The sequence below is a fragment of the Salinisphaera aquimarina genome (assembly GCF_042643355.1).
Classification (GTDB): Bacteria; Pseudomonadota; Gammaproteobacteria; order Nevskiales; family Salinisphaeraceae; genus Salinisphaera; species Salinisphaera aquimarina.
On record NZ_JBHRSS010000001.1, the window covers coordinates 56,749 to 169,544 of the forward strand.

General features: G+C 63.9%; 106 protein-coding genes, 1 other RNA gene and 1 pseudogene (2 of these 108 only partly in view). 63 read left to right on the plus strand and 45 right to left on the minus strand.

The window, feature by feature from the left end:
* A protein-coding gene (locus ACFOSU_RS00260; RefSeq protein WP_380685251.1) for a Zn-dependent hydrolase crosses the window boundary here: on the minus strand, positions 1-137 show its 5' end (the start). The gene continues 1,084 nt to the left of window position 1, outside the view; only the first 137 of its 1,221 coding nucleotides appear in the window; the start codon lies at positions 135-137; its stop codon lies beyond the left edge, outside the window.
* 316 nt (positions 138-453) lie between these two features.
* Here ACFOSU_RS00260 and ACFOSU_RS00265 point away from each other — a divergent pair, with 316 nt between their 5' ends.
* Positions 454-1,419: a LysR family transcriptional regulator gene (locus tag ACFOSU_RS00265; protein ID WP_380685253.1), complete on the plus strand. Its 966-nt coding sequence runs from the start codon at positions 454-456 to the stop codon at positions 1,417-1,419.
* Positions 1,420-1,463: 44 nt separating this feature from the next.
* Here the strand turns inward: ACFOSU_RS00265 and ACFOSU_RS00270 are convergent, their stop codons facing one another.
* The 4 genes from ACFOSU_RS00270 to ACFOSU_RS00285 form a co-directional block, all read right to left on the minus strand.
* Positions 1,464-2,066, minus strand: coding sequence for a pseudouridine synthase (locus ACFOSU_RS00270; protein WP_380685255.1), 603 nt, complete (start codon positions 2,064-2,066; stop codon positions 1,464-1,466).
* 86 nt (positions 2,067-2,152) lie between these two features.
* On the minus strand, positions 2,153-4,153 hold the full coding sequence (locus ACFOSU_RS00275; protein WP_380685257.1) for a hypothetical protein: 2,001 nt from the start codon (positions 4,151-4,153) through the stop codon (positions 2,153-2,155).
* A gap of 376 nt (positions 4,154-4,529) precedes the next feature.
* Entirely contained in the window at positions 4,530-5,192 is a 663-nt protein-coding gene (locus ACFOSU_RS00280; RefSeq protein ID WP_380685259.1) for a YceH family protein, read from the minus strand.
* A 102-nt stretch (positions 5,193-5,294) separates the two neighbouring features.
* Entirely contained in the window at positions 5,295-5,651 is a 357-nt protein-coding gene (locus ACFOSU_RS00285; RefSeq protein ID WP_380685261.1) for a TraR/DksA family transcriptional regulator, read from the minus strand.
* 143 nt (positions 5,652-5,794) lie between these two features.
* Between ACFOSU_RS00285 and ACFOSU_RS00290 the strand changes: the two genes are divergently transcribed.
* The 3 genes from ACFOSU_RS00290 (at position 5,795) to ACFOSU_RS00300 (ending at position 8,340) form a co-directional block, all read left to right on the plus strand.
* The gene (locus ACFOSU_RS00290) at positions 5,795-6,643 is read left to right on the plus strand and encodes an ABC transporter substrate-binding protein (protein ID WP_380685263.1); all 849 of its coding nucleotides are present in this window, start codon (positions 5,795-5,797) and stop codon (positions 6,641-6,643) included.
* A gap of 97 nt (positions 6,644-6,740) precedes the next feature.
* On the plus strand, positions 6,741-7,568 hold the full coding sequence (locus ACFOSU_RS00295; RefSeq protein ID WP_380685265.1) for an amino acid ABC transporter permease: 828 nt from the start codon (positions 6,741-6,743) through the stop codon (positions 7,566-7,568).
* A gap of 10 nt (positions 7,569-7,578) precedes the next feature.
* Positions 7,579-8,340 (plus strand): amino acid ABC transporter ATP-binding protein, encoded by a 762-nt coding sequence (locus tag ACFOSU_RS00300; RefSeq protein ID WP_380685267.1) that lies wholly within the window; start codon positions 7,579-7,581, stop codon positions 8,338-8,340.
* Between the two features lie 48 nt (positions 8,341-8,388).
* Here ACFOSU_RS00300 and ACFOSU_RS00305 read toward each other — a convergent pair whose 3' ends face one another.
* Genes ACFOSU_RS00305 through ACFOSU_RS00315 form a run of 3 tightly spaced genes read right to left on the minus strand, consistent with a single transcriptional unit; the run spans position 8,389 to position 11,238 of the window.
* Positions 8,389-9,672 carry a TRAP transporter large permease gene (locus tag ACFOSU_RS00305; protein ID WP_380685269.1) on the minus strand — a complete coding sequence of 428 codons (1,284 nt, stop codon included), beginning with the start codon at positions 9,670-9,672 and terminating at the stop codon, positions 8,389-8,391.
* Positions 9,673-9,685: 13 nt separating this feature from the next.
* Positions 9,686-10,156: a TRAP transporter small permease gene (locus ACFOSU_RS00310; RefSeq protein ID WP_380685271.1), complete on the minus strand. Its 471-nt coding sequence runs from the start codon at positions 10,154-10,156 to the stop codon at positions 9,686-9,688.
* A 14-nt stretch (positions 10,157-10,170) separates the two neighbouring features.
* A complete protein-coding gene (locus tag ACFOSU_RS00315; protein ID WP_380685273.1) occupies positions 10,171-11,238 on the minus strand; it encodes a DctP family TRAP transporter solute-binding subunit in 1,068 nt (355 codons plus the stop codon).
* A 302-nt stretch (positions 11,239-11,540) separates the two neighbouring features.
* Between ACFOSU_RS00315 and ACFOSU_RS00320 the strand changes: the two genes are divergently transcribed.
* From ACFOSU_RS00320 to ACFOSU_RS00330, 3 genes are all read left to right on the plus strand, one after another.
* Positions 11,541-12,272: an SDR family NAD(P)-dependent oxidoreductase gene (locus tag ACFOSU_RS00320; RefSeq protein WP_380685275.1), complete on the plus strand. Its 732-nt coding sequence runs from the start codon at positions 11,541-11,543 to the stop codon at positions 12,270-12,272.
* A 197-nt stretch (positions 12,273-12,469) separates the two neighbouring features.
* Complete coding sequence (locus ACFOSU_RS00325) at positions 12,470-13,570, plus strand: DUF1615 domain-containing protein (RefSeq protein WP_380685277.1); 1,101 nt, start codon at positions 12,470-12,472, stop codon at positions 13,568-13,570.
* Positions 13,571-13,602: 32 nt separating this feature from the next.
* Positions 13,603-14,124, plus strand: coding sequence for a hypothetical protein (locus ACFOSU_RS00330; RefSeq protein WP_380685279.1), 522 nt, complete (start codon positions 13,603-13,605; stop codon positions 14,122-14,124).
* A gap of 121 nt (positions 14,125-14,245) precedes the next feature.
* Here the strand turns inward: ACFOSU_RS00330 and ACFOSU_RS00335 are convergent, their stop codons facing one another.
* Positions 14,246-16,240 carry an alkyl/aryl-sulfatase gene (locus ACFOSU_RS00335; RefSeq protein ID WP_380685281.1) on the minus strand — a complete coding sequence of 665 codons (1,995 nt, stop codon included), beginning with the start codon at positions 16,238-16,240 and terminating at the stop codon, positions 14,246-14,248.
* A gap of 181 nt (positions 16,241-16,421) precedes the next feature.
* Here ACFOSU_RS00335 and ACFOSU_RS00340 point away from each other — a divergent pair.
* The 4 genes and pseudogenes from ACFOSU_RS00340 to ACFOSU_RS00355 form a co-directional block, all read left to right on the plus strand.
* Positions 16,422-17,015 (plus strand): annotated as a pseudogene (locus ACFOSU_RS00340) (AraC family transcriptional regulator ligand-binding domain-containing protein); the annotation flags it as partial.
* A 286-nt stretch (positions 17,016-17,301) separates the two neighbouring features.
* Positions 17,302-17,430 carry a helix-turn-helix domain-containing protein gene (locus ACFOSU_RS00345; RefSeq protein WP_380685283.1) on the plus strand — a complete coding sequence of 43 codons (129 nt, stop codon included), beginning with the start codon at positions 17,302-17,304 and terminating at the stop codon, positions 17,428-17,430.
* Positions 17,431-17,892: 462 nt separating this feature from the next.
* Positions 17,893-18,102, plus strand: a complete 210-nt coding sequence (locus ACFOSU_RS00350; protein ID WP_380685287.1) for an AbrB/MazE/SpoVT family DNA-binding domain-containing protein — start codon at positions 17,893-17,895, stop codon at positions 18,100-18,102.
* Complete coding sequence (locus ACFOSU_RS00355) at positions 18,099-18,470, plus strand: type II toxin-antitoxin system VapC family toxin (protein WP_380685289.1); 372 nt, start codon at positions 18,099-18,101, stop codon at positions 18,468-18,470. The genes ACFOSU_RS00350 and ACFOSU_RS00355 overlap by 4 nt, the downstream gene beginning before the upstream one ends.
* A gap of 165 nt (positions 18,471-18,635) precedes the next feature.
* On the opposite strand, the gene ACFOSU_RS00360 is transcribed toward ACFOSU_RS00355, so the two are convergent.
* The 5 genes from ACFOSU_RS00360 to ACFOSU_RS00380 all read right to left on the minus strand — a co-directional run bounded on the left by ACFOSU_RS00360 (position 18,636) and on the right by ACFOSU_RS00380 (position 24,456).
* Entirely contained in the window at positions 18,636-19,898 is a 1,263-nt protein-coding gene (locus tag ACFOSU_RS00360; protein WP_380685291.1) for a PQQ-dependent sugar dehydrogenase, read from the minus strand.
* Positions 19,899-20,903: 1,005 nt separating this feature from the next.
* Positions 20,904-21,527 (minus strand): mobilome CxxCx(11)CxxC protein, encoded by a 624-nt coding sequence (locus ACFOSU_RS00365; protein ID WP_380685293.1) that lies wholly within the window; start codon positions 21,525-21,527, stop codon positions 20,904-20,906.
* Between the two features lie 178 nt (positions 21,528-21,705).
* A complete protein-coding gene (locus tag ACFOSU_RS00370; RefSeq protein WP_380685295.1) occupies positions 21,706-22,107 on the minus strand; it encodes a hypothetical protein in 402 nt (133 codons plus the stop codon).
* A 569-nt stretch (positions 22,108-22,676) separates the two neighbouring features.
* Positions 22,677-23,921 (minus strand): hypothetical protein, encoded by a 1,245-nt coding sequence (locus ACFOSU_RS00375; RefSeq protein WP_380685297.1) that lies wholly within the window; start codon positions 23,919-23,921, stop codon positions 22,677-22,679.
* A gap of 88 nt (positions 23,922-24,009) precedes the next feature.
* Positions 24,010-24,456, minus strand: coding sequence for a hypothetical protein (locus tag ACFOSU_RS00380; protein WP_380685299.1), 447 nt, complete (start codon positions 24,454-24,456; stop codon positions 24,010-24,012).
* A 3,147-nt stretch (positions 24,457-27,603) separates the two neighbouring features.
* Between ACFOSU_RS00380 and dsbG the strand changes: the two genes are divergently transcribed.
* Positions 27,604-28,416 carry a thiol:disulfide interchange protein DsbG gene (dsbG, locus tag ACFOSU_RS00385; protein WP_380685301.1) on the plus strand — a complete coding sequence of 271 codons (813 nt, stop codon included), beginning with the start codon at positions 27,604-27,606 and terminating at the stop codon, positions 28,414-28,416.
* Between the two features lie 167 nt (positions 28,417-28,583).
* On the opposite strand, the gene ACFOSU_RS00390 is transcribed toward dsbG, so the two are convergent.
* On the minus strand, positions 28,584-28,982 hold the full coding sequence (locus ACFOSU_RS00390) for a RidA family protein (protein ID WP_380685303.1): 399 nt from the start codon (positions 28,980-28,982) through the stop codon (positions 28,584-28,586).
* A gap of 243 nt (positions 28,983-29,225) precedes the next feature.
* On the opposite strand from ACFOSU_RS00390, the gene ACFOSU_RS00395 reads away from it, so the two are divergent.
* Positions 29,226-29,819, plus strand: coding sequence for a TetR/AcrR family transcriptional regulator (locus ACFOSU_RS00395; RefSeq protein WP_380685306.1), 594 nt, complete (start codon positions 29,226-29,228; stop codon positions 29,817-29,819).
* A gap of 172 nt (positions 29,820-29,991) precedes the next feature.
* Here ACFOSU_RS00395 and sbcB read toward each other — a convergent pair whose 3' ends face one another.
* The 3 genes from sbcB to ACFOSU_RS00410 all read right to left on the minus strand — a co-directional run bounded on the left by sbcB (position 29,992) and on the right by ACFOSU_RS00410 (position 34,781).
* On the minus strand, positions 29,992-31,431 hold the full coding sequence (gene sbcB / locus ACFOSU_RS00400; RefSeq protein ID WP_380685308.1) for an exodeoxyribonuclease I: 1,440 nt from the start codon (positions 31,429-31,431) through the stop codon (positions 29,992-29,994).
* 32 nt (positions 31,432-31,463) lie between these two features.
* Complete coding sequence (locus ACFOSU_RS00405; RefSeq protein ID WP_380685311.1) at positions 31,464-33,371, minus strand: ABC-F family ATP-binding cassette domain-containing protein; 1,908 nt, start codon at positions 33,369-33,371, stop codon at positions 31,464-31,466.
* A gap of 84 nt (positions 33,372-33,455) precedes the next feature.
* A complete protein-coding gene (locus tag ACFOSU_RS00410) occupies positions 33,456-34,781 on the minus strand; it encodes a DEAD/DEAH box helicase (protein WP_380685313.1) in 1,326 nt (441 codons plus the stop codon).
* A gap of 280 nt (positions 34,782-35,061) precedes the next feature.
* Between ACFOSU_RS00410 and ACFOSU_RS00415 the strand changes: the two genes are divergently transcribed.
* Positions 35,062-36,150 carry a CNNM domain-containing protein gene (locus tag ACFOSU_RS00415; protein WP_380685315.1) on the plus strand — a complete coding sequence of 363 codons (1,089 nt, stop codon included), beginning with the start codon at positions 35,062-35,064 and terminating at the stop codon, positions 36,148-36,150.
* A gap of 24 nt (positions 36,151-36,174) precedes the next feature.
* On the opposite strand, the gene ACFOSU_RS00420 is transcribed toward ACFOSU_RS00415, so the two are convergent.
* On the minus strand, positions 36,175-37,110 hold the full coding sequence (locus ACFOSU_RS00420) for a LysR family transcriptional regulator (protein ID WP_380685317.1): 936 nt from the start codon (positions 37,108-37,110) through the stop codon (positions 36,175-36,177).
* A gap of 200 nt (positions 37,111-37,310) precedes the next feature.
* On the opposite strand from ACFOSU_RS00420, the gene ACFOSU_RS00425 reads away from it, so the two are divergent.
* The 8 genes from ACFOSU_RS00425 (at position 37,311) to moaB (ending at position 47,188) form a co-directional block, all read left to right on the plus strand.
* Positions 37,311-38,231: a hypothetical protein gene (locus ACFOSU_RS00425; protein ID WP_380685319.1), complete on the plus strand. Its 921-nt coding sequence runs from the start codon at positions 37,311-37,313 to the stop codon at positions 38,229-38,231.
* An 88-nt stretch (positions 38,232-38,319) separates the two neighbouring features.
* Complete coding sequence (locus ACFOSU_RS00430) at positions 38,320-39,873, plus strand: OprO/OprP family phosphate-selective porin (protein ID WP_380685321.1); 1,554 nt, start codon at positions 38,320-38,322, stop codon at positions 39,871-39,873.
* Positions 39,873-41,492, plus strand: a complete 1,620-nt coding sequence (locus ACFOSU_RS00435) for an ABC transporter substrate-binding protein (RefSeq protein ID WP_380685323.1) — start codon at positions 39,873-39,875, stop codon at positions 41,490-41,492. The genes ACFOSU_RS00430 and ACFOSU_RS00435 overlap by 1 nt, the downstream gene beginning before the upstream one ends.
* 3 nt (positions 41,493-41,495) lie before the next feature.
* A complete protein-coding gene (locus ACFOSU_RS00440) occupies positions 41,496-42,413 on the plus strand; it encodes an ABC transporter permease (protein ID WP_380685325.1) in 918 nt (305 codons plus the stop codon).
* A gap of 3 nt (positions 42,414-42,416) precedes the next feature.
* Positions 42,417-43,346: an ABC transporter permease gene (locus ACFOSU_RS00445; RefSeq protein WP_380685327.1), complete on the plus strand. Its 930-nt coding sequence runs from the start codon at positions 42,417-42,419 to the stop codon at positions 43,344-43,346.
* Positions 43,347-45,218: an ABC transporter ATP-binding protein gene (locus ACFOSU_RS00450; RefSeq protein ID WP_380685329.1), complete on the plus strand. Its 1,872-nt coding sequence runs from the start codon at positions 43,347-43,349 to the stop codon at positions 45,216-45,218.
* 28 nt (positions 45,219-45,246) lie between these two features.
* On the plus strand, positions 45,247-46,581 hold the full coding sequence (locus tag ACFOSU_RS00455) for a lyase family protein (protein WP_380685330.1): 1,335 nt from the start codon (positions 45,247-45,249) through the stop codon (positions 46,579-46,581).
* 79 nt (positions 46,582-46,660) lie between these two features.
* Positions 46,661-47,188, plus strand: a complete 528-nt coding sequence (gene moaB / locus ACFOSU_RS00460; protein WP_380685332.1) for a molybdenum cofactor biosynthesis protein B — start codon at positions 46,661-46,663, stop codon at positions 47,186-47,188.
* A 30-nt stretch (positions 47,189-47,218) separates the two neighbouring features.
* Here the strand turns inward: moaB and ACFOSU_RS00465 are convergent, their stop codons facing one another.
* On the minus strand, positions 47,219-47,824 hold the full coding sequence (locus ACFOSU_RS00465; RefSeq protein ID WP_380685334.1) for a PEP-CTERM sorting domain-containing protein: 606 nt from the start codon (positions 47,822-47,824) through the stop codon (positions 47,219-47,221).
* Positions 47,825-48,155: 331 nt separating this feature from the next.
* Positions 48,156-49,121 (minus strand): LysR substrate-binding domain-containing protein, encoded by a 966-nt coding sequence (locus tag ACFOSU_RS00470; RefSeq protein ID WP_380685337.1) that lies wholly within the window; start codon positions 49,119-49,121, stop codon positions 48,156-48,158.
* Between the two features lie 170 nt (positions 49,122-49,291).
* On the opposite strand from ACFOSU_RS00470, the gene ACFOSU_RS00475 reads away from it, so the two are divergent.
* The 18 genes from ACFOSU_RS00475 to ACFOSU_RS00560 all read left to right on the plus strand — a co-directional run bounded on the left by ACFOSU_RS00475 (position 49,292) and on the right by ACFOSU_RS00560 (position 69,012).
* Positions 49,292-50,443: an acyl-CoA dehydrogenase family protein gene (locus tag ACFOSU_RS00475; RefSeq protein ID WP_380685340.1), complete on the plus strand. Its 1,152-nt coding sequence runs from the start codon at positions 49,292-49,294 to the stop codon at positions 50,441-50,443.
* Positions 50,440-51,501, plus strand: coding sequence for an acyl-CoA dehydrogenase family protein (locus ACFOSU_RS00480; protein ID WP_380685342.1), 1,062 nt, complete (start codon positions 50,440-50,442; stop codon positions 51,499-51,501). The genes ACFOSU_RS00475 and ACFOSU_RS00480 overlap by 4 nt, the downstream gene beginning before the upstream one ends.
* Before the next feature lie 78 nt (positions 51,502-51,579).
* The gene (locus tag ACFOSU_RS00485; protein ID WP_380685345.1) at positions 51,580-52,374 is read left to right on the plus strand and encodes an SDR family oxidoreductase; all 795 of its coding nucleotides are present in this window, start codon (positions 51,580-51,582) and stop codon (positions 52,372-52,374) included.
* Positions 52,375-52,531: 157 nt separating this feature from the next.
* Positions 52,532-54,652, plus strand: coding sequence for an acetate--CoA ligase family protein (locus tag ACFOSU_RS00490; protein WP_380685347.1), 2,121 nt, complete (start codon positions 52,532-52,534; stop codon positions 54,650-54,652).
* A 77-nt stretch (positions 54,653-54,729) separates the two neighbouring features.
* Entirely contained in the window at positions 54,730-55,467 is a 738-nt protein-coding gene (locus ACFOSU_RS00495; protein ID WP_380685349.1) for an enoyl-CoA hydratase/isomerase family protein, read from the plus strand.
* A 58-nt stretch (positions 55,468-55,525) separates the two neighbouring features.
* Positions 55,526-57,178: an ABC transporter substrate-binding protein gene (locus ACFOSU_RS00500; RefSeq protein WP_380685351.1), complete on the plus strand. Its 1,653-nt coding sequence runs from the start codon at positions 55,526-55,528 to the stop codon at positions 57,176-57,178.
* A 78-nt stretch (positions 57,179-57,256) separates the two neighbouring features.
* Complete coding sequence (locus ACFOSU_RS00505) at positions 57,257-58,195, plus strand: ABC transporter permease (RefSeq protein WP_380685353.1); 939 nt, start codon at positions 57,257-57,259, stop codon at positions 58,193-58,195.
* A 2-nt stretch (positions 58,196-58,197) separates the two neighbouring features.
* A complete protein-coding gene (locus ACFOSU_RS00510) occupies positions 58,198-59,130 on the plus strand; it encodes an ABC transporter permease (RefSeq protein WP_380685355.1) in 933 nt (310 codons plus the stop codon).
* Between the two features lie 3 nt (positions 59,131-59,133).
* Positions 59,134-60,183 (plus strand): ABC transporter ATP-binding protein, encoded by a 1,050-nt coding sequence (locus ACFOSU_RS00515; protein WP_380685357.1) that lies wholly within the window; start codon positions 59,134-59,136, stop codon positions 60,181-60,183.
* A gap of 38 nt (positions 60,184-60,221) precedes the next feature.
* Positions 60,222-61,310: an ABC transporter ATP-binding protein gene (locus tag ACFOSU_RS00520; RefSeq protein WP_380686424.1), complete on the plus strand. Its 1,089-nt coding sequence runs from the start codon at positions 60,222-60,224 to the stop codon at positions 61,308-61,310.
* 15 nt (positions 61,311-61,325) lie between these two features.
* A complete protein-coding gene (locus ACFOSU_RS00525; RefSeq protein ID WP_380685359.1) occupies positions 61,326-62,594 on the plus strand; it encodes a CaiB/BaiF CoA transferase family protein in 1,269 nt (422 codons plus the stop codon).
* 127 nt (positions 62,595-62,721) lie between these two features.
* Positions 62,722-63,510 carry an enoyl-CoA hydratase/isomerase family protein gene (locus ACFOSU_RS00530; protein WP_380685361.1) on the plus strand — a complete coding sequence of 263 codons (789 nt, stop codon included), beginning with the start codon at positions 62,722-62,724 and terminating at the stop codon, positions 63,508-63,510.
* 8 nt (positions 63,511-63,518) lie between these two features.
* Positions 63,519-64,706, plus strand: coding sequence for an MFS transporter (locus tag ACFOSU_RS00535; protein ID WP_380685363.1), 1,188 nt, complete (start codon positions 63,519-63,521; stop codon positions 64,704-64,706).
* A gap of 10 nt (positions 64,707-64,716) precedes the next feature.
* Positions 64,717-65,133, plus strand: coding sequence for a nuclear transport factor 2 family protein (locus ACFOSU_RS00540; protein ID WP_380685365.1), 417 nt, complete (start codon positions 64,717-64,719; stop codon positions 65,131-65,133).
* A gap of 50 nt (positions 65,134-65,183) precedes the next feature.
* Positions 65,184-66,176: a TRAP transporter substrate-binding protein DctP gene (gene dctP, locus ACFOSU_RS00545; RefSeq protein WP_380685367.1), complete on the plus strand. Its 993-nt coding sequence runs from the start codon at positions 65,184-65,186 to the stop codon at positions 66,174-66,176.
* A gap of 12 nt (positions 66,177-66,188) precedes the next feature.
* Positions 66,189-66,743 carry a TRAP transporter small permease gene (locus tag ACFOSU_RS00550; protein WP_380685369.1) on the plus strand — a complete coding sequence of 185 codons (555 nt, stop codon included), beginning with the start codon at positions 66,189-66,191 and terminating at the stop codon, positions 66,741-66,743.
* On the plus strand, positions 66,740-68,056 hold the full coding sequence (locus ACFOSU_RS00555; RefSeq protein WP_380685371.1) for a TRAP transporter large permease: 1,317 nt from the start codon (positions 66,740-66,742) through the stop codon (positions 68,054-68,056). The genes ACFOSU_RS00550 and ACFOSU_RS00555 overlap by 4 nt, the downstream gene beginning before the upstream one ends.
* Before the next feature lie 23 nt (positions 68,057-68,079).
* The gene (locus tag ACFOSU_RS00560; protein WP_380685373.1) at positions 68,080-69,012 is read left to right on the plus strand and encodes an SMP-30/gluconolactonase/LRE family protein; all 933 of its coding nucleotides are present in this window, start codon (positions 68,080-68,082) and stop codon (positions 69,010-69,012) included.
* Positions 69,013-69,154: 142 nt separating this feature from the next.
* Here ACFOSU_RS00560 and ppa read toward each other — a convergent pair whose 3' ends face one another.
* Positions 69,155-69,688 (minus strand): inorganic diphosphatase, encoded by a 534-nt coding sequence (gene ppa / locus ACFOSU_RS00565; protein ID WP_380685375.1) that lies wholly within the window; start codon positions 69,686-69,688, stop codon positions 69,155-69,157.
* Between the two features lie 76 nt (positions 69,689-69,764).
* Positions 69,765-71,027, minus strand: coding sequence for a 6-phosphofructokinase (locus tag ACFOSU_RS00570; RefSeq protein WP_380685377.1), 1,263 nt, complete (start codon positions 71,025-71,027; stop codon positions 69,765-69,767).
* 331 nt (positions 71,028-71,358) lie between these two features.
* Here ACFOSU_RS00570 and ACFOSU_RS00575 point away from each other — a divergent pair, with 331 nt between their 5' ends.
* Entirely contained in the window at positions 71,359-71,913 is a 555-nt protein-coding gene (locus tag ACFOSU_RS00575) for an adenylate kinase (protein ID WP_380685380.1), read from the plus strand.
* 46 nt (positions 71,914-71,959) lie between these two features.
* Here ACFOSU_RS00575 and rnd read toward each other — a convergent pair whose 3' ends face one another.
* Entirely contained in the window at positions 71,960-73,102 is a 1,143-nt protein-coding gene (gene rnd, locus ACFOSU_RS00580; protein WP_380685382.1) for a ribonuclease D, read from the minus strand.
* A gap of 98 nt (positions 73,103-73,200) precedes the next feature.
* Between rnd and ACFOSU_RS00585 the strand changes: the two genes are divergently transcribed.
* Together ACFOSU_RS00585 and mpl are read left to right on the plus strand one after the other, a co-directional pair.
* The gene (locus ACFOSU_RS00585; protein WP_380685384.1) at positions 73,201-73,674 is read left to right on the plus strand and encodes a hypothetical protein; all 474 of its coding nucleotides are present in this window, start codon (positions 73,201-73,203) and stop codon (positions 73,672-73,674) included.
* A 19-nt stretch (positions 73,675-73,693) separates the two neighbouring features.
* Complete coding sequence (gene mpl, locus ACFOSU_RS00590; RefSeq protein ID WP_380685386.1) at positions 73,694-75,067, plus strand: UDP-N-acetylmuramate:L-alanyl-gamma-D-glutamyl-meso-diaminopimelate ligase; 1,374 nt, start codon at positions 73,694-73,696, stop codon at positions 75,065-75,067.
* Positions 75,068-75,588: 521 nt separating this feature from the next.
* Here the strand turns inward: mpl and ACFOSU_RS00595 are convergent.
* The 4 genes from ACFOSU_RS00595 to ACFOSU_RS00610 all read right to left on the minus strand — a co-directional run bounded on the left by ACFOSU_RS00595 (position 75,589) and on the right by ACFOSU_RS00610 (position 79,670).
* A complete protein-coding gene (locus ACFOSU_RS00595) occupies positions 75,589-75,885 on the minus strand; it encodes a hypothetical protein (RefSeq protein WP_380685388.1) in 297 nt (98 codons plus the stop codon).
* Between the two features lie 287 nt (positions 75,886-76,172).
* Positions 76,173-77,534 (minus strand): sigma 54-interacting transcriptional regulator, encoded by a 1,362-nt coding sequence (locus tag ACFOSU_RS00600; protein WP_380685390.1) that lies wholly within the window; start codon positions 77,532-77,534, stop codon positions 76,173-76,175.
* Entirely contained in the window at positions 77,531-78,187 is a 657-nt protein-coding gene (locus ACFOSU_RS00605) for a hypothetical protein (RefSeq protein ID WP_380685392.1), read from the minus strand. Before ACFOSU_RS00605 ends, ACFOSU_RS00600 begins: the two co-directional genes overlap by 4 nt.
* On the minus strand, positions 78,177-79,670 hold the full coding sequence (locus ACFOSU_RS00610) for a sensor histidine kinase (protein WP_380685395.1): 1,494 nt from the start codon (positions 79,668-79,670) through the stop codon (positions 78,177-78,179). Before ACFOSU_RS00610 ends, ACFOSU_RS00605 begins: the two co-directional genes overlap by 11 nt.
* A 160-nt stretch (positions 79,671-79,830) precedes the next feature.
* On the opposite strand from ACFOSU_RS00610, the gene pmbA reads away from it, so the two are divergent.
* The gene (gene pmbA, locus ACFOSU_RS00615; protein ID WP_380685397.1) at positions 79,831-81,213 is read left to right on the plus strand and encodes a metalloprotease PmbA; all 1,383 of its coding nucleotides are present in this window, start codon (positions 79,831-79,833) and stop codon (positions 81,211-81,213) included.
* Between the two features lie 254 nt (positions 81,214-81,467).
* On the opposite strand, the gene mgtE is transcribed toward pmbA, so the two are convergent.
* The 14 genes from mgtE to ACFOSU_RS00685 form a co-directional block, all read right to left on the minus strand.
* Positions 81,468-82,832 carry a magnesium transporter gene (gene mgtE / locus ACFOSU_RS00620; protein ID WP_380685399.1) on the minus strand — a complete coding sequence of 455 codons (1,365 nt, stop codon included), beginning with the start codon at positions 82,830-82,832 and terminating at the stop codon, positions 81,468-81,470.
* Positions 82,833-82,972: 140 nt separating this feature from the next.
* A complete protein-coding gene (ptsP, locus tag ACFOSU_RS00625) occupies positions 82,973-84,712 on the minus strand; it encodes a phosphoenolpyruvate--protein phosphotransferase (protein ID WP_380685402.1) in 1,740 nt (579 codons plus the stop codon).
* Between the two features lie 43 nt (positions 84,713-84,755).
* Entirely contained in the window at positions 84,756-85,025 is a 270-nt protein-coding gene (locus ACFOSU_RS00630; protein WP_380685404.1) for an HPr family phosphocarrier protein, read from the minus strand.
* Between the two features lie 47 nt (positions 85,026-85,072).
* Positions 85,073-85,465 carry a PTS sugar transporter subunit IIA gene (locus ACFOSU_RS00635; protein WP_380685406.1) on the minus strand — a complete coding sequence of 131 codons (393 nt, stop codon included), beginning with the start codon at positions 85,463-85,465 and terminating at the stop codon, positions 85,073-85,075.
* A 33-nt stretch (positions 85,466-85,498) separates the two neighbouring features.
* Entirely contained in the window at positions 85,499-86,356 is an 858-nt protein-coding gene (rapZ, locus tag ACFOSU_RS00640; protein WP_380685408.1) for an RNase adapter RapZ, read from the minus strand.
* On the minus strand, positions 86,347-87,336 hold the full coding sequence (gene hprK, locus ACFOSU_RS00645) for an HPr(Ser) kinase/phosphatase (protein WP_380685410.1): 990 nt from the start codon (positions 87,334-87,336) through the stop codon (positions 86,347-86,349). Before hprK ends, rapZ begins: the two co-directional genes overlap by 10 nt.
* Before the next feature lie 5 nt (positions 87,337-87,341).
* Positions 87,342-87,803 (minus strand): PTS IIA-like nitrogen regulatory protein PtsN, encoded by a 462-nt coding sequence (gene ptsN / locus ACFOSU_RS00650; protein WP_380685412.1) that lies wholly within the window; start codon positions 87,801-87,803, stop codon positions 87,342-87,344.
* 33 nt (positions 87,804-87,836) lie between these two features.
* The gene (gene hpf, locus ACFOSU_RS00655; RefSeq protein ID WP_380685414.1) at positions 87,837-88,163 is read right to left on the minus strand and encodes a ribosome hibernation-promoting factor, HPF/YfiA family; all 327 of its coding nucleotides are present in this window, start codon (positions 88,161-88,163) and stop codon (positions 87,837-87,839) included.
* 77 nt (positions 88,164-88,240) lie between these two features.
* Positions 88,241-89,689, minus strand: coding sequence for an RNA polymerase factor sigma-54 (locus ACFOSU_RS00660; protein WP_380685416.1), 1,449 nt, complete (start codon positions 89,687-89,689; stop codon positions 88,241-88,243).
* Complete coding sequence (gene lptB / locus ACFOSU_RS00665; RefSeq protein WP_380685418.1) at positions 89,686-90,453, minus strand: LPS export ABC transporter ATP-binding protein; 768 nt, start codon at positions 90,451-90,453, stop codon at positions 89,686-89,688. The genes ACFOSU_RS00660 and lptB overlap by 4 nt, the downstream gene beginning before the upstream one ends.
* Positions 90,450-91,004, minus strand: a complete 555-nt coding sequence (gene lptA, locus ACFOSU_RS00670) for a lipopolysaccharide transport periplasmic protein LptA (RefSeq protein ID WP_380685420.1) — start codon at positions 91,002-91,004, stop codon at positions 90,450-90,452. The genes lptB and lptA overlap by 4 nt, the downstream gene beginning before the upstream one ends.
* Entirely contained in the window at positions 90,979-91,530 is a 552-nt protein-coding gene (lptC, locus tag ACFOSU_RS00675) for an LPS export ABC transporter periplasmic protein LptC (RefSeq protein WP_380685423.1), read from the minus strand. The genes lptA and lptC overlap by 26 nt, the downstream gene beginning before the upstream one ends.
* 13 nt (positions 91,531-91,543) lie before the next feature.
* Positions 91,544-92,053 (minus strand): KdsC family phosphatase, encoded by a 510-nt coding sequence (locus tag ACFOSU_RS00680; protein WP_380685425.1) that lies wholly within the window; start codon positions 92,051-92,053, stop codon positions 91,544-91,546.
* Positions 92,050-93,027: a KpsF/GutQ family sugar-phosphate isomerase gene (locus tag ACFOSU_RS00685; RefSeq protein ID WP_380685427.1), complete on the minus strand. Its 978-nt coding sequence runs from the start codon at positions 93,025-93,027 to the stop codon at positions 92,050-92,052. Before ACFOSU_RS00685 ends, ACFOSU_RS00680 begins: the two co-directional genes overlap by 4 nt.
* A 198-nt stretch (positions 93,028-93,225) precedes the next feature.
* Here ACFOSU_RS00685 and ACFOSU_RS00690 point away from each other — a divergent pair, with 198 nt between their 5' ends.
* The 11 genes from ACFOSU_RS00690 to ACFOSU_RS00740 all read left to right on the plus strand — a co-directional run bounded on the left by ACFOSU_RS00690 (position 93,226) and on the right by ACFOSU_RS00740 (position 102,335).
* Positions 93,226-94,170, plus strand: a complete 945-nt coding sequence (locus tag ACFOSU_RS00690; RefSeq protein WP_380685429.1) for an ABC transporter ATP-binding protein — start codon at positions 93,226-93,228, stop codon at positions 94,168-94,170.
* Positions 94,167-94,922, plus strand: coding sequence for an ABC transporter permease (locus ACFOSU_RS00695; protein WP_380685431.1), 756 nt, complete (start codon positions 94,167-94,169; stop codon positions 94,920-94,922). Before ACFOSU_RS00690 ends, ACFOSU_RS00695 begins: the two co-directional genes overlap by 4 nt.
* Positions 94,923-94,991: 69 nt before the next feature.
* Positions 94,992-95,231: a BolA family protein gene (locus tag ACFOSU_RS00700; protein ID WP_380685433.1), complete on the plus strand. Its 240-nt coding sequence runs from the start codon at positions 94,992-94,994 to the stop codon at positions 95,229-95,231.
* A 50-nt stretch (positions 95,232-95,281) separates the two neighbouring features.
* Complete coding sequence (murA, locus tag ACFOSU_RS00705; RefSeq protein WP_380685435.1) at positions 95,282-96,574, plus strand: UDP-N-acetylglucosamine 1-carboxyvinyltransferase; 1,293 nt, start codon at positions 95,282-95,284, stop codon at positions 96,572-96,574.
* On the plus strand, positions 96,571-97,212 hold the full coding sequence (gene hisG / locus ACFOSU_RS00710; RefSeq protein ID WP_380685437.1) for an ATP phosphoribosyltransferase: 642 nt from the start codon (positions 96,571-96,573) through the stop codon (positions 97,210-97,212). The genes murA and hisG overlap by 4 nt, the downstream gene beginning before the upstream one ends.
* Positions 97,212-98,510 (plus strand): histidinol dehydrogenase, encoded by a 1,299-nt coding sequence (hisD, locus tag ACFOSU_RS00715; protein ID WP_380685439.1) that lies wholly within the window; start codon positions 97,212-97,214, stop codon positions 98,508-98,510. The genes hisG and hisD overlap by 1 nt, the downstream gene beginning before the upstream one ends.
* A 137-nt stretch (positions 98,511-98,647) precedes the next feature.
* On the plus strand, positions 98,648-99,247 hold the full coding sequence (gene petA / locus ACFOSU_RS00720; protein ID WP_380685441.1) for a ubiquinol-cytochrome c reductase iron-sulfur subunit: 600 nt from the start codon (positions 98,648-98,650) through the stop codon (positions 99,245-99,247).
* Complete coding sequence (locus ACFOSU_RS00725; protein ID WP_380685443.1) at positions 99,248-100,462, plus strand: cytochrome b; 1,215 nt, start codon at positions 99,248-99,250, stop codon at positions 100,460-100,462.
* Entirely contained in the window at positions 100,459-101,202 is a 744-nt protein-coding gene (locus ACFOSU_RS00730) for a cytochrome c1 (protein WP_380685445.1), read from the plus strand. The genes ACFOSU_RS00725 and ACFOSU_RS00730 overlap by 4 nt, the downstream gene beginning before the upstream one ends.
* A gap of 22 nt (positions 101,203-101,224) precedes the next feature.
* Complete coding sequence (locus ACFOSU_RS00735; RefSeq protein ID WP_380685447.1) at positions 101,225-101,854, plus strand: glutathione S-transferase N-terminal domain-containing protein; 630 nt, start codon at positions 101,225-101,227, stop codon at positions 101,852-101,854.
* A 58-nt stretch (positions 101,855-101,912) separates the two neighbouring features.
* On the plus strand, positions 101,913-102,335 hold the full coding sequence (locus ACFOSU_RS00740; protein WP_380686426.1) for a ClpXP protease specificity-enhancing factor: 423 nt from the start codon (positions 101,913-101,915) through the stop codon (positions 102,333-102,335).
* Positions 102,336-102,374: 39 nt separating this feature from the next.
* Here the strand turns inward: ACFOSU_RS00740 and ACFOSU_RS00745 are convergent, their stop codons facing one another.
* The 3 genes from ACFOSU_RS00745 to ACFOSU_RS00755 are packed head-to-tail and all read right to left on the minus strand — an operon-like array spanning position 102,375 to position 105,227.
* Positions 102,375-102,986, minus strand: coding sequence for a phosphoheptose isomerase (locus tag ACFOSU_RS00745; RefSeq protein ID WP_380685449.1), 612 nt, complete (start codon positions 102,984-102,986; stop codon positions 102,375-102,377).
* Positions 102,976-103,332: a YraN family protein gene (locus ACFOSU_RS00750; protein WP_380685451.1), complete on the minus strand. Its 357-nt coding sequence runs from the start codon at positions 103,330-103,332 to the stop codon at positions 102,976-102,978. The genes ACFOSU_RS00745 and ACFOSU_RS00750 overlap by 11 nt, the downstream gene beginning before the upstream one ends.
* Positions 103,317-105,227 carry a penicillin-binding protein activator gene (locus ACFOSU_RS00755; protein ID WP_380685453.1) on the minus strand — a complete coding sequence of 637 codons (1,911 nt, stop codon included), beginning with the start codon at positions 105,225-105,227 and terminating at the stop codon, positions 103,317-103,319. Before ACFOSU_RS00755 ends, ACFOSU_RS00750 begins: the two co-directional genes overlap by 16 nt.
* 557 nt (positions 105,228-105,784) lie before the next feature.
* Between ACFOSU_RS00755 and rsmI the strand changes: the two genes are divergently transcribed.
* The 8 genes from rsmI to ACFOSU_RS00795 form a co-directional block, all read left to right on the plus strand.
* On the plus strand, positions 105,785-106,642 hold the full coding sequence (gene rsmI / locus ACFOSU_RS00760; protein WP_380685456.1) for a 16S rRNA (cytidine(1402)-2'-O)-methyltransferase: 858 nt from the start codon (positions 105,785-105,787) through the stop codon (positions 106,640-106,642).
* 25 nt (positions 106,643-106,667) lie between these two features.
* Positions 106,668-107,021: RNase P RNA component class A (gene rnpB, locus ACFOSU_RS00765), an RNA gene on the plus strand.
* A 371-nt stretch (positions 107,022-107,392) separates the two neighbouring features.
* A complete protein-coding gene (gene mraZ / locus ACFOSU_RS00770; protein WP_380685458.1) occupies positions 107,393-107,854 on the plus strand; it encodes a division/cell wall cluster transcriptional repressor MraZ in 462 nt (153 codons plus the stop codon).
* Positions 107,855-107,905: 51 nt separating this feature from the next.
* The gene (rsmH, locus tag ACFOSU_RS00775) at positions 107,906-108,856 is read left to right on the plus strand and encodes a 16S rRNA (cytosine(1402)-N(4))-methyltransferase RsmH (protein ID WP_380685460.1); all 951 of its coding nucleotides are present in this window, start codon (positions 107,906-107,908) and stop codon (positions 108,854-108,856) included.
* Positions 108,853-109,137, plus strand: coding sequence for a cell division protein FtsL (ftsL, locus tag ACFOSU_RS00780; protein WP_380685462.1), 285 nt, complete (start codon positions 108,853-108,855; stop codon positions 109,135-109,137). The genes rsmH and ftsL overlap by 4 nt, the downstream gene beginning before the upstream one ends.
* A complete protein-coding gene (locus ACFOSU_RS00785) occupies positions 109,134-110,864 on the plus strand; it encodes a peptidoglycan D,D-transpeptidase FtsI family protein (protein WP_380685464.1) in 1,731 nt (576 codons plus the stop codon). The genes ftsL and ACFOSU_RS00785 overlap by 4 nt, the downstream gene beginning before the upstream one ends.
* Positions 110,864-112,357 carry a UDP-N-acetylmuramoyl-L-alanyl-D-glutamate--2,6-diaminopimelate ligase gene (locus tag ACFOSU_RS00790; protein ID WP_380685466.1) on the plus strand — a complete coding sequence of 498 codons (1,494 nt, stop codon included), beginning with the start codon at positions 110,864-110,866 and terminating at the stop codon, positions 112,355-112,357. The genes ACFOSU_RS00785 and ACFOSU_RS00790 overlap by 1 nt, the downstream gene beginning before the upstream one ends.
* Positions 112,354-112,796: the start of a UDP-N-acetylmuramoyl-tripeptide--D-alanyl-D-alanine ligase gene (locus ACFOSU_RS00795; protein ID WP_380685468.1), read on the plus strand. The gene runs 940 nt beyond the window's last position; the window shows 443 of its 1,383 coding nt (coding positions 1-443); it begins with the start codon at positions 112,354-112,356; the stop codon falls past the right edge of the window. Before ACFOSU_RS00790 ends, ACFOSU_RS00795 begins: the two co-directional genes overlap by 4 nt.

Sequence of the window (112,796 nt, forward strand, 5' to 3'; positions counted from 1 at the left end):
CAGTCCACGAACCGCGCGCGCCCGGCGGCGTCCTCGGCGCTCACGGCCAGCCGGCTGCTGCCGCCGTTGGCGGTCGCGCCGATTTCGGCCATGGCCATGAGGCTGTTCCAGAGTCGTTCGCCGTTGGTCTTGAGCATGCGATTTCCTCTCCTGGTTGACGACGGCGTGGCGCAGGTACACAAGACGGCGGCCTGACGGTTCGGGGCCCGGTGATGCACGCGCGTTCAGTCGTAAAGTACTTGTTGCGTCGCGCCTGGGCAGACCTGCGCGTTTACGCGACCGCGGTACCGTGTCGTGGTATCCGTTGTTGTCCCGGCGTGCACAACTCGCGGTGCGGTATCTGGTCTTTGTTCTTCAATCTAGCGCCATGCGCGCATGATTAGTCAAAGCATGTATCATTATTTTAATTATTATTTTGAATAATAATATCTATTCTCAGGCGGATGCGAGGGTATGAACAGGGCTTCGGATACGCCGACGGCAACGCCGGGTGAGCACGGACAGAGGGCCCTGGCCGCGCGCCTGGACTGGAATCTGATCCGCACCTATCTGGTGGTGGCCGAGGAACTCAGCTTCAGTCGTGCCGCCGCACGGCTGTTCGTCACCCAGCCGGCGGTCAGCCAGGCGATCAAGCGTCTGCAGGCGCAGCTGGGCTATACGCTGATCCGCCGTCGCGGCCCGCGCATTTCGCTCACCACGGCCGGCGAAGAGGTCTATCGCATCGCCGGCGGCGTCTTCGCCGAGGTCTCCAGCCTGGAGATGCCGGCCAGCCGGGTGGCCGATCAGATCGTGGGCCGGGTGAAGCTGCTCACCGTGAGCCGCGTGCATTCGGCGCGCTACAACGCGTTTCTCGTCGATTTCCACCGCCGCCATCCGCGCGTGGAACTCGAGGTCGAGGTGATGCGCGGCCACGATCTGCTGCTGGCGCTGCGCCAGAACACCGCCTCGCTCGGCCTCGGCCTGTGCCGGGTCGAGACGAAGACGATCGAGCGGCGGCTGATCATTCCCCAGCGCTATGCCCTGTTCTGCGGCCGGCCGCATCGGCTCTACGCGCACGATGACGTCGATATCCAGACCTTGCTACACGAGGATCTGGTCACCTTTACCGGCGACCAGCTCGGCGATACGCTCTCGCCGCTGACCCTGTTTCGCGAAAACCACGAATTCCAGGGCCGGTTGGCGGCATCGTCGTCCAATCTGGAAGAAGTCTGTCGGCTGATCATCTGCGGCTACGGCATCGGCTTCCTGCCCGAAGGCGCGTTCCGGAAGGAAATCGAGAACGGCATGCTCCGCAAGTTGCCGCCGCCCGATGGCCTGGCCGACGTGGATATTCACCTGCTCTGGAACAGCGATCGGCCCATGCGTGCCGCCGAGGCCGTGTTCCGGGATGAACTGCTGGCCGCATTCGAGGGCGATTGATGGCCGTGGCCGTCACCTATCCGACGTGGGCGCGGGTGCTCGGGTCAGAGCTCGCGCCACTCGCCGGGCTGCAGCGCGCCAAGTTCCCAGTCGCCGATTGCGACCCGGACCAGCCGCAGCGTCGGTAGGCCGACCGCAGCGGTCATCCGCCGCACCTGCCGGTTACGGCCCTCGCGGATGGTAATCGCCAGCCAGGTGGTAGGCACGCTCTTGCGATAGCGCACCGGCGGGTTACGCAACCATAGGGCGGGTTCCGCGATCACTTCGATATCGGCAGGGCGGGTCGGGCCGTCCTTGAGTGTGGGTCCGGCGCGCAGCTGTTCGAGCTGTCGTTCGCCCGGTTCGCCATCCACCTGCACCCAGTAGGTCTTGGCCAGCTTGTGCTTCGGGTCGGTGATGCGTGCCTGCAGGCCACCGTCGTTGGTGAGCAGCAGCAGGCCCTCGCTGTCGCGATCCAGCCGGCCGGCGGGGTAGACGCCGGGGACGTCGATGAAATCCTTGAGCGTGGCGCGGTTGTCGGCGTCGGTGAACTGGGTCAGCACCTTGAACGGCTTGTTGAACGCGATCAGGCGCGGCACCGCCGGGGGCGAGGCCGGCTTGCGGCCGGGCGTTTTCCCCGGCCTGTTGGTTGCTGTATTTCTAGCCATGCCGCGAGATGTTCGAAATGATTGTTCAAGCCGGCGATGTCGCTTGTTCGATCGCCAGGGATCGACTCGCCGCTGCCCGGAGTGACCTACATATTCCTGGCCCAGCTGGCGCGCGCCAGTTCGATAGCGCGGGCGACTTCCTCTGCAGGCACCGCGTCCGGTTCGCCCGGTTCCAGCGGGTCGTAGTGGAAGACATACAGGCGCGCGGCGAACTGGTGGATCGGCAGGGACGCCTCGCCGTAGAACTCGCCGTGGCCTTCGGTGGCGGTGACGATGCCCTGTCCCCAGTCCTGGCCACTGTCGCTGTTGGGGTTGAAGAAATACACGCGCATCTCGTTGTCCGGATCCAGGGCAACACGTCGAATGCTGATGGCGTGGCGGCCGACATAACGCGCCGCGCTGTCGGTCGCGGCAATGCCCGCAGGCTGGGGATGAATACGCGGAATATTGCCGTTGTAGTAGGGGTGATAACCCGCATAGAAACGGCGGATGAAGCGCTCGTGATCGTCGATCCGGCCGGTCTGTGCGTTGGCCACGGCACAAAAGCCGATGCCGACCCACCAGCCATAGAAGCCCGGGTTGATCCAGCGGTGCAGATCTTCGTCGCGTTCGCCGCACAGGCGGCCCATTTCGATATAGATACGGTCCAGATGTGGCACGAGTACCAGCGACACGGCATCGACATCCAGCGGCGCCTGTTTCGCCAGGCCCGCCGCGAGCCCGGCCGAGGAGACACGCTCGCCTTCGAAGCGGGCCAGCACTTCGTTGTCACGCGCGGCCCAGGCAATGAGCTGCAGCAGATATGTGGGGTCGTTAGCGGCCCACATGGACAGACCGATCACGGACTGACAGGTCGGGTTGTTGCCCTGGCCGATCCCGAGCGGCTGTCCGAGCAGGCCGATGACGCCGGCCAGCAGGAACACGCGCGGCGGCTGGTCGGTGCCTAGCGCCGTACTCAGCACTTCGGCGGTCTCGGGTGACAGTTCCAGCCGGATCTGCCGCCAGATGGCCGCGGCGACCGGCGGCGAAAACAGCACCCCGCGTTCGAGCAGCCGCGCGAGACCGTACAGCGCCTGGCTGGTCTCGGCGAACACGGCCTCGTCGATGAGCGCATGCACGAGTTGCTGATAGCACATCAGGGTTTCGTGGCCGGTACTGCTCAGGCCCAGGGCGGTCGGAATCAGCTTGTTGCCGAAGTCGCCGCCCAGATCGTCCTTGAGACCACGAAGATGACGCACGAATACCGCGTGGTAGACCGACACCAGCCCCGTGTTGTGCATGGCCTGCGCGAAGGCGATCGCCTCGGTGGTGAGGGCTTCGCCGTTCATGGCGGCCAGCCGCTGGCCATAGACTTCAAGCCCCGGGTCGTCGCCGCAGCCGGGCGCCGGCCCGAACAGCGACGCGACCAGATCCGCGGCTCTTTCATTGTGTATGTCGGGATTCGTGGTGATCGCGGGTTCGTAGAGACAGGTGGCGATCTGAATCACCATCTGGCGGGCGCTGTCGACCTGGATCGGCCGCTGCGCGAGGATGCGCCAGACCTCGTCGACGAGGCTGTCGAGAATGCTCTCGTAGCCCATGTGCTCGAGCTGAAATCGATACAGCCGCTGTACCGCGAGCCCCATCTGACGCGGGCGTTCGCGGTCGGCTTCGTTGAGCGTGTCGGACAGCAGATCCAGATTCAGTGCCATCACCTGGGTGATGAAACGACGCGCACGCTCGGCGGAAATGCCCGGATGCACATAGTCACCCTTGGCAACGGCCAACAGACGCAGTTCGCTGAGCGCCTCGATTGCCGTCATCTCTGGCGCCCCCGCGCGCAGCGAATACTTCGCCAGCCGCGCCTGCAGGATATTGGGTCTGGCCCAGTCGGTGCCGACATAGACGCCGGCGGCTTCGATCGCGATCGAGCGCCAGTACAGGGCGTTCGGCCCACCTTCCGCAGCCAGCACCGCGCCCGCGGCCTCCAGAACTTCGGTCTTGGGTGCGTAGGCGTCGAGCACGCGCGCTTCATGCAGGCGCGCCAGCGCGTCATCGAAATACGCGATGCGCTGGTCGAGTGTCGCGGTGCTGTCTAGTAAATCCATTCGGTCTGGTGAGCTCGGTTGCGATAGAGAATGCAGATGCGAGCATGGTACGCCGCTGGTGCGGCGCGCCCCATCGGCCAGCGGCCGCGATGCCGGGCAATCGATGATGCCACCAGTGTATTTGTATGCGCCGATCATTGCATGGGCGGCGCATCGCTGGCGTATTCCGCTATTTCGCGACGTATTACAACGCCTGCGCACGGTTGAACGGATCTGCCGATCGATCACCTCGCGGCGGGGAAATGGCGCGGGCGGCAGTAACAGGACGGCGGTTGGGGCCGGGCGTCTGCCGCGACGCTCAATTAACGAGAGCTCGCGCGTCGCTGCCGTGCGATTCGGTCTTGTCGTCGACTGAGCCCGGTGGCGATGGCCTGAATCAGCTCGAAGCACCGAGTTGCGCGCGCAGTGTCCTGTTTTCTGCTTCCAGTTCGGCCACCCGGGCTTCGAGTTCCGCAATCCGCGCTTTCGACGAGTTCGTCGAGCCGCCGCCGGCACCGGCTGCCTCGGCATATGCCGCCCGATCGATCGGGCCGCTCAACTGATGCATGAACTCGGCGTCCTTGCGGCCGTGCGTTCTGGGCAGCTCGACGATGAGCGAATCCTCGCTGTCCTCGTCGATCAGGCCGGCGGCCGCCGCTACCACTGCCCCATTGTCGGCGAAACCATGTAGCCGGCCGCTGCGAGCGCGCAGTTCACCCGGCGTCTGCGGGCCGCGCAGCAGCAGCAGGCAGACGATCGCGAAGCCGGCGCTGTCGAGTTGCAGGTCGTTATAGGCGGTATTGCATAGCCGCTGTTTGTACTTCTCCGCGCCCGTCCTGAAATTCTCTTCTATATGCAAGAGTGATTTCGTCTTGAGTTCGCGGGCGGCGCGCTGCACCTCGGCGGGCTTGAGCGCCATCACCGGTTCGCGCGCGGATTTCTGGTTGCAGGCGTTGGTCAGCGCGTTGAGCGTGAGCGGATACTGGTCGGGCGTGGTGACGGATTTCTCCATCAGGCAGCCAATGATGCGGGCTTCGGTGGCGGTCAGTTGCGGGAGCATGCAGGCCTCGTAACAGATGGGCTCGGTGGAGCCCGGGAATGGGACGCAGCATAGCGGGTTGATGGCGTCGACCGCGATGCGGTGAAGGCCTCGCCCGCGGCGTCAGCCCTGCTCACGGGCAGCGGCGCAGTCGAGACAACGCAGGATGGTCGGGTCGTGCAGCAAGCGGGCTTGCGCGATCGTCTCGTCGCAATCCATGCAGACGCCGAATTCGGCGCTGCCCAGGCGTTTGCGGGTGCTGCCGATGCGCTGCAACTGCTGGTTGGCGCGATCGCGCGCCGCGCGACTCATGGCCTGGGCCTGCATGGCATCCATGCGCGACAGCCGGCCTTGGCGGGTCTGATCGAGTTCCACCGACTGCTCGGCGCTGGCGCTGTCGGCCAGATAACGCCGGGTTTGTGCTTCGAGTTCATCGAGGCGTGCTCGCAGGCGTTTCTGGTATGGATTGTCAGCGGACATGGTTCTGACAGCGTGCCGTATTCGGCACGCCGCTCATAGCCCCATTATCCGGATTGCGGCCACGCCACGCGTGCGGTGCTGCGTTGCACGCTGTGGCAAACTGAACGCTGGGAGTCGCCACACAGTCATCGGGGAATTGCATCGTGAAATCCTTTATCGCGCGTTCGAACCGCATCGCGGCCCGCGCCTTGCCGGGCGTCGTACTGGGCGTGCTGGCGCTCACCCTGTCGGCCTGCAGTCAGGACCAGGGCGGCAGCGTCGACGGCATTAACCTGGTCGACAAGAATGCGCTCACGGTGTGCACGCATCTGCCGTACAAGCCGTTCCAGTTCACCAACGACGACGGCGATGTGGTCGGTTTCGACGTGGATATCCTCAAGCTGCTGGCCGACGATCTGGGCGTCAAGGAAAACGTGGTCAGCATGGACTGGAACCAGATCACGTCCGCGGCGGTGTTTGCGGCCAACAAGTGCGACGTGGCCATGGGCGGCGCGACGATTACGCCGGAGCGCGCCGAGGCGGTGCTGTTCTCGGCGCCGTACTTCAATTCCACGCAGGCGCTGCTGGTCAAGAAAGACAGCGGTATCAAGGGTCTGGATGATCTGAAGGGCAAGCGTCTGGGGATTCAGGCCGATACCACGGGCGCGATCTACGCAGAAAAACACGCCGACGAGTACGGTTACACGACCGTCGTGTTCGACGATCTGGCACTGGAGACGACCGCCGTCTCGGCTGGCAAGGTCGTCGCCTCGATCGGCGACAATGGCCCGCTCTATCAATACGCCGAGGACAACCCGGGGATGGCGATTGCCGCCGAGTTCGATACCGGCGAGCACTACGGTTTTCTGGCCAAGAAAGACGACGATAACGCCAAGAAGCTCGTAGACCGTCTGAACACGCTGATTGCCAAGGCGAAGGAAGACGGCGAGTACGACCGCATCTTCAAGAAGTGGTTTGGCCACCTGCCGGCCGAAGTGAACAAGGGCGAGTAGGCCTTGCGATGCGCATTACGCTGTTTCTCCCGAGGTCGGAAGACCACGGCAGGGCGTGGCCTTTTGATGGGTCGCCCGTGAACGTCATGAGCGCCACTTGAGCGGCGACTCCGATCGAGCGCGCACGCCACGCAAGCGCCTGAGCCCGCGTCGCCGCGCGCGGCGTATACGAATCGCGCAATACGTCGTGCTTGGGCTGCTGGTCGTGGCCGCGGGCTGGGGCGCGGACTGGTCGACGATCGGTCATACCTTCTTCGACCCGGGCCTGATCGGCGGCACCATCGCCCACGGGCTCTGGCGGGCGCTGTGGAACACGATCGCCTATTCCGCCGGCGGCTTCCTGATCGGTCTGGTGGCGGGCACGCTGCTGGCATTGATGCGGTTGTCCGACGTGGCGCCGTACCGCTGGCTGGCCACGATCTATATCGAGTTCTTTCGCGGGCTGCCGGCGCTGGTGGTGTTCATGGCGTTCTCGCTGCTGCCACTGGCGTTTCCGGGGCTGGCCATGCCGTGGCCGCCCTATGGCACGGTATGGGCAGCGCTGGGCATCGTCGGCAGCGCCTATATGGCAGAGACCATTCGCGCCGGCATTCTGGCGGTGCCGACAGGCCAGATCGAGGCCGCGCGTTCGCTGGGCATGAGCGCCGGCCAGGCCCTGCGCAAGGTGACCCTGCCGCAGGCGTTTCGCATCATGATCCCGCCGCTGACCAACGAACTGATCATGCTGATCAAGGATTCGTCGCTGGTGTTCATCGTCGGCCTGTCGGCGGCCAACTTCGACCTGACCAAGTTCGGGCGGGCCGCGGCGAACACTCATGTCAACATCACGCCGCTGGTGGTGGCGGGGCTGGGTTATCTGTTGATCACGCTGCCGCTGTCCATTCTCGTGCGGCGCATGGAAGCCGCGGCGGCGCGGGGACGATGAGGGTGGGACAGTGAGCGTGTCGTCCTCCGCGCTGGTCGAAATCAGCAAGCTGAACAAATACTTCGGCGACAATCACGTGCTGCGCGATATCGACTTCAGCGTCGCGTCCGGCGAGGTCGTGTGCGTGATCGGGCCGTCCGGCTCGGGCAAGTCCACGCTGCTGCGCTGCGTGAATCTGCTGGAGCGGCCGCAGTCCGGTCACGTCCGGGTGGCGGGTGAGGATCTCACCGATCTCGATTGTGATATCGATGCCGCCCGTCGCCAGATCGGCATGGTCTTTCAGCAGTTCAATCTGTTTCCGCATCACAGCGCCCTCGACAACTGCGCGCTGGCGCTGACCACGGTGCTCAAACACAAGCGCGCCGAGGCCGAGGCCATCGCCCGCGCCAACCTCGAACGGGTCGGGCTTGCCGACAAGCTGGACGCCTATCCGGCCCGGCTGTCGGGCGGTCAGCAGCAGCGCGTGGCGATCGCCCGCGCGCTGTCGATGGACCCGCAGCTGATGCTGTTCGACGAACCGACCTCGGCCCTGGACCCGGAACTGGTCGGCGAGGTGCTGAGCGTCATGCGACGTCTGGCCGACGAGGGCATGACCATGATTGTCGTGACCCACGAAATCGCCTTCGCGCGCGAGGTGGCCGACCGCGTGGTGTTCATGGACGCCGGCGCCATTGTCGAGCAGGGCCGCCCCGATCAGCTGCTGGAAGCGCCGCGCGAACAGCGCACGCGCGATTTTCTCGAACGCGTGCTCACGCCGACCGGCGACGCCTGAGGCTTTCCGGGGCTGCGCCCTCGCAGCAGCCAACTGCGCGACGCGGATCTAGTGATAGAACAGGGCGGGCAGCACCTGGCTGATCCACGGCACGTAGGTGATCAGCCCCAGCACCAGAATGGATGCGATCAGAAACGGCACGATGGCGACCCAGATCTTCTCGATTGGCTCGCCGCTCACGCGTGCGCTCACGAACAGATTGACCGCCACCGGCGGGGTGATCTGACCGATCGCCAGATTCAGCGTCATCATCACCCCGAACCAGACCGGGTCCCAGCCCAGATGCTGCATCACCGGGATGAGCACCGGCAGGGTCAGATAATAGATGCTGATCGCATCCATCATCATCCCCAGCACCAGCCACATCAGGTTGAGTAGCAGCAGGAACCAGCCGCCGTTGTCGGCGAGCGTGAGCAGGGCGTTGCTGAGGGTATCGACAAGACCGATGGTGTTCGCTGCCCAGGCGAACAGCCCGGCCCAGGCGACGATGAGCAGAATCACGCCGCTGGAAACCGCGGAGGTCACCAGCACGGCGTGGATATCGCGCCAGCCCAACGTGCGGTAGATCGCAACGCCCACGAACAGCGCCCAGAACACACCCACGGCGGCGGCTTCGGTGGGCGTGAACAACCCGCCGTAGATACCACCGAGGATGATGACCGGGGTCATCAGGCCCCAGAATGCGTCGCGCGCCAGTTGCCAGGTGCTTTGCCGCTCGTCGCCGGTGTCCTCCGGCGCGCCCCAGCCGCGCAGGTGCACGACCAGCACCGCCGCGGCACCGAGGAACAACCCGGTGAGCATGCCGGGCAGGATGCCGGCGACGAACTGCTCGGCCACCGAGCCGCTGATGATGGTGGCGTAGATGATGAACGCGATCGACGGCGGGATGATGATCGACACTTCCGATGCCGCGGCCACCAGCGCGCCCCCGAACGGCCGGCCGTAGCCCTGACGCGTCATCATTGGAATCAGGATCGGCCCGAGCGCGGCCACTGTCGCCGGCCCCGAGCCGGACACCGCGCCCCAGAACATGGCCACCACAATAGTCGTGACCGCCGCGCCGCTGCGTCGCCGCCGGAACATCGTCATCGCCAGCCGCACGATCCGACGGGCGATGCCGGCACGATCCATGATCGCTCCGGCGAGGATGAAGAACGGAATCGCCAGCAGCGGGAAATTGCTGATGCCGGCCTGGAAATTGAACGACACGATGCCCACGCCCAGATCGCCCTGCCAGATCAGGAACACGGCCGCTGCACCCAGCGCCACGCCCACGGGCACGCGCAGGAACAACAGCACGACGAAAACGGCGATCAGCGCCCAGCCCGGCATCGCCTATCCGCCCTCAGCGCTTGCGCAGGGCGGCGAACGCGCCGGCCAGCGCGCGCACCGAAACCCAGGCCGACAGCGCCGGCGTCGGGCCGGTATAGACCCAGTTCGGCCAGCCCAGCGCGGGTGAGGTCATGCCCAGCAGCAGATCGTCCTGGACCTGCAGGAAACTAAGCCAGGCCAGTACCCCGAACAGTGCCGCCGTGACCAGGAAGCCGAGCGCGATCGCACCGCGGCGCAGCGCCGGCGGCAGGAACTCCGTGGCTGCCACGAAGCGGATATGCGCGCCTTCCTCGCCTTCACGCAGGCCGATGGCGATGCCGATGAGCGTGAGCCACACGAAAGCATTGACGATCAGCTCGTGCGAGGCGGCCAGCGGATAATGCAGCAGATAGCGCGTGAGTACGTTCGCGAAGGCGAGCGTGACCATCGCCGCCAATACCAGGGCGGCGAGGCTTTCCTCGATCCGGTTCAACCATCGCGGCACGAGCGTCTACGCGGCTACTGCGCCTGTTTCTGATCGGTGCGCGCGGTGTCGACCAGATCGGCGCCGATGGTGTCGGTCCACTTGTCGACGACCGGCGCCACCTTCTTCTTGAAGGCGGCCAGCTGATCGGCGTCCAGCCGGGTGACGGTCACGCCGTTCTTCTCGAGCACGCCGTAGGGATCGGTCACGTCTGGGGCTTCGTGCTGCTCCTTCAGATAAGCCAGAGCCGCGCCGTCGTCCAGGCCCACGCGCGCGAGTGCTTTCTGGTAGCGCGCGGCGTCTTGCGCGGACTGCAGCAGCACTTTCTTGATCTCGGGCGAAAACGCCTTCCACTCGCGGCCGTTGACCGCGTAGATCAGCGGGTCGACGACATAGTTCCAGACCGTCAGGTATTTCTGGCTGTACTGCCATAGCTTGTAGGGCACGATCACGCCGCCGACCGGGTTCTCCTGCCCGTCGACCACCCCCTGTTGCAGCGCCGTGAGCGCTTCCGAATACGGCATGGCGGTCGGGTTGGCGCCCAACGCCTGAAAGGTGTCTATGAACAGCTTGGAGCCGACCACACGGATCTTCAGGTCGGCTAGGTCGGCGGGTGCGGCGATCTCGTGACGGCTGTTGGTCAGCTGCCGGAAACCGTTCTCGCCCCAGGCCAGCGGTTTGACGCCCAGGCGGTCGAGACGCGCGAAGATCTGATCGCCGGCCTTGCCCTGAACCACCGCGTCCAGCGAGGCGTGGTCCGGAAAGAAGAACGGCAGCGAGAACAGGTTCAGTTCCTTGACCTGCGGCGACCAGTTGATCGTCGAGGCCAGCGAGAAGTCGGCGACGCCCTGGCGCAGCAGGGTGAACTCGTTGGTCTGCTTGCCCGCAAACAGGGCGCCCGAATAATAGACCTTGATATTGATCTTGCCGTCGGTGCGCTCCTTGACCAGATCGGCAAAGCGCTGTGCGCCCATGCCCCAGGCGGTGTTCGGCCCGACCACCATCGACATCTTGTACTGCGACTTGAACGCCAGCGCCGGTGCGCTGACCAGCGTGAGTGCGAGCGATGCCGCGATCAGGACCGTTGTCCATTGTTTGGACATGATTTCTCCCCTCCAGCGTCGGGCAGCCAACGGCTGTCCGGTGAGGCCCCGCACGGGGCCGGATGACCCGTCCTGCCCTTGGGCCGTCGGGTCGCTTCTTGTTTTGCAAACGATAGCGATGCGTCGGCCATGCCGCGTTGATGGCCGGCCGGTCGAATCGTTTCCTTGCGCCAGGGAAGTTTAGGCGCCGCCACTGCGCGCTGGCAACCGTATACGGGGAGTCTCGCAGGGGCGAACCACGATTGACCCCGGGCGCCGGCGCGCGCAGCGTCTACGGCATCGCTTCAAAACCGGACGTGAAAATGGACGATATTCATAATCGCGTGGCGCTGGTCACCGGCGCATCGCGTGGCATCGGCCGTGGCGCCGCGCTGGCATTGGCCGGTGCCGGCTGCAAGGTCGCACTCGGCTACAAGCAATCGCGCGATGCCGCCGACGCGGCCGTCGCCGAGATCGAGCAGGGCGGCGGCGAGGCCATCGCCGTGCAGGCCGACATGGCCGATCCCGGCGCGATCGAGGCGATGGTCGCCACGGTCGAGGCCGAACTCGGCGCGGTCGAGATTCTGGTCAACAATGCCGGCATCAATCCCATCTATCCGCTGGCCGAGATCGACGCCGAGCGGTGGAACGAAACGCTGCAGGTCAACCTGACCTCCTGTTTCATCCTGGCCCAGCGGGTCGTGCCCGGCATGCGTGAACGCGGCTGGGGCCGGCTGATCATGATGTCCTCGGTGGCCGCTCATATCGGCGGCGTCATCGGCCCGCATTATGCCGCCAGCAAGGCCGGCCAGCTCGGCCTGATGCGCAGCTATTCCCGTATGCTGGCCACCGACGGCATCACCTCCAACGCCATCGCCCCGGCGCTCATAGAAACCGACATGATCGCCGGCAACGACAACATCACACCGGACCTGATTCCGGTGAAACGCTTCGGCCGCGTCGACGAAATCGCGGACATGGTCATCCATCTTGCGCGCAACGCCTACATGACCGGACAGACGGTGAATATCGATGGCGGGTTGTACATGAGTTGACGAGCGAGGAGCGAGCGTCTTGTTAGCGGGCCAGGTCGCCATTGCGAAGGCACCGTCCGCGGTACAGGTTCGCCATGCTCGGCTCAAGCGTGAGCCGGTGACCGAAGACCTGAGAACGCGACCCCGAAACCGCGAAAGACGGTGGAAGCATCATTGACCGGTCGCATCCGCCACGCGGCTCGGGCACAGTCTCGGTCATGCAAAGCTATCTCCGCGCCGGCCGGGCGCTCGTCTTCGTCACGATCCTGGGGCTCAGCGGCTGTGCGTCGTGGCGTCCGCCCGAGGTGCCGGCACGTCCGGCGTCGGCTGTACGTGCCGATATCATCAACCTGATGCCCACCAGCGTCAGCGACCGGTCCGGCTGGGCGCGGGATATCCAGACCGCCTTCGCCACGCAGAATATCGAGGCGTCGACGAGCAATCTGTGCGCAACGCTGGCGGTGGTGGCGCAGGAATCCTCCTATCAGGCCGATCCCGTGGTGGCTGGATTGCCCCGTATCGCCCGTGCCGAGATCGAGCGCCGTGCCAACGCCGCCCATGTGCCGGCCTTCATCCTTAACGGCGCGCTCGGGCTGAAGTCGTCCAACGGCCAGACTTACAACGAACGCCTCGATAACGTACGCACCGAAAAACAGCTCAGTGATCTGTTCGAGGACTTCGCCGGCAAGGTGCCGCTCGGCCGATCGCTGTTCGGCGGCTTCAACCCCGTGCATACCGGCGGGCCGATGCAGGTCGCCGTCGACTTCGCCGAGGCCCACAGCGACGATTATCCCTATGCCGACGCCACTTCGGCCCGCGCGGAAGTATTCAGCCGCCGCGGCGGTCTGTATTTCGGCATCCTGCATCTGCTCGGCTACGCGGCCGATTATCCGAGTCCGCTGTATCGCTTCGCCGACTACAACGCCGGCTGGTACGCCAGCCGCAACGCCGCCTTCCAGCGCGCGGTCAGCCAGCTCACCGGCATAGATCTGGCGCTGGACGGCGATCTCGTCAGCTACGGCATCACGCCCAGCCATACCGAGCGTGCTACGAAGACGCTGAGCGCGCGCATCGATCTCGAAGAAGGGCTGATCCGGCGCGACCTGACAGAAGGCGACACCGCCGACTTCAACGACACCACGCTCTATCAGCGTGTTTACGCGCTGGCCGACTCGGTCGCGGGCCGGCCCGTGCCCAGAGTGATTCTCCCAGGCATCACCCTGGAAAGCCCCAAGATCACCCGCAATCTCACCACCGCCTGGTTCGCCCAGCGTGTTGAATCCCGTTGGCAATCCTGTATGAACCGGGCCGGCAGCTGATGCACTTACCGCACCGTCAATGGAGATCGCCCATGCTTCGCAACGTTGTCATGCTGATGAGTCTTTTACTATTGGCCGCCTGCAACACTGGTGATCTGGAGCCGGCTGCCGATACGAATCCGCCGACCGCCGCCGGCACGACACAAGCCACGCAGGCCACCGACAGCGCATCGCAGGCGAACAATAATGACGATGACGGCGATGCGTCATCGGCACCGATCAACCAGACCGTCGAGCAGGCGATCCCGACGCCGGTCCAGGGCCGCTGGGGCCTGACGCCCGCGGACTGCGAACCCGGCCGCGCCGATGCCAAGGGGCTGCTGGTGATCGACGCCACCACGCTCGAGTTCTACGAATCCCGCGGCACGCTCGCCGCGGTGGCCGAACGCGACGCCAGTCGTATCCGTGCCACCTTCGAATTCTCGGGCGAGGGCATGACGTGGACGCGCGACGAGACTCTGGACGCGCAGGACCGCGGCAAGACGCTCATACGCCGTGAATATGGTGACGATGCGGCGCCGGGGCCGTTCAAGTATCGCCGTTGCCCCGACTGATGCGGGCAGATCAATCGTAGACCGGAATATAGCCTCGCCGGGCCTGGCCCGTATCGCTCGACGAAAAACACCGCCGCGCCCGCCAGCAAGGCGGTCGCGGCGGTGAATGAGCAGCGTTGTTTTATGGCGTTACGATGGCGAAGCCGCGATCCGGCGCTTCCAGCAGCGAGAAGAATCGGCCCAGGCTGGCCCGGTCGCCGTCGACCTTGAGCTGCTTGGGCGACATCTGGCCACCGATAAGCGCCAGCAGCGCCGGGTGGGTGAGATGCACGGTGGCGTCGGCATCGTCGGCCACCGGCCGCTGCCAGTGGTGGAGTACGCCGTTCTCGATGCGCAGTACGTGGTTCTCGCCGAGATCCTTGAAGTCGAAGTTGATCGTGAGATCGCTCTTGGCGGCCTCCGGGCCGTTCAGGCGCGCAGCCATGGCATCGAAGAAGCGATCGACCGGTACCTGACGCAGCAGGCCGATGCCCTTGCGCAGATCCAGCGACGTGCCCTGGGCGCCGTGGCGCAGTTCGAGCGCGCCGGTCAGGTAGAAGTCACGCCAGGGACCGGATTCCGCGCGGTAGCCGAGCTGGTCGTAGGTCTTGGCGAGCAGTTTCTTGGCGGCCGTATTATCCGGCTGGGCGAAGACCACGTGGTTGAGCACCTCGGCGGTCCAGCGATATTCGCCGGCGTCGTATGATTGCTGGGCCTTGTCGACGACCGCGTCCGCGCCGCCCATGAATTCGACGTACTTCTTCGCCGATTCGGTCGGCGGCAACGGGTTGAGGTGGGCCGGGTTGCCGTCGAACCAGCCGAAGTACCACTGGTACACCGCCTTGGAATCGTGGCTGACCGTGCCGTAGTAGCCGCGGTTGTGAAAGGATTTCGTCAGCGAATCGGGCAGGGTGAGTTGTTCGGCGATCTCGCGCGGCGTGTAGCCGGCGTTGGCCATACGCAGCGTCTGGTCGTGGATGTACTTGTAGGTGTCGCGCTGGACCTTGAGATAGTCGACGATCTGGTCGTGGCCCCACACCGGCCAGTGATGGCTGTTGAAGACCACGTCGGCCTGGTTGCCGAACAGCTGCAACGCTTCGTCGATGTAGTCGCTCCACTTGAGCGCGTCGCGCACTTTGGCGCCGCGCAGGGTGTAGATGTTGTGCAGGTTGTGGCTGACGATTTCCGCGCCGCAGAAGGCCTTCAGCTGGGGCAGATAGAAGGTCAGCTCGGCGGGGGCCTCGGATTCGGGGGCGTACTGGAACTCGAATTCGAGCCCGTCGACGGTGAGTTTCTGGCCGGTGTGATCGATCACGTCGGTGGGCGCGAGGATGCTGAAGTGACCCTGGGCCGGGGCCTTGCCCAGGCCGGAATCGACATGGCCGCGCGGGCTGCGTTCCAGCGCGCCGCCGAACATGTAGGTGGCGCGTCGGCCCATGGCCGGCCCGGCCAGCAGATTCTCGCTGGTCGACTCTTCCATGAAGCCTTTCGGCGCGATGATGCGTACGCCGTTCTTCTTCGCCTGCTCGGCGCTGATCACGCCTTCGATACCGCCGAAATGATCGACATGGCTGTGGGTGAAGATGACGGCGACGATCGGCTTGTCGCCGATGATGTGCTCTTTGGCCATCTGCCAGGCCGCGCCGGCGGTCTCGGGGGTGATCAGCGGGTCGACCACGATCCAGCCGCTGTCGCCCTCGATCAGCGACATGTTCGACAGGTCGTAGCCGCGCAACTGATAGATACGGTCGGTGACCTTGTACAGGCCGTGCAGATCGTTGAGCTTGGCCTGGCGCCAGAGACTCGGATTGACGCTGGCGGGTGCCTCGCCCTTGATGAAGTCGTATGCGGTCATATCCCATACCGGGCCACCGTCGGCGTCGGTGATCACGAGCTTGGGATCGCGCGCGATCAAGCCGCGTTTGGCCGCCTCGAAGTCGGCCTGGTCATCCAGGGGCAGCTGTTTCGCGACCGCGGCGTTGGCCTGTTCGGTGGTTGCCGTGGCCGCAACGTTTCCCTCGGCGTCGGCCGCGTCGGCCTGGGTCGTGGCCTGGGCGAAAGCCAGCGGCATTCCGGCGCTCAGTCCCATTCCCAGCACCAGTGCCGTGACTCGAGTGATGGTCAATCTGTTCTTCATGGCGTTCTCCTCTCGTGGGCGCTTCGATCACCGATCTTTTGTCGGCTCGGGCGGTGCACGTGTTGTTCGGTACTCGCGAACAGGTATCGTCGCCCGTGTCGAACCCGCGCGTATTGACAGCGCACGTCAAATTCTTAACTTTTGGTGACAGCGTCGCTCAGGCGCGCCGCAGGAGCATTTGATGACGAGCCTGGTTCGCAACAGCGCACTGGATGGTTTCGGCGCATTCGTGCGCGAGCTTGGCGGCGAGCCCGAGACGCTGCTTGCCCGATGCAATATCCCGACCGATATCGAGTCTCGCGAGGATGCGTTCCTGCCGTATCGCGCGCTGATCCAGCTCCTGGAAGACTGCGCCGAACATCTGGCCTGTCCGGATTTCGGCATGCGGCTCGCCGGCGCGCAGGGCATCGGTATCCTCGGCCCGCTTGCGGTGGTGATCCGTCATTCCAGTACGGTCGCCGAAGCCATCGATCAGGGGGCGAAATACCTGCACGTCTTCAATCCGGGCCAGCGAGTGACGGCGCGTCGCGTCGGCAGCACGCTATGTCTGCGCTTCGAGATCCTGCTCGAGAATCTGGCCTGTCCGCGCCAGGCCAACGAGCGCGCGCTGGTCTTCCTGAAACGGCTCACGGAACTGGGTGGCAACGCGCCGACGCCCACTCGAATGCTCTTCGCGCAGAGCCGGCTCGCACCGGTCGCCGTCTACAAGCGGTTCTTCGGCGATACGGCGCTATGCTTCGATCAGCCCGTGTGCGGTCTCGATATCGACGCCCAGGCGATGCAGGAATCGCTACGCCGTTCGGACCGGCACATCCGCTCCATGGCCATCGCGTTTCTGGAACAGAACCGCGCCGCGCGCGACCCGCCGGTAGCCGCTCGTGTACGCGAGATCGTGCGGCGGCTGCTGCCGACAGGGCAGGTCGGGATCGATCTGGTTGCTGAATCTCTCAACCTGCACCGGCGTACGCTGCAGCGTCGATTGGACGCGGAGGACGCGACGTTCTCGGTCCTGCTGGACAGCGCGCAGGGAACTGGCCATGCGTTATCTGGCCGAGGACGACATGCCTTTCAACCAGGTAGCGGCGCTGCTCGGCTATACAGAGCAGAGCGCATTCAACCGCGCCTGCAAGCGCTGGTTCGCAACTACGCCGCGGCAGTATCGACAGTGTGAGGCCGTGGCGGACAGTTGACACACGAATGTGTTGACTGCCTGGAGCGCGAGCAGGTCAGTCCCACCTACCGCGGCTCAGCCGGCATCGAACCATGCAGTGGTGGATGCTCGCCACCTGTACTGATGGCCGAGCCGCTCAAACGGAATACAGGTCTGCGCCGCCGGGCTAAACGGGGCGGGCAACGCGTGCCGAAATCTATGCCGTCGCCGCGTAACGGGATTCGTGACGTACAAGACGACGGCCGGACGTAGATTCTGGCCACGCGGTGTTGGGATCATTCGAGTGCAGCCGTTGTTCGAGCGGGACTCTGCCTCCCCCTCACCCTATCTCTCTTATGGATGAGGAGTGGCCAGAATGGCGTGCGGTAAGACGCGACTCCGTGCCATTGCTGAGCAAAGCTAATTCCGTTTGCTATTGACCGTTGCTAGCAGACAAGTTGATCGATAGGATAGTAGTAAAACTAAAGCTTAATCGATAACCATGACAGACCTGATCACGCTCTCGCCGAAGTTCCAGGTGGCTATTCCGAAGGCGGTCCGTGAGCGCCTGCATCTGCATGCCGGCCAGAAGTTGCAGATCGTCACCTATGGTGACCGGATTGAGCTTGTGCCGCAGCGGAGCATCAAAAGCATGCGTGGCTTTCTGTCCGGTATCTCGACGAATGTACCTCGCGACGAAGATCGCTTATGAACGTCGTCGACTCATCCGGGTGGCTGGCGTATTTCGCCGACGACGCACACGCGGATTACTTCGCCGAGCCGATTGAAGACATCGACACCTTGATCGTGCCGACCTTGAGTCTCTACGAAGTGTTCAAGCGCGTGTTGCAACAACGCGGTGAGGGTGACGCGCTGCAAGCCATCGCGCTCATGCAGCAGGGGCAGGTCGTGGAGCTCGATTCGTCCATCGCCCTTGTCGCCGCTCGTATCAGCCACGAACAGAAGCTCGCCATGGCTGACAGTGTGATGCTGACGAGCGCAAGGATGCATGACGCTGTCTTCTGGACGCAGGACGCCGATTTTGAAGGGATGAGCGGTGTGCGCTTCCGGCGAAAATAGAAAGTGAGAGTTGCCTGCGTTTCCGCCACGCAAGGCCGCTAGTGCCTCAAGCTGATGCCATCGAAACCCGTGGGCTGTCCCGGTTATTCCCGCATGCTCCCCGCGGCATATGGCGACGGACGGCTCGCAACCGCCCGACGCCGATGTCTAGTTTTGGTCCGGACGCTATTCGCCGGTATAGGAAATACGGTAGATGGCGCCAGTCGTGTCATCCGACACCAGTAACGAACCGTCCAGATACTGTTTCACATCGACCGGCCGCCCGAGATACTCGCCGGTGTCCTCGGTCAGCCAGCCCGAGGCAAAGCTGCGCATCTCGCCAGCGGTGCCATCGTCCTTGATCGGCGTGAACATGATGCGGGCACCGACCGGCGTTGTTCGGTTCCAGGAGCCGTGCTGGGCACTGAAGATGCCGCCCCGGTACTGCTCGGGGAACATCTTGCCGTCGTAGAACGTCATGCCCAGATCTGCCGCATGGGCGATCGTTTCCACCTGCGGGAACACGACATCGGCCGGCGGCTCCTCGTCCTTGTATTGCTCGGTGCGCACGTGTCCGCCACCGAAATACGGAAAGCCGAAATTCTGGCCCTTCTCGGTGGCGTGATTGACTTCGCCCGGCGGGATATCGTCCCCCATGCCATCCACCTGGTTATCAGTGAACCAGAGCTCATCCGTTTTCGGGTCCCAGGCCTGGCCCACGGAATTGCGGACGCCGCGGGCATAGACCTCGCGTTCGGTGCCGTCCTGGTTCATGCGGATAATTCCGGCCAGGCCGACCTTGTTATACAGCGCCATCTTGTCTTTCGGCGGCACGTTGTACGGCTGGCCGATGGTGATGTAGAGCTTGTCGTCGGGACCGATGGTGCAGGTCCGCGCACCATGATTGAACGATTCCTCACTCTCCGGCACCAATTGCTCGGTGACCACGCCGATGGCGACGTCCGGGCTTTCATAAAAGAACTCGGCGGCCGGAAATACCAGCACGCGGTTATGTTCGATGAGATAGAGCATCCCGTCCCTGGAAAAGCACATGCCGTTTGGAACTTTCAGGTCGACCGACGGCGCGAAACGTTTGACTTCGTCGGCCACCCGGTCCTTGTCGCGATCGGTCACCGCCCAGGCCTTGGTCTTGCGCGTACCCGCGAAGACCACGCCAGCATTACGGCCGATCGCCATATGGCGGGCATCCGGCACGATCGCATACAGATCGATACTGAAGCCCGACGGCAGCTTCACTTTCTGCAATGTTTTGCGGATCGCGGCCGCTCGGTCGGGGTCCTGGGGCACGGTTTCGATATCGAGCGAAGCGCCCGTCGAGCCCATATGTTCCAGTGTCTTGATATTGTCGGACAACGCGAACGCACTCTGTGCGACCATCATGCCGAACAGGCCTGTGGCGGCCGCAGCGATTAGCTTTCTGTTGATCATCGCTCTCTCCCTTGGGTTGTAATTTTATTATTCTGGGATTCCGTTATAACGCGGTCGTTATTCGTTGCGCAATATCGCAAATTCGCCCTATGCGCACGGGTATGAACTGCAGCTGCGGTAAGTTTTGATGCCCGGCTATACCGGGCGAGGAGCTCGGTCCAGTGAGCCGACACAACGACGTTTCTAGAAAGCGGTCGGGGTGTTTGATGAGGCCTAGGGGATCGACGCTAGCGGTATTCGTGGCTGGTTCGGATTCTCGGACGGGGGATGACCTGGAGCCGCGACGGGATACTCGCGTACATCGGCTATGCCCAGACGCTACTTTGGCGTGAGCAAAGCGACGACGCGGTGTCGGGGTCGTTCAGGTACGGTCGTTGTTGGAGCCAATCGTTATGGCTTAGATGTGACCAGAATGTGGCAGTGCGAGACGTGACCCCAAATCCCACTGGTTCGCGACGACGCCGCGGCAATATCGACAGGGCGCGGGCGTGACCGGCCGTTGAAGTACGGCCGTTGTTTGAGTTCGTGGTCAGGGTGGTGAATGATCTAAATGTGGCAATGCAAGACCTGACCCCAAATCCGCACAAATCCGCATGGCAATGCAAGACCTGACCCCAAATCCGCAGTTATCGCCGGAGCGCGCAGCACGTAGGGAACCCAAATCGCGCCAGCGATTTGGGCGGTCAACTGCAGCGATTTGTTCGACTGCAGCGGACTAGACCGACGAGATTTGGAGGCTGCACCCACATGCTGGGCAACTAGTAGTTACAGGCGAACTGGGTGTGACCGACCCCGTTCCGACACTAGGCGGCGACGTTGGCGTGACTCCTGGCTGCTCTGGGGATGGTCCAACGTGGAGGCCGACAAAGCCGAGTACTGATGGGTCGGGCCCATAGTACGTCCCGAGTTGAACCACTCGGTTTCCATAGATAGCGTCGACGACCTCTATTTTGCGCTCTTCCGACAGCTCTTCGAACCAGCTATTCAATTGGCTTAAAACATCGCTCATCTTAAAGCCCCTATAGGCGTGAATAAAGGCAAGAGTCTATAACATCCACATGTCTTGCAATCTGAAGGTTTTTCGATGCTGGAAGGCGTTTTGTCACAACACTTGCAAACGAGATCTTTCTCGAATAATGCGGCTCGGTATCCGTAACGCTTCTCGCCGTCCGATACGGACTTTAGTCTGTCGCGTGCTTCAAGGGATTCCAGATCTCTATTTGCATTGCCGACCAGTACAGTTGCCTCAGCTCCGCTGACTTCGGGCATTCTGGCGTGCGTATCAAAAATCAAAGAAAGTCGTCTATTCTCTAAGGACGACTCCTCACTGTATTCAAGCTCTTCGTCCCACCTAGCCACTACAGCCCACAACGAAACGATAAGCTGAATCGTGCCTAAAATACCGGCTAAGGCTACAAAACAAAGTGTCAAGGTCGACTCATCGCCGTACGTGACATAAGTAATTCCGACTACAGCAGGAGTAACAATACCTAAATATGTCAGAACGCGGAGGCGGAGTTGATACACCGCAAACCTTCGCTCGAAGATTATAGCCGTGGCAAAACATTGGAAGCTTTTGTCGAGTGATTGTTTACGGATCGGATCGGCTTCAATCGCATGGATTTGCATTACAGCCCTACCTCATCTGCAGTAGTTCGATCTTAGTTAGTGAAGTTCTGTCAATCGACATTAACCTCCGTGTACCGTCGAACGTCTAAGCTCAGTTGCCGTCGGAGCGCGAAGCCCGGAGGGAACCCAAAACGCGGCAGCGTTTTGGGCGGTCAACTGCAGCGATTTGTTGAGGAATTTAAACTCCGCCTCTGGCAAGAGGAACATATATTTCCCCTTTTCGAATAAGGTGCGGCGAAAATGGCAAGATTCCGGGAATATAAGGCTCGCTATCGATGCCGGTAATTTGATGAATTACTGACCAGTTGGCATTGATTTTATCAATTATAAGACCGATATCGTCTAACGACTTCACTTCGTTCCAATAGCTATACCTATTAGCACCTTTGGCATTAACTAACTCCAAAATATCGTTTGCGGATTTGCCATTTAGCCGACTGGAATGTGCCACTAGGGCGTCGCTAGCGACGATCTGTACTCGAAACTCAGATCTAACCTTATCTCGTTCGGCTTGTAATTCTGGTGAATGCCGGTTGTTTTGGCCATGGTAAGAAAGCGATGTTGCCGGCTTGTCACTCACGAAAACGCAATCGTTTGCCCCAAGTTGAAAACGACAGTCGACGGCCCAGCCGGATGAGCTTAGGAATCTACCAAGCGCCTCGTCTCCAGCCTTAACGTATTTCGCCCCTATAGCGCGGAGCGCAAATCGAAACTCTTCGTCACTTATCGCTACTTTCACCTAATATCCCCAACGCCTAAGCTCAGTTGTGGCGGCGCAGCCGACATCAACTGCAGCGATTCGTTATACGTGAACTGCGTCGGTCGACGCTCACTGAGCTAACCAGCGGACCGCAGAGCCCGACACACCATTAGAAAGAATTTCTAAATCTGAACTTACCGGTAATCGTCGCTGACGGGAAGACGCCGGAATAGGTCAAAGGTCGCGGATTCGGAAATGGCTGAGAGCTAGAAAGACGGGCGAAGGCTCAGCTACCGGCTGCAATTCGTTAGCAGACTATTTAGCTTGACCGAAATAAGAACTAACCGCCGTATAACGCCTAAGCTCAATTGCCGCCGGAGCGCGAAGCGCGGAGGGAACCCAAAGCGCGCCAGCGCTTTGGGCGGTCAACTGCAGCGATTTGTTAGCTTTTATTTCAACCGTGAGTAGAACTCATGCAATCCGAAACCCGCTCCTCTGCGCATCTCGGACTCCCGAGCCTTGAGATCCATAAGCTGTGGACCATAGCTTTTTGCTCTATCGAAAGCCCACATGCCTCCGGCCGCCAGAGTCAATCCGATGCTCGCAGTCGGAGAACCGATTTGTGCTAGCAGTCCGCTTAGTGTGATGCCGCTACCAAGAAAACCCTTGCCAAAATCGCATTTTATTTCGAAGCCTAATTTCCTTCTTTCTTTTACTAAATCCTCGGACTGCACCCTATACTGGACAATTCTCTCCATTACCTGATTTTCAAAGTTAGAAGCGTTATCAACTTCGGTGGCAATATTGAATACCGACTCAAACAGCCCTTCACGTGCCGACGCCTGTCGCCCCCAGGCTCGTGTCCGTAATTTCAGAACATCCCTAAATGAAAGGCTATCGAGCTGATTTTCAACCATGAATTCTTCGTGACAGAGTTGCAAAGCACGATTTCTCTTCACCCAAAATAGATCGTTATCACCTTCCAAAAACACGGAATGAGCATTGTTCAAAAGTCGCTCAATTACAGCAGCGTAGGTTTTAGACGGAAATAAAGGAACCATATCCTTTGCTTCACAGTATCCCGCGTATTTTACGACTGCTGCTAGCCTTCCTCGAGCGATCTCTGTTAGCGAATGTTGTACATCTGAGTCTCCGTAAGCACGCTCGAGCTCAGGTAGCGCCTGTGAGTCGTTAATGCCACCGTCGCCTCTGCCGTCCAGCGCTAATGTGTCAGATTCTGGGATGAATCCAATTAAGTCAGAGTGGTCTGCTTGTATCGCATCATTTAAAAAATCTTGGTCGTTTGCCATCGACCGATAAAGCCAGAATACGAATGGTATATTTAACGGGTACCCACCGGTTGGAATGGCTCCTATAGTGAGTTGCTCTTTTGCTTCTTGCTGAAACGTTGATCGCACTTCCAGTAGACCAGCTTTTACAGCGTCCTTGGCACCTTCCAATACCTGAGAAAAATCGTCAGCGTAGTCCGGAACGTGGCCTTGGGGCCTCACGGGGCCCATGTCTATACCCATGATCGGTGGCATGCCCATTGCCAGCATAAAAGCATTTCGCGGAATCAGCTCTCGGTCGCTGGGATCAATAAGCACCACTTTGTCGTAGGTGAGAAGCGCACGTTTTATATCCCGGGCGTGGGGAGAGAATTCGTTGGGGACAAGTAATGCTTCGTAAATCATTTGACTACTGTTAGCTAACGCCGAAGCTCAGTTGCCGACCGAAGCGCGGCAGCGATTTGGGCGGTCAACTGCAGCGCTTTGTTAGCGGTCACGTTGGGTTCACCATACGCTGACGCCCCTGCGCTTGGACTACTATTGATTGGTGCTTTTCAGAGAGCGGTACAACGACTATTTCGACGCCAAACACTCTTGTAGCTTCGGCCGCCCAAGACTTTCCCGTTACATATTTTGCCGCCTCTTTTGAGGCGAAACACAATATCTTTTGCCACTCAGGCCCTATATTTTCGCCAATTAACGCGAGCTTCAGAATATCGCCTTTGACCTTATGTAGTTGCGCCCCTTTTAATGGACCCAGCCGCGCATAAACTTCGACCACTACACGGTTCTCTGGATCTATAGCGTCGGGTTGAACGCCAACAGAAATAGGAAGCTTTGCGTTTGGATCGAATTGGAGTCCGCGTTGACTCTCCAAAGTCGCCAGCATTACGGATTCTGCAGCTTTTTGCTCTGATGAGTCGGATTGATGCTTTGACATTCGATGTGACCGCTAACGCCAAGTATACGGCTGAAAGTAGGTATAGCACTGCACCTCTTTTTCGCATATCAAACCGCGCCCCCCTTACAGTCAGTCAGTTACACGATTTCCCGGCTGCTATACCGCTATTTGATATTTGCAACTACGAAAACACCGAAAAGCGTTGTTCGGAATGCTATGGAAGCAGTACGAGGCCTCTGGCCTTCTTGGAGGCCGTGCCCGCCTATGGCTGTGTCGTGAACATCCCACAAATACCGCCTACAGAAAAGGCCCGCGGAGGAAATAAGACCGTTCACTTGCGCGGTGCCGCCCGCCGACTGACAGAGTAACGCGCCGGTCGTCTCTCAAACTCGGTAAACTCGGGTAGTGGCTGACTAACGGCAAACCGATTGCTGCGTGGTCGATATCCCTTTCTAGTCGCAGCGACTTGGGTTTCGCGCTGCTGCGCGAGACACTTAATATTTGCTTGCCCACATGCGTGCCTTGTTATTGAAGGGTACCCTGTCTTGCGCCGATGCTTCGCATCGGTGCCTGCGCGGCTCCAGCCGCCTGGTAAATTCCACTGGGAGCCAGTCGGAAACTTGCTTTGCTCAAACATCCGGTTGTCTTTATCCGCTCTCGGCCTCCACTGCTCGGCGCTACGCCCAAGGGGGCGAATACAGACGCCGTAGAGACAGCGCTGGTGAGTTGCTGCTTGGTTGCCTGTATTCGGGCCCCGTCTGGAGCGACGAGAAGCGCAGCACCGAAGGGCCGCTTCATGCGGCAGCATGTCTGAGGGCTGCGTAGCGGCCCGAGTTCTGCCGCATCCCTTCGGTGCGAGCATCGCAGTGGACCGGCGTGAGCCGGCGCGTAATTCGGGTGTCTTTTGCTTTGCTTCCTTTCATTTGGACAAGCAAACGAAAGGGAGTCGCGCTGCAGCGCGAAACCAAAGTTTGGTCAAACTCGTGAGTGCCAAAAGACTCGTGGCGCCGAGCCAACGACTGTTGGATCAACGATTTGGGAGCATTGCGACTTGGGGTTTCGCACTGATGTGCGAGCGACTTGTATTTGCTTGCCCAAATAAAAGTAGCCAAAACAAAAGGCACCCTGTCTTGCGCCGATGCTGCGCATCGGTCCCCTGCGCGGCTCCGGCCGAAAGCGGGCCAGCCGGAAACTCGCTTCGCTCAAACATCCAGCTGTCTCTATCCGCTTTCGGCCTCCACTGCTCGGCGCTGCGCCCAAGGGGACCCGATACATACAAGCTCGCTGGCGCTCGCCTCAAGCCGCGTCGGGATCTTAAGGTCGCATTAGCCGAAGGCGTAATCCGACAGGAACATGGGCGCACGATCCTATTTCGACTCCGTGGCGGTTAACGCTCGATTCCGAGCCGTGCTGCCTGTATTCGGGCCCCGTTGCACGGCGACGGAGACGCGCAGCGGCGAAGGGTGTCCGGCGCACTGCGCCGGTGCGGCCAGCCTGTTTGAGGACCGCCAAAGCGGGCCGAGTTCTGGCCGCATCCCTTCGCCGCGAGCATCGGAGTGCACTGGCGCAGCCGGCGCCGTGCCGGGTGTCTTTTCCTTTGCTTCCTTTTGTTTGGACAAGCAAACGAAAGGGAGTCGCGCTGCAGCGCGAAACCAAAGTTTGGTCAAACTCGTGAGTGCCAAAAGACTCGTGGCGCCGAACCGACGAGTCTTGAATCAACGACCGGGGCTTTATCGACTTGGTGTTTCGCCCTGATGTGCGAGCGACTTATATTTGCTTGCCCAAATATAAGTAGCCAACACAAAGGGCACCCTGTCTTGCGCCGATGCTTCGCATCGGTTCCCTGCGCGGCTCCGGCCGAAAGCGGGCCAGCCGGAAACTCGCTTCGCTCAAACATCCGACTGTCTATTTCTCTTTCGGCCTCCACTGCTCGGCGCTGCGCCCAAGGGGACCCAATACAACCAAGCTCGCTGGCGCTCGCTCAAGGTCGTGTTCTTTTATGTCGGATTAGGCATTTGCCTAATCCGACAAGAACGGAGTCGCGCGCTGCATTTCGGCTCGGTAGGCGAGTGGGCTCCAGTTGTTGGCTGAGCGTCTGTATTCGGACCCGTTGCACGGCGACGGAGACGCGCAGCGGCGAAGGGTGTCCGGCGCACTGCGCCGGTGCGGCCAGCCTGTTTGAGGATCGCCAAAGCGATCCGAGTTCTGGCCGCATCCCTTCGTCGCGAGCATCGGAGTGCATCGGCGGAGCCGGCGCCGTGCCGGGTGTCTTTTCCTTTGCTTCCTTTTGTTTGGACAAGCAAACGAAAGGGAGTCGCGCTGCGGCGCGAAACCAAAGTTTGGTCAAACTCGTGAGTGCCAAAAGACTCGTGGCGCCGAACCAACGAGTCTTGAATCAAAGATTTGGGAGCATTGCGGCTTGGGGTTTCGCACTGATGCGCGAGCCACTTTTCGTTGCTTGCCCAACGAAAAGTAGCCAAAAGGAAGGGCACCCTGTCTGGCGCCGATGCTTCGCATCGGTGCCCTGCGCGGCTCCGGCCGCAAGCGGGCCAGCCGGAAACTCGCTGCGCTCAAACATCCGACTGTCTATTTCTCTTTCGGCCTCCACTGCTCGGCGCTGCGCCCAAGGGGACCCAATACAACCAAGCTCGCTGGCGCTCGCTCAAGGTCGTGTTCTTTTATGTCGGATTAGGCATTTGCCTAATCCGACAAGAACGGAGTCGCGCGCTGAATTTCGGCTCGGTAGGCGAGTGGGCTCCAGTTGTTGGCTGAGCGTCTATATTCGGACCCGTTGCACGGCGACGGAGACGCGCAGCGGCTAAGGGTGTCCGGCGCACTGCGCCGGTGCGGCCAGCCTGTTTGAGGACCGCCAAAGCGGGCCGACCTAGTCAGATTCTCAAGGGGCCGCATCCCTTCGTCGCGAGCATCGGAGTGCCCCGGCGTAGCCGGCGCTGTGCCGGGTGTCGTTTCCTTTGCTGCCTTTCGTTTGGACAAGCAAACGAAAGACAGTCGCACAGCAGTGCGAAACAAAAGGTTATTCAAGCTCGTGGGTGCCGAAAGACTCGCGGCCCAAAAGGGCCGAGCCCCGATGGCCGTGTCGAGCCCACCGCCATTCGGCCTGCTACAGTCTTCGCTCTTTGTAACCGGACGCCATGTTCGACGCCGGGCTGTATTGGAGTTCTCGAAATGCCGAAGAACATACTAGCGAGCTGCTGGGCCACTATTGCCGGCGCAGGCCTGCTCGCCGCCACGATTGCCGTCCACGCAGCACCGACCGACAAGCCGGGCAATGCTGAGTTGCCACCGGTGTTGCAGCAGGCGATCGACGGCGGCACGCTGACGGTGAACAAGCAGTTCGAGACGGACGTGCCGGGCGTGACGGGCTACGTGATCGAGCGTGGCGGGCGGCATCAGATCGTCTACGGCGAGGCGGGCTATCTGTTCATGGGTCAGCTGGTGTCGCCGGACGGCAAGAACCTGTCGGCGGACTATGCGGACAAATACATGCCCAAGCCGGATCTCGCCAAGGTGGTCGAACAGCTGAAGGATACTGGCCAGCTGATCCAGCAGGGACCGGACGATGCACCGCTGATGTATGTGTTCGCGGATCCGAACTGTACTTATTGTCATCGGTTCTATGAGCAGGCCGATGCGCTGGTAAAGGCCGGCAAGTTGCAACTGCAGTGGGCAATGGTCGGCTTCGTGAAAGCGTCCAGCACCGGCCGGGCGGCGGCGATCCTGTCGGCGGACGATCCGCTGGCCGCGCTGATCGAGAACGAGGCCGGTTTCGATGAGGAAACCGAGAACGGCGGTATCGCCCCGGTGGAGTCGCCCGCCGGCGAGATCAAGACCGTGCTCGATAGCCACGCCAAGCAGATGGCTGCCGCCGGCGGTACGGGCACACCGATGCTGCTCTATCAGCAGGACGGCAAGTGGGTGTCCAGGACGGGTGCGCCGGGTACGCCCTGGCTGCAGACCTATGTCGAGAGCCAAGAGTAGCGGCTTTGCAACGCGCCATCGTTCGATCGTGAAGATCGGTTGGCGCCCCTGTTTGCGCTCAATGGTAAGGGGCAAAACGCCACGCGATTTGCCTGGGTCCGGTGATCGGGGCGGGCTTCCGGATTGCGATAAAGCAATACCAGAGCCCGCCCCGTCCGCTGTATTGATCAGTTCGTCTCCGGTATGCGCGCGATGACCTTGATCTCGAAATCGAAACCGGCCAGCCAGTTCACGCCGACCGCGGTCCAGTTCGGGTAGGGCGGATCGCCGATCACTTTCATTCGCGCTGCCATCACGGCTTCGAACTGCGGCTCGGGGTCGGTATGGAAGGTCGTGACGTCCACGACATCGTCGAAGGTGCAGTCGGCCGCATCCAGCACGGCAGACAGATTCTCGAAAGCCAGCCGAACCTGATTTTCAAATACGGGCTCGGGTGAGCCGTCCTCACGGCTGCCCACCTGGCCTGAGACGAACAATAGATCGCCCGACCGGATTGCGGCGGAATATCGGTTGATCTCGTATAGCGCCTGTCGGCCGGCAGGAAAGATGGCATTACGTGTAGGCATGGTATTGCTCCGGGTAAATATCTTGTTGATTCGAAAAACGAGGCTAGGTGTCCGAGGTGCGGTTATCGAATTGCGGTTGCAGCACCGCGAAATGACACGAGCGTCGCCAGACTTTTGGGCTTGTCGTATCCGTGTCGCCTCAGCGCTGGCTAATTGACATACGCCGTGTATGTTAATAATCCAAGCATACGCGCCGTATGTCAAATAAAATACGATGCGTATGTCAATTACGAGGTGGCGGCAATGGCCAGGCGGCGCACGCAGATGGTGGAAGAGACCCGGGTCAAGCTCATTCGTGCCGCGCGGAGCGCGTTTGCGGCTAAGGGGTATGCCGCGTCATCGATGGACGATCTGACCGCCGATGCGGGTCTGACGCGAGGCGCGCTTTATCACAACTTTGGCGACAAGAAGGGCCTGCTGCAGGCGGTGATCGACCAGATCGATGCGGAAATGCTGGCTCGCATGCGCGTAGAGCGAGGCCGGGCACAAACCCCGTGGCTGGCGTTCCTCGCCGAAGGCATCAGCTATATCGAGATGGCACTGGAGCCGGAGATTCAGCGGATCATGCTGCTGGACGGCCCGGCTGTACTCGGCGATCCTTCACAGTGGCCCAGCCAGAACACCTGTCTTCAGACGACGACCCACACGATCCAGGCGCTCATTGACGACGGTACGGTCCGCCCGATGGACGCCGAAGCCGCCGCTCGTCTCGTCAACGGGGCTGCACTCAACGCCGCGCTCTGGATTGCTGCAGCCGACGATCCGCACGCTGTCTTGCAGAAGGCGGTCGAGGCGTTCCGACATCTCGCCGAGGGGTTGCTGCAGCGCCAGCGATAGCCGTAGAGATAAGTCGGAGCTTCGCTGTGGCGGTGCGTTTCAGCGTCGGCTTATGACGACCGTCTTCGCCCTTGGCGCCGTCAAGCAAGCGCGTTTCTGACTATCCACAAAACGCAGCCGCAGAGTCGCCCACCGATATGGCCCGACTGAGTGTCGTCCCTTGTATGGGTGTTTAAACCAGCGACCGCAGCTTCCCACTCCAGGCTTTCAGATCCAGCAGCAGCTGCAGCTTGGCCGGTTCGCCCTGGACGCGTTCCATGAGCTGGGCGATGACGTCGTCGTAATCGTCCAGTGATAACCCGCCGTCGGGGGCGTATTCGAGGCGCTTGGCGACCCAGCTGTTCCAGTCGTCGCGCTCGGCGTCGACCAGCGTGTCCGGGAAATGCCGGGCGCGGTAGCGCAGCAGCAGTTCGTTGAGGCGGTTGTCGCTGAACACGAGATCGCCGGCGGCGAGTTCTTCGCCGCTCGCGCGCCGTACACGTTCGGCGATCTTGCGGTCGGCGTCGCCGACGAAGCCGGCGTAGAGCGCGGTTTCGGCATCGCCGGAGGGGTCGAAGGCGTGGGCATCGAACACGGCGACGGCCTTGGCGGCGACGGTGTCGATATCGTGATTGATCGCTTTCCAGTGCCGCCGGCAGGCGGGCACGTCCAGGCTCAGGCGTTCGGCTTCGCCGTCGCGCAGCATCTCGAACGGGGCGAGTACCGGGCATTTGTTGATATGCACACCCTTGAGGGCGACGCGCGGCGCATCCTCGGGCAGGTCTTCGCTGGGCGTGAAGATGCGCTCGTGGATTTCTTCGGGCGAGAGTTCCAGCAGCGGCGCGGGGTCGACGCGCAGGTCGTAGACGATGACCGCGTTCTTGTTGCTCGGATGCGGCGCGATCGGCATGACCGGCGACAGACAGCCCAGCTTTGCCGGGAATTTCTGCGATACATGCAGGGCCGGTTTGCGGGTCTTGAGATCGAGCAGGGCGGCGGCGGAGCGCTTGTCGCGGTTGTTGACGACATAGTCGTACAGGCGCGGCTGCTTTTCGCGGATCAGCCGGGCCAGGGCGATGGTGGCGTGCACGTCCGAGAGGGCGTCGTGGGCGCGTTCCTGGGCGAGGTTGTTGGCTTTGGCCAGATCCTCGAGCCGGAAACTCGGTGCGCCGTCTTCGCGCAGCGGCCATTCGATACCGTCGGGGCGCAGCGCGTAGGCCAGGCGCACCATGTCGATGATGTCCCAGCGCGAGCAGCCGTTCTGCCATTCGCGGGCATAGGGATCGAAGAAGTTGCGCCACAGCGTGTGGCGGGTGACTTCGTCATCGAAGCGCAGGCTGTTGTAGCCGACGTTGCAGGTGCCGGGGACGGCCATTTCGGAGACGATACGCTCGATGAACTCGGGCTCGGGCACGCCGCGCTCGAGCGCCATCTGCGGCGTGATGCCGGTGATGAGCGTGGCTTCGGGGTGGCCGAGCGTATCCATGTCCGGCTGGCAGAAAATCTCGACCGGTTCGCCGACGACGTTGAAGTCTGCGTCGGTACGGATGCCGGCAAACTGGGCCGGGCGGTCGCGTCTGGGGTTGGCGCCGAAGGTTTCGTAGTCGTGCCAGAAGAAGGTGAAATCGGGCATTCAGAGGCTCATTCAGTGTCGCGTGACGAAACTCATGACGCGGCGGCCTGTGCCTCCAGCGCCTCGGCGTTTTCCATCCAGCGGGCTTCGGCGGCGTCCAGCTGCTTGCGCAGTTTGCCCTGCTCCTGCGACAGGCGCGCGACCTCGGTGCGATTGCCGTAGACGCTGGGCTTGGCCATTTCCTTTTCCATCGCCGCGATCTTTTCTTCGAGCGTACCCATTTCCCGCTCGGCCTGCTTGATCGCCTGGCGCAGCGGCTTTTCTCGGGCGCGCTGGTCGGCGGCGGCACGGCGCGCGTCGCCGCCGCTGTTCTTGTCACTCTTGGCGGTTTTTCTGGTGGTGGCCGCGGGCGCGTCGCCTTCGGTGTTGGCGCGTTGCTGGGTCAACCAGCGCGAGTAGTCGTCCAGATCGCCGTCGAAGGGCGCGAGATGGCCGTCGTCCACGCGCCAGAGCTGTTCGCAGGTGGCGTCGATGAGATGCCGGTCATGGGCGATGAGCACCACCGCGCCGTCGAAGCCCTGTAGCGCCAGCTCTAGGGCGTGGCGCATATCCAGATCGAGATGGTTGGTCGGTTCGTCGAGCAGCAGCAGGTTGGGGCGGTCGAAGACCACCAGGGCCAACGCCAGACGTGCTTTTTCGCCGCCGGAGAACGGCCCGATCGCTTCCAGCGCCTTGTCGCCGTGGAAATCGAAGCCGCCGAGAAAATCACGGATATGCTGTTCGCTGGCCTTGGGCGCGGCGCGTTGCAGATGCGCATAGGGGCTGGCGGTGTCGTCCAGTTGCTCGAGTTGATGCTGGGCGAAATAGCCGATGTTGAGATAACGATCCGGCTGCGACTCGCCGTGCATGGGTGCCAGTTCGCCGGCGAGCAGCTTCATCACCGTCGACTTGCCGGCGCCGTTGCGCCCGAGAATGGCGATACGGTCGCCCGGCACCAGCCGCAGCTTGATGCCGGCAACCAGCGGCGTGTCGCCGTAGCCGATGGCGGCGTTATCGATACGCAGCAGGGTTTCCGGGCTGCGCTTGGGGGCGAGGAACTGGAACGAGAACGGCGTATCCCAATGCGCCGCCTCGACCGTTTCCATGCGCTCGATCTGCTTGAGCTTGCTCTGCGCCTGGCTGGCCTTGCTGGCCTTGGCACGAAAACGGTCGACGAAGTGCTGCAGCTGGGCGACCCGTTTCTGCTGCGCCTCGAACTGGGCCTGCTGTTGCAGCATGGCTTCGGCGCGCATCTTCTCGAACACCGAGTAGTTGCCGGTATACAGCGTCGCGCTGCCGCTCGCCAGATGCAGCGTATGGGTGGTGATGGCGTCGAGAAAATCGCGATCGTGAGAAATGATCAGCAGGGTGGCGGGATGCCGGCCCAGATATTCCTGCAGCCAGAACACCGCGTCCATGTCGAGATGGTTGGTCGGTTCGTCGAGCAGGAGCAGGTCGCAGCGGCGCATGAGCGCAGCCGCGAGATTGAGGCGCATGCGCCAGCCACCGGAGAAATCGTCGATCGGCGCGTAATGGGTCGCCGAAGCAAAGCCCAGCCCGTGGAGCAGCCGGGCCGCGCGCGACGTGGCGGCATAGCCGTCCATCTCGCCGAGCCGGCCATGCAGTTCCGCCATGGCGCTGCCGTCGCCTTCGATCTCGGCTTTTTCCAGCCGGGCCTGGACGTCGCGCAGTTCGGTGTCGCCGTCGAGTACGAAATCGATCGCGAGCTGTGAGCCGGCCGGCGTGTGCTGGCGCACGGTGGCGATATCCAGCGTTCTGGGGACGTCGATCTCGCCCGAGTCGGCGCCGAGTTCGCCGAGCAGCATGGAGAACAGGCTCGACTTGCCGGTGCCGTTGCGGCCGACGATGCCGACCCGCTGCCCGGCGTGCAGCCGCAGATTGACGTCTTCCAGGAGTTTGCGCGGGCCACGGCGTAGCGTGACGTTGTTCAGACCGATCATGGCGTTAATTATAAAGCAGGAAATGAAAACGCCGGGTCGGCATTGCTGCCGCCCGGCGTCTTGCGAGCCGTCTTTCCGACTGCTCTAGGAGGAGGCGCCGCCACCGCCCGAGCGATTGCCGCCCCGGTTGCCACCACGACTGCGGCGACGCTGGCCGCCCCGATTGCCGGGTGCATTGTTGTTGGCGTTGTTGCCGCCACCGCCACGCTTGGGCGCACGATTGCCGCCGTTGTTGTTGCCTTGGCGGCGCGGCGGACGGTCGTCCTCGGCCTCGTCGCTTTCATTGGAGCGCAGATCCACGCCCTCGACGGTCATGCGTTCGATCTGCTGGCCGATAAGCTTTTCGATATCCTTCAGGAACTTGCGTTCGTCCGGGCCGACCAGCGAAATCGCCTCGCCCGAGCCGCCGGCGCGGCCGGTACGGCCGATGCGGTGGACATAATCCTCGGAGATATTGGGCAGCTCGAAGTTGACTACATGCGGCAGCGAGTCGATATCGATACCGCGGGCGGCGATATCGGTGGCGACCAGCACCTGGATCTTGCCGTTCTTGAAGCCTTCGAGCGCCTTGGTGCGGGCGTTCTGGCTCTTGTTGCCGTGCAGCGCCGCCGACGGCAGGCCGTCGCTTTCGAGCTGCTTGCACAGGCGGTTGGAGCCGTGCTTTGTGCGCGCGAACACCAGCACCTGATGCCAGTTGTTTTCCTTGATCAGGTGGCTGAGCACCGCGCGCTTGCGCGATTTCTCCACCATCACGACCTTCTGCTCGATGCGATCGGCGGTGGCGTTGCGCGGCGCGACGTCGATCTCGATCGGATTGTGCAGCAGGCCCGAGGCCAGCTTGCGGATATCGTTGGAGAACGTGGCCGAGAACAACAGCGTCTGACGCTTGTTCGGCACGTACTTGAGCACGCGCTTGATGTCGTGGATGAAGCCCATGTCGAGCATGCGATCGGCTTCGTCGAGCACCAGCGTTTCGATATTCGACAGATCGACGTGGCCCTGCTGGAGCAGGTCGAGCAGACGGCCCGGGGTGGCGACGACGATATCCACGCCTTTCTTGAACATGGAGATCTGCGGCTGGTAACCCACGCCCCCAAAGATCACGGCGCTGCGCAGCAGGCCGGACTTGCCGTAGGTCTTGACCGATTCGTTGACCTGGGCGGCCAGCTCACGGGTCGGCGTGAGCACGAGTACGCGCGGCTTCTTCTGCTGGGTCTCGCCCAGGCGATGCAGCAACGGCAGAGTGAAAGCGGCGGTCTTGCCGGTGCCCGTCTGGGCGGCGGCGAGGACATCCTTGCCTTCGAGAACGGCGGGGATGGATTTGGCCTGGATCGGCGTGGGCGTGTCATAGCCCGCGGCGGCGACGGCGTCGAGAAGCGACGGCGCCAGGCCGAGTTGATCAAACGACATAGAAATTCCTGGATAGTGACTGCGGCGATTCGTGAATCACGACACCGGCTGCCGCATGGCATGATGGCGTGGCAGACGCAGTCGGTTCCGGAACGAGTGCCGGTTACTGCGACGGGTGCGGTCGTGGTCGGGGAATGCGTGGCGGATATCGCACACAGCAATGACCAAGCCGCCGAGTATACGCCCCGAGCCGGTGCTTTGACAGCGCGGCTCGAACCTTCGCTCCTCCGGTCTGTCCGATTGTGTTCGCCTGTTCACGCGCTGGAATCTCGAATCTCTTATGGCTCTACTGCTGTTCTACCTGTTTCTGGCGCTGGGCGTGTCGTTTCTGTGCTCGATACTGGAAGCGGTGCTGCTGTCGATCTCGCCGTCCTATATCACCTTGATGCAGGAGCAGGGCGGCATAGCCGGCAGGCGCCTCAAGGCGCTCAAGGAGGATGTCGATCGGCCGCTGGCCGCATTGCTCAGTCTCAACACGATCGCGCATACGGTCGGCGCGGCGGGGGTGGGCGCGCAGTCGCAGACGCTGTTCGGCAACGGCTATCTGGCAATCACCTCGGCGCTGGTCACCCTCGGTATTCTGGTGATCTCGGAGATCATCCCGAAGACGCTGGGCGCGACCTACTGGCGCGGGCTGGCGCCGTTCTCGGCGGCCGTGCTGCGGGTGCTCGTTATTCTGCTCTATCCGCTGGTGTTGCTGTCCATGGGCATCACTCGCCTGCTCACGCCCAACGAGCCGGAGCCGGCAGTGTCGCGCGCCGAGTTCCGGGCGATGGCCGATCAGGGCGAAGCCGACGGCGTGTTCGCCCTCGAGGAATCCCAGATCCTGCGCAACCTGCTGCATTTCGAATCGCTGCGGGTCAAGGACGTGCTCACGCCGCGCGTGGTGATGGTCGCTTTCGCCGAATCGGCCACCGCCACCGAAGTCTTCGAGCAACTCGGCGAACGCCGCATCTCGCGCCTGCCGGTGTTTTCGGACGACCACGAGGACATCACCGGCTTCGTGCTGCTCTCCGACGTACTCATCGAGATCGCGCGCGATCGTCACCACACGCTGTTGTCGCAGCTCAAGCGCGACGTACTGGTCGTACCGGAGACGCTGTCGCTGTACGGGCTGTTCCGCAAGCTGCTCGAACGCCAGGAACAGCTGTCGGTGGTGGTCGATGAATACGGCGGCATCGTCGGCGTGGCGACCATGGAAGACATCGTCGAAACCATGCTCGGCATGGAGATCATGGACGAGGGCGATCACGTCGAGGACATGCGCGTGATGGCCCGCCAGCGTTGGCTCAAGCGCGCCCGCAAGCTGGGCCTGGTGACCGAGGACGACGAGCGTATCGAAGCGGCAGCGACGCGGCCGCCGGCCTGATTCGGGCCTGTTCGGGGCCCGGGTTCATTCCACCGGCAGGATCGACTCGCGATCGGCGGGGCTGTGCTCGCGAATGGCGGCCACGGCCTCGCGCATGCAGTCCACGAAGATCCGGGCCGTGGGCGAGAGACCGTCGCGCTCGGTATGGACATAGCCGAACGACACCCAGCGCTCGGGCGTGAGCGGACGCATGACCGCGCCGGTCATGTCGATCGAGGGTGCGCACAGGCGGTCGAGCACGGCGACGCCGGCGCCGTCGCGGGCCATCTGGCAGGCCAGCAGCGATGAGCTGCTCTGTACGATATGGCGTGCTTCCACGCCGCCGGCCTGCAGAAAATTATCGATATGATCGCGCCAGACCTGGCCCGGGCCGAGTCCGAGCATCGGCTGGCTGGCCAGATCGTCGGCACTGATGCTGGCCTGCGCGGCGAGCGGATGATCGGCCGCCATCAAGGCTTCGGCGCGCACCTTGACCAGCGGCGTGGCCACGATTTCCAGCAGCGAATGCGCCACCGGCAGCGAGATCACGCCCAGATCGTAGACGCCGATGCCGAGCTGTTTTTCCAGCTGCATGCGCGAATACACGTCGACCTGTATCTCCATGTCCGGATGGCTGCGGCGCATGCGCACCAGCGCCGGCGCGACCAGTCCCTGGCCGATGCGCGCGGCCGTGAGCACCCGGAACCGCTGGGCACGGCGGGTACGGATGTCGTGGGCGATACGCGGAATCTCGTCCAGCCCGGAGACGATATGTTCGGCTTCGCGGAAGAACTGCTCGCCTTCCTCGGTCAACAGCAGGCGCCGGCGCGAGCGATGAAACAGCGGGATACGCACCTCTGCCTCCAGCTGTGATATCAGCCGGCTCGCGGCAGGCTGGCTGATATGCAGCGATTGCGCCGCCGCGGACAGCGATCCCTGAATAACGATCTGGCGAAACAGGCGCAGCGCCTTGATATTCATAAGCCCATGTTCCGGTAACCCGCGCAACGCAGTCGATAAAAAACCGACTCATCCGATATGTGGATCATTAAATAGATTATTTCTATTTTTGCAATACAAATCGCTTTGCTAGCGTTCCTTGCATCGCGATCGAACGGTTGGTCGACGACCCATAAAACTGTCGGTCAGGCAGTAGAACGAACAACACGGGGAGAGAACACATGCGACGTCTATTGTTTCTTGTGCTGCTGCTGATACAGGCGCCCTGGGCGCTGGCGGCGACAACGGGCGGGCTGGAGAGCGGCGCCGGCCAATACCAGTACCAGGATCCGGCGACCGGCCACGCGGTCACGGTCTACTACTACAAGCCCAACGCCTACAGCGCGCAAACGCCGATCGTGTTCGTGCTCCACGGTCTGCGTCGCAACGCCGCCGAGTACCGCGATAGCTGGGCCGATTACGCCGAGCAGAACAATCTGATGGTGCTCGCGCCGTTGTTCGAGCGCGACCCCTACCGCGGCGCGGCCGGCTACAACCTCGGCAATGTCTTTCATCCCACCACGAGTCTGGAAGCCCGCGGGCGTGCCAAACCCGAGCGACTCAACGCGCGTCCGCAGTGGGCATTCACGCTGGTCGAGCGGCTGTTCTCCGACTTCGAGGCCAACCGCGAAGCCAATAACAACCCGCGCTACTACCTCTACGGTCACGGCGCCGGTGCTCAGTTCGCGCACCGCTTCGCGCTGTTCATGCCCGAGGCCCGCGTCGAGCAGATCATCGTCGCCAATTCGGGTTGGTACACCATGCCCGACGCCAGCATCGAATGGCCCTACGGCACCGGCGGCGTGTCGATCGTGGACGACGCGTTGCTGAAGTCGTTCTATGCCCAGCACATGCTGCTGCTCTCCGGCGGCGCGGATACCGCGACCACGAACACGGTGATGCGTCAGAACCGCTACACCAATGCCCAGGGCAAGAACCGGCTGGTGCGTGCCCAGAACTACTACGCCGTGGGTCAGGCCAATGCGGCCGCGATGAACACGCCGTTTCACTGGCAGAAATGGACGGTGCCGGGCGTTGGCCACAGCGACGACCAGATGGCGCCGTTCGCGGCCCGCTATATCGCCACCATGGCCGCCAACTAGCGTCTGCGTCGCTGCCGGGCGCATCCGACGCTACCCGATCCGTTGCTGAACCAATAAACAGCCCATAGAGGCGAAGGGGAGAGAGATCATGTCCCAATCGAAACAGAACCCGACACGGCGCGCCTGGCCACTGGCCGCCGCGACCCTGCTCACGATGGCGCCCGCGCTGGCGGTGACCGCGCAGGCCGCGACCAGCGACGAGCTGGCCGAACTGGTACGCCAGCAATCGGCGATGCTCAAGCAGCAGGCGGCCCAGATAGAGAAACTGCAGGAGCGCCTCGACGACGTCGAGCAGTCGCAGGGCGTGGCGGCCACGACCGCGCCGGCACCAGCCAGGACTCAGCCGCGTGTCGCGACCAGTGTGCCCACGGCCGAGGTCAAGACCGCGCCCGACGACGGCAAGACCGAATCCCTGCGTGATCTGCGTAGCCGGGTGGCGCTGCTCGAGGCCGGCAACGCCAGCCAGTCCGGCATCGACTGGAGCGACGGCGCGCCCGAATTCATCAGCCCCGACGGCGAGCGCAGTTTCAAGATCGGCGGGCGGCTGCAGTTCGATGCCTCGACCACCCACGGTTCGCGTTTCGACGATACCGGCGCCGATCGCAACGTCAGCGGCACGGAAGCCCGTCGGCTGCGCCTGGATGCCTCCGGCCAGCTGGCCCGCTGGCTCGGCTACAAGCTCGAGTACGATCTGGCCAACAACGGCGCCAGCGTACGCGACGCGTTTCTCAAGACCGGTTTCGGCCTGGGCAGCAACGACGTGGCCCTGTATCTGGGTAACAAGTACGACGACCGCACCCTCGACGGTGCCACGTCGTCGAACAAGACCTGGTTCATGGAACGCAGCCTGGTAAACGAAGCCATCGCCCCGGATCGCGGCAGCTACGGTCTCGGCATCAAGGGCAAGATCTACGATGGTGGGCGCAACTGGCACGGCTCGTTTGCGATCACCAGCGGCGAGGTCGGCCGCGACAACGATACGTCCGACAACGTGACCTACATGTCGCGCGTGCACTGGAACCCCTGGCGCTCCGGCGAGAACATGGTGCATCTGGGCACCTGGGGCTTCTATGAGGACTTCGATCAAACCGACAGCACGGTGTTCAAGAACACCCGTATCGCCGATCACTTCAACGAGAATGCCACCATACGCAGCCGCGGCATCAGCGATCCCGACAACAGCACCGCCTACGGCTTCGAACTGGCCACCTCGCTGGGTTCGTTCGCCGCAGCGGCCGAATACGGTGAGCGCGCGGTCGATCAGCGCGAGGAGAGCGGCGACGAAACCATGCGCTACGACGCCTACAGCGTTCAGGCCGGCTACTTCCTCACCGGCGAGCACCACGGCTACTCGCACAAGAGCGGTGTCTGGAAGTTTCCCGAGGTCAAACATCCGCTCTCGGCCGGTGGCATCGGTGCCTTCGAGATCGCGGCGCGCTACCAGGGCCTGGATTATTTCGATGCACCGGATTATCCCGGTGGCAACGGCCGCTCGCGGACCTTCGGGCTCAACTGGTATCCCAATGACTGGTCGCGTCTGATGGTCAACTACATCCTCTGGGATACCAACAACCGCAGCGGTGATTTCCAGGGGGCGGACGACGGCAACACGCTGTCGGCACGGGTCCAGGTCGTATTCTGATGAATGCGCGGCGCAACAACCGCCGCCGTGGCTGGATCCCGGCATCGGCCGGGATCCTTGCTGCCACGCTGGTGTCGCTGATCGCACTGGGCGGCTGTACCGAGCCGAACGCCCAGGACGATGTCCTCGATGTGGCCTTCCAGGAACAGATCAGCAATCTGGACCGGACCTTCACGACCAAGCGCGAGTACATCATCCTCTCGCAGCTGATCGACGATTTCCTGTTCGCGGTCAATCCGGACACGCTCGACTACGAGCCGCTGCTGGCCAAGTCCTACGAGTTCGTCGACAAGACCACGCTGGACGTGACCCTGCGCAAGGGCGTGACCTTCCACGACGGCTCGCCGCTGAGCGCGGACGACGTCGTCTATACCTATCGTTTCGTCATCGACCCGGCAAACGGCGCGCGCGCTCAGCAGCATGTCTCCAAATGGCTGGATTCGGTCGAGAAGACCGGCCCGCGCTCGGTGCGGTTTCATCTGAGCTATGCCTATCCGCTGGCGCTGCGCGACATGGCCGTGACCGTGCCGATCCGCAAGGCCGGCAGCTACACCCGCGATGGCGAACTGGACAAGGGCGCGCTGGTGACCCGCGAGAACGGGCTGGGCCCATACAAGGTGGTCAAGTTCGACCCCGGCCGCGAAGTGCTGCTCAAGCGCTATGACGGCTACTACGACGGATCGCCCAAGGGTCAGCCGGCGATCGACACCATTCGTATTCATACGATCTCGGACTGGGGTTCGCAGCAGGCAGGACTGCTCAGCGGCGAGCTAGACTGGCTCTATAACGTACCGGGTGATATCGCCGAGAATCTGGCCGCCTCCGGCTACGCCAAGCGCGAGGTCGGCAGTTCCATGCGCATCGGGTTTCTGGTGCTCGACGCCAAGGGCATCACCGGCGCGGACAATCCGCTGACCAAGCTCAAGGTGCGGCGCGGCATCAACCACGCGATCAACCGGCAGTCGATCGTCGACAACATCGTGCGCGGCGGGGCCAAGGTCATCGATTCGTCCTGTCATCCGGTGCAGTTCGGCTGCGAACAAGACGTGCGTCACTACGATTTCGACCCGGACAAGGCGCGCCAGCTGTTTGCCGACGCGGGTTATCCGAACGGCTTTCCCATGACCGTATGGGCCTATCGCAACCCGTACGTGGCCGAGGCCATGGCCCAGGATCTGCGCAATGTCGGCATCAACGTAGACCTGCGCTACGTCAAGCTGCCGGTGCTCAACAAGGCGCGCTCGGGCGGCCAGATCCAGTCTTATTTCGGCACCTGGGGCGCGGGCGGTACACCGGACGCCGATGCCACCCTGAGCGTGCTCTGGAACGCCGATACCGATCGCAACTTCAGCGGCGATGCGATGGTGTCGCGCAAGGTCGCAGAGGCGTCACAGACACGAGACAAGGCCGTGCGAAGGAAACTTTACAGCCAGGTGCTCAAGCGCATCGCCGACCAGGCCTACTACGTGCCGCTGTATGCGTTCCCTCAGAACTACGTCCTCTCCAATCGCCTCGACTTTCCGGCGCCCAAGGACGGCATGCCGCGGCTGTATCGCGCGCGTTGGAGCCCGCCAGAACCAGACGAAGCCAGCGGTTCGGCCGCCGGTGCACAGGAGTAGGCCATGCTGCGTTATGCGATGAAGCGTTTTGTGCTGGCCATCGCCGTGGCGTTCACGGTGTCCATCGGCGCGTTTCTGGCCCTGCATCTGGCCACCGATCCGGCCCGCGCGATCGCGGGTGAGGACGCCGAGGCCCAGGTGGTTCAGCAGATTCGGGTCGAATACGGCCTCGACCGGCCGCTGCCGGCGCAATACGGCGAATGGCTGACCGATCTGGCCCAGGGCGATTTCGGCGACAGCTATTACTGGCACCAGTCGGTCGCGCATCTGATCATCGAAGCCGCGCCCACCACGCTGCGCCTGGCCGGTTTCGCCTTGCTGATCACCATTCTGGTATCGATTCCGCTGGGGGCGCTGGCGGCAATCAACGCCAATACCTGGATCGATCGCGCGGCGCTGTCGGTGGCGGTCTCGGCCCAGGCGATTCCCAGTTTCTGGCTGGGGCTGGTGATGATCGTGGTGTTTGCCGTCGAGCTGCACTGGTTTCCGGTGTCGGGCGGCGGCAGCTGGGCGCATTTCGTGCTGCCGGCCTTCGTGCTCGGCATGCGCTCGGTGCCGGCGGTGATGCGTCTGACCCGCGCCGGGCTGATCGAGGTGTACGAGTCCGACTACATCCGCACGGCGCGCGCCAAGGGTTTTCGCGGTCGAAAGCTGCTCACCGGTCAGGCCCTGCGCAACGCGCTGCTGCCGGTGGTGAGCGTGCTCGCGGTACAGCTGGGTCACAAGCTGGGCGGCTCGATCATCATCGAATCGGTGTTCTCCATGCGCGGGCTCGGGCGCCTGGCGCTGGACTCCATTCTGGGCGGCGATATTCCCACCGTGCAGATGCTGGTGTTCCTGTTCGCGCTGACCTTCGTGTTTCTGACGTTTCTGTCGGATCTGATCAACGCGTGGATAGATCCACGCCTGCGCTTGAGGTAGGCCATGAGTACCACCCCCGACAGCCTGCCCGAACGCCAGTCCACGCGCGACGCCGGTCTAGACGAGGCACTGGCGCCGATGACGCCGCGCCAGCTGCTGCGCCGGCGTGCGTTTTCGCACCTGGGCCTGCTTATCGGTGCGGGCCTGATTCTCACGCTGGTGCTGGCGGCCATCTTCGGCCCGATGCTCGTGCCCCACGATGCCTATGCCCAGGATCTGGCCGGCCGTCTCGCGCCGCCGGTGTGGTCGGGCGGCAGCTGGGATCATCCCTTCGGCACCGACCACGTCGGTCGCGATTATCTGGCCCGGCTGCTGGTCGGTGCGCGTATCTCGCTCACCGTCGGCTTCTTCGCCGCGATCGTCGGCAGCATTATCGGCGTGGGCCTGGGCATCTGCGGCGGCTATTTCGGCGGCCGTGTCGATCAGGTCGTGTCCTATCTGCTGACCTGTCAGCTGGCCTTGCCGCAGATCCTGCTGGCGATGGCGCTGGTGTTTCTGATCGGCCCCTCAATGATCGTGGTCATCGGCGTCATCGGCGTGCTGCACTGGAGTTACTACCTGGTGGTGTCGCGCTCGGCGGCGATGCGTATCCGCGAACTGGATTATGTTGCCTCGGCGCGCGCGATCGGCAGTTCCACCGCGTCGATCCTCTGGCACGAGGTGCTGCCTAATCTGCGCAGCCAGGTGATCGTGATCTTCACCATCGAAATGGGCACGGCGATTCTGTCCGAGGCGGCCTTGTCGTTCCTCGGCGTGGGCATTCAGTCGCCGACGCCGTCTTGGGGGCTGATGATCGCGGAAGGGCGCCAGTCCATGTTTTTCGATCCGTGGCTGACCATTCTCCCGGGCATCGCGCTGTTCCTGCTGGTGATGGGCGTGAACCTGTTCGGCGACGGGCTGCGCGACGTGCTGTCCCCGGAGGGCAAGAACTAGATGCCATATTCAAACGACCCGCTGCTGTGCGTCGATGGGCTGTCGGTGGGGCTGACCTCGCCGCGCGGCGACACCACCTGGCCGGTACGCCAGGTCGGCTTCGAGCTGGCGCGCGGCGAAGCGCTGGGCATTGTCGGCGAATCCGGTTCCGGCAAGTCGATGGCCATGCTCGCGCTGATGGGCCTGCTGCCGGGTAGCGCACGCCGCGAGGCGACGCGTGTGTCGCTGGGCGAGACCGACCTGCTGACCCTGCCGGACGCACAGTTCGCCCGCCAGGTCGCCGGCAAGCGTATCGGCATGATCTTCCAGGAACCCATGACCTCGCTCAATCCGGTCTATTCGATCGGCCGCCAGCTCACCGAGACCATGACCCTGCACGGTCAGGCCGATGCCCGCACCGCCCGCCGGCGCGCGCTGGAACTGCTCGAACGTGTGGGCGTGCCGGAGCCGGAAGTGCGGCTGCGCCAGTATCCGCATCAATTGTCCGGCGGTTTGCGTCAGCGCGTGATGATCGCCATGGCATTGATGAATTCGCCCGAGCTGATCATTGCCGACGAGCCGACCACCGCGCTCGACGTGACCATCAAGGCGCAGATTCTGGATCTGCTCGCCGAGCTGCGCGCCGAACTCGGTACCGCCATGATTCTGGTCAGCCACGACATCGCCGCGGTATCGCGGGCGGTGGACCGGGTCGCAGTGATGTACGCCGGCGCGCTGGTGGAGCAGGGCTCCTTGCGGCAGGTGCTGGAAACGCCATTGCATCCGTACACGCAGGGGCTGCTGCGCTGCGCGCCGCGGGCACTGGCTCCCAACGGCGGCGGCCGGCTGGGGTCGATCGCGGGCAGCGTGCCGCGGCCGTTCGCGCGGCTGTCGCGCTGTGCGTTTTCCGATCGTTGTCCGCTGGTGCACGACGCCTGTCATGACGGCGAGCCGGTGATGCACAGGGCCGACGATCGGGCTTATCGCTGCATGCTCGGCGCGGATCGGCTGCGCGCCTTCGAGTGGGCCGATACAGCCCAGTCGGAGCAAATGACGCAGCCGAGCCGCGCGACGGCGGCTGCAAACGACACGCCGATCCTGTCGCTGGAATCGGTCAGCTGCGAATTCGTCACCCGTCGTGGCCTGCTCGGCGCGGCCCACCGCCTGCGCGCGGTAGACGACGTATCGCTGGGTCTGTATCGCGGCGAAATCCTGGCGGTAGTGGGTGAATCCGGCTCCGGAAAGACCACAATGGCGCGCATGCTGCTCGGCCTGCAGGCGCCGACCGCCGGCGTGGTGCGGTTCGATGACAGACCGCTCGCCGACACCGGTGCCCGCGAACGTGCCCGCCAGATCCAGCCCGTGTTCCAGGACCCGTATTCGTCGCTCAATCCGCTACGCACCGTCGCCGACTCGATCGGCCGACCGCTGGTGGTGCACGGCATCGGCAACAGCCGTTCGCGGAGCGAGCGCGTACGCGAGGTGATGGCGCTGGTCGGCCTCGATGCACGCTTCTATGACAGCTATCCCGGCCAGATGTCGGGCGGCCAGCGCCAGCGCGTCGCGGTGGCCCGGGCACTGGTGCTGGAGCCGGACGTGATCGTCTGCGACGAGCCGACGTCGGCGCTGGATATCTCGGTACAGGCCCAGATCCTGAATCTGCTGCTCGATCTGCAGGCACGCCTGAACCTGACCTATTTCATCATCACCCACGATCTCGCGGTGGTGCGCTATATGGCCAGCCGCGTGGCGGTGATGCAGGGCGGTCGGATCGTCGAAACCGGGCCGACCGAGCAGGTCTACACCCGGCCGGCCAGCGCCTATACCCGCGAGCTGCTGGCCTCGATGAGCGATCCCCTGAGCCAGCGCGCGCCCGCCGCCGCGTCGGTCTGATTCCTTTCCTTCAAGAGTGTTTGACCCGATGACCGAATTGTTGAGTGCCGATGCCGTGCGTGAACTGTTCAGCGCGCGCAGCCGCCACCAGTCCTGGCTCGACGTCGAGGCCGCACTCGCGCTGGCCGAGGGCGAACTGGGCATGATTCCAAAGGCCGCCGCCGAGGACATCGCCCGGCACGCCCATCTGGACACGATCGACGCGAAGGCATTCACCGAACTGGCGGCCCGCAACCGCGCACCCATACTCGCGCTCGTCGAGACCCTGGCCACGGCCTGCGACGACGACGCCGGCGCCTATGTGCACTGGGGCGGCACCACCCAGAACATCATCCAGACCGCGCGCATCGTGCAGATGAAAAAAGCCCACGCGGCACTGATGGCGCGTCTGGGCGCGATCTTCGGCCGCCTCGCGGGCATGGCCGACGAAAGCGCGGAAATGGTGGTGGCCGGGCGCTCGAACCGGCGCCAGGGCCTGCCGATCACCTTCGGCTTCAAGGTCGCGGCCTGGATCGATGAAATGCTGCGCCACGAAGAACGCCTCAAGGCGGCCGAGTCGCGGGTGTTCATGTCCCAGTTCGGCGGCGCGCTGGGGGCAATGCATGCCTTCGGAGACAACGGCCCGGCGCTGAACGCAGCCATCTCCACGCGTCTCGGTCTCGCACCGTCGGCGGTGCCGGTGCGCTCGGCGCTCGATCATATCGCCGAATACATGCAGCTGCTGGCGCTGCTGGCGGGCAGCTGCGCCAAGATCGCGCGCGAATTCTACACCTTGATGACCGACGAACTGGGCGAAGTGATCGAGGACATCGAAGGCGCGGTCGGCAGCAGCACGATGCCGCAGAAGGTCAATTCCAAGATCGCGGTGAAGGTCATGGCCCACGCCACGCGGCTGCGCGGCTATGCCGCCACCACGCTCGAGGCCATGCAGCCGTCGCACGAGGGCGACGCCGCCTCCAATATGGTCATGTACAGCGCCATCGACGAAGCGGTGCCGTTGGCCTATGAACTGACCTGCCTGTTCGATGAACTGCTCGCCAGTATCCGCCTGATCCCGGACAACATGCGCCGTAATCTCGCCGCCAGCGACGGCCTGATCATGGCCGAGAAAGCGATGATGTTGCTGGCCGCGCACGTCGGCCGCTCGCAGGCCCATCATCTGGTCCAGGAAAGCGTGGCGCGGGCACGCCGGGACGGCAATGGTTTTGCCAGCGCTCTGGCCGGCCACGAGCAACTGCCCGCGCAAATCGATGCCGCGGAACTGGCCGCTGCCCTGCGGCCCGAAACCCATACCGGCCAGAGTGTGCCCATGGCCCGTCGAGCGGTGGACCTGGCGCGCAAGGCGGCGGCGCGTCTGGGCTGAACTGGCGAGAAAAACAGTCCGCGCCTGGCTTCGTATGGCATCTTGGGCGGCTTAGGCTGTTTCCAATCGTGAGGCCGTAATGGGCGAAGCCACAAACCCGACATTCATCCCGCTGCATATCGCGGTCCTGACCGTATCCGATACGCGCACCGAAGCCACCGACAAGTCCGGCAAGCTGCTGGTCGATCGGCTCGAGGCCGCCGGCCATGTGCTGCACGAGAAGGCGATCTGCCCGGACGACGTCTACGAACTGCGTGCCCGCGTGTCGCGCTGGATCGCCGACGCCAAGCCGGACGTGGTGATCACCACCGGCGGTACCGGCCTGACTGGAAGGGACGTTACCCCGCAGGCGATCGAGATCCTGTTCGACCGCCGTATCGACGGTTTCGGCGAGATGTTCCGGGTGCTGTCCTACGACGTCATCGGCACGTCCACCCTGCAGTCGCGGGCACTGGCGGGGGTGGCCAAGGCGACGTTCATCTTCTGCCTGCCGGGGTCATCCGGCGCCTGTGCCGACGGCTGGGACAAGCTCATCTGTGAACAGATCGATGCCCGTACCCAGCCGTGCAACCTGCATGAGCTGCTGCCGCGTCTGACCGAGCGCTAGAAGACAACCGGCAACAGCCGGTTGTGCTGTTCAGCCGTTGTGGCGGCGGCGCACGCCCCAGCCGAGCAGTACCAGAGCAAGCGCGAACAGGGCGATGGTCGAGGGCTCGGGCACGTCGGCCACGGCACGCACGGTCGGCGTGTAATCGCCCGAGATGAAGCCGCTATCGAACGGGTTGGCGGCGCCGACCACGGCCATGAATGAGGATTCATTGCCGATGAGCGCCACGGTGCAGTCGCTGCAGCCCGGCAGGGCGATGAACATCGACAGGAAGTCGAACGAGCTCAGCGTCGTGCCGTCGCTCGAGATCTGACCCGCAAACGCAGCGAACGGACCGATCGAGGCGAGCGAGAAATCCACCGCGCCGATGGAAAGACTGAAGCTGAGCAGGTCACTGGCGTTGAAATTCGCGTTCGGCAGGGCGGCCGCGTCGTCGATTTCCAGGGTCGCGGTGACCGCATCGCCGATCATGAAAGGCGCCGGTGCCGGTGCCGAGAACGAGAAACCACTGTCCACCGAGCCGGAGAAATCGATGAATGCCGCGCTCGCCGCGGTCGGCAAGGCCAGCGCCAGGGGAATGATCAGAGCGGCCAGCGTACGCGCCGCGATGAAACCCAGGCCTGTTTTGTTGTTCATTGAGTCTTCCCTGAAATTCGAAAACGCCGGGAATTTCCGGCCGTGTTTTCAGATTGGAAGCAATTTTTGTGCCTTTTAAATAAATAAGTAAAAACAGCAGCTTGATATAGTCTTCGTTGGACGGTGTCGCGTTCTGTTAATCAAGTTGACGCTTTGCTACAGCGTCCAGGGCGTGGAGTGGGGGCAGAAGGCGCGCACGATCGTAGCAACGCCTTGAAGCCAAGACGCGAGCGCTGGGTATGCGAGGACACGCCTGCGGAGAACGGCGTGTCAGAAAAACCGACGTATGCCGGGATGGGTCGGTTTACTGCCGCACTGGGGCTGAGCTCGGTTACTTGCCGTTATTCAGCGTCAGCGCCTGGGCGGTATCGAAGGTGGACGGGGTGAAATCGATGCCGAAGCCGGCGACGGTGTCGCGGGCCTCTTTTTCGATCCAGTCGCAAACCAGGGTGACGTGGTCATCCGCGCAGCGCTCGCGTGAGCGGCTGATCCAGATATCGGCGGATCGACGCAGCGCGGTACTGAAAGGCATCACCAGTTTTCCGCTGGCCAGTTCGTTTTCGACGAGCAGGCGCTGCGCCATCGCCACGCCCAGCCCCTGGGTCGCGGCCTGATTGGCCAGGCCGGATTCCTTGAACGTGAGTTCCTGATGCGCGTGCAGATCCTGCGCATTCATGATCTCGAGCCAGCTGGGCCAGTCCAGTCGCCGGTAGCGCGAGCGAAGCAGGGTGTGCTGGGCGAGATTCTCCACCGGCGGCAGGGCATGGGGGCCGCGGGTCAGCGACGGGCTGCAGACGGGGAGAATGATATCCGGAAGAATCGCTTTTCCGCATTCGCCGTGGGGCTGCTCGTGCCCGTATTTGATGGTGATATCGGCGTGCGCGGCTTCGAATTCGTCAGGTTTGGAGGCAGTGATCAGGTTGAGGTTGATTTCGGGATGTTCGCTGCGGAAATGTCCCATCCTCGGAATCAGCCACTGCATGATGAATCCGGGATAGGTACAGAGGTTGACCGCGGTATCGCCCTTGGCGGAGAGCAGGCGGGCACCGTCGTTGAGCATGTCCAGCGCGGCGCTGACCGATGGCAGCAGGGCCACACCGTCTGCCGTGAGCTCGATTATGTTGGCGTGCCGGATGAACAGCGACTTGGAAAAATAATTTTCCAGAACAATAACTTGGCGACTCACCGCGGCCGGTGTGACGTTCAGTTCCGCGGCCGCCTGGGTAAAGCTGCCGCAACGAGCGGCGGCTTCGAAGTTGCGTAGCGGGTTGAGTGGTGGCAGCCGGCGTTTGCTCATTGATGCAGCATAACAAAAAGTTTGGGTAGGTTGATTTATTGCCGCTTTCGCCGTCTCTGAAGACGTGGCTATAGTCGGGACGTCGTCGCAGCACAGTGCAGAAAAAAGCACGGCGCGACGCGCTCCCTGCCGGATCGCCGGCCGGGGTCAAGTCGGAGGAGATACCGATAATGAATTCGTTCCGTTTCGATCCGGTCGAACTGCCGGACAGTGCCCTGTCGTTTCGTCACGCGGCCCGTTCTTTTCTGGCCGACGAGCTGGCGCACGAACGTTTTACGCCGCATCGCAATTCCTGGGGCACTTACGACGCGGATTTCAGTCGGCGCTGTGGCCAGCATGGCTTCATCGGCATGCATTGGCCCGAGCGTTACGGCGGTCACGAGGCCAGCGCGCTGGATCGCTTTGTAGTGATCGAGGAAATGCTGGCGGCCGGTGCCCCCATGGGCGCGCACTGGGTGGCCGATCGTCAGAGTGGCAACAACATTCTCGCCAACGGCTCGGAGGCCGCGCGCGAAAAGATATTGCCGCAGATCGCGGCCGGCGAATGTTTTTTCGCCATCGGCATGAGCGAGCCCAACTCCGGTTCCGATCTGGCGTCGGTAGGCATGCGGGCCACGCGCGCCGACGGCGGCTGGCTGCTCAACGGCACCAAGATATGGACCAGCAATGCCCATCAGGCGCACTACCTGATTGCCCTGGCGCGCAGTGAGCCGCTCGGCGAGGACCGCCATGCGGGCCTGACCCAGTTCATCGTCAATCTGCGTGAAAGCGAGGGCATCACCACCCGCCCGATCTACAACCTCTATAACAGTCACGATTTCAACGAGGTGTTCTTCGACGACGTGTTCGTCGCCGACGACATGCTCATCGGCGAGGAAGGCCGCGGTTGGCAGATGGTGACCGGCGAGCTCGCCTTCGAACGCAGTGGCCCGGATCGCATTCTCAGTACATACCAATTGTTGCGCCAGCTCGTCGACGCGGTGGCAAGAAAGGCCGAGAGCCGTGACCGGATCGCGGTCGGTCGCCTGATCGCGCACCTCGTGACGCTGCGGCAGATGTCGCTGTCGGTGGCCGGCATGCTCGAACGCGGCGAGTCGCCCGAACTCGAGGCGGCGGCGGTCAAGGATGTCGGCACGGCCTTCGAGCAGGAGATTCCGGAAATCGCGCGTCTGCTGGTCGACGTCGCGCCCTCGCTGGATAACGGCAATCCCTACGCCGAGGCGTTGGGTAAGGGGATGCTCTCGGCGCCGTCCTTCTCCATTCGGGGCGGCACGCGCGAAATATTGCGCGGCATTATCGCAAAAGGGTTGGGCCTACGATGAACGATATCCGTGACATGATGCTGGACTCGGCGGGGCGTCTGTTCTCCGACCGGGTGGACCGCGAACTCTGGCAGGCGAGCGAGGACGGCGGTTTCTCCGACGACGCCTGGCATGCCGTGGCCGAGATGGGTCTGGCGGGCATGCTGCTCGAGGAAGACGAGGGTGGCGCCGGTCTGGCCGTCACCGACGGTCTGTCGCTGGCCGAACTCGCCGGCTATCACGCCTTGCCGCTGCCCCTGGCCGAAACCTTCGTCGGCATGCGGCTGCTTGCAGACCGTATCGACGTCTCCGGCGAGGAAATCATCGCCCTGGCAGGGGAACACAATATCGTCGACGCCCGTCTCGAAGCCGCGGACGACGGCTGGACACTGACCGGCGAACTGCAGCGGATCGCCTGGGGCCGGCATGCGCACTATGTGCTCCTGGATATGCCGGCGCGCGACGGTGACATGCGCCGGGTCGTGATCAAGGCGGATCGCCTGGACTGGCGGCCGGATGTCAGCCTGGCCGGGGAGGCGCGCGACAGTGCGTCGCTCGACGGCCTGGAACTGACCGCGGATGCGGTGACGGCCAAGACCATGACCGGGCCGAGTATCACCGAGTGGGGTGCGCTGCTGCGTTCGCTGCAGATGGCGGGTGCGATGCGTCGGGCGCTGGATCTGGCCGTCGAGCACGCCAACGAGCGCAAGCAGTTCGGCCGCCCGATTGCCAAGTTCCAGGCGGTCCAGCAACAGCTGGCGGCGATGGCCGGCCAGGTCGCCGCTGCCGGTGCCGCAGCAGCCGCGGCCGCCCGTGCGACCGACGGCGAGGAGCCCGGTTTCATGATCGCGGTGGCCAAGGCGCGGGTGGGCGAAGCCGCCGGCATGGCGGCTGCCGTCGCCCATCAGGTGCATGCGGCGATGGGTTTTACCCGCGAACACACCCTGCATTACTACACCCGTCGTCTATGGTCGTGGCGCGATGAGTTCGGCACCGAGCCGTACTGGCAGGATCGGATCGGCCAACGCATCTGCGCCACCGGTGGCGATGGCATGTGGCCTTTTCTCAGTGATCTTTGAATACATGACTTTTCAACGCGTCGGCCGGCAACAGCACCAGGCCGGCCTGAGCAGAATCTGTCCGCACGGAGATCAGCCATGAAACCCATGCTTGCCTCGGATACGTTTGCCGGCCGCGTCGCGCTGGTCACCGGCGGTGGCAGCGGCATCGGCTACGAGATCGCCAAGACATTGGGCCTGCTGGGGGCGAAGGTCGTCATCGGCAGTCGGCGTCAGGAGGTGATCGATCAGGCCGCTACCGAACTGCGTGCGCTCGGCGCCGAGGCGATCGGCCTGCGCGTCGATGTACGCGACCCCGAACAGGTTGAGGCGTTCGTGGACGGCGCCGAGGCCGAATACGGCCGTATCGACATGCTGGTCAATTCCGCGGCCGGCAATTTCCGGGTCAAGGCCGAGGAGATGTCGGTCAATGCCTGGCGGGCCGTGGTGTCGATCGTGCTCGACGGCACCTGGTACTGCAGCCAGATCGCCGGCAGGAAAATGATCGCGGCCGGTGGTGGGTCGATCCTCAACATCGGCACCGTGGGCGGTTTTCACGGCGGGCCGCTGGCGGTGCATTCGGCCAGCGCCAAGGCAGGCGTGCTGGCGATGACCCGAACGCTGGCGGTCGAGTGGGGGCAGCACAATATCCGGGTCAACCTGGTGACGCCGGGATCCACGGCGGATACCGGCGCCGTGGCCCAGCTGTTTCCCACCGAGGCTGACCGCGAGCGAATTCTGCGCGGGGTCCCGCGCGGCCGTCTGGCCGAACGCATCGAGATTGCCAACGCGGTGGCGTACCTGCTCAGCGACTACGCGGATTTCATCACCGGCGAGAACCTGGTCATCGACGGCGGTCGCTGGCTTGGCAAGGGCCACCTTGAGAACAGGTGATTTGCGATCGTAGCGCACAGGTCGAGCGGTCGGGAACAGCTTTACAGGAACGAGGTTTTCTATGCAGCAAGCGGGCCGAAACAATGCAGTCAGCGCAAGTCAGCAATTCACGCACGCACCGGGCGAAGACATCACTGTCGACGCCGGTGGACCGCGTATGAACGACACCGATTCGGGTCGTCCCCTGGCGCGTATGTTCCGGCCGCGCTCGGTCGCGCTGGTGGGCGCCTCCGGGCGTGCCGACAGCGCGATGGCGCGACCCATGCGTTATCTGGCCGAGCACGGGTTTCAGGGCGAGATCTACCCGGTCAACCCCAACTACGACGAACTGGGCGGCAAGCCCTGCTATGCCTCGCTCAAGAGCGTGCCGGCGCCGGTGGATCTGGTGATGGTCATGGTGCCCGCGGCCCAGGCGGCCCAGACCATACGGGATGCCGGTGCCGCGGGCGCAGTGGCAGCGATCGTTTTCGCATCCGGATTTGCCGAGACCGGCGCCACCGGCGCGGCGCTCCAGGATGAACTGGTGGCAGCCGGTCGCGAGGCCGGTGTGCGGGTGCTGGGGCCCAATTGTCAGGGAGTGCTCTTTACTCCCATTGGCCTGTCGGCGACCTTCACGGCCGCGGCCGACCGCCCGCTGGTATTCAAGCGCGGCGGCGGCGCCTATGTCGGCCAGAGCGGCGCGGTCGGCGGCTCGATTCTGGATCTGTCGATGGAAATGGGCCTGGGCCTGACCGCCTGGGTCAGCACCGGCAATCAGGCCGATCTCGAACTCTACGAGGTCGCCGACGAACTGCTGGAAGAGCCGGAAGTGCGTTTTCTGATGCTCTATGTGGAATCGATCGGCGATGGTCATGTCTACGAGCGCCTGGCACGCAAGGCCCAGGAACTCGCCAAGCCGATCGTGCTGCTGCAGAGCGGCCGTTCCGAGGCCGGGCGTCGCGCGGCGGCCTCGCACACCGGCGCGATGCTCAGCGAAAGCATCGCCTTCACGCTGGTATCGCAGAAATACGGTGTGACGCTGGTCAACGACATCAGCGAACTGCTCTCGGTCGCGGCGGTGCTGTCGGCCACCCCGGTGGTTGCGGGCCGGCGTATGGGCGTGGTGACCACCTCGGGCGGCGCCGGCAGCCTGGCGGCCGATCAGTGCGAGGCCCATGCCATCACGCTGCCCGAACTGGGCGAGCCGACGCAGGCCCTGCTGGCGCCGATGATTCCCGCATTCGGGGCGTTGGCCAATCCGGTCGACGTGACCGCGCAGTTGTTCAATCAGAGCGGCAATCCCTTCGGGCGCGTCTGCCAGATCGTCGCCGACGACCCGGCCATCGACGCCGTGGCTGTCTTGCTGACCATGGTTACCGGCAAGGCGGGTGCGGAACTGGCCGACGGCATCGTCGAGACTGCCGCCGCCCTGTCCAAGCCGGTGCTGGTGGCCTGGCTGGCCGGCCGGGAACTCACCGAAGAAGGTCGCCAGATATTCCGGGCCGCCGGTGTGCCGGTCTTTCATTCCGTGGGTGAACTCACCCGCGCCGCCGCGCTGATCATGCCGGCGGCGCCGGCTGAACCGTCGCCGGGAGAGCCGGCGTCGGTCGGCGAGGTGGATTTGCCGCCACTGGGCGATCTGCTCGCCTCGGCCGGCGCCGACGGCGGTCAGGCCCTGCTCGACGCGATCGGTATTCGCCGACCGGCATCGGCGCTGGTTACGGATGGCGCGCAGGCGCAGCAGGCGGTGGCGGCGATGCAATCGGCCGCCGCGATGAAACTGCAGGCCGGCACGCTGGCGCATAAATCGGATGTCGGCGGCGTGCGCCTGAGCGTGAACGCCGACCAGGCGGCCGCGGTCTTCGACGAGCTGATGGCCGCGGCGGTCCACCACGGTGTCGACGCCGACGGCGTGCTGGTGCAGGAAATGATAGCGCCGGGCGTCGAACTGATTGTTGCCACCACCGCCGCCAGAGACGGTTTTCCGCCGGTGATCACGGTGGGTTTCGGCGGCATCACCACTGAAATCTATCGCGACGTGGCCTCGGGGCTGGCACCGGTGGCGCCCGATGAGGCCTATCGGATGCTGCGCAGTCTTCGTGCGTGGCCGCTGCTGGCCGGTTATCGCGGCGCGGTCGCATGCGACGTCGAGGCCGTGGTCGACGCCGTGGTGCGCGTCAGCCACGTGGCGGTCGCGGCCGGCGAGCAGTTGGCCGAATTCGAAATCAATCCGTTGATCGTGGCGGCGCGTGGCGAAGGCGTCACCGCGGTCGACGTGCTGGTACAGCTGGCGCCGTAGCGCGTTGGTGCGAGAAAAACAATGAATCCGACGCCGTGTGTCGGTCAATCGAAACAGGATCAGAGAGGAGCATATTCATGGGACAGATAAACCTGGAGCGAAAGGACGGTGTGGCGTTGCTCACGGTCGATTCGGTCGAAGTCAAGAACGGTCTTACCCCCGAGATGGGGCGACAGCTCGCGGATTTCTGCGAGGAGATCGATGCCGATGATTCGATCGGCGCGGCCGTGGTGCGCGGCGCCGGCGGCACGTTCTGCTCGGGCGCCGATCGGCGCCGCTGGCAGCCGGGCGCCGATCAGGCCGAGGAGACGACCTACAAGGAAGCGGGCCAGGTCTACGGTGCGTTCATGCGGGTCGGCGCGTTGAAGGTGCCGACCATTGCCGCGGTACGCGGTGCGGCGGTGGGTGCGGGCATCAATCTGATGCTGGCGACCGACCTGCGCATCGTTGCCGACAACGCCCGCATCATGTCCGGCTTTCTGCGTATCGGCCTGCACCCCGGCGGCGGCTATTTCACTATTTCCGGGCGTACCGCCGGCCGTGAGGCCACCGCGGCGATGGGTCTGTTCAGCGAGGAGATCGATGGCCGCCGCGCGCAGGAGATCGGTCTGGCCTGGCGTTCGCTGGCCGACGACGAGGTCGAGGATTTCGCGATGGAACTGGCGAAGAAACCGGCCAAGGACCCGGCCCTGGCGCGCGAGGCCGTGCGGTCGTTCCGTACCGAGCTGGGTCCCCCGGGGATCGGCTGGGAAGCTGCGCTGCAGTTCGAGCGTGCCACGCAGATGTGGTCACAGCGGCGTCGCAACAAGTCATGAGCAGTGAATCAGGGCCTGTTTCCAGGTCTTAGATCAACAAGGAGTGCGGAGGAGGCTTATGAATACAATAATTAGAAAGCTTGGTTGGTTATCCGGTAGCGCGGCGTTGGTGCTGCTGCTGGCCATGGTCGCGGGTTGTGGAAGTAACGACAGTGACACGGCCCAGTCCGCCGACAATTCCGGCAGCGGCGCTGCGGCGGATTCGGGCGATCAGAAGGTGGCGGAGGTCAAGGAACCCCGCTGCCCGGAGATGACCGACGGCATCGACAAGTCGCAGACGTTCACCTGGATGTACAGCGTCGGCAATACCAGTTTTGATCCGGACAAGATCACTACCAACAACAGCCAGATGTATCTGTTTCCGATCTACGACAGCCTTGTCTACATGGACGACTCGGGCAAGCCGCAGCCGATGCTGGCGACGTCGTGGACACTCTCCGACGAGGGCAAGACGCTCGAGTTGAAACTGCGCGATGGCTGGAGCTATCACGACGGCACCGCTTTCGACGCGGCGTCGGTCAAGGCCAACATCGAGCGTTCGAAGACGCTGCCGGGGTCGTTCAACGCCAATTCGCTGGCGTCGGTGAAGTCGGTGGAAGTGGTGGATCCGCACACCGTGCGTATTCATACCGACGGCGGCGCCGGTGCCCTGGTTGGCGTGCTCGGCGGTTCGGCCGGCATGATGATGAGCCCGGCGGCCTTCGACAAGAAGGGCGAGGACATCAAGCCCACCGGTGGTTCGGGACCGTATCGGATGGCCAGCTATCAGCCGGGTAATCGAGTCGAGTACACCGCGGTGAAGGATTACTGGGACCCGGACGCCCAGAACGTGGCCAAGATGGTGTTTCTCATCTCCGGCGACGACAACGCGCGTCTGAATGCCGTGATCACGGGTGCCGCCGACTCCACCTTCCTGCGGGCGAGCATGTACGAGCCCGCCAAGAAGGCCGACCTCGTGGTATGCCAGCGGCCCAGCCTGTCGAGCTACAACATCAAGCTCAACACCAAACGCTCGAAGTTCGGCGACAAGCGGGTGCGCAAGGCGATCAGCTATGCGATCAACCGCAAGGCCGTCCAGCAGGTCACGGACGGGTTCTGCGAGCCGTCGATCCAGCTGTTCCCGTCGTCGTATTTCGCCTCCAATCCGGATCTCGACAAGGGTGAACTCTACGACCCGGACAAGGCCAAGCAGTTGTTGAAGGAGGCCGGCCTTGCCGATGGCTTCTCGTTCGATCTTGAGGTGATCAATCTGTCGCTATACCAGCAGATCGCCGAGATCGTGCAATACAACCTGGCCCAGGTCGGCATCAAGATGTCGATCACGCCCAAGAGTATCGGCCTGTTGTCCGAGGATTTCTCGGTCAAGAAGTCGGCTGATGCGGTCCTCGAGGAACAGAAGGCGTCATCCGATCCCAGCATTCTGACCTCGGAATACTATCTGGCCGATGGCTTCTCCAATCCCGGCGGTTACACCACCGACGAGATCACGCGCTTGAACGCCGAGGCCATGAACAGCGCGGACGCCGAGAAACGCGGGCCGATCTACGCAAAACTGTTCAAGGCGGTGGCCGACGAGGCCTATCCCAATATCACCCTGTGTCATCTGACGACGCCGTTCACGATGAACAAAAAGGTGGTGGGTCTGAATATCCACACCGATGGAGCTCGAGAGTTCCGCGGCGTCGGTATCGATCCGGGTCGCAGCAAGTAATCGACCGGTGCCGGCCAGCGCGGGGCATTGTCCCCGCGCTGGCTCGCCGATGCCGATTCATCGGACAGAGCGTGTTTCATGCTTAAGATATTCCTGTCGCGTGTGGCCGCAGCGATCCCCTTGCTGGCGATCATCAGTTTTCTGATATTCAGTCTCATCGTGCTGATTCCGGGCGACCCGGCGATCAGCCTGGCGGGGCAGAATCCGACGCCCGAGCAGATCGCGGCGATCCGCGAAAGCCTCGGGCTCAACGAGCCGTTTCTGGTGCGCTACTGGCACTGGATAAGCGGCGTATTACATGGCGATCTCGGCCATTCGCTGTTCAGCAGCCAGACCGTGTGGGTCGATATCACCGCACGACTGCCGACCACGATTTCGCTGGTTGGTCTGTGCATGGTGATCGCGCTGGTGCTGGGCGTGGCCATGGGTTCGATTGCCGGGCTGCGTCCCGGTACCTGGGTCGATCGCAGTGCCACGGTACTTGCCAGTATCGGCGTCGCGGTGCCGTATTTCTGGGTCGGCATGCTGCTGATCATGCTGCTGTCGGTGGATCTGCCCTGGTTCCCGTCGGTGGGTTATGTGCCGCTGACCGAGGATCCACTGGAGTGGCTGCGGCATCTGACGCTGCCGGCGTTCGCATTATCGCTGACGCCGTCGGCGATCATCGCCCGGCAGACCCGGGCCTCGCTGGTGACCGTGATGTCCGAGGACTACATCCGCACCGCGCGTGCCAAGGGGCTCAGGCCGGCGCGGGTAGTGATGAAGCATGCGCTCAAGAACGCGGCGTTGCCGGTGATCACCGTCTTCGGCATCGAGATGAGCCGACTGCTGGGCAGCACGGTGGTCATCGAACAGCTGTTCTCGCTGCCCGGCATCGGCAAGCTTGCCTACGACGCGGTCTTCAACCGGGATTTCCCGATCGTGCAGGGCGTGGTGCTGGTGGCGGCCGCGATGGTGATCGTGATCAACATACTGGTGGACGTCTCCTATGCCTATTTCAATCCGAGGGTGCGCTGATCATGAATAGCAGCCACACAGGATCGACACAGTCCGGCCCGGCGGCGCCGAAGACGGCCGCCACAACGTCGGGCCGCGGATCGGGTCGTGAAACATCGTTGCACCGCTTCACCCGACGCTTCTGTGCGAACCGGATCGCGCTCGCGGCGCTGATCGTGCTCGTTCTCATGGTTCTGGGCGCGATCGCGGCACCGCTGCTCGCGCCCTACAGCCCCGATGCCATCGACGTGGTCAACCGCCTGTCCGGGCCGTCGATGTCGCACTGGCTGGGCACCGACTCGCTCGGGCGCGACACCTTGAGCCGCATCATCTACGCCGGCCGCGCGTCGCTGTTCGCGGCCACGTTCGCGGTCACCGTTGCCGTGATCCTGGGCGTGCCGTCCGGGCTGGTGGCCGGTTATTTCGGCGGCTGGGTGGACTGGCTGCTCGGCCGTACGGCCGACGTGCTGATGACGTTTCCGGCCCTGATTCTGGCGGTGGCCATCATCGCCTCGACCGGGCCGGGCTTGATCAAGGCGATGAGCGCTATCGGCCTGGTCTATGCGCCGAGGCTGTTTCGCGTGGTGCGCAGTGCCGCGCTGTCGGTGCGGGCGGAGACCTATATCGAGGCCTCGGTGAGCATCGGCACGCCCGCCGTCAACATCATCTTCCGGCGCGTGCTGCCCAACATCCTGTCGCCGCTGCTGGTGCAGATCTCGTTGCTACTGGCGTCGGCCTTGCTGGCCGAAGCCGCCCTGAGTCTGCTCGGCCTGGGCGTGATTCCGCCCACCCCCAGCTGGGGCAACATGCTCGGCCGCGGTTTTCCCGAAATCCGCTCTACCCCAGGGCTGGTGTTCTGGCCGGGGCTGGCGATCGCGATCGCGACGCTGTCATTCAACCTGCTCGGCGACGGCCTGCGCGATGCGCTGGGCCGCGAAGTACGGAAAGGAGATTGACGCATGTCATCGATTGAATCCGCGCATGACGAACGGACACGGTCGCCCGCGGCGGCCGCGAGCAAGGACAGGCTGCTGGATGTCGACGGCCTGTCCATCGACTTCGCCACCGATCACGGCTGGGCCAACGTGGTCAACGATGTTTCCTTCGATATCGGTCACCATGAAATTCTGGGGCTGGTGGGCGAGTCCGGCTCCGGCAAGACCGTCACCGGTCTGTCGATTCTCGGCCTCGTGCCCATGCCGCCCGGGCGGCTGTCGGGCGGCCACGTCTGGTTCGAAGGACAGGATCTGCTGACGCTGCCCGAGCGCGCACGACGCGATATTCGCGGCAACGACATCTCCATGATCTTCCAGGAGCCGATGACCAGCCTCAATCCGGCCTTCACCATCGGCGACCAGATCAGCGAAACCGTGCTGCGCCATCGCGGCGGTAGTCGCCGCGCGGCCAAGCGTCGTGCCATCGAAGTGCTCGATCTGGTCGGCATCCCCAAGGCCGTCAAGCGTGTCGATGACTATCCGCATGAGTTCTCCGGCGGCATGCGCCAGCGCGCCATGATCGCGATGGCGTTGAGCTGCGAGCCCAAACTGCTGCTCGCCGACGAGCCGACCACCGCGCTCGACGTGACCATTCAGGCCCAGATTCTGGAGTTGCTGGCGTCGATGCGCGACGAGATCGGCATGTCGATTCTGATGATCACCCACGATCTGGGCGTGGTTGCCGAGATCTGTGACCGCGTGGTGGTCATGTACGCCGGCCAGGTGGTCGAGCGCGCGCCGGCGATCGAGCTGTTCGAAACACCGGACATGCCCTACACCGACGGTCTGCTCAAGGCGATGCCGCAGCTCGGCCCGGCCACCGGCAAGCTCGCCTCGATTCCGGGGCATACGCCCGAGCCGTGGAACATGCCGGTGGGCTGTCGTTTTCATCCGCGCTGTCCCTACGGCGAGTCCAAATGCACCCAGAGCCCGATCGAGCTTCGGCAGACCGGGCCCGAGCAGATGAGCCGCTGCGTGCGCAGCGGTGAAATCGATTTGCGAGGTATATCGTGAGCGGCGAACCAGTAAACAGGACCACGCAGGGGCAGGGCATGGCGCTGCTCGAGGTCGAGCGGTTGCAGGTGACGTTTCGCAAGCACACGCTGTTCGGCGGCCGCCGGGTGGTACGGGCGGTCAACGACGTCAGCCTGCATATCGCTCCGGGCGAGACCCTGGGGCTGGTGGGCGAATCCGGCTCGGGTAAATCGACCACCGGACGCGCCATTCTCAAGCTCGTGCCGATCGAATCGGGCACTGTGCGGATCGAGGGGCAGGACATCGCGTCGGTGCGCGGCAAGGCGTTGCGCACGATCCGCTCGCAGATGCAGATGGTCTTCCAGGACCCGTATTCCTCGCTCGACCCGTCGTCGACCATCGGTGCCAGCATCAGCGAGCCGCTGCGCGTGCATCGGGCCATGACGCGTGCCCAGATGCGCGAGCGCGTCGAGGAGCTGCTCGAGCTGGTCGGGCTGCGGCCCAGCCACGCCGACCGCTATCCCTATGAATTCTCCGGCGGCCAGCGCCAGCGCGTGGTCATCGCCCGCGCACTGGCGCTCAATCCGCGTCTGATCGTCTGCGACGAGGCCGTGTCGGCGCTCGATGTGTCGACCCAGAATCAGGTCATCAACCTGCTCGAGGATATCCGCGAGAAGCTGTCGCTGTCCTATCTGTTCATCGCCCACGACCTGGCGGTGGTACGGCATATCTCGCACCGGGTGGCAGTGATGTATCTCGGCCATATCGTCGAGTCCGGGCCAACCCAGCGCCTGTATCAATCGCCGGCGCATCCCTATACGCAGGCGCTGCTGTCGGCCATTCCCGTGCCCAATCCGCGCAAGCGCGATCAGGCCCGGCGGATGGTGTTGCAGGGCAGTATTCCCGATCCGTCGAATCCGCCGTCGGGCTGCCCGTTTCATACCCGCTGTCCCTACGCGATGGATGTCTGCGGCCAAAGCATGCCGCAGATGACGCCCATCGACGGCGGCGGCGAGGTGGCCTGTCATCTGCAGACCTCGGGGCCGACCTTAGGTGGCCGTTGCCTGGATGAGCTGACCCCACCGGCGCGACAGACCGAGGTTCTCGAAACGACGACTGCTCGGCCCGACGCCGTCATCAAGTGCGTCTCGACGCAACCTGCATAACCCGGGAGCTCGTTCATGCAAGGACCGTACGCCGATATCACCGTGGTCGAATTCGGGCAGTTCGTGGTCGCGCCGTTCTGTGCCCAGATGCTCGCCGATGCGGGTGCAAGGGTGATCAAGGTCGAACCGCCGACCGGTGACTCGTACCGCTCATGGGCCGATCAGCTCGCCCCCGGCGAGACCCGTCCGTTTCTGATCAAGAATCGGGGCAAGGAAAGCATCGCCATCAATCTGGGTCATCCCGAGGCGGCGCCGGTGGTGCGTGCCCTGATCGAGATTGCGGATGTAGTGCTCGTCAATCTCAGCCCGGCCGCGATCAAACGCCGCGGGCTCGACTACGACGCGGTTGCCGCGATCAACCCCAAAGTCATCTACGGCGCGGTGACGGCCTACGGCCAGGTCGGACCGGAGGCGCCGCTGCCGGGCATGGACGTGGTGGTGCAGGCGCGCTCGGGATTGATGAGCTCGCTCGCCGCCGAGCAGGAGGGGCTGGCTTTTCATAGCGAGGTCCAGGTTGCGGACTACACCGCCGCCATGCTGCTGTTCGGCGGTATCGGCGCCGCGCTCTATGCCCGCGAGCGCAGCGGCGTGGGGCAGTGCGTGCAGACCTCGCTGCTGGGCGGCGCGCTCGCGATTCAGAACAACGCGCTGGCCCATGTCTACGGCCACGACGAATGGCGGCACGAGTTCGTGGACGCGCAGCTGCCCGCTCTGCGCAAGCAACGCGCGACGCACGACGAGGTCGAACAGGTCCGGCGTGATCTGCGCCCGGACCCGCCGACCCACACCGCCCATTACGGCGTGTTCGCCACCGCCGATGGCAGCATTGCGCTGGGCGCCGGCAGCGCGCCGGCTCGACGGCGTCTGGCCGCGGCGACCGGTATCGCCGCTGCGATTGCCGACGCCGACCCGATGGAGTTCGGCGCCCAGCTCAAGACGTTGCTGGTCGAACGCAGCAGTGCCGACTGGGTCGCCCTGATGCGCGAAAACGAAGTGCCGGTGGCCGAGGTGCGGCATGTGGATGAGTTGTTCTTCGATCCGCACGTCGAGGCCGAGGGCATTCTCACCGATTACGAACACGAAACGGCGGGCCGGTATCGGGCTTTGGCGACACCGATCCGCATGAGTGCGACACCGTTCAATCTGGCCCGTGCCGCGTCACCGTGTTTTGCCGCGCATACGCGGCCCATTCTCTCCGAACTGGGATTCGATGCGGCCGCGCTCGAACAATTGTGCGAGGCCGGCGCGGTGGTCGCAGCCGACCGGCCGAAACCGGAGGGATAGGTTCTGGTGCCGCCGTGGGCTGCGATGGCGCATCGCGGCCGCGCGATCACGCTTTCAACGGGCTTGAGCGCCAGCGCCGACCGGGCCGTTTGGTCAACGATTTCATACACCGCCAGTGGAGATTGCCATGTCGAACACCCCCAACGGACTGAGCATCGAGGTCGTCGACCGTATTGCCAAGGTCACGCTCGATCGCCCGGATCGGCTCAACGCGCTCAGCTCGGGCCTGATCTGCGATCTGATCGAGGCCTTCGACCGGTTCAGCGCGGACGACGACGTCTGGGCCGTACTCATCACCGGCAGCGGCTCGCGCGCGTTCTCCGCCGGCATCGACCTCAAGGAAATGAACGAGGCCGATCAGTCACAGCGGGCGCCGACGCTGCCCATGCGCGGCGTGCAGCGCAACGTGTTCGAGGTGATTCTCGAATGCAGCAAACCGGTGGTGGCCGCGCTTAACGGGGTCGCGGTCGGCGGCGGCTGTGAAGTCGCGCTGGCCTGCGATATCCGGATCGCCGCCCATCACGCGCGCATCGGCCTGCCCGAAGCCAAGCGCGGTCTCGGTTCCAATTTCGGCTGTCAACTGCTGCCGCGGCTGATTCCGCGCGGTATCGCCTACGAACTGCTGTACACCGGCGAGCTGATCAGCGCGGAACAGGCCCAGCGCTGGGGCCTGGTCAACCGGGTCGTGCCCGGCGATGCGCTGGCCGAGGAGGCGATGAATTTCTGTCGCCAGCTGGTGGCGAACGCACCGCTCACGCTGCGTCGCTACAAGGCGATGATCGGCAAGGGCGGGGAGTTGCCACTGGCCGCCGCACTGCGGCTGCACGTCGGGCCCAATCCCTATCACAGCGAGGATCGCGCGGAAGGCGTGGCGGCGTTTCTGGAGAAGCGGGAACCGGTCTGGCAGGCCAAGTGACGAACGCCTTGCCATCTGACGCGCCGACCGCGTTGCTCCGGCCGAGCGCCGGCGCGGTGGGTGTCGCCACGTTCACGGTGCTGCCGCTGTTTCTGGTTGGCGCGCTGGGCATTCAGCTGAGCGCGGATATCGGCGTGCCGGTGAGCGCGCTCGGCATTGCCTCGGCGGCCTTCTTCGGCTCGGGTGCGCTGGCCTCGTATTTTGCCGGCCGCGTCGCCACGGCCTATGGCGTGCGTACGACCATGCGCGCCTCGCTGGTGCTGGTGATCATGGTCCTGCTGTTTCTGGCGGTCGGCGTGCATTCTCTTGCCGGTCTGGTGGTGATCCTCGCGCTGGGCGGCATGGGCAATGCGCTGGCGCAACCGTCGGTGAATCTCTATCTGGCCGAACGCATAGATCGCCATCGCCAGGGCACCGCCTACGGGATCAAGCAGTCCGCCATTCCCGTGGCCGGCATGCTGGCCGGGCTGGCGGTGCCGATCATCGGCTTGACGGTCGGCTGGCGCTGGGCGTTCGCGTTGTTCGCACTCCCGGCGGTCTTGCTGGCGATCTATACGCCGAACGCCCGGCTGGCCGTGCGTTCGACGCAGGCGGCTGCGCCGGCGTTACGGCTGCCGCGCAAGGCGCTGATGGTCATTTCGACCGGGTCGGGGCTGGGCATGGCCGCCGGCAGTTCCCTGAGTATCTTTCTGGTGCCGGGCGCGGTCGTCGCCGGCTGGAGTCCGGGGCAGGCCGGCGTCGTATTCGCCGGGGCCAGCATCGTGGGTGTGTCCGGTCGACTTCTGTCCGGCGTGCTCGCCGACCGGCGTGATGAAAAACATCTGCAGGCGATCGCGCTCATGCTGGTTGCCGGTGCCATCGGCTTTCTCGCCCTGGCGCTTTCTCATCAGTGGCTGTATGTGGTCGGCGCCTCGATCGCGTTCGGTTTCGGCTGGGGCTGGACCGGACTGCTGATCCATGCGGTGGTACAGCTCAGCCCCGCGGACCCGGCCGCATCGACCGGCCTGGTCCAGGTCGGCACGTCGTCGGGGGCGGTGATCGGCCCGTTGATATTCGGATTCATTGTCGAGCATTTTTCCTACCGCGTGGCCTGGGGCGCGGCCGGGCTCGAGTTGCTGCTGGGAAGCGCCATCCTGCTGGTGGCAGCCGCGCTCACCCGCAGCACGCTTTCACCCACGTTGGCATCCACTCGCTAGGGGTTCGTCCATGAACAAGCATCATGATCTGGTCAGCCGGTATTTTCATGCCTGCAGCCATCTGTCGGCGGCCGAGATCGCCGCCTATTTCTGTAGCGACGCCGTCGTGTACGACACCAATCACAGGCCGGTTACGGGCGCGGAGACGATCGGCGCGTTCTATGTGAAGGTGCGCGACCAATGGGACGGCGCGAGCTGGCATGTGGATACGTTCATCGACGGTGTGTCGGTCGCGGCCAGTGAATGGACGATGCTCGTGCGCACCGATGGCAGCAAAAAGGCCGTGCGCGGCTCGGAGCACTACCGCTTTCGCGATGGCCTTATCGAGCAGATACGCCAGTACTGGACCTACAACCCAGACGATATCGCCACGGCTCTCAAGGATTACCCGTATGAGGAGGATGCTCGCTTCACGAGCGAAAAATAGTACTGAATCAAAGTGTTGCATTACAAGAATAGCGATTCGAGGAGAGAGAAATGTTCAACAGAAACACTCTGGCCCTGATGGCAGTCGCCTGTTCGGCAGCGTTGCTGCCCTGTGCGTCGGCCGTGGCGGAAAACTGGAACGCCTACACGTATATCAACACCCCGGTGATGACCGCGGGCTCGATGATGCAGAAGATCACCCAGCAGGTGACCGAGCAGACCGACGGCGACCTGACCGTGCGAATGCATTTCGGCGGTTCCTTGCCGATACAGGCCACCAACATCACCCAGTCGGTGAGCCGCGGTGGCACGATCCAGTTGGCTGACGACGGTTTTCCGTATGGCAACGTCCCGATCGCCGGCATTCTCAATCTGCCGTTGCTGCTGACCAGCGAAGCGGACTTCGACAAGGCGGTCGACGTCATGCGGCCCGCGCTGGAAAAGGCGTTCGCGGCGCGGGGCATCCAGATTCTGGCGATCTACCATTATCCGCAACAGGTGGCCTGGTCCAGCAAGAAACTGACGTCGCTGGCCGATATGGCCGGCAGCAAGATGCGCGTGTCATCGCCGCAGCAGGCGGCCTTCGTGCGCGCCTTCGGTGGCACTCCGGTCACCATCGGCACGCCGGAGGTGGCACCGGCGTTGCAACGGGGCGTGGTCGACGGTGTGTTCACCGCAAGTTCGGGCGGTGCGCGCACCTGGAAGGACCTGCTCAACTACAGCTATCGCCTGGGCCCGAACTATTTCGCGTCATTTGTTCTCGTCAACAAGAAAGCCTTCGATGCGCTCGATCCGAAACTCCAGAAGACGCTGGAGAGTGTCGTGCAGAAGAATGCCGACTGGGGTACCACGCAGATGCGCAAGGAGGAACAGACCCTCACCGACGAGATGCAGTCCGAGGGTATGACCGTGACCGCGGCCAGCGCCGAGGACACGCAGCAGGGCGTCGAGAAGATGTCGTCCTACTGGGAGGAGTGGGCCAGCGACCAGGGAGCGCCCACTCAGGCGCTTCTCAAGAAAGTTCGCGCCGCGATCGACAAGTAGGGCGCACCGGGCATGCAAGGCGCAACCGACGGGCGCGATCGTCAACGGCGCGCGATCGCGAGCCTCTGTCTTGCCGTCGAAAAACTGATCGCGGGGGCCTGTGCGATTGCATGTGCCCTCGCGCTGACGGTGATGGCGGTGGGCATCGTGGCCGAGATCGTGGCGCGTAACGTGTTCGATTATTCGTTTCTGAGTGTCGACGAGGTGTCCGGCTATCTGCTGGTCGCCGTCATATTTCTGGGACTGGCAGTGGCCGTTCACGACAACGCCCTGTTTCGGGTGGAGATCCTGACCGAGCGCCTGTCGGCCTCGAAGGCGCGAATGCTTGATTGGCTACTGTCGCTGGTGTTCATCGGCTTTGTGCTGGTTCTGGACTACCAGTGTTTCCAGCTGGCCATGGACTCCCTGAACGGCAGCTACAGCGCACCGACCCTGCTGGGCACGCCGCTGTATATTCCCCAGCTGCTGATGCCGATCGGGTTGAGTGCGACGGCGTTGATTCTGGTGCTGAGAGTAGTGCGGCTGTCGATTGCGCGATCGGACCCGCAACCGGAGGTAGGACGATGAGTCTGATCGTCGAGGCCCTTTTCCTGTTCGGCGCCTTTCTTGTGTTGCTGCTGCTGGGCGTCTGGGTGCCGCTGGCCATCGGCTTGGCCGGGCTGTTCAACCTGTGGCTGACCAGCGGCTTTGGCAGTTTTCAGGGCATGGCGCTGGCGCTCTGGGGCGGCACGAACAGTTTTACCTTGACCGCGATACCGCTGTTCATCCTGATGGCCGAGTTTCTGCTGCAGGCAGGGCTGAGCTTTCGGGTATACCGCGGGCTCGCCCGTCTGGTGAAGCGATTGCCGGGTGGGCTGCTGCAGACCAATATCGTGGGCTGCGCGATATTCGCGGCCATAACCGGCTCGAGCGTGGCCACGGCGGCCAGTATCGGCACGGTCGGTATTCCGGAGTTGCTCAAGCGCGATTACGACCGCAGTCTGTCGGTCGGCACGATCGCCGCCGGCGGCACTCTGGGTATTCTGATCCCGCCCAGCATTGCCATGATCATCTATGGCTCCTTCACCAATCTTTCGGTCGCCAAACTGTTCATGGCGGGGCTGCTGCCGGGTATCGTGCTGGCGCTGCTGTTCATGCTCTATGTCGGCGTGCGCGCCCTCATCAACCCGGCGCTGGCGCCCAGTGGCGATGAGCCGGGTGAAATCGAAGCGGGCGATCAAGGCGTTCTCGCCACGCTCAATGATCTGTTGCCGTTCGCGGTGCTGATCGGTCTGGTGCTGGGTTCACTCTACTTCGGCTATGCCACACCCACCGAATCGGCGGCGCTGGGCTGTGTGCTCAGCGCGATCATCGCGTGGACCTGGGGCGACATGAATCGAGCGGTTCTGACGCGTGTCTTTCGCCGTACGATCAGTGTCAGCGCCTCCATCCTGGCGATCGTGTTCGCGGCCTATATCTTTTCCTACAGCGTCAGCCTGTCGGGGCTGGGGAGTGACGTGGCGACCTGGCTTGGCGGGCTGGAACTGAGCCGGCTCGAGTTCATCATCCTGCTGTTCGTGTTCTACACGCTGCTCGGTTGTCTGGTGGACAGCATCAGCATGATCGTGATGACGATCCCGGTGCTGTACCCGGTGCTCGGCGTGTACGGCTTCGACGGCATCTGGTTCGGCGTGATTCTGGTGCTGCTGATAGAACTCGGACAAATCACGCCGCCGATGGGGCTCAATCTGTTTGTCATCCAGGGGGTCTGGGACGGACGCCTGGGCGAGATCGTGCGTGGTGTCCTGCCGTTCTACGGCCTGATCATCCTGATGATTCTGATCGTGACCCTGCTGCCCAGCCTTGCCCTGTGGTTGCCGTCACACATGACCGTGCGCTGACAGTTCTGATCGTAGAGGAGCGTGTGCCGATGTTTGCCCCACCCGAAATCATCAAGAGCCGTGTCTTTGCCCGCCTGCCCGATCGCTTGCGCAATACTGGCCAGCGGACCCGCTGGGGCGACGCGCAACGGCCCGGGCATACCTTTGACAGCTTTCTGGAAGGCCCGTCCTTCGACCGCGACGGCAATCTGTATGTGGTCGACATCCCCTACGGCCGGGTGTTCCGAATATCGCCAGCCGGCGAGTTCGACCTGGTGACGGAGTACGACGGCGAGCCGAACGGCCTGAAGATCCATGCGGACGGTCGTATATTCATTGCCGATTACCGCAACGGGATCATGCAGCTCGATCCGGGCTCCGGCGAGGTGACGGCGATTCTCGAGCGTCGCTACGCCGAGCGTTTCAAGGGGGTGAACGATCTCGTGTTCGCCAGCAACGGCGACATGTACTTCACCGACCAGGGCCAGACCGGTCTGCAGGATCCGACCGGCCGCGTCTATCGCCTGCGCGCGGATGGAAGGCTGGAACTGCTGTTGAACAACGTGCCCAGCCCCAACGGAATCGTTCTGGACCCGGCCGAGAAGACGCTGTACGTGGCCGTCACCCGCGGCAATTGTGTCTGGCGCGTGCCGCTGCAACCGGATGGCGGGACATCGAAGGTCGGGCTGTTCATTCAGCTGTCCGGCGGCTGGGGCGGTCCCGACGGCCTGGCCGTGGATAGCGAGGGCGGGCTGTTGATCGCTCATGCCGGTTTCGGCGCCGTATGGCACTTCAGCCCGCTGGGCGAGCCGCTGCACCGGATCGTGAGCGAGGTCGGCGTGGCGACCACGAATATCGCCTTCGGCGGCGCCGGCAATCGCGAGCTCTATATCACCGAGTCGGAAAGCGGTTCCATACTGACAGCGGAGTTGCCTGTTGCCGGCCAGCCGATGTATTCACATCAGTCGCGTGGCTGAGATGCATTGACGCGTACGCAATGACTCGCGCCTCTGGTTGCTGGTGTTTTTTACCGTCACCAGTAAAAAAGCCACCGTCGGCGAAGACGGTGGCTTTCCGTGGTGATGCCGACCGGCGCGAAGGCCGGCGATGCCACTGCGATCAGCCCTTGTTGTAGGCCTCGATCGACTTGCTGATTTCGGCCTTGGCCTTGTCGGCACCTTCCCAGCCGGTGATCTTCACCCACTTGCCTTTTTCGTGATCCTTGTAGTGCTCGAAAAAGTGGTGAATCTTGTTCTTCAGGCGCTCGTCGATGTCGGCGAGGTCCTTGATGTCCTTGTAGTAGTCGGTGGCGATCTTGTCGGTCGGCACGCACAGGATCTTGGCGTCGAGGCCGGATTCGTCCTCGGTGCCGAGCACGGCCACGGGACGCGCCTTGATCACGCAGCCCGGCACGATCGGCTCGGGGGTGAGCACCAGCACGTCGACCGGGTCGCCGTCGTCATACAGGGTCTGCGGTACGAAACCGTAGTTGGCCGGGTAGTGCATGGCCACGTTCATGAAGCGATCGACGGTCAGACAGTTGGTCTCCTTGTCGACTTCGTACTTGACCGAGCTCGAGCCTTCCACGATCTCGATGACGACATTGACTTCTTCGGGCGCGTTCTTGCCCGGCGTGACGGATTCATAGCCCATTGCAGACCCCTATTAACGGTGAATGATCAAATCTGAGGCGCGCCAGTGTAACCGATGCATGGCATCGACCGCCGGTTCAGATCTCGAACGTGTCCTTCAGCTTCTTTTTCACCGCGACTTTCTTCAGGCGCGCGTACTGCGGCAGACCGTCGGCATAGGGCGGATAGGATTCGCCTGCGATCAGCGGCTTGAGATAACGTCGGGCGGCGTCAGTGATATGAAAACCGTCCTCGCTGATGAACTCGCGCGGCATCATCTTCTCGACGTTGGCGACTTCCTCCAGCGGCGCTTCGCCGATCGACCACTGATAGGGCTCGTCGGATTCGCGCACGATCGAGACCATGATCCCGGATTTGCCAGCCGCCGCGTATTCGACCGCGGCGCGACCTACCGCATAGGCCTGGTCGACATCGGTCTGGGAGGCGATATGACGTGCCGCGCGCATGAGATAGTCGGCGATCGCATAGTGGTACTTGTGGCCGAGCCTGGTCTGGATCAGTTCCGCCAGCGTCGGCGCCATGCCGCCGAGCTGCTTGTGGCCGAAGGCATCGGTGTTGCCGGCATCGGACAGGAATTCGCCGTCGGCGTTGCGCACGCCCTCGGAGGCGACGATGGTGCAATAGCCGTAGCGTTTGACACAGTCTTCGACCCTGGCGAGGAACTTGTCTTCGTCGAAGGCGATTTCCGGGAACAGCAGGATATGCGGGTCCTGGCCCTCGGCCTCGGCGGCGAGCCCGCCGGCCGCGGCCGTCCAGCCAGCGTGACGACCCATGACTTCCAGAATGAAGACCTTGGTGGAGGTCTTGCACATGCTGGCCAGATCGAATCCGGCTTCGCGGATGGACACCGCCGTATATTTGGCCACGCTGCCGAAACCTGGGGAGCAGTCGGTATGCGGCAGGTCGTTGTCCATGGTCTTGGGTATATGGATCGCCTGGATCGGATAGCCCATTTTTTCCGACAGCTGGCTGATCTTGAGACAGGTATCGGCCGAGTCGCCGCCGCCGTTGTAGAAGAAATAGCCGATGTCGTGGGCCTTGAAGACCTCGATCAGGCGCTCGTACTGGGCGCGACTTTCTTCCAGCCCCTTGAGCTTGTAGCGGGCCGAGCCGAACGCACCCGAGGGCGTGTGTCTGAGTGCGGCGATGGCGCCGGCCGACTCTTCACTGGTATCGATGAGATCTTCGGTCAACGCGCCCACGATGCCGTCGCGGCCGGCGTACACCTTGCCGATCACGTCGCCATGCTCGCGGGCGGCTTCGATCACGCCGGCGGCGGAGGCGTTGATGACGGCGGTCACACCGCCGCTCTGGGCATAAAACGCGTTCTTCTTGCTCATGAATTCATCCTGTGATCCGGGGTCGGCAGACCTGTAGATAGCGCGTGCAGGGCGCGCTCCGAGTAATGTTAGGTGGCGTCATGCGTGGTTCAACGGTTCCGTCGGCCAGGGTCGAATCGCAGATGTTTGCCAGGCCGCAACGGCCGGACACCGGGTAACGATCGACACAGGTCCGTTCGGATCCCTGCGAGGGCAAAGCATACGTGAGCAGGGCGGGTCGAGAAAATTGACTTGCCTTATGGGAATCATTAACGTCGAGCGTTCGTCTGCGCTGGGCGTTGTGTATCGTCGTGCGCAAAATCCTGTCTCGAAGGTCTTTTGCGGGGAAATCATGCTGAAAATCGTGCTGCTGGGTGCGCCCGGCTCGGGCAAGGGAACGCAGAGTGAAAAACTGGTCGCCGAATTCGGCGTGCCGCAGATTTCGACCGGTGATCTGCTCCGCAGCGCGGTCGCCAACCAGACCGAACTCGGCAAGAAAGCCAAGGCGGCGATGGACGCCGGCGAGCTCGTGTCCGATGACATCGTGGTCGGCATGATCCGCGAGCGGCTCAACGAACCGGACGCCGAGAAGGGTTTCATCCTCGACGGCTTTCCGCGCAGCCTCGCTCAGGCCGAAGCGCTGGACGAGTTGCTGGCCAAACTCGATCGGCCGCTGCAGGGCGTGATTCATATCAAGGTCGATAACGAAGAGATCGTTCAGCGTCTGATGGCGCGTGGTCGTGCCGATGATAATGAAGAGACGATCCGCAACCGGCTCAAGGTGTTCCAGGAACAGACCCAGCCGCTGGTCGAGTACTACGACAACAAGGACATGCTCTCGGCGGTCGCCGGCGTCGGCGATATCGACGATATCTATGCCCGTATCAAGGCGGCGCTGCCCGCCTGAAGCGCGTGGCTTCGGCGCGGTCTCGAGACCGCGCCGGGGTGCCGATTCAGCCTGCGCCGGAGTCGTGTTCGACTTCGGCGTTTTTTATGGTCGCGAGCACATCGTCGCCGGCTGCGCGGGCGCGCCAGCCGCGTAGCAGTCGGGTATCGCGTTCGCCGGCCACGATCGCGGCGACTTCCTTGCGGCTGGCCAGCACATTGGCGGCGACACCGATGGCCTCGGCGCATTCGCCCAGCCGATCCATGCCGGCCCGGATACGCGCTTTTTCCTGGCCGCTGGGCGGCTCGGGTACGGCAGCCAGCGGTTCGGCCTTGCGTTGTCCAGCGCGCTCTACGCAGGCGATGAGATCGCTGCCATGTCGGGCGGCGGTCTTGCCGGGCAGCGTGGCAATCGCCTCCAGCGCTTGCATATCGGTCGGCCGTACGCGCGCGATATCGCTCAGCGCGTCGTCCGCCAGCACCCATTTGCGCGGTCGGTTGGCGCGCATGGCTTCGCGTTCGCGCCAGTCGGCCAGCTCGGCCAGCACCTGCTGCTGGGCGGCTGGCATGCGATGCCAGTGCTTGAGTCGGCGCCAGGCGCGGGTGGTATCGATGTTGAAACGGGCGGGATCGGCCAACTGCTGAAAATCGTCGGTCAGCCATGCGGCACGGCCGAGTTCGTTGAGCTGCGTGCAGATCACTTCGTAGGCGACGGCGAGGTAGCGCACGTCGTCGGCGGCATAATCGAGCGCGCCGTCGGGCAGCGGCCGTCGGCTCCAGTCGGTGCGCGTGTGGGTCTTGGGCAGGTCGACCTCGAGCAGGGCGGTGATCAGCCGTGCATAGCCCATCTGATCGTCCTGGCCCACGAGGGCAGCCGCGATCTGGGTGTCGAACAGCGGCGCCGGAACCGGGCCAAAGCGCTGCGACAGCACTTCCAGATCCTGTTCGGCGGAATGAAACACCTTCAGCACGCGAGGATCCGACAGCAGATCGGCGAGCGGGCCGAGATCGTCGATGACGAGCACGTCGATCAGGCCGATCTCTTCACGATCGGCGATCTGCACGAGACACAGCTTGGGATAATAGGTGCTCTCGCGCAGGAATTCGGTGTCGATGGCGACCCAGTCACGCGCGCGCATGCGCGCGCAGAATTCGCGCAGGGTCGATGCATCGGTAATCGTGGCGACGTGTTCGGGCGGCTTCGGTATCATGCGGCAGGCTTGTTTCCGGCTTTTATCAGGATGAATTGTTGATGGTCTTCGCGCGACGAATAATCGAACTGATGCTGCTGCGTCGAGGCCCCCAGGATATGCCCGGGGACTCGACCGCGCTCGTGGGCAGCGCCGCGGCCTATTGTATCCTGCTGTTCATCCAGGTCGGGTTGATCGCGCCGAGCGGCCGCGCGGCCTTTCAGGCCGTGGTCGCGACGGTCTTGCTCGCGCTCTACGTGCAAAGCGTGCTGCGCGTGCGCAAACTGCCGGCCCGCTTTGCCCAGACGGCGACCGCCCTGTTTGCCTCCGGCGCGGTGCTCACGCTGGTAATGCTGGCGCCTACCCAGGTGATGGCGCCGTATCTGCAGGCGATCAGCCACGCCAGCGATCCGCAGAGCGTGCCGATGCCGCCGGCGGTCGTTACCTTCGCCTATGTGGCCATGGGTTTCTGGGGGCTTGCGATCTACAGTCATATCTACCGGCACGCGCTGGATGCGGGGCTGTGGCTGGGTTTTGGCGCTGCCATGGCGTTCGAGATCCTGCTGCTTTTCGTCTTTTCCATCCTGGGCTAGCGCGACCGGAGACCTTTGCATGCATGTTCATATTCTGGGAATCGGCGGCACCTTCATGGCCGGCGTCGCGCTGCTGGCACGGGCCGCCGGCCATCGCGTAACCGGCTCCGATGCGGGCCTGTATCCGCCGATGAGTACGCAGCTGGCGGATGCCGGCATCCAGGTGATGGAGGGTTACGACCCCGCGCATCTGCAGCCCGCGCCCGATCAGGTCGTGATCGGCAACGCGATGACCCGCGGCAACCCGGCGGTGGAATACGTGCTCGACGCCGGGCTGCGCTATGCGTCCGGGCCGCAGTGGCTGGCCGAGAACGTACTTGAATCGCGCTGGGTGCTGGCCGTGGCCGGCACCCACGGCAAGACCACTACATCGAGCATGTTGGCGCATATTCTGCAGTACGCGGGCCTGGCGCCGGGCTATCTGATCGGTGGCATCGCCGCGGATCTGGGCCAGTCGGCATGCATGGGGGAGAGCGATTTTTTCGTGGTCGAGGCGGATGAATACGACACCGCGTTCTTCGACAAGCGATCCAAGTTCGTGCACTACCGACCGCGCACGCTGATCCTCAACAATCTGGAATTCGACCACGCCGATATCTTCGATGATCTGGAAGCGATCAAGCGCCAGTTCCATCATCTGGTGCGGACCGTGCCCAGCACCGGTCAGATCATCTGCAACGCCGAGGACGCCGAGCTGGCGGACGTGATCGAACGCGGCTGCTGGACGCCAACACTGGGCTTTGGTGGCGACGGCGCATGGCAGGCCGAGCCATTGGCCGCGGACGGTCGCCGGCTTCGGATACGGCTGGCCGGCGAGATCGTGGGCGAGCTGTGCTGGTCGCTGACGGGTGCGCACAATCAGGCCAACGCGTTGGCGGCGATGGCGGCGGCACGCCACGTCGGCGTCACGCCGGCCGTGGCGATCGAGGCGTTGACCGTCTTCAAGGGCGTCAAGCGGCGCATGGAACTGCGGGGCTCGCCCAACGGCATTCGCGTATTCGACGATTTCGCGCATCACCCCACGGCGATCACAAGCACGCTGGAAGGCGTGCGCGCCGCGGCAGAAGCCGATTCCGAGGCCGGGCGCATTCTGGCCGTGTTCGAGCCACGATCGAACACCATGCGCCGCGGTGTGCACGCACAGACGCTGGCCGCAAGCTTCGCCGCGGCCGACCAGGTGTTCCTTTATGACGCCGGTCTGGATTGGGATGCGCGGGCCGTGTTCGCCGATCGCGGCCATACCCTCGTCAGCGAAGACGATCTCGACGCATTGGTCGAGGCGGTAGCCGATAGCGCCCAGGCGGGCGACACCGTCATTGTGATGAGCAACGGCGGGTTCGGCGGCATCCACGGCAAGCTACTGGCAGCACTCGAGGCCCGTGCCCCGAGCTGATTGACCTGTTGATGGTGGCCCGCAACGGGTCGCGGGTCGCCGTGATTCGGTAGCCCGGACGCTTTCCGACGTTCGACCTCTTGCCTGGCGGATGCCTTTCGTTGCAGGCGCACATTCGGGCGTGTCGTGGTCACGGCGGCCGGGGCTTGCGGACGCGCCGGTCACGAGAATGTCGGGCAAAAAAAAGACCGCCGGAGCGGTCTTTGAAGTTTCGCATTGACCGAATCTAACCACGTCGAAACACGAGGGGGACCGGAAGACGCCGACGCGATCAAGCGAAAAACATGGGCAAGCCGTCTTGCCGTTGTCGTAAATTTCGCTGGAGCCGGACCGTACCACGCCGAGGCACGAGGGGGGACCGGGAGACGACAGCCCGACCCAGCGAAAACATTAAGCACCGCAGTGCTATTGGAAATTTCGCTCTGACCGGGCCGTACCACGTCGAGGCACGAGGGGGGACCGGGAGACGTCGGCCCGGCCGAGCGAAACAGTGAGGCAGCGCATGCTGCCGAAATCGACTCCTACATATTGCCGTTGCTGGCTTTGTGTTGTTTCTGTGTCTTCTTCATGTTGGCCATGTAGCCCTTGAATTCCTTCTTGGTCGCTTTGCCGTCGCCGTTGGCATCCATGGCATCGAACTTCGCCTGCCACGGTGTCGCCGATACTTCCTCCGGCGAAAGCGCGCCATCCGTATTGGCGTCCATGGTCGCCCAGGATGCGGCAGCCTGACTGGCGGCGTCCGCTGCGTGGACTGAACTGGCAGCACCAAACGGAATCGCGAATGCCATGCCGGCGATGACTGCGTAGCGTTTCTTCATAAAATCCGAGGACTCGAAACTGCGTATCTGATGGAGACTAGAGCAACCCCCGTGCCATGTTTTTTAAATATATATAAAACAGTCGTTTGGGTGTGTTTCTTGATCGCCGGTCAGGCGTGGTGCCGAAAAATGCCAGTCAATGCATCGAATCCGTTGCCTGTAAGCGACATATAAGCGATAAAAAAGATAACTGTCGGAAATAAAAGTAAAAAAAATGTCGCCATTTGGCGACATTTTCAGTTCCGGGCTGACGAAAGACGTCGTTTATGGGCAACAGCCCTCTTCGATCAGCTCTTGTACAGGGCGGGGTCGATCTCGTGGCGGTTGAGCAGCTTGTAGAACTCGGTGCGATTGCGTTTGGCCAGACGCGCGCTACGGGCGACGTTGCCGTCGGCGATTCGCAACAGCTGGATGAGGTAGTCGCGCACGAACGCGTCGCGTGCCTCGGCCAACGGCATGAGCGTTTGGGAACGTTCCCGCCGACCCGCCTGGCCGGCCAGTGCCTTCTCCACGGACTGCGCGGAAATGATATGCCCGCGGGTGAGCGCCACGTTCTGCTCGACCACGTTGGAAAGCTGTCGGATATTACCCGGCCAGTTGTGGGCGCACAGCAGTTCCATCGCGTCCGGCGCGTAGATCTTGGTACGACGTCCGTTGCGGCGCGCAAGGCTTTCCAGGAAATGCCGGGCCAGCGGGGCGATATCTTCCGGGCGTTCGCGCAGGCCGGGCAGGCCGAGCGTGACCACGGCGAGGCGGTAATACAGATCCTCGCGGAACCGGTTGTCCTCGATCGATTGGGTGAGATTGCGATGCGTCGCCGAGATCACCCGGACGTTGACCGGCAGAGCGCGTGCCGCGCCCACCGGCCGGACCTCGCGCTCCTGGAGCACCCGCAGCAGTTTCACCTGCAGGGCCAGCGGCATGTCGCCGATCTCGTCGAGAAACACGGTGCCGCCTTCGGCGCTTCGAAACAGGCCCTGCTGCGCCTGCTTGGCGTCGGTGAACGCACCTTTCTCGTGGCCGAACAGTTCCGATTCCAGCAGCTGCTCCGGCATGGCGCCGCAGTTGATGGCGACAAAAGGGGCGGCCTTGCGTGGACTCGCGTCATGCAGGCTGCGGGCCAGCACTTCCTTGCCGGTGCCGGAGTCGCCGGTGATCAGTACGCTGGTATCGCTGTCGGCGACCAGCCGTGCCTCCTCGAGCAGCCGATGCATGACCGGCGAGCGGGTGACGATGCGCTTGTGCCATATCTTGCGCCAGTCATCACCGGCGAGGCCGGTGTGGCCGAGCGCCTGCTCGATGCGCGAGAGCAGCATGTCCTTGTCGACCGGCTTGGCGAGAAAATCCAGGGCGCCGCGCTGGGTCGCACTCACGGCCTCCGGAATCGTGCCGTGCGCGGTGATCAGAATCACCGGCAGGGTCGGCCTTTCCTCGGTCAGGCGCTCGAGCAGGGCGATGCCGTCCATGCCGTCCATGCGTAGATCGGTTATGACACAGTCGGCCGCGAATTCATCCAGTGCGCGCAATGCCGCGGCACCGCTGTCGACGGTTTCGACCGTATGGCCGGCGCTCTCGATGCGCAGTGCAAGCAGCCGGCGCAGGCTCGGATCATCGTCCACCAGCAGGATGTTGCCGCTACGTGCCGTCATGGCTCGGTATCGCCCAGTCGGTCTTCGATGTTGGCCAGTTCGCGCAGCTTGCGATGGGCCTCGTCGAGTTGCGCCTGCAGCCGGGCGATGTGTGCGCGATCGGCATCGGCGCGGGCATTGGAATCCGCCCGCGCCTGTCGGCCAGCCGCTTGCGTTGCCTGGTCTTGCGCAGCCTCCGGGCGGGCTTCGGCCTGGTGCGCGGGCGCGGTGGTCTGGTTGTTGTCCGCGACCGCCTGATAGAGACGCGCGCAGTCGCTCAGATACTGGCGGGCGGCGGGGCTCCAGTGGTTGTCCTCGGCGTCGAGTGCCCGCTGTGCATAGCGGGCGGCCTCGTCCGGCGTATACCGACGCTGGTTGGGGGTGCCGTAGGCCAGGGCCAGCCGTGCGAAGCTGTTGGCGCCGGCGTACTCGCTGACGGCACGACGCGCCGTGACCACATGCTGCTCGCGCTGCTCTGGCGTGGCGTTCTGCAGTCGGCGTGCGTAATCGAGCAGCGCCAGCGCCGGATCCGGTCTCTTTCCAGGTGTGGCGACCGGGCGCTGCGCAATGTCCGCCGGCGCCTCGGGCGGCGCATGGGCACAGCCGCCGATCGTCGCCACCAGCAACACGGCGATGCCGGCGCGGCGGGCGTTGTAGCGTAGATCAAACGGCATGACGATCCGGAATATGAATTCTGAACAGCGCCCCGCCGCCGGGGGCACTGTCGACATCGATGCGACCGGCGTGCGCCTGTACGCATTCGAGCACTACCGACAAGCCGATGCCGGTGCCGCGCAGTGCGCCATCCGCATGCGCCTGATTCTCACGGCTCTGGTAGAAGACATCGAAGATCACGCTGCGTTCGTGCGCAGATACACCCGGCCCCTGATCGGCCACGCTGATCAGGGTGGCTTCGCCCACGCGTTCGGCGGCCAGCGTCACGCGGCCGCCGGGCGGCGAAAACTTGACGGCATTGCCAAGCAGATTGTCGATGATCAGATGCATACGGTCCCGGTCAGCCGTGATCGTGAGCGGCCGGGCCGGTATCACGACGTCGAGCTGTTTCCCCTCGATCGTCAGCCGTTGCCGGGCGACGATCCCCTCGAAGAGCGCGTTCAGATCAAAGCGCTCGTACTCCAGTCTAGCGTGTTGTTGCTGCCAGGCGGCAAAGTCGAGCAGGTTGTCGATGAGCTTGGCCAGCTCGAGGCTATTCTGCTGCAATATTCCGGCGACTTCGGCCTGGGATTCGGTCAACGCGCCGACGGTGCCATCGCGCAGCAATTCCGCGCCTTCGCGGATGCTGGCCAGCGGCGTCTTGAGCTCGTGCGACATATGCCGGATGAACTGCTGTTTCTCGCTCTCCAGTGTCGCCAGACGCCGGCGCATCCAGTCGAGGCGCGAGCCGAGCTGGTCCAGTTCCGCGGCCGGTGCGAAGACACGGATACGCCGCTCGAAATCGCCGTCGCCGAGTTTGGTTACCGCCGCCGAGATCTGGCGCAGCGGCCGTGAGATGACGGTCACGAAGAACGCGGTGAGCACGATCACGCCGGGCATGAGCGCGAATACGCACAGCAGCAGGAAAGTGCGCGCGTTGGCAGCCGTCGACTGCAGACGCGACAGCTCCCGATCGACGAACAGATTGCCCTGGTCGGCGATCAGCTCGGTCTCGCGCTGCATGGCGCCGAGTTGTTCGATCGCGCGCTCGATGTTCTCGGGCCGGCCGGACAGTTGCGTGGCGAGGTGCTGGGTCTGGCTGCGCAGCGCATCGAGGTTCCAGTCGGGCAGGGTATCGAGCTCGAGGGCGCCCAGGGCGTCGATCATCTGGTCGAAATCGCTGGCCTGGCGCTGGAACCGAGTGATCAGTTCGTCGCTCTCGAGCACCTCGTACTGACGTGTGCTGCGCTCCATGGCGATCAGCAGGCTGCTCAGGCGCTTGCTGTAGCGCGTGACTTCCACGCCCTGGAGAACCAGGCGTTCGCTTTGATCGGTCAGCCGGTCGACATAGATCACGCTGAATACGATGGCCACGATCAGCGGCAGCGCCACCAGAGCGAAGCTGGTGAGCAGCAGGCCGGTGATCGAGCGCGGGCGAAACAGCAGGCGCCGCCCGGCCAGGCGCGCCTTGCGCGGAGAAATAGCGACAGCGGGACGAGACATGTCCCATAGCATACCGACGTTGCGCGCCGGGGCGTTGCGGGGCTACCGTTCGCGCCATGATTTGACCATGGGGCGATTGCCGGGTGGCCGTGCACGCCGTGCCGCCACGTCGCGGGCAGTCGCCTGAACCGTCGAACCCATTTGCGCTGAAGGATGCGAAATGACTGAGTTGACTTCCACCACCGAGCACGCCGACACCGGCAGCGCCGATACACGGACGCTGCCGGACGCCGGACAGCTGACCGAGCAACTGCGGGACCTGCTCGAGCGCGCCCGTGCCGGTGGCGCGGATCAGGCCGAGGCGTCGCTGTCCGCTTCGCGCGCGTTGTCGGTGTCTGCCCGGGCCCGGGCACGCGAGTCGGTCGAATACGAGGGGGATCGCGCGGCCAGTATCACCGTCTACCGCGACAAGCGCAGCGGCAGTGCCTCCACGACCGACCTGAGCGCGAAAGGGCTGAATGCCGCCCTCGACCAGGCGCTGACCATCGCGCGCTTCACCGAGGCCGATCCCTATGCGGGCCTGGCCGATGCCGAGTTGATGGCCGGCGACTGGCCTGATCTGTCGCTTTATCATCCCTGGTCGCTGGGCGCGGACGACGCGCTCGAGCTGGCCCTGCGGCTGGAGGCGGCCGCCCTCGACCACGATCCACGCATCGTCCAGAGCGAGGGCGCGACCGTGGCCAGCCAGGACAGCCTGTCTGTCTATGGCAACAGTCACGGTTTCGTGGCGGCCGAACATGCCAGCCGTCATGCACTCAGCTGTCAGCCGATTGCCCGCGACGGCGCTGGCATGCAGCGCGAAGTCGCGTTTTCGCAGGCGCGTGTCGCCGCCGAACTCGACGGCGTGGAGGCCGTGGGCCGGCTCGGGGCGGAACGCGCCCTGGCCCGTCTGGGTGCGCGCACGCCGCCGACCACGACCGCACCGGTGCTGTTCACGCCGCGCGTGGCGCGCAGTCTCTGGGGGCATCTGATCGGCGCGATCAGCGGCGGCGCACTGTATCGCGATGCCAGTTTTCTCAAGGATCGGGTCGATACTCGCATCGGCGCCGCGTCGCTCACGCTGGCGCAGTTCCCGCATCGTCCGCGCGGCCTGTCGAGCACCGGCTTCGACGCCGACGGCGTCGCCACGACGCAGCGCACGCTGGTGGAAGACGGCGTGCTGCGCGGCTATCTATTGAGTGCTTATACGGCGCGTCGACTGGGCCTGGTCAGCACCGGCAACGCCGGCGGCGTATTCAATCTGGATGTGACGCCGGGCGCCCAGGATTTCGATGCGCTGGTGGCCGGCATGGGGCGCGGCCTGGTCGTCACCGAGCTGATGGGGCAGGGGGTGAATCTGGTCAACGGTGACTACTCGCGCGGCGCGGCCGGGTTCTGGGTCGAAAACGGCGAGATCGCCTATCCGGTGGAGAACGCCACCATCGCCGGCAACCTGCTCGACATGTACGGCGCGGTCGAAGCACTCGGCAACGATGTGGAGATGCAGAGCCCGTTGCGTACGCCGTCGGTGCTCATCGGCGCGATGACCATTGCCGGCGAGTGAAAGACGTGTTCTTTGACGTTGTCCGCAAATGAACGCGAAGAAGACGGGCGGGCGCTGATCCGCAGATGACGCAGATTGCACGGATTCAGGACACAGGCAGATCGACTCATAGGGATCCGTCTTCAATCTGTGTCATCTGCGGATAGACCTGGAGAGCGCGCCGCCGATGTAGGAAGCGGCCGTTGGCGTCTCGTATTTCTCGATCGTATTGTCTTTGGTCGCGTTTACTTGCGAAAGAAAGCGCAATAGCGTGATCAGCGCAGCAGGAACAGCGTCCCGAGGCCCAGGAAGGCGCCGAAGCCGATGACGTCGGTGAAGGTCGTGAGCACGACCGAGCCGGCCAGCGCCGGGTCGATGCCCATCTTCTTCATCGCCAGCGGAATCGCCACGCCAGCGATCGCCGCGCCGATCTGGTTGATGACCAGGGCCACGGCGATGATCACGCCCAGCACCCAGTTGCCGAACCAGATCTGGGCGATCACGCCGACCACCGCGCCCCAGAGCAGCCCGTTGATCACCGCCACCGCCAGTTCCTTGATCAACAGGGTGCGGGCGTTGGCAAAGCCGATCTGGCCCAGCGACAGGCCGCGGATCATCAGCGTGAGTGTCTGCGAGCCGCCGATGCCGCCCATGCTGGCCACGATTGGCATGAGCACCGCCAGGGCCACGACCTGTGACAGCGTCGCCTCGAACAGGCCCACCACCTGGGCGGCGAGAAACGCGGTGAACAGGTTGGCGCCCAGCCACACCGCGCGCCGGCGCGCGCTGCGCGCGATCGGCGCGAATACGTCTTCTTCCTCGTCGAGGCCGGCCATGCTCATGATGCTGTGCTCGGCCTCGTCGCGGATCACGTCGACCACGTCGTCGATGGTGATCCGCCCGACCAGGCGGCCGTCGTCCTCCACCACCGGCGCGGAGATCAGATCCAGATCCTGAAAACGCTTGGCGACCTGGGCAGCCGACATGTCCACGGGCAGCGCCTCGAGGTCGGTGTTCATGACCTCCGAGACATCGCGCTCGGGGTCGAGCGTCACCAGCTTGGCGAGCGTGAGCATGCCCAGATAACGCCCGTAGCGCGAGACCACGAACAGTGATTCGGTGTCTTCGGGCAGGGTGCCGCGCTGCTGCAGATAACGGCTGACCACGTCCAGCGACACGTCCGGGCGCACCGTGACCGTATCGTTGTTCATCAGGCCGCCGGCCGAGTCCGAAGGGTAGGACAGCACCGCATTGAGGCGGTCGCGGTTCTGCACGTCCATCGAGCGCAGCACTTCGCGGGTGACCTGTTCCGGCAGGTCCTCGATGAGATCGGCGAGATCATCGATCGGCATGCCTTCGGTGGCGGCCAGCAGTACGTCGTGATCGAGGGCGTCGATCAGCTCCGAGCGCACTTCGTCGTTGACGTGCAGCAGGGTTTCGCCGTGGTCCTCGTCCGGAACCAGTCGCCAGACCAGCTCACGCTTGGCACGCGGAATCGACTCCAGCAGCAGCGCGGTTTCAGCCGGATGCAGTGAATGCAGCATCGGCTTGAGGCGACGCATGCGGCCGGATTCCAGCGCCTCGTTGAGATCGACGAGACGGGATTCCATTTTGGCTTCAGTGGTCTTCGCGTCGCTCATCGGGCGCTTTCCGGCAGGCAGGAGGATTCGTCGGCTGGATCAGCAAGCAGCGTGCCATGACGGCCGCTGCCAACTGCTAATCAAAATAGCAGAAAAAGCCGGATTTTCTTGCTCTGGGGCCGTTGCGGGCGATGTTTTCGTTATCCCGCCAGCTGTTGGCTGAGGGTATCGAGCGCGTCGCGATAGGCATGGGCGTCGGTCAGCGCGAGAATTTCGCCGGTGCGGGCCTTGAGAGCGCCAACATCCGCGCTCATGATCGCGCGCTTGACCTCGAGCACGCTGGCCGGATGCATGGAGAATTCGGTCAGGCCCAGACCCAGCAACAGGGCGGTATAGCGCTTGTCCGAGGCCATCTCGCCGCACATGGACACGGGGATGCCGGCGGCGTCGCCGGCCTCGATGGTCATGCGGATCAACTGCAGCACGGCCGGGTGCAGCGGGTCGTAGAGATAATTGATCTCGTCGTCGATGCGATCCATGGCCAGGGTGTACTGGATCAGGTCGTTGGTGCCGATCGAGAAGAAATCGCAGTAGCGCGCCAGTAGCGGCGCGGACAGTGCCGCGGCCGGCACTTCGATCATGGCGCCGACCGGCAGTTGGGCATCGAAATCCAGGCCGTCGCGCTTGAGTTCTTCCATCACCTCGCCGATCAGATGCCGGGTCTGGCGCAGTTCCTGGATGTTGGAGACCATCGGCAGCATGATCTGCAGATCGCCCTCGGCCGAGGCGCGCAGCAGGGCCCTGAGCTGGGTGCGGAACAGATCCGTCTCCTTGAGACACAGACGGATCGCGCGCAGGCCCAGGGCCGGATTGGACGAGGTCTTGGTGGTCGCCCGGCCGATGGTCTTGTCCGCGCCCAGATCGAGAGTGCGGATGGTGACCGGTCCGTCGACAGAGCGCAGAACACGCCGATAGGCGGCCAGCTGTTCTTCCTCGCCGGGCGTCTCCTCCCGGTTCATGTACAGGAACTCGGTACGATACAGGCCGATGCCCTCGGCGCCCACATCGGCCGCGTCCTTGCTGTCGTCGGGCAGCTCGACGTTGGCGAGCATGCGCACGCGCACACCGTCGGTGGAGACCGCGGTTTCGTCCTTGAGCATGCCGAGCATGCGCCGATAGCGCTCGTCGCGTTTCTGGCGATGCCGATAGAACTCGAGCGCGGCCTCGTCCGGGCCGGCGAGAACATGGCCGGCCTCGCCGTCGACGATGACGGTTTCGTCGTCGAGCAGCATGCGGCGTGCGTTGTGCATGCCCACGATCGCGGGAATGCGCAGGCTGCGGGCGAGAATCGCGCTGTGCGAGAGCGGGCCGCCGTGCTCGGTGACGAACGCGGCCACGCCCTGCTGGTGCAGCAGGATGATATCGGCGGGCGTGAGTTCGTCGGCCACGATCACCGGCGGCGGGGCATCATCCTCGGCGTGTGTCTCGATGCTGCGCTCCTGCTTGAGCAGGATGCGCTGAATACGCGCGGTCACGTGCACGACGTCGTCACGACGGGTACGCAGATAGCTGTCGTCCATCTGGTCGAACATCGCGGTCAGATGCTCGGCCTGGCGCTTGAGCGCCCATTCGGCGTTGTAGCGGTGTTCGCGGATCAGCGCAGCCACCGTGTCGGTGAGCGTGCTGTCCTGCATCATCAGCAGATGCGTTTCGATGAAGGCGCCGATCTCGGCGGGCGCGTTCGCCGGAATCTGCTCGCGGATCGCGGCCAGCTGGCCGCGCGCATCGTCGAGCGCGGTTTCGAAGCGCGCGACTTCGGCGTCCACGGCATTCGACTCGACGTGATATTCGGGAATATCCAGGTCGGTGCCGTGCACGCGGTGGACCGCGCCGATGGCGACTCCGCGCGATACGCCGATGGCGGCGAGCCAGAGACTCATGCCGCGGCGCTGCTCGGCTTGATGACGACGGACCGACGCATTGCTACTGGCCCTCGCCGAAACGATCGCGTACCAGTTCCTCGAGCGCGTTCAGTGCCGCTTCGGCGTCCTCGCCCTCGGCGCTTACATCGATCCGGCTGCCGCGCGCGGCGGCCAGCATCATGACACCCATGATCGACTTGCCCGAGACCTCGCGTCCGTCCTTGCTGACCTTGATATCGGCCTCATGCTGTGAAGCGACGGTCACGAACTTGCTGGCCGCGCGTGCGTGCAGGCCGAGTTTGTTGACGATGGCGAATTCGCGGGTAGGCATAGTGGGTCTGACTTTTTATTTATACGAAACGAGGTACGAACGGCTCATCAATCGGCCTGCGGGCAGCGCATCACGCCGGCCCGGCCGGCCTCGATGGCAGAGGCGGCGAGATCGTCGAGCGCGAGCTGGGGATAATTGTAGACGCGTACGAGCATGGACAGGTTGATGCCGGCGACCACGCGCGTGCCGTTGACGCTGGCCGCGCGGGTGGCGATATTGCTGGGCGTCGAGCCGAAGGCGTCGGTGATGATCAGCACGCCATCGCCCTGATCCAGGCGGGCGAGGGCATCGGCCGCCGCCTGGCTGCGTTCATCCGGGTCGTCGTGACGATGCACCTCCAGCACTTCCGTCGGGCGCGAGAGCTCGCCGATCATGCCGGTTACAGTGTCGACGAACTGGGCGCCCAGACTGCCGTGGGTGATCAGCAGCACGCCAATCACGCCGACCGCTCCGGCGCCCGAGTCGAGGCTTGATCAATGCAGTTCATTATGTCGTACCAGAGTCTGGGCATAGTGTTCGCGCAGCCGTGCCGCCAACTGTTCGACCAGATAAACCGAGCGATGCTTGCCGCCGGTACAGCCGATGGCAATGGTGACATAGGCGCGGTTTTCGCGTGCGAATTCGGGCAGCCAGCGCTCCAGAAAGCCGTGGATATCGTCGAGCATGGCGCCGGTGGCCGGCTGGGCGGCGAGGTGCTCGGCCACCGGCGCGTCCAGACCGGTCAGTGCGCGCAGTTCCGGCACCCAGTGCGGGTTGGGCAGACAGCGTACGTCGAACACGAAATCGACGGCCTGCGGCACGCCGTACTTGAAGCCGAACGACTGCACCAGAATCGACAGTTCGCCGGACTGGCTGGCCTCCACGCGGTTGCGGATGATGTCGCGCAGCTGGTGGATATTGGTGTTGCTGGTATCGATCGAGACGTCGGCCTTGGCGGCGATCGGTTCCAGCAGTCGCCGGTCGGCTTCGACGGCGTCGATGAGCGACGTATCCGAATCGGTGAGCGGATGCTTGCGCCGGGTCTCGGAATAGCGTCGCAGAATCGATTCGCTGTCGGCGTGCAGGTAGATCACTTCGATATCGATGCCGCCGGCGCGCAGCGCCTCCACACGCTCGGGAAAGCCGGCGATCTCGGCGCGGCGCGCGCGCGCATCGATGCCGACCGCTAGGCGATCGAAATTCAGGCCCTGATTCTTGAGCGTCGCCGCCGAGACCTCGCGCAGCAGGCCCATGGGCAGATTGTCGATGCAGTAGTAGCCCAGATCCTCGAGCATGTGCAGCGCAACCGATTTGCCGGCGCCGGCGAGTCCGCTGACGATGATCAGCCGCATGATGTGGGTTCCTGTATGGCTTTGTGCTGGCGCAAGGCGAACTCCTCGTCACTGTACTGGCCCTGCATGCGCAGCAGATGATCGCGACAGGCGGCCTCGACCAGAACCGACAGATTATGGCCGACCGCGACCGGCAGGGTGATCTCGGGTATCTCCACGTCCAGCAGACGCTGGATCGTGCGCGTGCCGGCCAGCCGGTCGGGGGCATCGAGCACCCCGGACTTGGGGCGCACCAGCCGGATGATCAGGCCCAGCTGCTTGCGCCGCTTGATCGCGGCCTCGCCGAACATCGCGCGGATATTGAGAATACCGAGGCCGCGCACTTCGAGAAAATCCTGCAGCACCGGCGGGCAGCCGCCGTTGAGATCGTCCGGGCCGAGCAGGGCGAACTCGGGGGCGTCGTCGGCTACCAGCCGATGGCCCCGGTTGACCAGCTCCAGGGCGAGCTCGCTCTTGCCCACGCCCGAGTCGCCGGTGAGCAGCAGGCCGATCGACAGCACTTCCAGAAAGACGCCGTGCACCGTGATCTGGCGCGCCAGCGCCTCGCCTAGAAAATGCCGCAGGCGATAGGCGGATCGATGCGCGGTGGCGGCGGTTTCGAACACCGCGATGCCGGCGCCGTCGAAGGCGGCGCGCACTTCCTTGCGCAACACGCGCCCATCGGCGATGACCACGAGCTTGGTAGCACCCGCGGTCACCCGTTCGAGCACGTGACTCAACTGATCGTCGCCGATCGACTCCAGATAGGCGATCTCGGGCTCGCCGATGACCTGGACCTGGGGCGGATGGATGAAGTTGAGATACCCCACCATCGGCACGCGTCGTCCGTCCAGACGTGTCGCGCCGAGCGTGGCGGTACCACCGCCGCCTTCGGGCCAGTGCAGGCCGAGCGACGATCTCAGCCGATTGAATACGGTTTCGACCGCAACCCGGCGCGTGGCCGGCGATTCATCGAACAGATCGTCGCCGGTCACCGGCATGCGTCCTACCCCGTGCTGTCGCGGGCGATCAGCACGCGGTGCAGATTGTCGTCGTCGGCGGCGTCGCGCAATTCGGACAGCGCCTGACTTTCGGAGAACATCTCGGCGAGCTTGCGCAGCAGGTTGAGATGCTCCTCGGTGGATTTCTCCGGCACCAGCAGGCCGAAGACCAGATCCACGGGCTGTTCGTCGTTGGATTCGAAATCCACCGGCTGGGGCAGGCGCATGAAGGCGCCGATGCATTCATCGGCGCCCTTCATGCGGGCGTGCGGGATGGCGACGCCGTCGCCGATACCGGTGCTGCCCAGTTTTTCGCGCGCAATCAAACCGTTGAAGATCTCGCTGGCGGTGAGATAGGGCGTGCCCTGGGTGAGGATCTCGGCCAGCTGCTCGAGCGCGCGTTTCTTGCTCTGGACGTCATCTGCAAGTCGTACCCGCTCGGGTGCGACGATATCGGCGATATTCATAAACTTCCTTTACTTACAATGCTATAAGGCGTGTCAATCGACTTCCGGATCGATATGCCGGGCCTGTCGCTGGTGGTGATTCTGTCCTTTTTCCTTGTGCCGGAGCGTCTGCCGGTCGAGCTTGTCGACCATGCAGTCGATGGCAGCGTACATGTCTTCCTTGGTCGACTCTGCGTGCAGCGTGGCGCCGCGCACCTGCATGGTGGCTTCGGCCTTGTGGCGCAACTTTTCCACTTCGAGCACGATTTCGGCATCGATCACGTGATCGAAATGACGCTCGACGCGCTCCATTTTGGAGGACACGTAGTTGTGCAGCGCTTCGGTCATGTCGACATGATGCCCAGAGATATTCAGGTTCATTATGTGCTCCTGGTCGGCTTGGGGAAGAACATGAAAGGTCGTTTTCGGCGTATGGCATCGATCCCGGGCGTGGCGCCCTAACTGGTCTGGCGTCGGCGCTCGTGAGAGGGCGCGATCGACAGGGCTTCGCGATACTTGGCCACGGTCCGGCGGGCGACCTTGATGCCATTATCCAGCAATAATTCGGCCAGTTTGCTGTCCGACAGCGGTTTGCCCGCGGACTCGGCCGCGACCATGCGCTTGATCATGGCCTGGATCGCAGTCGCCGAGGCGCTGCCGCCGTCGGTGGTCGAGACATGGCTGGAAAAGAAATACTTGAGCTCGAAAATGCCGCGCGGGGTCTGCATGTACTTGTTGGCGGTGGCGCGCGAGACCGTGGATTCGTGGATCTCGAGCTGCTCGGCGACATCGCGCAGCACCAGCGGCTTCATCGCCTCTTCGCCGTATTCGAGAAAGGCGCGCTGGGCTTCGACAATCGTCTGGGCCACCTGCAACAGGGTGTCGTTGCGCGACTTCAGGCTGTTGAGAAAAAATCGTGCTTCCTGCAGATGCGACTTGAGCGTGGTCTGGTCGGCGGACTTGTCGGCGCGCTTGATCAGGGCGAGATACTGGCTGTTGATGCGCAGCCGTGGTGCGATCTCGGCGTTGAGCGAGACCTGCCAGCGGGCGGACTGGCGGGTGACGAACACTTCCGGCACGACATAGGTCGATTCGTGGTCGGAAAAAGCCTCGCCGGGATGCGGCTGCAGGGTCTGGATCAGGGCGATCGCACGGTCGAGTTCCTCGAGCGTGACGTCGAGGCGTTTGGCTACCGGTGCGTGATCACGCGAGGCCAGGCACTCGAGCGGCTCGTTGTCGACGATGCGCAGCGCCAATGCCAGGGCCGGGGTGTCCTCGGGCATCTGATGCAGCTGGATGCTCAGGCATTCGGCCAGGCAACGCGCGGCCACGCCGGGCGGGTCGAACTGCTGGATCGCGCGCAGCACTTTCTCCACGCCCTGGGTGTCGGTGTCGTATTCGCTCGACAGCCGGCTTTCGAGGTCGGACCAGTCGTCGAGCAGACCATGTTCGTTGATCGCGTCGATCAGATTCGCGGAAATGTCGCGTTCCGCGGCCGAGAAGGAATGCATCTCGGCCTGCCAGCTCAGATGCGCGTGCAGGTCCGGCGTGCTGGTCAGATTGGCCTGGCGATAGTCCCAGTAGTCGTCGTCGCCGGCGCTGGGGGCGGGCGCGGGTGCGGCGCTGCCGGAGTAGATATCGTTCCAGTCGGCGTCGACGGGGAGGTTCTCGGGAATCTCGTTGCCGGCTTCACCGGCCGTGCTGCGCTCGACGCTGGCCTCGCGGGCGTCCGGGGTCTCGACCTCGCCCAGGCCTTCGTCCGACTCGAGCATGACATTGGATTCGAGCGCCTCCTGGATTTCGGTCTTCAGGTCCAGCGTCGACAACTGCAGCATGCGGATCGCCTGCTGCAGCGCAGGCGTCATCGTCAGGCTTTGCGATAGATTCAGATTCAGCGATTGCTTCATAAGCGGAAGTCCTCGCCCAGATAGACTTCGCGCACCTTGCGATCGGCGAGAATCGTCTCGCCGGTGCCGTCGGCGATGACCTTGCCGTCGCTGAGGATATAGGCGCGCTCGCAGATGCCGAGGGTTTCGCGCACGTTGTGATCGGTGATCAATACGCCGATGCCACGGTTCTTGAGATGGGTGATGATGCCCCGGATATCGCCGATCGAGATCGGGTCGATACCGGCAAACGGCTCGTCGAGCAGCATGAAGCGCGGCTCGGCCGCCAGTGCGCGGGCTATTTCCACGCGCCGACGCTCGCCGCCGGACAGATTCAGCCCCTTCGACTCGGCGATATGGCCGATCGAGAGTTCGTCCATCAGGCTCGCCAGTTCCCGGTCGATGTCGGCTTTCTTCAGGCCGGGCCGGACCTGGAGGATGGCGCGGATATTGTCGGCCACCGACAGCTTGCGGAATACCGAGGCTTCCTGGGGCAGATAGCCGATGCCCAGCTGGGCGCGCTTGTGCATGGGCACGCCCACGAGGCTGCGCTCGCCCAGGCTGATAGTGCCCCTGTCGGGCGTGACCAGGCCCACGATCATGTAGAAGGACGTGGTCTTGCCGGCCCCGTTGGGCCCGAGCAGGCCGACGACTTCGCCCTGGCCGACCGTCAGGCTGACATCCTCGACCACGTCGCGGCCGCGGTAGCGCTTGCTCAGGTTCTGCGCGACCAGGCGCTGACTGCTGTTGTTCGGATGCGGTTGTGACTGCAGCGCGGCACTCATGATCCGGTATCCGACTGCGGCTGAATGGTGATGCGTACGCGCCCGCTGTTGCTGCCGCCGCTGCCGCCTTCGGCCTGGGTGCGTTCGGTGTCCAGGTTGTGGCGGATCACCTGGCCGGTGACTTCGTCGCCGCCGCGTTCGACCACGGCATTGCCGCGCAGCACGATGGTGGAATCGTTGTTGGCGTATTCGATCTTTTCCGAGTGGCCGGTGACGACGTCGTCACCGTCGCGGTCGGGCTGCTTGTCCAGATGCGCGGGCGAGCCGGTGAGCACGGCCCGGACGTTGCCGCGGTCGTTGATACGGGTGATCACCAGGCGGCTGCCGGTGAGGGTGAGCCCGCCGCGGGTGAGCACCACGTTGCCGGTGTAGGTGCTGGTGCCACTCTGCTGCGACAGATCCGCGTTGTTGGATTCGATACGAATGGGCAGCGCTTTCTGCGCCAGCGCGGCGGTGCTGGCCAGCGTCAGGCCGAACGCCAGCGCGAGCGCCAGGCGGCGGCCGCCGGCGGCGCGGCGTGACGGATCAGGGCGTGTAGGTGACTTGTACATTCTTGAGCAGTCTCAGCTTGTCGGTTTTGAGGTCGACTTCCATGCCATCGCCTTCGACACGCTGGCCCGGCTGGACGGCGGTGACGTGGGCCTGGGTATCGATCCGATTGCTGTCGGGGCGTACCCAGGCGTTGTCGGTGTTGATCCTGACCACCGGGCCATCGGGCTTCGGATGGCGCCCCTCAACGCCGCCGTAAAGATAGATATCGCGTTCGCCGGCCGGTACCCGGCCCTGCTTGGCGGTCACATCCCAGTAGGTTTTCGTGCCTGCCAGATAGTGTACGTCAATATCCTTGAGTCGAGCCGAGTCGTCCGGGAAGTGCAGCGTTTCGCCCAGCGTCATGCGATAGGCCAGCGCGCCTTGCTTGTCCATCTGCTTCACGACCGCATCGGTGAGGTAGTAGTCGCTGTTGTCCGGCGTAGACAAACGCGGCTCGCCCGGTGTTCCGATAGCCGGGGTTTCGAACAGACGCAGGCCGAGCAGCACGGCCGAGACCGCCAGCAGAACAACCAGAACACGAAGCATGTCGGCGGCCTCTCTAGTGCGCGTCGCGCGCGGCGATGATCAGCTCGCAGGCTTCGCGTACCGCACCCTGGCCACCGTCGAGGCGGCTGACCCAGTGGGCGGCATCGATGACATCGTCCACGGCGTCGGCGACACACAGCGCCAGCCCGGCCTGGCGCATGAGCCCCAGATCCGGCAGATCATCGCCCATCATCGACGCCTGGTCGGGGGTGAGTTCCAGTTCCGCGAGCAGGGCCTCGAAATCGAGCTGCTTGTCGCGGCTGTCGAGATAGATGTAGTCCACGCCCAGATCGTGCAGGCGCGCGGCAGCTGCCGGAGACGGGCGGCCGCTGATCGCCGCCACCGCCACGCCGGCGGCCTGCAGGCGTTTGATGCCCAGGCCGTCGCGTACGTGCATGGTCTTGATCTCGTCGCCATGGTCGTAGAGATAGAGCTTGCCGTCGGTCATCACGCCGTCGACGTCGAATACCGCGACCTTGACGGCCGCCGCACGCTGATGGAGTTCTTCGGGGCTGATCTTCATATCACGCCTGCTCGCAGCAAATCCTGCATGTTGAGTGCGCCGACGGGTCGTCCGGCGTCATCGACCACCATCAACGCACCGCCGCCGATACGATGCATCTCCAGCAGACGCACCGCCTCTGCGGCCAGTGTGTCCGGGGTCACGGTCTTGGGTCCACGGGTCATGTGATCGGCGATGGTGGCCTGTTTGATATCGATGTCCTTGTCCAGTGTGCGGCGCAGATCGCCGTCGGTAAACAGACCGGCGAGATGGCCCCGGGCGTCGACCACGCCGGTCATGCCCAGGCCCTTGGCGGTCATTTCCAGCAGGGCTTCGCGTAGCCGTGCGTCCTCGGCCACCAGCGGCAGTTGCTTGCCGGTATGCATGACGTCGGCGACGGTCAGCAGCAGGCGCCGGCCGAGTGCGCCGCCGGGGTGCGAGCGGGCGAAATCCTCGGCGGTGAAATGGCGTGCCTCGAGCAGCGCGATCGCCAGAGCATCGCCCATCGCCAGGGCTGCCGTGGTCGAGGCGGTCGGGGCCAGTTCCAACGGGCAGGCCTCGATCGCCACCGACACGTCCAGATTCACGTCGGCGTGGGCGGCGAGCGTCGAGTCGGCGTTGCCAGTCATCGCGATCAGCGGCACCCCCAGACGCTTGAGCAGCGGCAGAATGGTCAGAATTTCGCCGGTTTCGCCGGAATAGGACAGCGCGATCACAACATCGTCGGCGGTGATCATGCCCAAGTCACCGTGGCTGGCTTCGCCGGGGTGCACGAAGAACGCCGGCGTGCCGGTGGAGGCCAGCGTTGCGGCGATCTTGCCGGCGATATGGCCGGACTTGCCCATGCCGGTGACCACGACCCGTGCGCGGCAGCCCAGTACACATTCGGCCGCCTGCGAGAAGGCGCCGTCTATCCGGGTTTCCAGCGCCGCGACGGCGGCGGCTTCGATGCTCAGTACGCGGCGTGCCGCAGCGATCAGTTCGCAGGTATCCATGGGGCTATTCTAGCGTAGCCCGAGGTCGACGCGGCATGTCCGTGGCAGGGCTGGGTCGCCGCAGCCGTCGGTCGCGGGTCGTTGTCTTATGCATGTTTTGCGCCAGGCCGTATAATGCGCGCCTTTTCAAGAAAACCGCCAGGCATCGATCGTCTTGCGATTTCGATGAAACCAGGCGCTTTCAGCAACGGCAGGCTCATGACAGATACCGCGATTTCCATTCAGAACGTGCACAAGCGCTACGCATCGACGCATGCGCTCAAGGGCGTGAGTTTCGATATCCAGCGCGGCGAATATTTCGGGCTGCTCGGGCCCAACGGCGCGGGCAAATCGACCCTCATTTCCGTGATCGCCGGTCTGACCCATGCCACGTCGGGTTCGGTGGCCGTGCTCGGCCACGACGTGCAGCAGCAGTTTCGTGCCGCGCGCCGCGCGCTGGGCGTGGTGCCGCAGGAGCTGGTCTACGATCCGTTCTTCCCGGTGCGCGACATGTTGCGCATCCAGGCCGGTTATTTCGGCTGCGGGCGCGACTACTGGCCGTGGATCGACGAACTGCTCGAGCGTCTCGATCTCACCGACAAGGCCGAGCAGTCGATGCGCGCGCTCTCCGGCGGCATGAAGCGACGCGTGCTCATCGCCCAGGCGCTGGTGCACAAGCCCGACGTGGTGATTCTCGACGAGCCGACCGCCGGCGTGGACGTGGAGCTGCGGCGCACGCTCTGGCATTTCACTCGCGAGCTCAATGACGCTGGTCATACCATCGTGCTGACCACGCATTATCTGGAAGAAGCCGAGGAGCTGTGCGATCGCATCGCCATCCTCAATCACGGCGAACTGCAGGTGCTGGAGGAAAAACGCGCGTTGCTGAATCGGCATCCGTATCGATTCCTGTCGCTGCAGCTCACCGGCGACGGCGGCGCGCTGCCGCCCGAGGTCGAGAGACTGGTCGAGGATAGGCACGAGGACACGCTCGAACTCAAGCTGGAGCAGGGCAAGGATTTCATTGCCGACGTGATGGAGGCAATTCGCAACGCCGGCTATCGCATTCAGGACGTGCGTACGCGCGAGCCGCATCTCGAGGATATCTTCATGGAGCTGACGTCGGACGCGCACACGGATAGCGCCAGCGGAGCGGCGGCATGAACTGGCGCGGCTGCAATACGTTGTTCGTCAAGGAAGTGCGGCGTTTCTACAGCGTCATTCTGCAGACCGTCGGCGCGCCGGTGGTCACCGCGCTGCTGTATATGGTGGTGTTCGGCCAGGTGCTGCAGGGCCAGACCATCCAGGGCGTGCCGTCATCGGCTTTCCTGGTGCCGGGGCTGATGATGATGAGCATCATCCAGAACTCGTTCGCCAATACCTCGTCGAGCATCACCCAGTCCAAGATCATGGGCAATCTGGTGTTTCTGCTGATGACGCCGCTGTCGGCGTTCGAGATCTATCTGGCGTATATCGGTGCTTCGCTGCTGCGCGCGACCCTGGTCGCGATCGTGTTGTATGCGGTGACCGCGTTCTTCGTCGACGTGCCGATCCATAATCCGCTGCTGGTGCTGGTCATGCTGTTGCTGTCCGGCGGGACGCTCGCGGTGCTCGGCATGATTGCGGGTATCGTGGCGAACAAGTTCGATCATCTGGCGGCGTTCCAGAATTTCTTCATCATGCCGCTGTCGTTTCTGTCCGGCGTGTTCTATTCCATCCACTCGTTGCCGGAGTTCTGGCAGAAGGCGTCGCACTTCAACCCGGTCTTCTACATGATCGACGGATTCCGACAGGGTTTTTTCGGCGTCGGCGACAGCAACCCGACGATCAGCGTGATCGTGGCCGCCTGCGTGTTCACGCTCGTGTCCGCGCTGTGCGTGACCATGCTCAGCCGCGGCTACAAGATTCGTGGCTAGCCCACCTTGCGGCGATGAATGGCCGCGCTCGTGCTAGCATTTCGCGCCAGTTTTCAATGAACAGACATCATGTATAGCCCCGACTCGATACGCGAACTCATCCAGGAAGGTCTGCCCGACGCCAGCGTCGAGGTGATGGGCGACGATGGCACCCATTTCGCCGCCCGGGTCATCAGTGCCAGTTTCGTGGGCAAGGGCATCGTCGAGCAGCATCGCATGGTCTACGCCACGCTCGGCGCTCGCATGGGCGAAGAAATTCATGCGCTGTCGCTCAAGACCATGACCCCCGAACAGGCAGGGCAAGTTTAGCTGCGGATTTCCAATCCGCGATTACCGGCTACGGTTTAAGGACACGCGTAATGGATTTACTTCGGATCGAGGGCGGCCCACCGCTCAATGGCGACGTCCGGGCCTCCGGGGCCAAGAACGCCACCCTGCCGATCATGACGGCGGCGTTGCTGATCGACGAGACTCTATATATAGAAAACGTCCCGCACCTGGAGGACGTCACCACCACGAACGTGCTGCTCGCGCACATGGGCGTGTCGGTGACCATCGGCGATTATATGGTGGTCGAGGCGGATGCCTCGACCATTACCCAGTGCGTCGCTCCTTATGATCTGGTCAAGACCATGCGCGCCTCCATCCTCGTGCTCGGGCCGCTGCTGGCGCGCCACGGCGAGGCCGAGGTATCGCTGCCGGGTGGCTGTGCGATCGGCGCGCGGCCGGTGGATATCCATCTGCGCGGGCTGGAAGCCATGGGCGCGGAGATCCGGGTCGAGGCGGGCTATGTGAAAGCCAGGGCATCGCGCCTGAAAGGCGCGCGTATCGCCATGGATACGGTCACCGTGACCGGTACCGAGAACCTGATGATGGCGGCCACGCTGGCCGATGGCGTCACTATTCTGGAAAACGCCGCGCGCGAACCGGAAGTGGTGGATCTGGCCCGTTGCCTGATCGCCATGGGCGCCGAAATCGAAGGCGAGGGCACCTCGACGATCACGATCCGCGGCAAGAAACGGCTGCACGGCGCGCGCCACCGCGTTCTGCCCGATCGGATCGAGACCGGTACGTTCCTGGTGGCGGGCGCGGCCAGCCGTGGCCGGGTGAAGGTCACGCAGACCGACCCGGTACTGGTGGACGCGATCACTGCCAAGCTGGCCGAGGCCGGTGCCCAGGTGACCCAGGGCAACGACTGGGTCGAAGTCGACATGCGCGGCCAGCGGCCGACGTCGATCGGCCTGCGTACCGCACCATACCCGGGTTTTCCTACCGATATGCAGGCCCAGTTCTGTGTGCTCAATGCGCTCGCGGAGGGTGTCGGTACGGTCACCGAAACGGTGTTCGAAAACCGCTTCATGCATGTGTCGGAGCTGCAGCGCATGGGGGCGAAGATTCGCCAGGAAGGCAATACCGTGATCGTCACCGGCGTCGACCGGCTCACCGGCGCGCCGGTGATGGCGACCGACCTGCGCGCCTCGGCGTCGCTGGTGATCGCCGGCCTGGTTGCCGACGGCACCACTGATGTGCGCCGGATCTATCATATCGATCGCGGCTATGAGTGCATCGAGGAAAAGATGGCGCAACTGGGCGGACATATTCAGCGCCTGCCCGATCGCGCGCCGGTGACCGCACGCGGGGTGGGTACATGACCACGACTGTCACCCTGGCACTGTCCAAGGGCCGTATTCTGGAAGCCACGCTGCCGCTGCTGGCGGCCGCCGGCATCGAGCCGGAAGTCGATCCCGGCGCGTCGCGCAAGCTGGTGTTCGAAACCAATCATCCGGGGTTGCGGCTGCTGGTGATCCGGGCCTCGGACGTGCCGACCTTCGTCGCCTACGGTGCGGCCGATATCGGCGTGTCCGGCAAGGACGTGCTCATCGAGCACGGCGGCGCGGATCTCTACGAGCCGCTGGATCTGGGTATCGCCCGCTGCAAGCTGATGACCGCCGGGCTGCCGGGGGCAATGGATGCCGCCCGTCACCGGCCGCTGCGGGTGGCGACCAAGTATGTCGAGACCACGCGTGCCTATTTCGCCCGGCTCGGGCGTCAGGTCGAGATCATCAAGCTCTACGGTTCGATGGAACTGGCGCCGCTCGTCGGCCTCGCCGATGTGATCGTGGATCTGGTGGATACCGGCAACACGCTGCGCGCCAACGGTCTGGAAGCGTTCGACGTGATCGAGGAAATCAGCGCGCGGCTGGTGGTCAACAAGGCGGCACAGAAGATGAAGCATGCCGCGCTCGCCGAACTGCTCACGCTGTTCCAGCCGGTCGATCAGGCCTCGTGATGCGCCGTCTCGATACGCGTGATGCCGGCTTCGAGACAGATTTCGCTGCACTCGTCGACCACGACACCCCGGCCCAGGCGCAGATCGATACGCGTGTGGCCGCGATCATTGCCGACGTGCGTGAACGCGGTGACGCGGCGGTACTGCAGTACACCCGCGAACTCGATGCCCACCCTGCGACCGATATGGCCGCGCTGGAGATCGCGCCGGCGCGCCTGGCCGCGGCGCTCGAGGCCATGCCCGCCGCGCCGCGGGCGGCGCTGGAAACCGCGGCCGACCGGATTACCCGGTTTGCCGAATCGCAGAAGCTGGAATCGCACCGCTACGAAGACGAATACGGCAACCAGCTGGGCCAGATCGTGCGCCCGATCGAGCGGGCGGGCATCTACGCACCCGGTGGCAAGGCCGCGTATCCGTCGAGTGTACTGATGAACGCGCTGCCGGCGCGCGTGGCCGGTGTTGCCGAGATCGTGATGATGTCGCCGGCGCCCAACGGCGAGCTCAACGACTGGGTGCTGGCGGCGGCCGCGCTGGCCGGCGTGCATCGGTTCTTCACTATTGGGGGTGCCCAGGCCGTGGCCGCGTTGGCTCACGGCACCGCCACCGTGCCCCAGGTGGACAAGATCGTTGGCCCCGGCAATGCCTATGTTGCCTCGGCCAAACGCCAGGTCTTCGGCCGCGTGGGCATCGAATCGGTGGCCGGGCCGTCGGAGGTGCTGATTCTCGCCGATGGCAGCGGCGACCCCGAATGGGCCGCGCTGGATCTGTTCGCTCAGGCCGAGCACGGCGAGGACTCGCGCGCCGTGCTGATCACTCCGGACAGCGATTATCTGGAGGCGGTCGAGGCTGCAGTGGCGCGTCTGCTCGTCGACCAGCCGCGCCGGGCGATCATCGAGACGTCGCTGCGTGCCTACGGGGCGTTGATCCACGCTGCCGACATGAGCCAGGCGGTGGCGCTGTCCAATCGCATCGCCCCCGAGCATCTGGAACTGGCGGTGGACGACCCCGACGCGCTGCTCGACGGCATCGCCCATGCGGGCGCGATTTTCATGGGCCATCGCACGCCTGAAGCGTTCGGCGATTACTGCGCGGGACCCAATCACGTCCTGCCGACCGGGCGTACCGCCCGGTTCTCGTCGGCGCTCGGCGTCTATGATTTCCAGAAGCGTCTTTCGCTCATCAAGGCCAGCGAAACAGGGGCTGTCGCACTTGCCCCCGTGGCCGCGGAACTGGCCATGGGAGAAGGTTTGCACGCCCATGCCGCGTCGGCCATGGCACGCGCACATCGGGACGCGTGACTTGCTGCACCTAGGCTGAATCAAGGATTGCTGTGCTATACTTTTTCAATCTTGGCAGCGTCTTGTCACGCCGCCGACCACGCAGTTCAACTATAAATCGAACCGGCATTTTTGCCTTGCTCGAAGAGGTCTAACGCATGAGCAAAGAGGGGGTCGACGTCCGCAGGCGGCGATTTTTGACCACCGCCACCGCAGCCGTCGGTGGTGTGGGCGCAGCTTTTGTAGCCACTCCGTTCATCAAGTCCTGGTTGCCGAGTGCGCGCGCCAGGGCTGCGGGTGCGCCCGTCGAAGTGAACATTGCGGCTCTGGAAGAAGGTGCCCTGGTCAGTGTCACCTGGCGTGGGAAACCGGTCTGGGTCGTGCGCCGCACGCCCGATATGCTCGAGACGCTCGACGAAGTCGCGCCCGAGCTGTCCGATCCCGACTGCAAGACCGATCAGCAGCCCGAGTATTGCCGCAACAAGTTCCGTGCGATCAAGCAGCCGGTACTGGTGATGATCGGCATCTGCACCCATCTCGGCTGCTCGCCGAAGTACCGGCCTGACGCCTCCGGCGGCCAGCTCGACTACGCCGGCTTCTTCTGCCCCTGTCATGGGTCGCATTACGATATATCCGGACGTGTCTACGCGGGCCAGCCGGCACCGCTGAACATGGTCGTTCCGCCGCATCATTACGAAGGCGACGACCTGATCGTCGTGGGCGTGGATCCGGGCAGTGAAGGCGAGGAGGCGGCGTAAATGGCTAACAAGTTCATGAACTGGGTCGATGACCGCTTCCCGGCTACGCAGCTCTGGAACGAGCATATCGGCCAGTACTACGCGCCGAAGAACTTCAACGTCTGGTACTACATGGGCTCGCTGGCCATGCTGGTGCTGGTCAACCAGCTGGTGACCGGTATCTGGCTGGCGATGTTCTACCAGCCCGGCGCAGAAACCGCCTTCGGTTCGGTCGCCTACATCATGCGCGACGTGGAATGGGGCTGGCTGATCCGCTACATGCACTCCACGGGTGCCTCGTTCTTCTTCATCGTCGTCTATCTGCACATGTTCCGTGCGCTGCTCTACGGCTCCTACAAGAAGCCGCGTGAACTGCTGTGGATCTTCGGCTGCCTGATCTATCTCGCGCTCATGGCCGAAGCTTTCATGGGCTACGTGCTGCCCTGGGGCAACATGTCCTACTGGGGCGCGCAGGTGATCATCTCCCTGTTCTCGGCGGTGCCCGTGGTCGGCGATTCGCTGACGCAGTGGATTCGAGGCGACTTCGTGGTCAGTGGGGCGACGCTCAACCGGTTCTTCGCCCTGCACGTGGTGGCCCTGCCGTTCGTGCTGGTCGGCCTGGTGATTGCGCACATCATGGCGCTGCATCACGTCGGCTCGAACAACCCCGACGGCATCGAGATCAAGGCCAACAAGGGCGCGGACGGTCATCCGCTCGACGGCATTCCCTTTCACCCGTACTACACGGTCAAGGATCTGTTCGGCGTCGGCGTGTTCCTGATCCTGTTTTCGGGCGTGATCTTCTTCGCGCCGACGTTTGGCGGCCTGTTCCTGGAGCCGGATAACTTCACCGCGGCCGATCCGAGCGTCACCCCGGCGCATATCAAGCCGTCGTGGTACTTCACGCCGTTCTACGCCATGTTGCGCGCCGTGCCGAGCAAGGGTGGTGGCGTGATCACGATGTTCTCGGCGGTGTTGATCCTGTTCATCCTGCCGTGGCTGGATCGCAGCCCGGTCAAGTCGATCCGCTACAAGGGCATCGTGTCCAAGGTCGCCCTGACGCTGTTCGCGATCTCGTTCGTCGGTCTGGCCTATCTGGGTATGCAGGCGCCGGCCGACTGGGTCAAGCTGTGGTCGCGCATCTTCGCGGTCATATATTTCTTGTTCTTCCTGCTGATGCCGCTGTACAGCAAATTCGACAGGACCAAGCCGGTTCCGGAAAGGGTGACGGGATGATGCGTCAGCTGTTCATTGCGCTACTGTTGTTCGTGCCGCTGATGGCATCGGCGGCCGAAGGGACCGTGCCGTTCCATTTCGACCCGAACCTGTCGAACGAAGCGTCGCTGCAGCGCGGCGCCAAGCTGTTCATGAACTACTGTTCGGGCTGCCATTCGCTGCAGTACATGCGCTATCAGCGCATCGGCGATGATCTGGGTATCCCGGACGACGTCGTCGAGAACAACCTGCTGATGACCGGTGGCAAGATCGGCGACACCATTCAGGCGTCGATGCCGGCCGAAAAGGCAGCCGAGTGGTTCGGCAAGGCGCCGCCCGATCTGTCGCTCGAGTCACGCGCGCGCGGCGCGGACTGGATCTACAGTTTCCTGATGAGTTTCTATCTGGATGACTCGCGCCCGAGCGGCGTGAACAATGTGGTGCTGGCCAACACCGCCATGCCCGCGGTGCTGGCGCCGTTGCAGGGTTTCCAGGCGCTCAAGAAGGATGAGGGCGGGCACGCCGAGGAAGGCGGCGAAGGCGAGCATGCCGCGCCCAGGTTCGATCTTGTCCAGAAAGGCCAGATGAACTCCGCGGAGTACGAGCGGGCGGTCGGCGACATCACCAACTTCCTGGTGTACGTCGGTGAGCCGGCTCAACTCGTGCGCTATTCTCTGGGTTTCAAAGTGCTTATTTTCCTGCTGATCTTCACCGGTCTGGCTTACATGCTCAAGCGCGAATTCTGGCGCGACGTGCATTAGACAATCACAGAGGCGCGCCACGATGGCCAGTCGCAGTTCCACGATAACGCTCTACTCGCGTGAGGCCTGTGTCCATAGTCATCGGGTGCGCCTGGTGATGGCCGAAAAAGGCGTTGCCAACTACGACATCGTCGAGTTGCGCGAGGATGAGGAAAGCGAGGATCTGCTCCAGCTGAATCCTTACAACACGGTGCCCACGCTCGTGGATCGCGAGCTGGTGGTCTATGACCCGCGCATCATTCTCGAGTACATCGACGAGCGCTACCCGCATCCGCCGCTGATGCCGGTGGATCCGGTGTTGCGGGCGCAGTATCGACTCGCCATATTCCGCATGGAGTCCGATCTCTATGCCCTCTGCGACGATCTCGAATCCACGCCCGCGGTTGCGCGCAAGGCGCGCGAACGCATGACTGAACTGTTGACCACGCTTGCCACCGATTTCTCGGCGCGCAAGTATATCGGCGAGGAGTTTTCGCTGGTCGACTGCACGCTGGCGCCGATTCTCTGGCGGCTCGATCATTACCAGGTCAAGCTGCCGGAACGTCGTGCCAAACAGCTGAGCAGCTACGCGCGGCGTCTGTTCAAACGGCCTGCCTTTGCCGAGAGCCTTACCGGTATCGAGGCCGATATGGGCCAGATCGACGCCAGCTGAAATGAAGAGCGTGCCGCCAGTGGCGGTGCGCTCCCAATCGGAGTTTCCCATGGCCGAATTGTCTTCGCGCCGTCCCTATCTCATCCGGGCACTCTACGACTGGGTGCTCGACAATGATCTTACGCCACACCTGCTGGTGGCCGCCGATGCCGAAGGCGTGAATGTGCCGCGTCAGTTCGTCACGGAGGACGGCAAGATCACGGTGAACATCAGCCCGGGCGCGGTACGCGCGCTGGCGCTGGAAAATCAGCTGATCAGTTTCTCCGCGCGTTTTTCCGGCCAGAACTACAACGTCAGTCTGCCGCCGGGCGCAGTGCTGGCGCTGTATGCGCGTGAAAACGGCGAAGGCATGCTTTTCGGCGAGGTCGAGGCCACGCCCACACCGCCCGACGGTGGCCCCGGGGGCGCCGGGGCAGAAGCCAGCGAGGACTCGGCGGAGGGCGCCGCCAAGAAGCGTTCGCATCTCAAAGTGGTGAAATAGCCCCGCGCAGTGCATTCGCTGCGCGGCGGTTGTTGGGAATCACCCCGTGCCGAGCAGATGATCCTCGATCAGCCGGCAGATGCAGTGAATGAACAGCAGATGCATCTCCTGGATACGCGCGGTGGTGTCGGCCGCGGCGCGCAGTTCGATGTCGGAATCGGAGAGCAGGGCGGCAAGCGCTCCGCCGTCCTTGCCGGTCAGCGCGATCACGCTCATGCCCTGGGCATGAGCGCTGTGTACCGCGGCGACCACGTTGGCTGAATTGCCGCTGGTGCTGATCGCCAGCAGGACATCCCCCTGGCGACCCAGCGCTTCGATCTGGCGCGAAAACAGCCGGTCGTAGTCGTAGTCGTTGGCAATGGCCGTGAGCGTGGAGCTTTCAGTGGTCAGGGCGATCGCCGCCAATGCCCGGCGTTCGCGCTCGAAGCGATTGATCAGTTCCGAGGAGAAATGCTGGGCATCGCCGGCCGAGCCGCCGTTGCCGCAGGACAGTATCTTGTGATCGGCGTCGACACAGGCGATCACGCGGTCGGCCGCGGCCACGATGACGTGGTTGGTGGCGGCCAGGGTGGCGCGATTGGCGCGCGCACTGTCTTCGAACAGGCGGCTGACGAGGGCGTTACGCGCATCGTGATCGGCGTTATTCGGCATAGAAAGCATTCTCTATCCAGTCCAGTTCGTCGCTGTCGTTCACGCCGACCACGTCGAAGCGGATCGGCCGCTGCGCATGGCGCGGGTGCTGCGCAAGAAAATGACGGGTGGCGAGTATGATCCGCTGCTGCTTGCGTGTCGTCACGCTGGCTGCGGCACTGCCGTAGTCGGTGCGGGACCGGTAGCGCACCTCGACGATCACCAGCAGTTCGGCGGCGCGGTAGACCAGATCCAGTTCACCCCCACGGGCGTTGTAGTTGCGCGCGATGCGCCGCCAACCGCGCCGGCGAGCGGCGCGGTCGACCCGATCTTCGGCAGCGTGGCCCGATTCTAGCGTTGTTCCCACGGCACGGACTGCGTCGAATCGATGCGCGCGTCACTCTCGCTGGGCATCTGCACCAGCTGCGGCCTGCCGCTGCGAAAGACCGCCCAGGCGAGATAGCGGGTGACACGGCCGTCCGGCTGCAGCGCCAGCACGCCGGTCATGCCTTCGAATACGTCACCGCTGCTCAAGCCTTCCTTAGCGATATTGTCGGTCAGTTTCCAGGCGTCCATGCCCATCGCGAACAGACGCGAGTAGTGTTCTGCGACGTCGCCATATTGCTGCCGGGCCTCGTTGCGACGTGTCTCCAGGAAGTCGCCGGAGCCGACCACCCAGGGCATGTCGGCAAAACCGACGCCGTTGAGATCGATATCGTCGCCAGCGTTGACCGTGCCGGTATAGGCATGCGAGGTCGACAGCATCGGCAGATTGCTCGCCCGGTAGAAACGCAGCTGGCTGCGGATCAGACGGGCCTGCAGCGGGCGTGCCGCGACGAAGATGAAGTCGGCGCCCTGACCCTGCTGATAGCCGCTGAGCACCGACTGGATCGGGCCGCGATAATCGCGGTCGCCGGCGTCGTAGGTTGCATAGTTGACCACCTGGCCACCATCGGCGTTGAAGCGGCTGCGAAAGGCGTCGAACACCCGGCTGCCCCAGTCGCCCTTGGGGACCAGCGCCAGCGCGCGGGCATAGCCGCGTTCGCTGGCATGGCGGGCCACCGCCGCCGCTTCATCCTCGGGCGCGAGCGCGAACTGGTAGAAGCCGGGGCGGTTGTTCTGGGTGTCGGTGTAGTTGAGCGCCACCTCTGGGATATCGCTGGGCAGCCGGCCGATTTCCGCGACCTTGGGCTTGTCGAGCGGGCCGACGAGAATACCGACGCCGTCCCGCTGCGCCTGGTCGAGAATAGCGGCGGGGGTGAGCGTGTTGGAGTCGTAGATCAGCGGCTGCGGTGCATTCGTGCGGGTGTTGCCGTAGGCGAACAGAAAGCCGTCGCGGATCGCCTCGGCCGCATTGGCGAACTTGCCGGTCAGCGGCAGCGCGAGGGCGACGGTATCGCTGCTGGGGCGTGGTGCCGGGCCCTGCTGCGGGAACTGGCCGGGCTGTCCGGTCGCCGCCGGCTGGGTCGCCGGCGTGTAGTCGAAACGATCGCGCAGGATGGAGCGGGTCGCGGGGTGGCCGGGGTAGCGCTGTTCCCAGGCGGCCAGCGCCTGGTCGCGTTGGTCGCGGCTTGCCCATTGGCGCTGCCCGATGTCCGCCAACGCCAGCCAGCCGCGGGTGGTGTCGTCGGCGTTGCCGGCAGGGCGGCTTTCCGGGCCCTGTCCGTATGCGATCGAATCCAGCGCCTTGGCGTAGATCCGCTCGTCGTTGGCGCTCAGGGCGGTCTCGTCGACCAGCCATACACCGCGCTGTACCAGATCGCCGATCCCGGCGATCAGTGCGTTCTGGGCAAAATGCAGCTGGGCGCGTTTCTCCCATACCAGTTCCGCTATCGCCGGCGGCACGCCGCTGTTGGGCGGCGGCAGCTGCGCGAGCGCCTGGTCGGGGGTGAGCCCGTCGATGCTGATTTCGCGACGCGCCAGTTCATAGCGGCTGCGATCCATATCACCCAGCGTCGAGGGCTGGATGCTCGCCAGAATCTGCTGGGCCATCGAAGCGTTGCCCGCCTGGGCCGCGGCAAGGCCGGCTTGCAGGCGCAGCCGCTGGCGCTGCGCCGGGTCCGACGTGCGCGTCGAAGCCTGCATGTAGAGATTGGCCGCGCGCTCGTAGTCGCCCTGGGCGGCCGCCATCTGTGGATTGTTCGACTGAGTCGGCTGCGGGCCGGGCGTCGAGCGTGGCTGCTGCACGGCGCAGCCGGCGAGCACGAAAGCCACAAGCAGCAGGCTCAGGGCGTGGAAAGTCGGCTTGATCGAAGGCGTCATCGGATAAGGCTCCCAAGTGTTGCACGCGAGATCCCCCTGCGCGCGATCATGAACTGCATAATATCAGCGCCTGACACTCAAGGAATCTCTGATTGATTCCTCGCGGATCGCGTTCGAGTCCCCAACTGAGTCGATACAAGGCGCGAGGCGCAGCGTCCGGGTCAATCCCGGATCAAGCCGCGCAATGCTGTAGCGGCGCATTTGGGGCCGAATTTTTCTCGCGCCGCGAGAAAAACCGAGGCTTTGCGCGCGCCTGTCCGTGCGCGGCGAGGAGCGGGGCCCCGACGCGAAGCGGCGGGGTGCGACCGCCGGCGCTCGGACCAGAGCTGCGAGGCAACGACTCGCACGGGGTCGCATCCCACGGCCTCGCCGCGGGTCTCCACCTGTACTTGGCCTGCTCTGCCGCTCGCAGCGACGGCGTCATCTCTCGCTACCGTGCCCTTGTTAATTTACATGGGCACGCTACGCTCTCCATTCCTTGCCAGCGACGCGCAAAGCACTCCGGCGCGACCGTGGCGATTCGATCAGAGATTCCTTAAACGTCCCATGAGTCCCTAATGGCGCCTGACCGCACATCGCCCGCAACGCTGTGGATTGTCGCCACGCCGATCGGCAATCTCGAAGACATCAGCGCGCGTGCCGTGCGTATTCTCAAGACGGTGGCGGTGATCGCCGCCGAGGATACCCGCCACAGCGCGCGCCTGACCCAGCATCTGGGCATCGATACGCCGATGTTGTCGTTGCACGAACATAACGAGCAGGCCCGCACGACCCAGCTGCTCGAGCGCCTGGACGCGGGCGAATCGGTGGCGTTGATCAGCGATGCCGGTACCCCGTTGATCAGTGATCCCGGCTTCGTGCTGGTGCGTGCCGTGCGTCAGGCGGGCCACGAAGTCCAGACGGTGCCCGGTGCCTGTGCCGCGATCGCGGCGATATCGGTAGCCGGGTTGCCCAGTGACCGCTTCGTCTTCGAAGGTTTTCTGCCGGCCAGGACCACGGCTCGCCGGGCACGCCTGGCCGCCCTGGCCGAGGAGACACGCAGCCTTGTCTTCTATGAGTCCAGTCACCGCATCGACAAGACGGTGGCGGACATGACGCAGGCGTTCGGCGCCGAACGCCAGATCGCGCTGTGCCGTGAACTCACCAAGCTGCACGAGCAAAGCGTATGCATGGGGGGTGCAGAACTGGTCGCATGGCTTGCCACGGACGATAATCATCGGCGCGGCGAGTTCGTGCTGGTGGTCGCCGGTGCTGCTGCGGTCGAACGCGCCACCAGTGAGATCGGTCTCGATGCGCTGCTGCGTGAGCTGCTGCAGATCACCGGCACCAAGCCGGCCGCGAGTGCGGCCGCCCGGCTGACCGGTGTCACCCGCAACGCAGCCTATGCACGGGCGCTGGAGCTGGGTGCCGAATAGCCGCAGCTGATAGACTCCCGCGCTCGGAGTCGGCCACGCAGCCGCGGCGTCCGTTTACGGGCGCGGAGGAAAGTCCGGGCTCCATAGGGCAGGATGCCAGGTAACCCCTGGGAAGCGTGAGCTTACGGAAAGTGCAACAGAGAGTAGACCGCCTAAGGCCCGTTCGCGGGCCCGGTAAGGGTGAAAGGGTGCGGTAAGAGCGCACCGCGCGACCGGCAACGGTTCGTGGCACGGTAAACCCCATCCGGAGCAAGACCAAATAGGAGGACGACGCGCGGCCCGCGCAGTCCTCGGGTAGGTCGCATGAGGCGCACGGCGACGTGCGTCCCAGATGAATGGCTGCGCACGACAGAACCCGGCTTATCGGCCGACTCCGAACTTCTTGTTCAGGCTCATGCCCAACCCGCGCCGTCCGGTGTGGGCCAGCGCCCCACCTGCGCGTGTTGCGCGCCCCTTTGCCCCACTCGGGGATATGCGACATCCACGGAATTGTTGCGTGGCAAGGCCCAAGGCGGTCATCCGCAGTGACAAAGTCGTAGAGGAGGAGCCGTTAAAACACTGGAAAACAAAACAAAAATGAAAAGCGGATTTTCGACACGAAATGCTGTCGGAAGGCTTCAGAAATTGCTGTTTCGCAGGCATTTTTTCCATTCGCCAACATGCTTGACACCCCAAAGCCTGACTGCCTATAGTGGCGCCACGGGGTGAGAAGTGGGGTAAAGTGGTTTAACAGCGACGAGAGGCCGCTGCGTGTTCAAGGGGTCACATCCGGTCAGCATTGATGCCAAGGGTCGCATTGCGATCCCGGCGTCTTATCGACAGTCGTTGATCGACGACTGTGCGGGCCGGCTCGTCATTACCCGACACTGGGACGGCTGTCTGTTGATTTATCCCGCTACTGAATTCCAGTCATTCGAAGCGCAGCTTCTGTCCAAGGGCAGCCTCAATCCGAAAGTGCGTGATATCCAGCGATTCTTCATCGGCAATGCACGCGACATCGATATGGATCGCCAGGGCCGTCTGCTGCTGCCGTCCAATCTGCGGGTCGCCGCCAGCCTCGAATCGCGGGCCGTGCTGTCGGGGCTCGGCAATCTGTTCGAGCTCTGGGACGAGACCCAGTTCAACGATCGCGCCGCCGACACCGCCGCCACGCTGGCCGAAGATGCCGCCAACGGCGAGCTGCCCGACGTCCTCATGGACATCAGTCTGTGATGTGTTTTTCTGCCGCCATCCGTTTCTGACGCAATGAGGGACGCTGCTCACATGCCGCAGGCCGAACATCAACCGGTACTGCTCGACGCCGCGTTGGCCGCGCTCGCGGTCAAGCCCGATGGCGTCTATATCGATGCCACCTTCGGCCGTGGTGGCCACAGCCGCGCGCTGCTGGCCGCGCTCGGCGATGGGGGGCGCCTGATCGCCTTCGATCAGGACCCGGACGCCGAACGCAATGCCCAGGCGCTGGCCGCCGAGGACACACGACTGACGTTCCTGCGGGCCTCGTTTTCGGAGCTGGCCGCACGGGTCGCCGCACTCGGCCTGGCCGGGCATATCGACGGCCTGTTGTTCGATCTGGGCGTGTCGTCGCCGCAGTTCGATGTTGCCGATCGCGGATTTTCGTTTCGACACGCCGGGCCGCTCGACATGCGGATGAATCCGGATGTCGGCGCCCCGGTGGCGGATTGGCTGCATCGCGCCAGCCACGGCGAAATCGCCTCCGTAATCAAGCGCTACGGCGAAGAGCCCTTTGCCGGTCGGATTGCGGGCGCGATTCTCGAAGCCCGTGAGAAAGCGCCGATCGCCAACACCGTCGAACTCGCCGAGCTGGTGCGCGCTGCGATTCCGGCCCGCGTCGCCGCGGGCAAGCGCGTTCATCCGGCCACCCGCACGTTCCAGGCGCTGCGCATGCACGTCAACGACGAGCTGGGCGCGCTGGACGCCGCGCTCGACGCCAGCCTGGACGTGCTCGCGCCCGGCGCGCGCATGGCAGTGATCAGCTTTCATTCGCTCGAAGACCGGCGGGTGAAGCGTTTCATGCGCGGTCAGGCCCAGCCGGCCCAGCCGCCGGTGCCGATGGCGCCGGTTCCCGCGCCGTCGCTGAAGCTGGTCGGCAAGCCGGTTCGTGCCGATGCCCAGGAGACCGCCGCGAATGCTCGGGCGCGCAGCGCGATCATGCGCGTGGCCGAGCGCACCGACGCCGCCAGGGTGACGACATGACTCGGAGTGTTATCACATTGCTGGCGCTGCTGATGGCCATTCTGGTCAGCTCCATCGCCGTGGTGCAGGCCAAGCACCGCACGCGGGAGCTGGCGCACGAACTCCAGGTCGAGCGGGTCGAACGCGACAAGCTCACCACCGAATGGGCACAGCTGCAGCTCGAGGAGAGCGCCTGGGCCAATCCCGACCGTGTGGCACAGGTGGCGCGCGGCAAGCTCGACATGGTCCAGCCGCGAAACTATGTGGTGCTCGAGCCCAAGGCCTCGGGGGCGCGACCATGAGTCGGCGCGAAAGCAACAAGCGGCTGCCGCCGCCGGAACGCTGGCGCGGGTACTTCGTGCTCGCGATTTTCGCGGTTTTTGCCGTGGTGCTGGCCGGCCGCGCTTTCGATCTGCAGGTGCTGGACCAGGCGTTTCTGACTCACGAAGGCGACAAGCGCCATCTGCGCACGGTGTCGGTGCCCGCCGGTCGTGGCGCGATCAAGGATCGTAACGGCGAACCGCTGGCGCTGTCGGCGCCTACCGAATCGGTATGGGCGGTGCCGGGCGCGGTGCTCGAAGCCCCCGAAAAGCTGGCGCCGCTCGCGCGTACGCTGAACATGTCGAGCGCCGAGTTGCGCAAGCGTCTGCAGGCCTACAAGAGCCGGCAGTTCCTGTATTTGCGTCGCCAGTACTCGCCCGCCGATGCGCGCGCCGTAATGGCGGTCGACGCGCCGGGTATCTTCCTGCAGCGCGAATACAAGCGGTATTATCCGGCCGGCGAAGCGGCGGCCCAGATCGTGGGCATGACCAATATCGACGGTCGCGGCCAGGAAGGCATCGAGCTGGATCGCGACAAGTTCCTGCACGGCGGTCCGGGCAGCCGGCGCGTGGTCAAGGATCGGCTCGGGCGCGTAGTCGAGGATCTGGCCGAGTTCAAGCCGCCGCAGGCGGGCCACGATCTGCAGCTGACCATCGATTCACGCATGCAGTATCTGGCCTATCGCCATATCAAGTCGGCGGTGATCAAGAACGACGCCAAGGGCGGTCTGGTGGTGATGCTCGATCCGCATACGGGCGAGCTGCGCGCGGTCGCCTCGTATCCTAGTTTCAATCCCAACGACCGCGATTCCATCGATCCGGCGGGCGTGCGCGCACGAGCGGCCACCGATGTCATGGAGCCGGGCTCCACGGTCAAGCCGATCCTGTTGTCGCAGGCGCTGGATAGCGGCCTCTACAACACCGGTGACGTCATCCACACCAAGGGCTGGTTCATGGTCGGCCGGCTGACCGTGCGCGATTTCCGCAACTACGGCGACGTCGACTTTGCCAAGATCCTGCAGAAATCGAGCAACGTCGGCGCCGCCCACGTGGGCCTGAAGATGGGCGCCGAAGGCGTGTGGTCGGCCTACAACAAATTCGGCTTCGGCGAGACCACCGGTACCGGCTTCCCGGGCGAGCGCTACGGCGTGCTCAAGGATTTCTACCAGTGGAACAACGTCGAGACCGCCACCGCGTCCTACGGCTACGGTCTGTCGGTGACCGCACTGCAGCTCATTCGGGCCTACGGCGCGATCGCCGATGACGGCATGCTGCGCAGCCTGCGTTTCATCAAGGGCGACGGCGCGAACATGCATTCGCCGCCGCGGCGGGTGATTTCGGCACAGACCGCACGCACCATGCGGCATCTGCTCGAGGGCGTGGTCACCCCGGCGGGTACCGCGACACGCGCCGCGATCCCCGGCTATCGGGTGGCCGGCAAGACCGGCACCGCGCGCAAGGCCGGCGGCGGCGGCTACAAGCATGACAGTCACCAGGCGTTGTTCGTGGGCATGGCGCCCGCCGAAGATCCCGCGCTGGTCACGCTGGTAATGCTCGACGAGCCCAAGAAAGACGCCTACTACGGCGGTGCCGTGGCCGCACCGGTTTTTGCCGCCGTGATGCGCGATGCGTTGCGCCTGCTGCGCGTGCCGCCGGACAATCCGGGCGTGCTGGCTGCCGCCGCGAACTCGTCGAGGGCGGGCACGTGATGGCGCTGTCCCACATCAATCCCGAGCAGCGGCCGCTGTCGATGCTGCTCGACGGCCTGACCGACGGGGCAGTGCCTTCGGTCGACGTGGCCGGCGTGGCGATCGACAGCCGTGCGGTTACGCCCGGATCTCTGTTCATGGCCTATGCCGGCACCCGCGCGCACGGGCTGGATTTCGTCGATCAGGCCGTTGCCAACGGCGCTCGCGCCATCGCCTGGGACGGCGATCACGCGCCCGATACGTCGGTGCCGGCGATTCGTGTGCCCGAGCTGGCCGCCCGCGCCAGTGCGATCGCGGGTCGCTTCTTTGGCCGGCCGGCCGAGCGCCTGTTCGTCGCCGGCATCACCGGCACCGATGGCAAGACCTCCTGCGCCTGGATGCTGGCACGGGCGCTGGAAGAACTCGGCGTGCACTGTGGTTATATCGGCACGCTCGGTGCGGGGCTGCCCGACGACCTGGCCGAGGCGACGCATACCACGCCGGACCCGGTCGTCGTACAGCAATGGCTGGCGCGGCTCGTCGCCGACGCGGCCGATGCGGTCGCCTTCGAAGTGTCGTCGCATGCGCTCCACCAGCATCGCGTCGACGGCGTGGCTTTCGATGTCGCCGTGCTGACCCAGATCGGGCGCGATCATCTCGACTACCACGGCGACCTGGCGGCCTATGCCCGGGCCAAACGACGGCTGTTCGAATTCGCCGGCTTGAAATATGCCGTGCTCAACGCCGACGACGCGTTCGGGCGCGCCTGGCTCGATGCCCTGGATGCGTCGGTCACTCCGATCGTCTACGGTCGCGGCGACGTGGCCTCGCTGGCGGCCTGCCATGTCGCCATCGAATCGATTGAAACCCGTATCGACGGCGTCGTGCTCGAGGTCAGCACGCACGCCGGGAGCGCGCGCATCGAAAGCGGTCTTGTCGGCGAATTCAACGCCATGAATCTTGCCGCGGTGCTGGCCGTGCTGTTGGCCCGTGGTGAAACGCTTACCGATGCGGCCGCCGCGCTCGCCGCGATCGACACCGTGCCGGGACGCATGCAGCGCATCGACGCACGCGTCGATCAGCCGCTGGTAGTGGTCGATTTCGCCCATACGCCGGGCGCGCTCGCGCAGGCACTGGGTGCCGTGCGTGCCCATGCCGAGGGCCGCGTGCTGTGCGTATTCGGCTGTGGCGGTGATCGCGATCGCGGCAAGCGTGCCCTGATGGGGCAGGCCGCGGTGGCCGGTGCCGATGCGGTCTGGGTGACCGACGACAATCCACGCAGCGAATCACCCCAGGCGATCGTCGACGAGATACTGGCCGGCATCGCCGACAGGACGGCCGTGCAGGTCGTGCATGACCGCGGCCGCGCGATTGCGGCCGCGATCGCCGCAGCCGGCGTCGGCGACGTCGTGCTGATTGCGGGCAAGGGTCACGAGACCACCCAGCAGATCGGCAGCGAACGACGCCCGTTCGACGATCGCATCGAAGCGCGCCGCGCCCTGGAGGCCGCATGAACGGCCGGCTGTCCGAACTCGCCCGTATTCTCGGCGCCGAGCTGCACGGCAGCGATGGTGATTTCTCGGGCGCGAGCATCGATACACGACGCCTGCCGCGCGGCGCGCTGTTCTTCGCGCTGCCGGGCACCCGCGTCGACGGGCATGACTTCGTGAGTCGTGCCGCCAGTCTGGGTGCAGCCGCCGCGGTGGTGGAGCGCGCCGTCGATTCGCCCTTGCCGCAGCTGCAGGTGGCGAGCGTCGAGGCCGCGCTTCAAAAAGCCGGCGCGACCGCCCGCTCGACCTTCGACGGCGACGTGATCGGGGTCACCGGCAGCAACGGCAAGACCACGGTCAAGCAGATGCTGGCCGCGATTCTGGGCGAAGCCGGCTCGGTATTGGCTACCGAAGGCAATCTCAACAATCATCTGGGCGTGCCGCTGACGCTGCTGCGCCTGGA

Excerpts from the sequence above, each read along its gene's own strand:
- ACFOSU_RS00265 (WP_380685253.1), top strand. The coding sequence starts at position 454 with ATGAACAGGGCTTCGGATACGCCGACGGCAACGCCGGGTGAGCACGGA.
- ACFOSU_RS00270 (WP_380685255.1), bottom strand. The coding sequence starts at position 2,066 with ATGGCTAGAAATACAGCAACCAACAGGCCGGGGAAAACGCCCGGCCGC.
- ACFOSU_RS00275 (WP_380685257.1), bottom strand. The coding sequence starts at position 4,153 with ATGGATTTACTAGACAGCACCGCGACACTCGACCAGCGCATCGCGTAT.
- ACFOSU_RS00280 (WP_380685259.1), bottom strand. The coding sequence starts at position 5,192 with ATGCTCCCGCAACTGACCGCCACCGAAGCCCGCATCATTGGCTGCCTG.
- ACFOSU_RS00285 (WP_380685261.1), bottom strand. The coding sequence starts at position 5,651 with ATGTCCGCTGACAATCCATACCAGAAACGCCTGCGAGCACGCCTCGAT.
- ACFOSU_RS00305 (WP_380685269.1), bottom strand. The coding sequence starts at position 9,672 with ATGCCGGGCTGGGCGCTGATCGCCGTTTTCGTCGTGCTGTTGTTCCTG.
- ACFOSU_RS00315 (WP_380685273.1), bottom strand. The coding sequence starts at position 11,238 with ATGTCCAAACAATGGACAACGGTCCTGATCGCGGCATCGCTCGCACTC.
- ACFOSU_RS00320 (WP_380685275.1), top strand. The coding sequence starts at position 11,541 with ATGGACGATATTCATAATCGCGTGGCGCTGGTCACCGGCGCATCGCGT.
- ACFOSU_RS00325 (WP_380685277.1), top strand. The coding sequence starts at position 12,470 with ATGCAAAGCTATCTCCGCGCCGGCCGGGCGCTCGTCTTCGTCACGATC.
- ACFOSU_RS00330 (WP_380685279.1), top strand. The coding sequence starts at position 13,603 with ATGCTTCGCAACGTTGTCATGCTGATGAGTCTTTTACTATTGGCCGCC.
- ACFOSU_RS00335 (WP_380685281.1), bottom strand. The coding sequence starts at position 16,240 with ATGAAGAACAGATTGACCATCACTCGAGTCACGGCACTGGTGCTGGGA.
- ACFOSU_RS00345 (WP_380685283.1), top strand. The coding sequence starts at position 17,302 with ATGCCTTTCAACCAGGTAGCGGCGCTGCTCGGCTATACAGAGCAGAGC.
- ACFOSU_RS00350 (WP_380685287.1), top strand. The coding sequence starts at position 17,893 with ATGACAGACCTGATCACGCTCTCGCCGAAGTTCCAGGTGGCTATTCCG.
- ACFOSU_RS00355 (WP_380685289.1), top strand. The coding sequence starts at position 18,099 with ATGAACGTCGTCGACTCATCCGGGTGGCTGGCGTATTTCGCCGACGAC.
- ACFOSU_RS00360 (WP_380685291.1), bottom strand. The coding sequence starts at position 19,898 with ATGATCAACAGAAAGCTAATCGCTGCGGCCGCCACAGGCCTGTTCGGC.
- ACFOSU_RS00365 (WP_380685293.1), bottom strand. The coding sequence starts at position 21,527 with ATGCAAATCCATGCGATTGAAGCCGATCCGATCCGTAAACAATCACTC.
- ACFOSU_RS00375 (WP_380685297.1), bottom strand. The coding sequence starts at position 23,921 with ATGATTTACGAAGCATTACTTGTCCCCAACGAATTCTCTCCCCACGCC.
- ACFOSU_RS00380 (WP_380685299.1), bottom strand. The coding sequence starts at position 24,456 with ATGTCAAAGCATCAATCCGACTCATCAGAGCAAAAAGCTGCAGAATCC.
- dsbG (WP_380685301.1), top strand. The coding sequence starts at position 27,604 with ATGCCGAAGAACATACTAGCGAGCTGCTGGGCCACTATTGCCGGCGCA.
- ACFOSU_RS00390 (WP_380685303.1), bottom strand. The coding sequence starts at position 28,982 with ATGCCTACACGTAATGCCATCTTTCCTGCCGGCCGACAGGCGCTATAC.
- ACFOSU_RS00395 (WP_380685306.1), top strand. The coding sequence starts at position 29,226 with ATGGCCAGGCGGCGCACGCAGATGGTGGAAGAGACCCGGGTCAAGCTC.
- sbcB (WP_380685308.1), bottom strand. The coding sequence starts at position 31,431 with ATGCCCGATTTCACCTTCTTCTGGCACGACTACGAAACCTTCGGCGCC.
- ACFOSU_RS00405 (WP_380685311.1), bottom strand. The coding sequence starts at position 33,371 with ATGATCGGTCTGAACAACGTCACGCTACGCCGTGGCCCGCGCAAACTC.
- ACFOSU_RS00410 (WP_380685313.1), bottom strand. The coding sequence starts at position 34,781 with ATGTCGTTTGATCAACTCGGCCTGGCGCCGTCGCTTCTCGACGCCGTC.
- ACFOSU_RS00415 (WP_380685315.1), top strand. The coding sequence starts at position 35,062 with ATGGCTCTACTGCTGTTCTACCTGTTTCTGGCGCTGGGCGTGTCGTTT.
- ACFOSU_RS00420 (WP_380685317.1), bottom strand. The coding sequence starts at position 37,110 with ATGAATATCAAGGCGCTGCGCCTGTTTCGCCAGATCGTTATTCAGGGA.
- ACFOSU_RS00425 (WP_380685319.1), top strand. The coding sequence starts at position 37,311 with ATGCGACGTCTATTGTTTCTTGTGCTGCTGCTGATACAGGCGCCCTGG.
- ACFOSU_RS00430 (WP_380685321.1), top strand. The coding sequence starts at position 38,320 with ATGTCCCAATCGAAACAGAACCCGACACGGCGCGCCTGGCCACTGGCC.
- ACFOSU_RS00435 (WP_380685323.1), top strand. The coding sequence starts at position 39,873 with ATGAATGCGCGGCGCAACAACCGCCGCCGTGGCTGGATCCCGGCATCG.
- ACFOSU_RS00440 (WP_380685325.1), top strand. The coding sequence starts at position 41,496 with ATGCTGCGTTATGCGATGAAGCGTTTTGTGCTGGCCATCGCCGTGGCG.
- ACFOSU_RS00445 (WP_380685327.1), top strand. The coding sequence starts at position 42,417 with ATGAGTACCACCCCCGACAGCCTGCCCGAACGCCAGTCCACGCGCGAC.
- ACFOSU_RS00450 (WP_380685329.1), top strand. The coding sequence starts at position 43,347 with ATGCCATATTCAAACGACCCGCTGCTGTGCGTCGATGGGCTGTCGGTG.
- ACFOSU_RS00455 (WP_380685330.1), top strand. The coding sequence starts at position 45,247 with ATGACCGAATTGTTGAGTGCCGATGCCGTGCGTGAACTGTTCAGCGCG.
- moaB (WP_380685332.1), top strand. The coding sequence starts at position 46,661 with ATGGGCGAAGCCACAAACCCGACATTCATCCCGCTGCATATCGCGGTC.
- ACFOSU_RS00465 (WP_380685334.1), bottom strand. The coding sequence starts at position 47,824 with ATGAACAACAAAACAGGCCTGGGTTTCATCGCGGCGCGTACGCTGGCC.
- ACFOSU_RS00470 (WP_380685337.1), bottom strand. The coding sequence starts at position 49,121 with ATGAGCAAACGCCGGCTGCCACCACTCAACCCGCTACGCAACTTCGAA.
- ACFOSU_RS00475 (WP_380685340.1), top strand. The coding sequence starts at position 49,292 with ATGAATTCGTTCCGTTTCGATCCGGTCGAACTGCCGGACAGTGCCCTG.
- ACFOSU_RS00480 (WP_380685342.1), top strand. The coding sequence starts at position 50,440 with ATGAACGATATCCGTGACATGATGCTGGACTCGGCGGGGCGTCTGTTC.
- ACFOSU_RS00485 (WP_380685345.1), top strand. The coding sequence starts at position 51,580 with ATGAAACCCATGCTTGCCTCGGATACGTTTGCCGGCCGCGTCGCGCTG.
- ACFOSU_RS00490 (WP_380685347.1), top strand. The coding sequence starts at position 52,532 with ATGAACGACACCGATTCGGGTCGTCCCCTGGCGCGTATGTTCCGGCCG.
- ACFOSU_RS00495 (WP_380685349.1), top strand. The coding sequence starts at position 54,730 with ATGGGACAGATAAACCTGGAGCGAAAGGACGGTGTGGCGTTGCTCACG.
- ACFOSU_RS00500 (WP_380685351.1), top strand. The coding sequence starts at position 55,526 with ATGAATACAATAATTAGAAAGCTTGGTTGGTTATCCGGTAGCGCGGCG.
- ACFOSU_RS00505 (WP_380685353.1), top strand. The coding sequence starts at position 57,257 with ATGCTTAAGATATTCCTGTCGCGTGTGGCCGCAGCGATCCCCTTGCTG.
- ACFOSU_RS00510 (WP_380685355.1), top strand. The coding sequence starts at position 58,198 with ATGAATAGCAGCCACACAGGATCGACACAGTCCGGCCCGGCGGCGCCG.
- ACFOSU_RS00515 (WP_380685357.1), top strand. The coding sequence starts at position 59,134 with ATGTCATCGATTGAATCCGCGCATGACGAACGGACACGGTCGCCCGCG.
- ACFOSU_RS00520 (WP_380686424.1), top strand. The coding sequence starts at position 60,222 with ATGGCGCTGCTCGAGGTCGAGCGGTTGCAGGTGACGTTTCGCAAGCAC.
- ACFOSU_RS00525 (WP_380685359.1), top strand. The coding sequence starts at position 61,326 with ATGCAAGGACCGTACGCCGATATCACCGTGGTCGAATTCGGGCAGTTC.
- ACFOSU_RS00530 (WP_380685361.1), top strand. The coding sequence starts at position 62,722 with ATGTCGAACACCCCCAACGGACTGAGCATCGAGGTCGTCGACCGTATT.
- ACFOSU_RS00540 (WP_380685365.1), top strand. The coding sequence starts at position 64,717 with ATGAACAAGCATCATGATCTGGTCAGCCGGTATTTTCATGCCTGCAGC.
- dctP (WP_380685367.1), top strand. The coding sequence starts at position 65,184 with ATGTTCAACAGAAACACTCTGGCCCTGATGGCAGTCGCCTGTTCGGCA.
- ACFOSU_RS00550 (WP_380685369.1), top strand. The coding sequence starts at position 66,189 with ATGCAAGGCGCAACCGACGGGCGCGATCGTCAACGGCGCGCGATCGCG.
- ACFOSU_RS00555 (WP_380685371.1), top strand. The coding sequence starts at position 66,740 with ATGAGTCTGATCGTCGAGGCCCTTTTCCTGTTCGGCGCCTTTCTTGTG.
- ppa (WP_380685375.1), bottom strand. The coding sequence starts at position 69,688 with ATGGGCTATGAATCCGTCACGCCGGGCAAGAACGCGCCCGAAGAAGTC.
- ACFOSU_RS00570 (WP_380685377.1), bottom strand. The coding sequence starts at position 71,027 with ATGAGCAAGAAGAACGCGTTTTATGCCCAGAGCGGCGGTGTGACCGCC.
- ACFOSU_RS00575 (WP_380685380.1), top strand. The coding sequence starts at position 71,359 with ATGCTGAAAATCGTGCTGCTGGGTGCGCCCGGCTCGGGCAAGGGAACG.
- rnd (WP_380685382.1), bottom strand. The coding sequence starts at position 73,102 with ATGATACCGAAGCCGCCCGAACACGTCGCCACGATTACCGATGCATCG.
- ACFOSU_RS00585 (WP_380685384.1), top strand. The coding sequence starts at position 73,201 with ATGCCCGGGGACTCGACCGCGCTCGTGGGCAGCGCCGCGGCCTATTGT.
- mpl (WP_380685386.1), top strand. The coding sequence starts at position 73,694 with ATGCATGTTCATATTCTGGGAATCGGCGGCACCTTCATGGCCGGCGTC.
- ACFOSU_RS00595 (WP_380685388.1), bottom strand. The coding sequence starts at position 75,885 with ATGAAGAAACGCTACGCAGTCATCGCCGGCATGGCATTCGCGATTCCG.
- ACFOSU_RS00600 (WP_380685390.1), bottom strand. The coding sequence starts at position 77,534 with ATGACGGCACGTAGCGGCAACATCCTGCTGGTGGACGATGATCCGAGC.
- ACFOSU_RS00605 (WP_380685392.1), bottom strand. The coding sequence starts at position 78,187 with ATGCCGTTTGATCTACGCTACAACGCCCGCCGCGCCGGCATCGCCGTG.
- ACFOSU_RS00610 (WP_380685395.1), bottom strand. The coding sequence starts at position 79,670 with ATGTCTCGTCCCGCTGTCGCTATTTCTCCGCGCAAGGCGCGCCTGGCC.
- pmbA (WP_380685397.1), top strand. The coding sequence starts at position 79,831 with ATGACTGAGTTGACTTCCACCACCGAGCACGCCGACACCGGCAGCGCC.
- mgtE (WP_380685399.1), bottom strand. The coding sequence starts at position 82,832 with ATGAGCGACGCGAAGACCACTGAAGCCAAAATGGAATCCCGTCTCGTC.
- ptsP (WP_380685402.1), bottom strand. The coding sequence starts at position 84,712 with ATGAGTCTCTGGCTCGCCGCCATCGGCGTATCGCGCGGAGTCGCCATC.
- ACFOSU_RS00630 (WP_380685404.1), bottom strand. The coding sequence starts at position 85,025 with ATGCCTACCCGCGAATTCGCCATCGTCAACAAACTCGGCCTGCACGCA.
- rapZ (WP_380685408.1), bottom strand. The coding sequence starts at position 86,356 with ATGCGGCTGATCATCGTCAGCGGACTCGCCGGCGCCGGCAAATCGGTT.
- hprK (WP_380685410.1), bottom strand. The coding sequence starts at position 87,336 with ATGCCGGTGACCGGCGACGATCTGTTCGATGAATCGCCGGCCACGCGC.
- ptsN (WP_380685412.1), bottom strand. The coding sequence starts at position 87,803 with ATGAATATCGCCGATATCGTCGCACCCGAGCGGGTACGACTTGCAGAT.
- hpf (WP_380685414.1), bottom strand. The coding sequence starts at position 88,163 with ATGAACCTGAATATCTCTGGGCATCATGTCGACATGACCGAAGCGCTG.
- ACFOSU_RS00660 (WP_380685416.1), bottom strand. The coding sequence starts at position 89,689 with ATGAAGCAATCGCTGAATCTGAATCTATCGCAAAGCCTGACGATGACG.
- lptB (WP_380685418.1), bottom strand. The coding sequence starts at position 90,453 with ATGAGTGCCGCGCTGCAGTCACAACCGCATCCGAACAACAGCAGTCAG.
- lptA (WP_380685420.1), bottom strand. The coding sequence starts at position 91,004 with ATGTACAAGTCACCTACACGCCCTGATCCGTCACGCCGCGCCGCCGGC.
- lptC (WP_380685423.1), bottom strand. The coding sequence starts at position 91,530 with ATGCTTCGTGTTCTGGTTGTTCTGCTGGCGGTCTCGGCCGTGCTGCTC.
- ACFOSU_RS00680 (WP_380685425.1), bottom strand. The coding sequence starts at position 92,053 with ATGAAGATCAGCCCCGAAGAACTCCATCAGCGTGCGGCGGCCGTCAAG.
- ACFOSU_RS00685 (WP_380685427.1), bottom strand. The coding sequence starts at position 93,027 with ATGGATACCTGCGAACTGATCGCTGCGGCACGCCGCGTACTGAGCATC.
- ACFOSU_RS00690 (WP_380685429.1), top strand. The coding sequence starts at position 93,226 with ATGACAGATACCGCGATTTCCATTCAGAACGTGCACAAGCGCTACGCA.
- ACFOSU_RS00695 (WP_380685431.1), top strand. The coding sequence starts at position 94,167 with ATGAACTGGCGCGGCTGCAATACGTTGTTCGTCAAGGAAGTGCGGCGT.
- ACFOSU_RS00700 (WP_380685433.1), top strand. The coding sequence starts at position 94,992 with ATGTATAGCCCCGACTCGATACGCGAACTCATCCAGGAAGGTCTGCCC.
- murA (WP_380685435.1), top strand. The coding sequence starts at position 95,282 with ATGGATTTACTTCGGATCGAGGGCGGCCCACCGCTCAATGGCGACGTC.
- hisG (WP_380685437.1), top strand. The coding sequence starts at position 96,571 with ATGACCACGACTGTCACCCTGGCACTGTCCAAGGGCCGTATTCTGGAA.
- hisD (WP_380685439.1), top strand. The coding sequence starts at position 97,212 with ATGCGCCGTCTCGATACGCGTGATGCCGGCTTCGAGACAGATTTCGCT.
- petA (WP_380685441.1), top strand. The coding sequence starts at position 98,648 with ATGAGCAAAGAGGGGGTCGACGTCCGCAGGCGGCGATTTTTGACCACC.
- ACFOSU_RS00725 (WP_380685443.1), top strand. The coding sequence starts at position 99,248 with ATGGCTAACAAGTTCATGAACTGGGTCGATGACCGCTTCCCGGCTACG.
- ACFOSU_RS00730 (WP_380685445.1), top strand. The coding sequence starts at position 100,459 with ATGATGCGTCAGCTGTTCATTGCGCTACTGTTGTTCGTGCCGCTGATG.
- ACFOSU_RS00735 (WP_380685447.1), top strand. The coding sequence starts at position 101,225 with ATGGCCAGTCGCAGTTCCACGATAACGCTCTACTCGCGTGAGGCCTGT.
- ACFOSU_RS00745 (WP_380685449.1), bottom strand. The coding sequence starts at position 102,986 with ATGCCGAATAACGCCGATCACGATGCGCGTAACGCCCTCGTCAGCCGC.
- ACFOSU_RS00755 (WP_380685453.1), bottom strand. The coding sequence starts at position 105,227 with ATGACGCCTTCGATCAAGCCGACTTTCCACGCCCTGAGCCTGCTGCTT.
- rsmI (WP_380685456.1), top strand. The coding sequence starts at position 105,785 with ATGGCGCCTGACCGCACATCGCCCGCAACGCTGTGGATTGTCGCCACG.
- rsmH (WP_380685460.1), top strand. The coding sequence starts at position 107,906 with ATGCCGCAGGCCGAACATCAACCGGTACTGCTCGACGCCGCGTTGGCC.
- ftsL (WP_380685462.1), top strand. The coding sequence starts at position 108,853 with ATGACTCGGAGTGTTATCACATTGCTGGCGCTGCTGATGGCCATTCTG.
- ACFOSU_RS00785 (WP_380685464.1), top strand. The coding sequence starts at position 109,134 with ATGAGTCGGCGCGAAAGCAACAAGCGGCTGCCGCCGCCGGAACGCTGG.
- ACFOSU_RS00790 (WP_380685466.1), top strand. The coding sequence starts at position 110,864 with ATGGCGCTGTCCCACATCAATCCCGAGCAGCGGCCGCTGTCGATGCTG.